95 protein-coding genes, 1 tRNA gene and 3 pseudogenes (2 of these 99 only partly in view) are annotated in these 114,290 nt (G+C 71.8%); 50 read left to right on the top strand and 49 right to left on the bottom strand.

The annotated features are described in order from the left end of the window. Positions 1-713, top strand: the 3' portion of a protein-coding gene (locus ACZ5CW_RS08100) for a spermidine synthase (RefSeq protein ID WP_468599431.1). Its footprint begins 157 nt before the window's first position; 713 of the gene's 870 nt are visible here — the last part of the coding sequence; its start codon lies beyond the left edge, outside the window; its stop codon occupies positions 711-713. 12 nt (positions 714-725) lie between these two features. Here ACZ5CW_RS08100 and ACZ5CW_RS08095 read toward each other — a convergent pair whose 3' ends face one another. Beyond that, complete coding sequence (locus ACZ5CW_RS08095; protein WP_468599429.1) at positions 726-1,226, bottom strand: hypothetical protein; 501 nt, start codon at positions 1,224-1,226, stop codon at positions 726-728. A gap of 99 nt (positions 1,227-1,325) precedes the next feature. On the opposite strand from ACZ5CW_RS08095, the gene ACZ5CW_RS08090 reads away from it, so the two are divergent. From ACZ5CW_RS08090 to ACZ5CW_RS08080, 3 genes are all read left to right on the top strand, one after another. Beyond that, complete coding sequence (locus ACZ5CW_RS08090; RefSeq protein WP_468599428.1) at positions 1,326-2,045, top strand: response regulator transcription factor; 720 nt, start codon at positions 1,326-1,328, stop codon at positions 2,043-2,045. Beyond that, complete coding sequence (locus ACZ5CW_RS08085; RefSeq protein ID WP_468599427.1) at positions 2,042-3,445, top strand: sensor histidine kinase; 1,404 nt, start codon at positions 2,042-2,044, stop codon at positions 3,443-3,445. Before ACZ5CW_RS08090 ends, ACZ5CW_RS08085 begins: the two co-directional genes overlap by 4 nt. 136 nt (positions 3,446-3,581) lie before the next feature. Further along, the gene (locus ACZ5CW_RS08080; protein ID WP_468599425.1) at positions 3,582-5,030 is read left to right on the top strand and encodes a glycoside hydrolase family 18 protein; all 1,449 of its coding nucleotides are present in this window, start codon (positions 3,582-3,584) and stop codon (positions 5,028-5,030) included. A gap of 60 nt (positions 5,031-5,090) precedes the next feature. On the opposite strand, the gene ACZ5CW_RS08075 is transcribed toward ACZ5CW_RS08080, so the two are convergent. The 4 genes from ACZ5CW_RS08075 to ACZ5CW_RS08060 all read right to left on the bottom strand — a co-directional run bounded on the left by ACZ5CW_RS08075 (position 5,091) and on the right by ACZ5CW_RS08060 (position 9,873). Next, on the bottom strand, positions 5,091-6,521 hold the full coding sequence (locus tag ACZ5CW_RS08075; protein ID WP_468599422.1) for a GH1 family beta-glucosidase: 1,431 nt from the start codon (positions 6,519-6,521) through the stop codon (positions 5,091-5,093). A gap of 114 nt (positions 6,522-6,635) precedes the next feature. Further along, a complete protein-coding gene (locus tag ACZ5CW_RS08070) occupies positions 6,636-7,526 on the bottom strand; it encodes a carbohydrate ABC transporter permease (protein WP_468599420.1) in 891 nt (296 codons plus the stop codon). Then, a complete protein-coding gene (locus ACZ5CW_RS08065) occupies positions 7,523-8,548 on the bottom strand; it encodes a carbohydrate ABC transporter permease (RefSeq protein ID WP_468599418.1) in 1,026 nt (341 codons plus the stop codon). The genes ACZ5CW_RS08070 and ACZ5CW_RS08065 overlap by 4 nt, the downstream gene beginning before the upstream one ends. Continuing rightward, positions 8,545-9,873 (bottom strand): ABC transporter substrate-binding protein, encoded by a 1,329-nt coding sequence (locus ACZ5CW_RS08060; protein ID WP_468599416.1) that lies wholly within the window; start codon positions 9,871-9,873, stop codon positions 8,545-8,547. The genes ACZ5CW_RS08065 and ACZ5CW_RS08060 overlap by 4 nt, the downstream gene beginning before the upstream one ends. A 404-nt stretch (positions 9,874-10,277) precedes the next feature. Between ACZ5CW_RS08060 and ACZ5CW_RS08055 the strand changes: the two genes are divergently transcribed. Next, the gene (locus tag ACZ5CW_RS08055) at positions 10,278-11,333 is read left to right on the top strand and encodes a LacI family DNA-binding transcriptional regulator (RefSeq protein WP_468599414.1); all 1,056 of its coding nucleotides are present in this window, start codon (positions 10,278-10,280) and stop codon (positions 11,331-11,333) included. A gap of 6 nt (positions 11,334-11,339) precedes the next feature. On the opposite strand, the gene ACZ5CW_RS08050 is transcribed toward ACZ5CW_RS08055, so the two are convergent. The 5 genes from ACZ5CW_RS08050 to ACZ5CW_RS08030 form a co-directional block, all read right to left on the bottom strand. After that, a complete protein-coding gene (locus ACZ5CW_RS08050) occupies positions 11,340-11,804 on the bottom strand; it encodes a hypothetical protein (RefSeq protein ID WP_468599412.1) in 465 nt (154 codons plus the stop codon). A 113-nt stretch (positions 11,805-11,917) separates the two neighbouring features. Next, positions 11,918-11,990 (bottom strand) — tRNA-His (locus tag ACZ5CW_RS08045). 122 nt (positions 11,991-12,112) lie between these two features. Further along, positions 12,113-12,715 (bottom strand): oligoribonuclease, encoded by a 603-nt coding sequence (gene orn / locus ACZ5CW_RS08040; protein ID WP_468599410.1) that lies wholly within the window; start codon positions 12,713-12,715, stop codon positions 12,113-12,115. A 117-nt stretch (positions 12,716-12,832) separates the two neighbouring features. Next, positions 12,833-14,050, bottom strand: a complete 1,218-nt coding sequence (locus tag ACZ5CW_RS08035) for a helix-turn-helix domain-containing protein (protein ID WP_468599408.1) — start codon at positions 14,048-14,050, stop codon at positions 12,833-12,835. A 378-nt stretch (positions 14,051-14,428) separates the two neighbouring features. After that, positions 14,429-14,698, bottom strand: coding sequence for a hypothetical protein (locus tag ACZ5CW_RS08030; protein WP_468599406.1), 270 nt, complete (start codon positions 14,696-14,698; stop codon positions 14,429-14,431). Between the two features lie 327 nt (positions 14,699-15,025). Between ACZ5CW_RS08030 and ACZ5CW_RS08025 the strand changes: the two genes are divergently transcribed. After that, positions 15,026-15,553, top strand: coding sequence for a universal stress protein (locus ACZ5CW_RS08025; RefSeq protein ID WP_468599404.1), 528 nt, complete (start codon positions 15,026-15,028; stop codon positions 15,551-15,553). A gap of 125 nt (positions 15,554-15,678) precedes the next feature. Further along, positions 15,679-16,236 carry an acetate uptake transporter family protein gene (locus tag ACZ5CW_RS08020; protein ID WP_468599403.1) on the top strand — a complete coding sequence of 186 codons (558 nt, stop codon included), beginning with the start codon at positions 15,679-15,681 and terminating at the stop codon, positions 16,234-16,236. Between the two features lie 71 nt (positions 16,237-16,307). Here the strand turns inward: ACZ5CW_RS08020 and glmS are convergent, their stop codons facing one another. Both glmS and ACZ5CW_RS08010 read right to left on the bottom strand, forming a co-directional pair. Next, positions 16,308-18,125 (bottom strand): glutamine--fructose-6-phosphate transaminase (isomerizing), encoded by a 1,818-nt coding sequence (glmS, locus tag ACZ5CW_RS08015; protein WP_468599402.1) that lies wholly within the window; start codon positions 18,123-18,125, stop codon positions 16,308-16,310. Between the two features lie 46 nt (positions 18,126-18,171). Further along, a complete protein-coding gene (locus ACZ5CW_RS08010) occupies positions 18,172-18,429 on the bottom strand; it encodes a hypothetical protein (RefSeq protein WP_468599400.1) in 258 nt (85 codons plus the stop codon). 165 nt (positions 18,430-18,594) lie between these two features. Here ACZ5CW_RS08010 and ACZ5CW_RS08005 point away from each other — a divergent pair, with 165 nt between their 5' ends. Continuing rightward, the gene (locus ACZ5CW_RS08005; RefSeq protein WP_468599528.1) at positions 18,595-20,160 is read left to right on the top strand and encodes a purple acid phosphatase family protein; all 1,566 of its coding nucleotides are present in this window, start codon (positions 18,595-18,597) and stop codon (positions 20,158-20,160) included. Positions 20,161-20,177: 17 nt separating this feature from the next. On the opposite strand, the gene ACZ5CW_RS08000 is transcribed toward ACZ5CW_RS08005, so the two are convergent. Further along, positions 20,178-21,059, bottom strand: a complete 882-nt coding sequence (locus tag ACZ5CW_RS08000) for a DUF4429 domain-containing protein (protein ID WP_468599399.1) — start codon at positions 21,057-21,059, stop codon at positions 20,178-20,180. A gap of 62 nt (positions 21,060-21,121) precedes the next feature. On the opposite strand from ACZ5CW_RS08000, the gene ACZ5CW_RS07995 reads away from it, so the two are divergent. Further along, on the top strand, positions 21,122-22,723 hold the full coding sequence (locus tag ACZ5CW_RS07995) for a beta-N-acetylhexosaminidase (RefSeq protein ID WP_468599397.1): 1,602 nt from the start codon (positions 21,122-21,124) through the stop codon (positions 22,721-22,723). A 61-nt stretch (positions 22,724-22,784) separates the two neighbouring features. Here the strand turns inward: ACZ5CW_RS07995 and ACZ5CW_RS07990 are convergent, their stop codons facing one another. The 10 genes from ACZ5CW_RS07990 to ACZ5CW_RS07945 form a co-directional block, all read right to left on the bottom strand. Further along, complete coding sequence (locus ACZ5CW_RS07990) at positions 22,785-24,554, bottom strand: IucA/IucC family protein (protein WP_468599395.1); 1,770 nt, start codon at positions 24,552-24,554, stop codon at positions 22,785-22,787. Continuing rightward, positions 24,551-25,090 (bottom strand): GNAT family N-acetyltransferase, encoded by a 540-nt coding sequence (locus tag ACZ5CW_RS07985; RefSeq protein WP_468599394.1) that lies wholly within the window; start codon positions 25,088-25,090, stop codon positions 24,551-24,553. The genes ACZ5CW_RS07990 and ACZ5CW_RS07985 overlap by 4 nt, the downstream gene beginning before the upstream one ends. Next, complete coding sequence (locus ACZ5CW_RS07980; RefSeq protein ID WP_468599392.1) at positions 25,087-26,364, bottom strand: lysine N(6)-hydroxylase/L-ornithine N(5)-oxygenase family protein; 1,278 nt, start codon at positions 26,362-26,364, stop codon at positions 25,087-25,089. The genes ACZ5CW_RS07985 and ACZ5CW_RS07980 overlap by 4 nt, the downstream gene beginning before the upstream one ends. Then, positions 26,348-27,790 carry a lysine decarboxylase DesA gene (gene desA / locus ACZ5CW_RS07975; protein ID WP_468599391.1) on the bottom strand — a complete coding sequence of 481 codons (1,443 nt, stop codon included), beginning with the start codon at positions 27,788-27,790 and terminating at the stop codon, positions 26,348-26,350. Before desA ends, ACZ5CW_RS07980 begins: the two co-directional genes overlap by 17 nt. Positions 27,791-27,933: 143 nt before the next feature. Continuing rightward, positions 27,934-28,776: a siderophore-interacting protein gene (locus tag ACZ5CW_RS07970; RefSeq protein ID WP_468599389.1), complete on the bottom strand. Its 843-nt coding sequence runs from the start codon at positions 28,774-28,776 to the stop codon at positions 27,934-27,936. Positions 28,777-28,863: 87 nt separating this feature from the next. After that, positions 28,864-29,910 (bottom strand): ABC transporter substrate-binding protein, encoded by a 1,047-nt coding sequence (locus ACZ5CW_RS07965; RefSeq protein WP_468599387.1) that lies wholly within the window; start codon positions 29,908-29,910, stop codon positions 28,864-28,866. A 121-nt stretch (positions 29,911-30,031) separates the two neighbouring features. After that, complete coding sequence (locus tag ACZ5CW_RS07960) at positions 30,032-31,192, bottom strand: acyl-CoA dehydrogenase family protein (protein WP_468599385.1); 1,161 nt, start codon at positions 31,190-31,192, stop codon at positions 30,032-30,034. Positions 31,193-31,197: 5 nt separating this feature from the next. After that, positions 31,198-32,139: a hydroxymethylglutaryl-CoA lyase gene (locus ACZ5CW_RS07955; RefSeq protein ID WP_468599383.1), complete on the bottom strand. Its 942-nt coding sequence runs from the start codon at positions 32,137-32,139 to the stop codon at positions 31,198-31,200. Then, positions 32,136-34,154, bottom strand: a complete 2,019-nt coding sequence (locus tag ACZ5CW_RS07950) for an acetyl/propionyl/methylcrotonyl-CoA carboxylase subunit alpha (protein ID WP_468599382.1) — start codon at positions 34,152-34,154, stop codon at positions 32,136-32,138. Before ACZ5CW_RS07950 ends, ACZ5CW_RS07955 begins: the two co-directional genes overlap by 4 nt. A gap of 11 nt (positions 34,155-34,165) precedes the next feature. After that, positions 34,166-35,782: a carboxyl transferase domain-containing protein gene (locus tag ACZ5CW_RS07945; protein WP_468599381.1), complete on the bottom strand. Its 1,617-nt coding sequence runs from the start codon at positions 35,780-35,782 to the stop codon at positions 34,166-34,168. A 98-nt stretch (positions 35,783-35,880) separates the two neighbouring features. Here ACZ5CW_RS07945 and ACZ5CW_RS07940 point away from each other — a divergent pair, with 98 nt between their 5' ends. The 4 genes from ACZ5CW_RS07940 to ACZ5CW_RS07925 all read left to right on the top strand — a co-directional run bounded on the left by ACZ5CW_RS07940 (position 35,881) and on the right by ACZ5CW_RS07925 (position 39,364). After that, positions 35,881-36,480: an SACE_7040 family transcriptional regulator gene (locus ACZ5CW_RS07940; protein ID WP_468599379.1), complete on the top strand. Its 600-nt coding sequence runs from the start codon at positions 35,881-35,883 to the stop codon at positions 36,478-36,480. 149 nt (positions 36,481-36,629) lie between these two features. Beyond that, a complete protein-coding gene (locus ACZ5CW_RS07935; protein WP_468599527.1) occupies positions 36,630-37,787 on the top strand; it encodes an acyl-CoA dehydrogenase family protein in 1,158 nt (385 codons plus the stop codon). Positions 37,788-37,822: 35 nt separating this feature from the next. Continuing rightward, the gene (gene tesB, locus ACZ5CW_RS07930) at positions 37,823-38,689 is read left to right on the top strand and encodes an acyl-CoA thioesterase II (protein WP_468599377.1); all 867 of its coding nucleotides are present in this window, start codon (positions 37,823-37,825) and stop codon (positions 38,687-38,689) included. 306 nt (positions 38,690-38,995) lie between these two features. Beyond that, positions 38,996-39,364: a hypothetical protein gene (locus ACZ5CW_RS07925; RefSeq protein WP_468599375.1), complete on the top strand. Its 369-nt coding sequence runs from the start codon at positions 38,996-38,998 to the stop codon at positions 39,362-39,364. Between the two features lie 67 nt (positions 39,365-39,431). Here the strand turns inward: ACZ5CW_RS07925 and ACZ5CW_RS07920 are convergent, their stop codons facing one another. Together ACZ5CW_RS07920 and ACZ5CW_RS07915 are read right to left on the bottom strand one after the other, a co-directional pair. Further along, positions 39,432-40,220 carry a phosphatase gene (locus tag ACZ5CW_RS07920; protein WP_468599373.1) on the bottom strand — a complete coding sequence of 263 codons (789 nt, stop codon included), beginning with the start codon at positions 40,218-40,220 and terminating at the stop codon, positions 39,432-39,434. 77 nt (positions 40,221-40,297) lie between these two features. Next, entirely contained in the window at positions 40,298-41,875 is a 1,578-nt protein-coding gene (locus ACZ5CW_RS07915) for a PucR family transcriptional regulator (protein WP_468599371.1), read from the bottom strand. Positions 41,876-42,079: 204 nt separating this feature from the next. On the opposite strand from ACZ5CW_RS07915, the gene ACZ5CW_RS07910 reads away from it, so the two are divergent. Genes ACZ5CW_RS07910 through ACZ5CW_RS07900 form a run of 3 tightly spaced genes read left to right on the top strand, consistent with a single transcriptional unit; the run spans position 42,080 to position 46,274 of the window. After that, entirely contained in the window at positions 42,080-43,540 is a 1,461-nt protein-coding gene (locus tag ACZ5CW_RS07910; protein WP_468599369.1) for a sodium:solute symporter family protein, read from the top strand. A 56-nt stretch (positions 43,541-43,596) separates the two neighbouring features. After that, positions 43,597-44,565, top strand: a complete 969-nt coding sequence (speB, locus tag ACZ5CW_RS07905; RefSeq protein ID WP_468599367.1) for an agmatinase — start codon at positions 43,597-43,599, stop codon at positions 44,563-44,565. 23 nt (positions 44,566-44,588) lie between these two features. After that, positions 44,589-46,274, top strand: coding sequence for a thiamine pyrophosphate-binding protein (locus ACZ5CW_RS07900; protein ID WP_468599365.1), 1,686 nt, complete (start codon positions 44,589-44,591; stop codon positions 46,272-46,274). A gap of 41 nt (positions 46,275-46,315) precedes the next feature. Here ACZ5CW_RS07900 and ACZ5CW_RS07895 read toward each other — a convergent pair whose 3' ends face one another. Next, complete coding sequence (locus tag ACZ5CW_RS07895; protein ID WP_468599363.1) at positions 46,316-48,613, bottom strand: ArnT family glycosyltransferase; 2,298 nt, start codon at positions 48,611-48,613, stop codon at positions 46,316-46,318. A 184-nt stretch (positions 48,614-48,797) separates the two neighbouring features. On the opposite strand from ACZ5CW_RS07895, the gene ACZ5CW_RS07890 reads away from it, so the two are divergent. From ACZ5CW_RS07890 to ACZ5CW_RS07870, 5 genes are all read left to right on the top strand, one after another. Continuing rightward, positions 48,798-49,721, top strand: a complete 924-nt coding sequence (locus ACZ5CW_RS07890) for a serine hydrolase (protein ID WP_468599361.1) — start codon at positions 48,798-48,800, stop codon at positions 49,719-49,721. Positions 49,722-49,785: 64 nt separating this feature from the next. Beyond that, on the top strand, positions 49,786-50,835 hold the full coding sequence (locus ACZ5CW_RS07885; RefSeq protein ID WP_468599359.1) for an esterase-like activity of phytase family protein: 1,050 nt from the start codon (positions 49,786-49,788) through the stop codon (positions 50,833-50,835). Positions 50,836-50,915: 80 nt separating this feature from the next. Beyond that, entirely contained in the window at positions 50,916-54,635 is a 3,720-nt protein-coding gene (locus ACZ5CW_RS07880; protein ID WP_468599357.1) for an ABC transporter ATP-binding protein, read from the top strand. Positions 54,636-54,749: 114 nt separating this feature from the next. Beyond that, the gene (locus ACZ5CW_RS07875) at positions 54,750-55,142 is read left to right on the top strand and encodes a hypothetical protein (protein ID WP_468599355.1); all 393 of its coding nucleotides are present in this window, start codon (positions 54,750-54,752) and stop codon (positions 55,140-55,142) included. Positions 55,143-55,244: 102 nt separating this feature from the next. Continuing rightward, a complete protein-coding gene (locus tag ACZ5CW_RS07870; protein ID WP_468599353.1) occupies positions 55,245-56,666 on the top strand; it encodes a S28 family serine protease in 1,422 nt (473 codons plus the stop codon). 76 nt (positions 56,667-56,742) lie between these two features. Here ACZ5CW_RS07870 and ACZ5CW_RS07865 read toward each other — a convergent pair whose 3' ends face one another. Then, positions 56,743-57,369 (bottom strand): hypothetical protein, encoded by a 627-nt coding sequence (locus ACZ5CW_RS07865; protein ID WP_468599351.1) that lies wholly within the window; start codon positions 57,367-57,369, stop codon positions 56,743-56,745. 88 nt (positions 57,370-57,457) lie between these two features. Then, positions 57,458-59,314 carry a glycoside hydrolase family 3 protein gene (locus tag ACZ5CW_RS07860; RefSeq protein WP_468599349.1) on the bottom strand — a complete coding sequence of 619 codons (1,857 nt, stop codon included), beginning with the start codon at positions 59,312-59,314 and terminating at the stop codon, positions 57,458-57,460. A gap of 368 nt (positions 59,315-59,682) precedes the next feature. On the opposite strand from ACZ5CW_RS07860, the gene aroA reads away from it, so the two are divergent. Next, positions 59,683-60,918 (top strand): 3-phosphoshikimate 1-carboxyvinyltransferase, encoded by a 1,236-nt coding sequence (aroA, locus tag ACZ5CW_RS07855; protein WP_468599347.1) that lies wholly within the window; start codon positions 59,683-59,685, stop codon positions 60,916-60,918. Positions 60,919-60,955: 37 nt separating this feature from the next. Here the strand turns inward: aroA and ACZ5CW_RS07850 are convergent, their stop codons facing one another. Continuing rightward, entirely contained in the window at positions 60,956-61,756 is an 801-nt protein-coding gene (locus ACZ5CW_RS07850) for a sugar phosphate isomerase/epimerase family protein (protein WP_468599345.1), read from the bottom strand. An 18-nt stretch (positions 61,757-61,774) separates the two neighbouring features. Next, the gene (locus ACZ5CW_RS07845) at positions 61,775-62,707 is read right to left on the bottom strand and encodes a bifunctional helix-turn-helix transcriptional regulator/GNAT family N-acetyltransferase (RefSeq protein ID WP_468599343.1); all 933 of its coding nucleotides are present in this window, start codon (positions 62,705-62,707) and stop codon (positions 61,775-61,777) included. Between the two features lie 258 nt (positions 62,708-62,965). On the opposite strand from ACZ5CW_RS07845, the gene ACZ5CW_RS07840 reads away from it, so the two are divergent. After that, positions 62,966-64,393 carry an alkaline phosphatase family protein gene (locus ACZ5CW_RS07840; protein ID WP_468599341.1) on the top strand — a complete coding sequence of 476 codons (1,428 nt, stop codon included), beginning with the start codon at positions 62,966-62,968 and terminating at the stop codon, positions 64,391-64,393. A 288-nt stretch (positions 64,394-64,681) separates the two neighbouring features. Here ACZ5CW_RS07840 and ACZ5CW_RS07835 read toward each other — a convergent pair whose 3' ends face one another. Beyond that, entirely contained in the window at positions 64,682-65,728 is a 1,047-nt protein-coding gene (locus ACZ5CW_RS07835; protein WP_468599339.1) for a LacI family DNA-binding transcriptional regulator, read from the bottom strand. Positions 65,729-65,983: 255 nt separating this feature from the next. Here ACZ5CW_RS07835 and ACZ5CW_RS07830 point away from each other — a divergent pair, with 255 nt between their 5' ends. Genes ACZ5CW_RS07830 through ACZ5CW_RS07820 form a run of 3 tightly spaced genes read left to right on the top strand, consistent with a single transcriptional unit; the run spans position 65,984 to position 69,119 of the window. Beyond that, positions 65,984-67,135 (top strand): Gfo/Idh/MocA family protein, encoded by a 1,152-nt coding sequence (locus tag ACZ5CW_RS07830; RefSeq protein ID WP_468599336.1) that lies wholly within the window; start codon positions 65,984-65,986, stop codon positions 67,133-67,135. Next, positions 67,132-68,283 (top strand): dihydrodipicolinate synthase family protein, encoded by a 1,152-nt coding sequence (locus ACZ5CW_RS07825; protein ID WP_468599334.1) that lies wholly within the window; start codon positions 67,132-67,134, stop codon positions 68,281-68,283. The genes ACZ5CW_RS07830 and ACZ5CW_RS07825 overlap by 4 nt, the downstream gene beginning before the upstream one ends. Beyond that, positions 68,280-69,119, top strand: coding sequence for a sugar phosphate isomerase/epimerase family protein (locus ACZ5CW_RS07820; protein ID WP_468599332.1), 840 nt, complete (start codon positions 68,280-68,282; stop codon positions 69,117-69,119). The genes ACZ5CW_RS07825 and ACZ5CW_RS07820 overlap by 4 nt, the downstream gene beginning before the upstream one ends. Before the next feature lie 184 nt (positions 69,120-69,303). Here the strand turns inward: ACZ5CW_RS07820 and rbsD are convergent, their stop codons facing one another. From rbsD to ACZ5CW_RS07785, 7 genes are all read right to left on the bottom strand, one after another. Next, positions 69,304-69,693, bottom strand: coding sequence for a D-ribose pyranase (gene rbsD / locus ACZ5CW_RS07815; protein WP_468599330.1), 390 nt, complete (start codon positions 69,691-69,693; stop codon positions 69,304-69,306). Continuing rightward, entirely contained in the window at positions 69,690-70,667 is a 978-nt protein-coding gene (locus ACZ5CW_RS07810) for a ribokinase (RefSeq protein WP_468599328.1), read from the bottom strand. Before ACZ5CW_RS07810 ends, rbsD begins: the two co-directional genes overlap by 4 nt. A gap of 85 nt (positions 70,668-70,752) precedes the next feature. Beyond that, a complete protein-coding gene (locus ACZ5CW_RS07805) occupies positions 70,753-72,699 on the bottom strand; it encodes an ABC transporter permease/substrate-binding protein (protein ID WP_468599326.1) in 1,947 nt (648 codons plus the stop codon). After that, complete coding sequence (locus tag ACZ5CW_RS07800) at positions 72,689-74,209, bottom strand: sugar ABC transporter ATP-binding protein (protein WP_468599324.1); 1,521 nt, start codon at positions 74,207-74,209, stop codon at positions 72,689-72,691. The genes ACZ5CW_RS07805 and ACZ5CW_RS07800 overlap by 11 nt, the downstream gene beginning before the upstream one ends. Next, positions 74,206-75,303: a LacI family DNA-binding transcriptional regulator gene (locus ACZ5CW_RS07795; RefSeq protein WP_468599322.1), complete on the bottom strand. Its 1,098-nt coding sequence runs from the start codon at positions 75,301-75,303 to the stop codon at positions 74,206-74,208. The genes ACZ5CW_RS07800 and ACZ5CW_RS07795 overlap by 4 nt, the downstream gene beginning before the upstream one ends. A 162-nt stretch (positions 75,304-75,465) precedes the next feature. After that, positions 75,466-75,735 carry a hypothetical protein gene (locus ACZ5CW_RS07790; RefSeq protein WP_468599320.1) on the bottom strand — a complete coding sequence of 90 codons (270 nt, stop codon included), beginning with the start codon at positions 75,733-75,735 and terminating at the stop codon, positions 75,466-75,468. Between the two features lie 475 nt (positions 75,736-76,210). After that, a complete protein-coding gene (locus ACZ5CW_RS07785) occupies positions 76,211-76,726 on the bottom strand; it encodes a hypothetical protein (protein ID WP_468599319.1) in 516 nt (171 codons plus the stop codon). Positions 76,727-76,779: 53 nt separating this feature from the next. Between ACZ5CW_RS07785 and recD2 the strand changes: the two genes are divergently transcribed. Then, positions 76,780-79,038: an SF1B family DNA helicase RecD2 gene (gene recD2, locus ACZ5CW_RS07780; protein WP_468599318.1), complete on the top strand. Its 2,259-nt coding sequence runs from the start codon at positions 76,780-76,782 to the stop codon at positions 79,036-79,038. 239 nt (positions 79,039-79,277) lie between these two features. Continuing rightward, a complete protein-coding gene (locus ACZ5CW_RS07775; RefSeq protein ID WP_468599316.1) occupies positions 79,278-80,567 on the top strand; it encodes a citrate synthase in 1,290 nt (429 codons plus the stop codon). 597 nt (positions 80,568-81,164) lie between these two features. Here the strand turns inward: ACZ5CW_RS07775 and ACZ5CW_RS07770 are convergent. The 4 genes from ACZ5CW_RS07770 to ACZ5CW_RS07755 all read right to left on the bottom strand — a co-directional run bounded on the left by ACZ5CW_RS07770 (position 81,165) and on the right by ACZ5CW_RS07755 (position 85,504). Further along, on the bottom strand, positions 81,165-83,405 hold the full coding sequence (locus ACZ5CW_RS07770) for a heavy metal translocating P-type ATPase (protein WP_468599314.1): 2,241 nt from the start codon (positions 83,403-83,405) through the stop codon (positions 81,165-81,167). Positions 83,406-83,492: 87 nt separating this feature from the next. Beyond that, the gene (locus ACZ5CW_RS07765; RefSeq protein ID WP_468599313.1) at positions 83,493-83,732 is read right to left on the bottom strand and encodes a heavy-metal-associated domain-containing protein; all 240 of its coding nucleotides are present in this window, start codon (positions 83,730-83,732) and stop codon (positions 83,493-83,495) included. Between the two features lie 73 nt (positions 83,733-83,805). Beyond that, on the bottom strand, positions 83,806-84,756 hold the full coding sequence (locus ACZ5CW_RS07760; protein WP_468599311.1) for a PrsW family intramembrane metalloprotease: 951 nt from the start codon (positions 84,754-84,756) through the stop codon (positions 83,806-83,808). 82 nt (positions 84,757-84,838) lie between these two features. After that, positions 84,839-85,504: a TetR/AcrR family transcriptional regulator gene (locus ACZ5CW_RS07755; RefSeq protein ID WP_468599309.1), complete on the bottom strand. Its 666-nt coding sequence runs from the start codon at positions 85,502-85,504 to the stop codon at positions 84,839-84,841. A gap of 165 nt (positions 85,505-85,669) precedes the next feature. Between ACZ5CW_RS07755 and ACZ5CW_RS07750 the strand changes: the two genes are divergently transcribed. After that, complete coding sequence (locus ACZ5CW_RS07750) at positions 85,670-87,949, top strand: MMPL family transporter (protein WP_468599307.1); 2,280 nt, start codon at positions 85,670-85,672, stop codon at positions 87,947-87,949. Positions 87,950-87,999: 50 nt separating this feature from the next. After that, positions 88,000-89,049, top strand: a complete 1,050-nt coding sequence (locus ACZ5CW_RS07745) for a zinc-dependent alcohol dehydrogenase family protein (protein WP_468599305.1) — start codon at positions 88,000-88,002, stop codon at positions 89,047-89,049. 33 nt (positions 89,050-89,082) lie between these two features. On the opposite strand, the gene ACZ5CW_RS07740 is transcribed toward ACZ5CW_RS07745, so the two are convergent. After that, complete coding sequence (locus ACZ5CW_RS07740; RefSeq protein WP_468599303.1) at positions 89,083-89,283, bottom strand: helix-turn-helix transcriptional regulator; 201 nt, start codon at positions 89,281-89,283, stop codon at positions 89,083-89,085. Between the two features lie 496 nt (positions 89,284-89,779). On the opposite strand from ACZ5CW_RS07740, the gene iolC reads away from it, so the two are divergent. Genes iolC through mmsA form a run of 5 tightly spaced genes read left to right on the top strand, consistent with a single transcriptional unit; the run spans position 89,780 to position 95,898 of the window. Beyond that, positions 89,780-90,730 carry a 5-dehydro-2-deoxygluconokinase gene (gene iolC, locus ACZ5CW_RS07735; RefSeq protein WP_468599302.1) on the top strand — a complete coding sequence of 317 codons (951 nt, stop codon included), beginning with the start codon at positions 89,780-89,782 and terminating at the stop codon, positions 90,728-90,730. 59 nt (positions 90,731-90,789) lie between these two features. Then, entirely contained in the window at positions 90,790-91,674 is an 885-nt protein-coding gene (locus ACZ5CW_RS07730) for a Cgl0159 family (beta/alpha)8-fold protein (RefSeq protein ID WP_468599526.1), read from the top strand. Positions 91,675-91,681: 7 nt separating this feature from the next. Then, positions 91,682-92,506 carry a 5-deoxy-glucuronate isomerase gene (iolB, locus tag ACZ5CW_RS07725; protein ID WP_468599301.1) on the top strand — a complete coding sequence of 275 codons (825 nt, stop codon included), beginning with the start codon at positions 91,682-91,684 and terminating at the stop codon, positions 92,504-92,506. Then, positions 92,503-94,380, top strand: coding sequence for a 3D-(3,5/4)-trihydroxycyclohexane-1,2-dione acylhydrolase (decyclizing) (gene iolD, locus ACZ5CW_RS07720; protein WP_468599299.1), 1,878 nt, complete (start codon positions 92,503-92,505; stop codon positions 94,378-94,380). The genes iolB and iolD overlap by 4 nt, the downstream gene beginning before the upstream one ends. A 15-nt stretch (positions 94,381-94,395) precedes the next feature. Continuing rightward, a complete protein-coding gene (gene mmsA / locus ACZ5CW_RS07715) occupies positions 94,396-95,898 on the top strand; it encodes a CoA-acylating methylmalonate-semialdehyde dehydrogenase (protein ID WP_468599298.1) in 1,503 nt (500 codons plus the stop codon). 55 nt (positions 95,899-95,953) lie between these two features. Here the strand turns inward: mmsA and ACZ5CW_RS07710 are convergent, their stop codons facing one another. Then, complete coding sequence (locus ACZ5CW_RS07710) at positions 95,954-96,790, bottom strand: SCO4651 family lipoprotein (protein ID WP_468599297.1); 837 nt, start codon at positions 96,788-96,790, stop codon at positions 95,954-95,956. A 431-nt stretch (positions 96,791-97,221) separates the two neighbouring features. Here ACZ5CW_RS07710 and ACZ5CW_RS07705 point away from each other — a divergent pair, with 431 nt between their 5' ends. From ACZ5CW_RS07705 to ACZ5CW_RS07690, 4 genes are all read left to right on the top strand, one after another. Further along, entirely contained in the window at positions 97,222-98,655 is a 1,434-nt protein-coding gene (locus tag ACZ5CW_RS07705) for an APC family permease (RefSeq protein ID WP_468599296.1), read from the top strand. Between the two features lie 206 nt (positions 98,656-98,861). Continuing rightward, positions 98,862-101,525, top strand: a complete 2,664-nt coding sequence (locus ACZ5CW_RS07700; protein WP_468599295.1) for a CocE/NonD family hydrolase — start codon at positions 98,862-98,864, stop codon at positions 101,523-101,525. Next, the gene (locus ACZ5CW_RS07695) at positions 101,522-102,385 is read left to right on the top strand and encodes an ABC transporter permease (protein WP_468599294.1); all 864 of its coding nucleotides are present in this window, start codon (positions 101,522-101,524) and stop codon (positions 102,383-102,385) included. Before ACZ5CW_RS07700 ends, ACZ5CW_RS07695 begins: the two co-directional genes overlap by 4 nt. Positions 102,386-102,496: 111 nt before the next feature. Beyond that, complete coding sequence (locus ACZ5CW_RS07690; protein WP_468599292.1) at positions 102,497-104,416, top strand: AMP-dependent synthetase/ligase; 1,920 nt, start codon at positions 102,497-102,499, stop codon at positions 104,414-104,416. 51 nt (positions 104,417-104,467) lie between these two features. Here ACZ5CW_RS07690 and ACZ5CW_RS07685 read toward each other — a convergent pair whose 3' ends face one another. Next, positions 104,468-104,869, bottom strand: coding sequence for a rodlin (locus ACZ5CW_RS07685; RefSeq protein WP_468599290.1), 402 nt, complete (start codon positions 104,867-104,869; stop codon positions 104,468-104,470). A gap of 248 nt (positions 104,870-105,117) precedes the next feature. Between ACZ5CW_RS07685 and ACZ5CW_RS07680 the strand changes: the two genes are divergently transcribed. The 3 genes from ACZ5CW_RS07680 (at position 105,118) to ACZ5CW_RS07670 (ending at position 107,329) form a co-directional block, all read left to right on the top strand. Continuing rightward, the gene (locus ACZ5CW_RS07680) at positions 105,118-105,516 is read left to right on the top strand and encodes a rodlin (protein ID WP_468599288.1); all 399 of its coding nucleotides are present in this window, start codon (positions 105,118-105,120) and stop codon (positions 105,514-105,516) included. Positions 105,517-105,754: 238 nt separating this feature from the next. Further along, the gene (locus ACZ5CW_RS07675) at positions 105,755-105,985 is read left to right on the top strand and encodes a chaplin (protein WP_468599287.1); all 231 of its coding nucleotides are present in this window, start codon (positions 105,755-105,757) and stop codon (positions 105,983-105,985) included. 141 nt (positions 105,986-106,126) lie between these two features. Next, positions 106,127-107,329: a chaplin family protein gene (locus ACZ5CW_RS07670; protein ID WP_468599525.1), complete on the top strand. Its 1,203-nt coding sequence runs from the start codon at positions 106,127-106,129 to the stop codon at positions 107,327-107,329. 78 nt (positions 107,330-107,407) lie between these two features. On the opposite strand, the pseudogene ACZ5CW_RS07665 reads toward ACZ5CW_RS07670, so the two are convergent. The 4 genes and pseudogenes from ACZ5CW_RS07665 to ACZ5CW_RS07650 form a co-directional block, all read right to left on the bottom strand. Further along, positions 107,408-107,593: pseudogene (locus tag ACZ5CW_RS07665) on the bottom strand (dimethylaniline monooxygenase); the annotation flags it as partial. A 71-nt stretch (positions 107,594-107,664) separates the two neighbouring features. Next, positions 107,665-108,321 carry a YveK family protein gene (locus tag ACZ5CW_RS07660; protein ID WP_468599524.1) on the bottom strand — a complete coding sequence of 219 codons (657 nt, stop codon included), beginning with the start codon at positions 108,319-108,321 and terminating at the stop codon, positions 107,665-107,667. A gap of 12 nt (positions 108,322-108,333) precedes the next feature. After that, a pseudogene (locus tag ACZ5CW_RS07655) lies at positions 108,334-108,578 on the bottom strand (glycosyltransferase); the annotation flags it as partial. Between the two features lie 77 nt (positions 108,579-108,655). Beyond that, positions 108,656-109,447, bottom strand: a pseudogene (locus tag ACZ5CW_RS07650) (glycosyltransferase family 4 protein); the annotation flags it as partial. A 295-nt stretch (positions 109,448-109,742) separates the two neighbouring features. Here ACZ5CW_RS07650 and ACZ5CW_RS07645 point away from each other — a divergent pair. From ACZ5CW_RS07645 to ACZ5CW_RS07610, 8 genes are all read left to right on the top strand, one after another. After that, positions 109,743-109,982, top strand: a complete 240-nt coding sequence (locus ACZ5CW_RS07645) for a chaplin (RefSeq protein WP_468599285.1) — start codon at positions 109,743-109,745, stop codon at positions 109,980-109,982. A gap of 172 nt (positions 109,983-110,154) precedes the next feature. Further along, positions 110,155-111,006: a hypothetical protein gene (locus tag ACZ5CW_RS07640; RefSeq protein ID WP_468599284.1), complete on the top strand. Its 852-nt coding sequence runs from the start codon at positions 110,155-110,157 to the stop codon at positions 111,004-111,006. 189 nt (positions 111,007-111,195) lie between these two features. Then, on the top strand, positions 111,196-111,483 hold the full coding sequence (locus ACZ5CW_RS07635; protein WP_468599282.1) for a hypothetical protein: 288 nt from the start codon (positions 111,196-111,198) through the stop codon (positions 111,481-111,483). A gap of 154 nt (positions 111,484-111,637) precedes the next feature. Continuing rightward, entirely contained in the window at positions 111,638-112,141 is a 504-nt protein-coding gene (locus ACZ5CW_RS07630) for a DUF5949 family protein (RefSeq protein ID WP_468599280.1), read from the top strand. Further along, a complete protein-coding gene (locus ACZ5CW_RS07625; RefSeq protein WP_468599278.1) occupies positions 112,141-112,725 on the top strand; it encodes a vitamin K epoxide reductase family protein in 585 nt (194 codons plus the stop codon). Before ACZ5CW_RS07630 ends, ACZ5CW_RS07625 begins: the two co-directional genes overlap by 1 nt. A gap of 159 nt (positions 112,726-112,884) precedes the next feature. Continuing rightward, on the top strand, positions 112,885-113,340 hold the full coding sequence (locus ACZ5CW_RS07620) for a hypothetical protein (RefSeq protein WP_468599276.1): 456 nt from the start codon (positions 112,885-112,887) through the stop codon (positions 113,338-113,340). A gap of 246 nt (positions 113,341-113,586) precedes the next feature. Beyond that, positions 113,587-114,081 carry a tyrosinase family oxidase copper chaperone gene (locus tag ACZ5CW_RS07615; protein ID WP_468599523.1) on the top strand — a complete coding sequence of 165 codons (495 nt, stop codon included), beginning with the start codon at positions 113,587-113,589 and terminating at the stop codon, positions 114,079-114,081. Then, positions 114,065-114,290 carry the 5' portion of a tyrosinase family protein gene (locus tag ACZ5CW_RS07610; protein ID WP_468599274.1) on the top strand. The gene runs 641 nt beyond the window's last position, so only the first 226 of its 867 coding nucleotides appear in the window; it begins with the start codon at positions 114,065-114,067; the stop codon falls past the right edge of the window. Before ACZ5CW_RS07615 ends, ACZ5CW_RS07610 begins: the two co-directional genes overlap by 17 nt.

The raw sequence follows: 114,290 nt of genomic DNA, 5'->3' as shown, positions 1-114,290 counted from the left end.
ACGACCCCGCGTACCTCTCCTTCGAGTACCAGCGCCGCCTCGGCCATGTCATCGACCTCGTCGCCCCGCCCGGCAAGCCCGTGCACGCCGTGCACCTCGGCGGCGGCGCCTTCACCCTCGCCCGGTACGCCGCCGCGACCCGGCCCCGCTCCACCCAGCAGATCGTCGAACGGGACGCCGGCCTGGTCCAGCTGGTGCGCAGGGAACTGCCGTTGGACCCGAACGCGCGGATCCGGGTGCGGTCGGCGGACGCCCGCGCGGGACTGGCCAAGGTGCCGGACGGCTGGGCCGACCTGGTCATCGCCGACGTCTTCAGCGGCGCCCGCACCCCGGCCCACCTCACCTCCGTCGAGTTCCTGGACGAGGTCCGCCGCGCGCTGAAGCCCTCCGGCGTCTACGCCGCCAATCTCGCCGACGGCCCGCCGCTCGCCCACCTGCGCGGCCAGATCGCCACCGCCGCCGCCCGGTTCGGCGAACTCGCGCTGATCGCCGACGCGGCCGTGCTGCGCGGCAAGCGCTTCGGCAACGCCGTCCTGGTCGCCTCCGACCTGCCGCTTCCCCTGGCGGAACTGACCCGCCGCGCCGCCTCGGACCCGCACCCCGGACGGGTCGAACACGGCAGGCCGCTCACCGACTTCACCGGCGGCGCGCTCCCCGTGACGGACGAGGCGGCGGTGGCCTCCCCGGCCCCGCCGCCCTCGGTCTTCGGCTGAGCATCCCCGCCGTCAGTAGGTGCCGACCTCCACACGCGGCGGGCCGTCGTGCCAGGTGCAGAACACCGACACCCGGTCCGCGCCCCTGCTGAACTCCACCCGGATCCACGTCTCCGTCTTCCACAGCTGCATCGACCAGCCGGCCCCCGGCGTCGCCGAGACGAGCGTCGCGCTGGAGGAGCCCAGCTCGAACACCGCCCGGCCGCCGTCGGTGTCGTAGGCCTTGACGTGCCCGGATGCCGGGGCGGAGGAGCTGGGGGTGCGGGCCGGGGTCCGCGAGGGGGCGGGTGCCGGCGGCGCCGACCGCTCCCGCGGCGGGGTCGGCGAGGCGGACGGCGCCTTCGACGCCGACTTCGCGTTCTGTGCCGTCGCGTCGGCCGCCGTGACCGGAAGGGCGCGTGGCGGGTCGTACGCCGTGCCCGCCATCACCGTGTGCACACCCCACCACGAGAGCGTGACCGCCGCTCCCGTCGCGAGCAGCCACGCCAGTACGTGTACGAGTCCTCTGCGCATCGCGGGCCATACTGCCTCAGGGGCACCGCCGTTCGCACACAACCCGGGTTGTCCACAGGCGCCGGGCCGGTGTGCGGCGCATGGCGTACGGTGCGGCGCATGGCAAGTGTGCTCGTGGTCGAGGACGACCAGTTCGTACGCTCGGCGCTCATCCGGCATCTGACCGACGCCTCGCACACCGTGCGCAGCGTCGGTACGGCACTGGAGGCGCTGCGCGAGGTCGCCCATTTCCGTTTCGACGTCGTCATCCTGGACCTCGGACTGCCCGATCTGGACGGCTCCGAGGCCCTGAAGATGCTGCGCGGCATCACCGACGTGCCCGTCATCATCGCCACCGCCCGGGACGACGAGACGGAGGTCGTCCGGCTGCTGAACGCCGGCGCGGACGACTACCTCACCAAGCCCTTCTCCGTCGAGCATCTCTCCGCCCGGATCGCGGCCGTGCTGCGCCGGGCCCGCTCCGGCGCCGCGGACGCCCCGCCCTCGTCCGTGCTGCGCGTCGGCGGGCTGACGGTGGACCCGCTGCGCCGCCAGGCCGAACTGGACGGCGTCCGCCTGGACCTGACCCGCCGCGAGTTCGACCTGCTCGCCTTCCTCGCCGGGCGCCCCGGTGTCGTCGTTTCGCGCAGGGAACTCCTGGCCGAGGTCTGGCAGCAGTCCTACGGCGACGACCAGACCATCGACGTCCATCTGTCCTGGCTGCGCCGCAAGCTGGGGGAGACCGCGGCCCGGCCGCGCTATCTGCACACACTGCGCGGCGTCGGCGTGAAGCTGGAGCCGCCCGTGCTCCCCGAGGGGGAAGGGGCGCCACCGCGATGAGATGGGCCCTGGTCAAGGTCTGCCTGGCGGTCACCACGATGGTCGTGGTCGCCTTCGCCGTCCCGCTCGGCCTGGTCGTCAAGGAGATGGCCCGCGACCGCGCCTTCTCCAATGCCGAGCGGGAGGCCGCCGCGGTCGCGCCCGCGCTGTCCATCACCACCGACCGGGACAAGCTGGAGCGGGTGGTGGCCTCCGCCGGCGCCGACTCCGGGATGGCGGTGCACCTGCCCGCCGACGGCGGCCGGGCCGCGCTCGACCTCGGCCGGCAGCGCGCCGCGGACCGCGACATCCAGGCCGTACGCGGCCTCGGCCGCGCCTCCACGACCACCGTCGCCGGAGGCTCCACGCTGCTCCAGCCGGTCGCGCTCGGCTCCGGTTCCATCGCGGTCGTCGAGGTGTTCGTGCCCGAGTCCGAGGTGACCAACGGCGTCGGCACGGCCTGGGCGGTCCTCGCGGCCGTCGGCCTGGCCCTGATCGTCGGTTCGGTCGCCGTCGCCGACCGGCTCGGGGTGCGCATGGTGCGCCCGGCCCAGCGGCTCGTCGAGGGCGCGCACGAGCTGGGAGAGGGCAAGCTGGGCGCCCGGGTGCCGGAGGAGGGCCCCGACGAACTGCGCCTCGCGGCGGTCGCGTTCAACTCCATGGCCGACCAGGTCGTCCAGCTCCTCGCCAACGAACGGGAGCTGGCGGCCGATCTCTCCCACCGGCTGCGCACCCCGCTCACCGTCCTCCGGCTGAACGCGGCCTCACTCGGCGCCGGCCCCGCGGCCGAGCAGACCCGGGCCGCCGTCGCCCAGCTGGAGGGCGAGGTGGACACCATCATCCGGACGGCGCGGGAGGCCAAACCGCAGACGGCCGCGGCAGGTCCGGGCGCCGGGTGCGACGCGGCCGCCGTGGTCCGTGAACGCATGGAGTTCTGGTCCGCGCTCGCCGAGGACGAGGGCCGCAAGTGGCGGGTGGCCGGAGTCGACCGGCCGGTGCGCATACCCGTGGCCCGTCCCGACCTGGCCGCCGCGCTCGACGCGCTGCTCGGCAACGTCTTCCGGCACACCGCCGAGGGCACCGCCTTCGCGGTCGACGTGCACAACGGCGAGGACGCGGTGATCGTGCTGGTCTCCGACGCGGGCCCCGGCATACCCGACCCGGACGCGGCGATGGCCCGCGGCCGCGGCTCCGGGAACGCCGGCTCGACCGGCCTCGGCCTCGACATCGTCCGCCGGCTCGCCGAGTCCACCGGCGGCGACGTACGCATCGGCGCCTCGGTCCTGGGCGGTACCGAGGTGCGGATCTGGTTCCAGCTCGACGGACGGGGGCCGGTGGGCCGGGGACACCGGGGAGCCGCGCGCAGACGGCGATCGGGCAAATTGGTCTCGACCTTTAACCGTCCCCGATCGCTTCCTTAAGCGAACCCTAAGGTCTGCAACGACCGTCCCTGACAAGCCATTTGTCCGATTCCGGGTCGCTAGCGTGCTGCCGCACCCCCCACAGGGCCGGGAAACCCCTGTGAACCCCCCGTGAGCAGTGAAGGCAGGCACGCGCATGAGCACGCACCGGCGCAGGATCAGTGGCAGGAACAAGGCGATAGGCGGTCTGGTGGCCGCGGCCGTGGTCGGTGGCGGCGCGGTTCTGCTCACCGGCACCGCGAACGCGGCCGGTGTGAACGCCGCCTACACCAGGACCAGCGACTGGTCGACGGGGTACACCGCCCAGTACGTCGTCACCAACAACAGCGGCCAGGCCGAGAAGACCTGGACGCTGGAGTTCGATCTCCCGGCGGGCGCCAAGCTCTCCTCCCTCTGGAACGGCGAGTCCACCGTCAGCGGCCGGCACGTCACCGTGAGGCCCGCCAAGTGGGACACCGAGGGCCTCGCCCCCGGCAAGTCGGTGACCGTCGGCTTCGTGGTCGACGGCGGCGTCGACCCGACGGGCTGTCGTATCGACAACGCCCAGTGCTCCGCGGACGACGGCGCCACCCCCGAGCCGAGCGGCCGCCCCACCGCCCCCCAGTCCCCGACACCCACTCCCACCAAGTCGGCCACCCCCACCCAGAGCGCCACCCCCACTCCCACGGGCAGCACCGGCAGCGGCACCACCGCCTCCGCAGGATTCGCCCCCTATGTGGACACCTCCCTCTACCCGGCCTTCGACCTCCTGGGTGCGGCCGAGGCGACCGGCGTGAAGAACTACAACCTCGCCTTCGTCACCGACGGCGGCGGCTGCACCCCCAAGTGGGGCGGCGTCACGGACCTGACCGGCGACGGGGTGGCCGCCCAGATCGGCTCGCTGCGCGCGAAGGGCGGTGACGTCCGGGTCTCCTTCGGCGGCGCCTCCGGCTCGGAGCTGGCCACCACCTGCTCCTCCGCGGACGCGCTGGCGGCGGCGTACGGCAAGGCCGTCGACGCCTTCAAGCTGACCAAGGTCGACTTCGACGTCGAGGGCGGCGCGCTGCCCGACACCGCCGCCAACACCCGCCGCGCCCAGGCCATCGCCAAGCTCCAGGCCCAGCACCCGAACCTGGACGTCTCCTTCACCCTCCCGGTGATGCCCGAGGGCCTCACCCAGGACGGCGTGAACCTGCTGTCCGACGCCAAGTCCAACGGCGTGAAGATCAACACCGTGAACATCATGGCGATGGACTACGGCCCCTCCTACAGCGGTGACATGGGCACCTACGCCGAGCAGGCCGCGACCGCCACCCAGGCCCAGATCAGAAGCGTCCTCGGACTGTCCGACTCCGCCGCCTGGAAGACGGTCGCGGTGACCCCGATGATCGGCGTCAACGACGTCTCCTCCGAGGTCTTCAAGGTCGACGACGCCACCCAGCTGGTGAACTTCGCCAAGTCCAAGGGACTGGCCTGGCTCTCCATGTGGTCCGCGACCCGCGACAAGCAGTGCGCCGGCGGCACCAAGCCCACCGCCGACGCGACCTGCAGCTCCGTCACCCAGGACACGTTCGCCTTCTCGAAGGCGTTCGGGGCGTTCAACTGACGCACGCCCGCTGACCGGGGCGCGGCACCGCGGTGGGGTGCCGCGCCCCTTCCGGCCGGGTCAGGCAGCCGGCTCCACCGGCGGCAGCGCTCCCGTCCGCGCCGCCTCCGCGTACCACCGGGCGCTCGACTTCGGCGTCCGCTCCAGCGTCGCGTAGTCCACGTACACCGCGCCGAACCGCTTGCCGTAGCCGTACGCCCACTCGAAGTTGTCCATCAGGGACCACAGGTAGTAGCCCCGCACATCGGCCCCGTCGGTGAGGGCGCGGCGCACCGCCGCGAGATGGCCGTGCAGGTAGGCGATGCGCTCGGGGTCGTGCACACGGCCGTCGGGGTCGGGCTTGTCGTCGTAGGCCGCGCCGTTCTCGGTGATGTACAGCGGCAGGCCGGGTGCCTCGCGCGTGTAGCGCATCACCAGGTCGTACAGGCCGGTCGGGTCGATCGTCCAGCCCATCTCCGTGCGCTCGCCGGGTGTCTGGTGGAACAGCACGTCGTCGGCGGCGGGCCAGGGGGAGTGGTCGCTGGCGCCGTGGCCGTCCGCGCGCGGGCCGTCGGCCCTGCCGGAGGCGGCCGAGACCAGGGACGGGGTGTAGTAGTTCAGGCCCAGCGCGTCCAGCGGCGCGTTGATCGTGCGGAGGTCGCCGTCCTGGACGTACGACCAGTCGGTGACCGAGGCGGTCGCGGGGAACAGCGTCTCGGGGTACGCCCCGTGCAGCATCGGGCCGTGGAAGATCCCGTTGGCCAGGTCGTCGATCCGGCGGGCCGCCGCCAGGTCGGCCGGGTCCTGGGAAAGGGGCCGTACGACCGAGGAGTTGAGGCTGATCGCGATCTGGTTGCGGGCCGGCATCGCCGAGCGCAGGGCCGCCGCGCCCAGGCCGTGCGCCAGGTTGAGGTGGTGGGCCGCGCGCAGGGTGGCCGCCGGGTCGGTGCGGCCCGGGGCGTGGACGCCGGAGCCGTAGCCCAGGAAGGCGCTGCACCAGGGCTCGTTGAGGGTGATCCAGTGCTCCACCCGGTCGCCGAGCGCCTCGCCGACGAGCTGCGCGTACTCCGCGAACCGGAGCGCGGTGTCCCGCTCCGGCCAGCCGCCCGCGTCCTCCAGCTCCTGCGGCAGGTCCCAGTGGTAGAGGGTGAGGGCCGGCTTGATGCCGTGCGCCAGCAGCTCGTCGACCAGACGGCGGTAGAAGTCCAGGCCGCGCTGGACCGCCGGTCCCCGGCCGGTCGGCTGTACCCGCGACCAGGAGACGGAGAAGCGGTACGAGGTCAGGCCCAGCTCAGCCATCAGCGCCACGTCGTCGCGGTAGCGGTGGTAGTGGTCGACCGCGATGTCACCGGTCTCGCCGCCCGCCGTCTTGCCCGGCGTATGGCTGAAGGTGTCCCAGATCGAGGGGGTGCGGCCGTCCTCCCGGACCGCCCCCTCGATCTGGTACGCCGAGGTCGCCGCCCCCCAGAGGAAGGCGGGGGGGAAGGTCACGGAGGAATCGGGTTCAGGCATGGAAGCGCTCCCATTGGGGGTCGTGAAGACCGACGGGGTGAGTGAGGAGGGGAAGGCCGTACGAGGGCGGAGGGGGCCGGGACGGCGGCGGCCCGGCCCTGGGGGAAGGGCGTGTCAGCCCTTGACCGCGCCCTGCATGATCCCGCCCACGATCTGCTTGCCGAACAGCAGGAAGGCGATCAGCAGCGGCAGCGTGCCGAGCAGCGCGCCCGCCATGATCACCGCCTGGTCCGGGACATAGCCGGTGCCGAGCGAGTTCAGGGCCACCTGCACGGTCGGGTTCTGCTGGTTCAGGGCGATGATCGGCCACAGGAAGTCGTTCCAGGCGAACACGAACGTCAGCAGGCCGAGCACCGCCATCGCCGGCCGGGCGGCCGGGAAGACGACGTGCCACACGATCCGCAGGCTGCTCGCGCCGTCCACCCGGGCCGCCTCGATCAGCTCCGACGGCAGCGCCTGCACCAGGTACTGCCGCATGAAGAACGTGCCGAAGGCGGTGACCAGGCTCGGCAGGATCACCGTCTGCAGCTGGTTGGACCAGCCGAAGTCCGACATCCACAGGTACAGCGGTACGACGGCCAGTTGCGGCGGGATCATCATCGTGCCGATGGTCAGCAGCAACAGCAGGCCGGAGAACCGGAACCGCAGCTTGGCGAAGGCGAATCCGGCCAGCGTGGCGAACAGCACCGTGCTGATCGTGATCGTGCCCGCCACGAGCACCGAGTTGACCATCGCGGTGCCGAGGCCCGCCTGGTCCCAGGCCGCCTCGAGGTTCTTGAACAGGTTGCCGCCGAACCACAGCGGCGGCGGGGTCTCGGCGAGCCGCCGGTCGGTGCGCGAGGCCGCGATCGCCGTCCACACCAGCGGCGCCAGCGAGACGAGGGCGAAGACGGTCAGCACGATGTACGTCACCGGGCCCGCGTGCAGCTGTTTGCCCGCGCCCATCACCCGCCGGCGGCGCTCCTCGGGAGCCGCCTTCGGCAGCGTCAGTTCACTGGTCGTCATTGGGACTTCCTCAGCCGTCGGGTGAGCAGCAGATTGACCGCGGCGATGATCAGCAGGATCAGGAACATCGACCAGGCGATCGCGGACGCCTTGCCGAGGTTGCCGATGATCCAGCCCTGGTCGTACATGTACAGACCGAGCGTCTGGTACTGGTGCTCGGAGCCGCCCTTGGACCCGCTGACCCCGCCGAACAGCAGCGGCTCGCCGAAGAGCTGGGTGGCACCGATGGTGGAGACGACGACCGTGAACAGGATCGTCGGCCGCAGCTGCGGAATGGTCACGTGCCGGAACTGCTGCCAGCGGTTGGCGCCGTCGAGCGCCGCGGACTCGTACAGATCGGCCGGGATCGCCTGCATCGCCGCCAGGTAGATCAGCGCGTTGTAGCCGGTCCACCGCCAGATCACGATGGAGGAGACGGCGAACTGCGAACCCCAGTCGGACTCACGCCAGTTGACCGGGTCCACCCCGAAGAAGTGCAGGACCCAGTTGACCATGCCGCCGTCCCACGAATACAGCAGCGTGAAGACCAGCGTCGCGGCGGCCACCGAGGTGGCGTACGGCGTCAGCATGACGACCCGCCACGCGGTGGAGCCCCGCAGCTTGTAGTTCAGCAGGTGGGCGAGCCCGATGGCGGCCAGCAACTGCGGCACGGTCGAGATCAGCCCGATGGTGAACGTGTTCTTCAGGGCGTTCCAGAAGAAGTCCGAGGACAACAGGTTCTCGTAGTTGTCCAGGCCCGCCCAGGTCTGGTGGTCCAGTGCCGACAACTGCACGTCGTGCAGCGAGTACCAGGCCGTGTAGAGGAGCGGGACCAGCGAGAAGGCCCCGAACAGGATGAAGAAGGGGGCGACGAAGGCGTACGGCGCCGCCTTCATGTCCCAGCGGTAGAGCCGGCTGCGCCAGGAGTCGGCGCTCGCCGGCGCACCGCGACCGTGAGCGCCCCGGGCCGCGCCCGGCGAGGTGCCGGACGCGGCGTCGGAACTCGACGCGGGCTGCGCGAGAGCCTGCTTGGAGCTGCTCACTGGCCGAGCACGTCCTTGATCTCGTTCTTCGCGGCGTCCCAGGCCTGCTCGGGCGACTTGCCCTTCTGCTCGACCTGGAGGATGCCGACGTCCGTGAGCGCGGTGTTGATCGGCTGGTCCTTGATGCCGAAGTACTGCGTCGGGATCGTCTTCGCCGAGTCGGAGAAGATCTGCGTGATCGGCGCCTGGGAGAAGTAGGCCGTGGTGTCCGCGGCCGGCTTCAGGTTCGCGTACGCCGACGGGGTCGACGGGAAGCTGGCCTGCTTGGCGAAGACCTTCGCCTGCTGCTCGGGCGCGGTCAGCCACTTGGCCAGCTCGACGGCCTCCTTCTGGTGCTTGCCCGCCGTCGGCACGCCGATGAAGGAGCCGCCCCAGTTGGCCGCGGTCGGCGCCGCCGCCACGTCCCAGTTGCCCTTGCCGGAGTCGCCGGACTTCTGCTCGATGTAGCCCATCATCCAGGCCGGGCAGGCCACGGTCGCGAAGGTGCCGTTGGCGAAGCCCTGGTCCCACGGCTTGTCGAACTGCTTGAGCTTGGCCGACATGTCGCTGGTGGCCACGCTCATCGCGACGTCCCACGCCGACTTCACGCCCTGGGACTTGTCCCACACGACGTTGTCGTCCTTGTCGTAGTACCGCTCGCTCGCGCCGCCGAGGGCCGCGTTGTAGACGGAGGACGCGGAGTCCACGAACTTGGTGCCCTTGGGCGCCTTCTTCATGTACTGCTTGCCGACCTCGACGTACTTGGCCCAGTCGCCCTTCCACTGCGCGGCGAGCTTGGTCCGGTCGGTCTCCAGACCGGCCTTCTGGAACAGGTCCTTGCGGTAGCAGATCGCCATCGGGCCGATGTCGGTCCCGAGCCCGATGGTCTTGCCGTCCTTGGTGGTGGCCTGCGAGAGCTTCCAGTCCAGCCACTGCGACTTGTCGACGTCCTTGCCGAGGTCGACGAACTTGTTCGCCTGGGTCTGCACGGCCTCGGTGATGTTGCCGACCTCGATGGCCTGGATGTCGTCGGTGCCGGAGCCGGCCTGGAGGCGGGTGAGCACCTTCGGCCAGTAGACGTCGGTACGAGTGGTGACGTTCTCCTTGATGTTGATGTCCGGGTGGAGCTTGGTGTACTCGTCGTAGAGGCCGGCCTGCTTGTAGCCGAAGACACCGAAGGTTCCGACGGTCAGCGTGATCTTGCCCTTGCCGTTGCCGTCGCCACCCCCGTCGGAGTTCGACGAGCCGTCGTCCGAGTCGTTGGCGCAGCCGGCCAGCAGCCCTGTGGTCAGCGCGGCGACGGCCACGAGGGCCAGTCTGCGGGACCCGCGGATGCTCGTGCGCATTGCGTCCTCCTGTTGCCTGACGTGCCGACCCCCCGGCCAACTGCATGGATCATGGCCCGTTCGTACTCGCTGCGGCTCGGGCGGGGAACGTGCGGGATGTGTATGTGCCAGGTACTGTGGGAGCGCTCCCACCAGTGATGTGTTGAAGGGTCGTTGGTTCGCGGCGGGGTGTCAAGGGACCGGACAGGGCCAACCGCGTTCAGTTATCGGGACGTTAAGTGGACCGTCGACCTCCGGTAAGTGTGGACCAAAGGCCGGCGAAAAAGTGCGTCCCGCGCTCGCGGGCCAGACCCTTCGGGCCGGCGGCGGGCGGCCGGGACGGCGGCCCCGGAACGGTCACCGCGCCGGACGGGGCTGTTACATTCCAGGCCAGCACCAGGAATCGGTCGAGAGAGGCGGAGCCCATGGCAAGCCACGCAGGGCGGGGCCGGAGCGGGGGCCGGCCGACGCTCGAGGAGGTCGCCGCCCGGGCCGGTGTCGGCCGGGGCACGGTCTCCCGGGTGATCAACGGCTCGCCCCGGGTCAGTGACACCACCCGCGCCGCGGTCGAGGCCGCGGTCGCCGAACTCGGCTACGTCCCCAACACGGCGGCCCGCGCCCTCGCGGCGAACCGCACCGACGCGATCGCCCTCGTCGTCCCCGAGCCGGAGACGCGCTTCTTCGCCGAGCCGTACTTCTCGGACATGCTGCGCGGGGTGGGCGCCGAACTCTCCGAGACCGAGATGCAGCTGCTGCTGATATTCGCGGGCAGCGACCGCGAGCGGCAGCGCCTCGCGCAGTACCTGGCGGCCCACCGGGTGGACGGCGTCCTGCTGGTCTCGGTGCACGCCGACGACCCCCTGCCCGACCTCCTGGCCCAGCTGGAGATCCCGGCCGTGATCAGCGGTCCGCGCTCGGCCGGCGAGACGCTCACCTCGGTGGACTCGGACAACTACGGCGGTGGCCGCTCGGCCGTGGAGCACCTGCTGTCGCGGGGCCGCCGCCGGATCGCGCACATCACCGGCCGCCTGGACGTCTACGGCGCCCAGCGCCGCGTCGACGGCTACCGCGACGCCCTGCGCGACGCGGGCCACCCGGTGGACGAACTCCTCATCGAGCAGGGGGACTTCACCGAGGAGGGCGGCCGCCGCGCGATGACGACCCTGCTGGCCCGCCACCCCGGCCTGGACGCGGTCTTCGCCGGCTCGGACGTGATGGCGGCCGGCGCCCGGCAGGTGCTGCGCGAGGTGGGCCGCCGCATCCCGGACGACGTGGCGCTGGTCGGGTACGACGACTCGGCCATCGCCCGCCACATGGACCCGCCGCTCACCAGCGTCCGCCAGCCCATCGAGGAGATGGGCCGAGCCATGATGGACCTGCTCCTCGCGGAGATCGCCGACCGCCGTCCGGCCGCCTCCCGCGGCCTGGAGCGGCGACACGCGGTACTGCGGACGGAACTGGTGGCGCGGGCGTCGTCGTGACGCCCGTCACCTTCCGGGCCGTACCGCCTCCCACCCCTCGCCCAGCAGGTCGAACGCGGCGTTGACGGCGGCCTCCGGGTCGGGGGCGGCGGTGGCGAGGGCGCGCTCGTGCCGCATCCACATGCGCCGGTGATACTCGATGAGCGCCGGCGTGCCGTTGACCAGCCGCTGGAACGCCGCGATCTGGTCCTCGTACTCGGACTTCAGGACCCGCGCGCCCAGCATGTGCGGCAGATGGGCGGCACCCTCGCGCAGAACAGCGTGGAGCTGCGGGACATGGGTGCGGCCTCGGCGGCGACCAACCTCTTCCGCACCCTCGGCGGCTCCCTGGGGGTGGCGGTCTTCGGCTCGCTGTTCACGCGGGCGGTGCCCGCCACGGCGACGGGGGAGGCGTACCGGGCGGCGGTCGCGGCCGGGCACGCGGCACGTCTTCCTGGCGGCGGCCGTGGCGGGCGCGGTGGCGTTCGTCACGGCGGTGCTGGTGGAGGAGGTGCCCCTGCGGGGGAAGCCCGGCCAGGGGCAGGTGTCGGAAACGAATCAGCCGGTGACCCGTCTTGCGACGGAGTCACCGGCTGATCACTCTGGGTGAGTGACGGGACTCGAACCCGCGGCATCCTGGACCACAACCAGGTGCTCTACCAGCTGAGCTACACCCACCATGACCGGCAGTTCGAGGAGTGTTTTCCCCGACCGGCCGAGAAGAAGTCTACAGGGTCCGAAGGGGTGCTCGCGCACAGGTTTTCGCGCGGGCCTCCCAGCGGACCCGGGACGCCGGGCGGCTACTGCGCCGGCAGGACGTGTTTGGCGGCGATCGCCTTCGCGGTCTCGGAGTCCGGGCCGGGCTGCGGGACGAAGACGGCCTCGCGGTAGTAGCGCAGCTCGGCGATCGACTCGCGGATGTCGGCGAGGGCCCGGTGGTTGCCGTTCTTCTCGGGGCTGTTGAAGTACGCCCTCGGGTACCAGCGGCGCGCCAGCTCCTTGATCGAGGAGACGTCGACGATCCGGTAGTGGAGGTAGTCCTCCAGGGTCGGCATGTCCCGGAGCAGGAAGCCGCGGTCGGTGCCGACGGAGTTGCCGCACAGCGGGGCCTTGCCGGGCTCCTTGACGTGCTCGCGGACATAGGCGAGGACCTGTTCCTCGGCGTCCCGCAGCGTCGTGCCGTTCGCCAGCTCGGCGAGCAGGCCGGACGCGGTGTGCATCTGACGCACCACCTCCGGCATCGTCTCCAGCGCCCGCTCCGGCGGGCGGACGACGATGTCCACCCCCTCGCCGAGTACGTTCAGCTCGGAGTCGGTGACGAGGGCGGCCACCTCGATGAGAGCGTCGTCGGACAGCGAGAGGCCGGTCATCTCGCAGTCGATCCACACCATGCGATCGTTCATGCGACCACCCTAAAGCGGACCTGAGCTTTTGGGTGCCCCTGTGCCGGCGCCGGCCTCGCGGAAAGAGAAGGGGGGCCGGTGGCCCGGCCCCCCTTCTCCTCTTCTTCTCCGGTTCGCTCAGTTACCCGTGCGCGGTCCCGGGAGCAGGCTCACCGCGCCGGCCGCCGCACGGCGGCTCTGTATCGGCACGCCGCTGTCCGGATGCAGCACGGCGGGCATGTGGCCCACCTGTCCGGGGCCGCCGGGCAGATGCGCGGGCGGGCCCTGCTGCAGGGCCGGGGACATCTGGGTCTCCGGGTCACCCTGCTTGTCGCCCTGCGGCCGTCGGGCCCGGTAGGCCGCGCGGTAGGCCGCCGGGGACGAGCCGAGCTGGCGGCGGAAGTGCCCGCGCAGCGCGACGGGGGAGCGGAAGCCGCACCGGCCCGCCACCTCGTCCACGGAGTAGTCCGACGTCTCCAGCAGCCGCTGCGCCTGCAGCACCCGCTGCGTGATCAGCCACTGCAGCGGTGCGCTGCCGGTCAGCGAGCGGAACCGGCGGTCGAAGGTGCGGCGGCTCATATAGGCGCGTGCCGCCAGTGTCTCCACGTCGAACTGCTCGTGGAGGTGTTCCAGCGCCCAGGCGACGACCTCGGCGAGCGGGTCGGCGCCGATCTCCTCTGGTAAAGACCTGTCGAGATAGCGCTCCTGACCGCCGCTGCGGCGCGGCGGGACCACCAGACGCCGGGCGAGCGCGCCGGCCGCCTCGTTGCCGTGGTCCGTCCGCACGATGTGCAGACACAGGTCGATGCCCGCGGCCGTACCGGCGCTCGTCAGCACGTCGCCGTCGTCGACGAACAGCTCCCGCGGATCGACGTGCACCGACGGATAGCGCTTGGCCAGCGTCGGCGCGTACATCCAGTGGGTGGTCGCCGGGCGTCCGTCCAGCAGTCCGGCCGCCGCGAGCACGAACGCGCCCGTGCACAGCCCTACGATGCGGGCGCCTTCTTCGTGCGCGCGGCGCAGTGCGTCGAGCGCATCCTCCGGTGGCGGCGAGGTGATCGAGCGCCAGGCCGGTACGACGACCGTGCCTGCGCGCGAGATCGCCTCGAGCCCGTGTGGTGCGGTGAGTTCCAGGCCCCCTGTGGTCCGCAGTGGGCCTTCTTCGCCGGCGCACACCAGCAGTCGGTAGCGCGGTACGCCGGCGTCCTGGCGGTCGATCCCGAACACCGACAGCGGGATCGAACTCTCGAATATGGGGCCGCCGCTGAACAGCAGCACCGCGACGATCTCCTTGCGGCGTCGCCCGGAGAGCTTCCGGGCCGCGGCTTCCGGCACGGCAGTGGAGTCGTGGCTCATACTGCTAAGCCCCCCTCGGTGGTCGCGGCTCCTCGGTTGTGTCGCTCCTGCACGTTTCCCCTCGGTCCTGCACGAGTCCCCCGCCGTAAGACGATCAAGATCGAATCTACTGGCTCCCGCGGTCTCACGGTGGCCAGTTCGACACGCCGGACATTGTCGACATGACAACTTGGCGTGAAGCATTCGATCACGAAGGGTTGCACTCGTGGGCCGTGCAGGGAAGTGCGCCTTGTCGCAGTGGCCAAACCGCGTAGGGTGCGCGGTGGCCCGTGGACCCTGTTCGTGCAGGTGGAACGCGGGTTGGGGGGTGGTCAGGACCCCTCTCGGTCGGTATCCAGAAGTTGGCTGAAAAGATGCGTCCGAGGGTGCGGAAACCGGTCAGTCGACCGGTGTCTGCCCCCGGGTGTGACGTCCGCCTCTTTGCGTGGCGCAATCCCCGGCGCGCCGCTCGGAGCGGCGCAGCAGCAGCCGGCAGGCGGCCGTGACGGCGGCCAGGCCCAGCGCGGTACCTGTCGCGCCGGCCAGCGAGGTGCCGTACCAGAGGAGGATCACGGGGACGAGGACGCAGCTGAAGGCCGCCCAGCGGATCACGTCGCTCACGGTGTCCGGCGCGGGCTGCGGGTCGGGGGTCGGTCGGGGTCCGGACATCTCGTACTCCCTGTGGCGGTGGTTCACCCGGGTACAACGCCCGTTCGACGGGACGGTCACCGGCCGCACATCTGTGAACCGTGTGCAAACCGCCTGTACGGGGCAGCAACCATTGCGTTACGGGCGTCGCTCGTGCATGCTCCGGTGAACCCCTGCGGACGTCGGGGGCCCGCTTACGGAGCGTGCGCGGGATCTGGGCTCAGGAGGCGTGCCGCCGTACCCTTGGGGGTATGGGGTTGGGAAGATGTTTCCCGGACACAGCTCCGCCGCACACTTCCGCCGCACTCTGTCGTCCCACCCATAAAGGATCACAACGCCGAGACAGCCATGGCCGGTCACGAATTCTTCGAACCCGCGGACCGCAAGCGGCCCGTCGCCGACCCCACGGCGGCCGAGCCCCTGGCGGCGCCGGAGTCACGCCCTTCCTGCGACCCCGCCTTCCGGCATGGAGTCGTCGTCGGCTTCGACGGCTCGACCTCCAGCGAGCGCGCCCTCGCCTACGCCATCGGCATGGCCCACCGCTCCCACTCCGGCCTGATCATCGTCCACGTCGCCAACCGGCTGCCCACCACCGTGTGGGCGGGCTGCGAGCCGCCCGTCTTCGTCGACGTACCGGACCATCGCACCGAGGTCCTCGGGCTGGAGCTGGCCTGCGCGGACTACCTGGCCGAGGTGCCGTGGATCCTGGTCGAGCGGGGCGGGGACATCTGCCACGAACTCGAAGAGGTGGGGCGCGAGTACGAGGCCGACGCGATCGTCGTCGGCTCCACGCACGGCATCGTCGGCCGGATCTTCGGCTCCGTCGCGGGGCGGCTCGCCAAGCGGGCGCAGCGGCCCGTGATCGTCATTCCGTAGGACCTCACGCTTCGTCAACTCCCTTTGTGCAGCGCGAAACTACTCGCGCGTAGAGGTGATTTGTGCCCTTGTGAAGGGCATATCCCGGTCACCGCACAACTGCACATGCACGAAGGGAGCCCGCCGTGGACAATGACGTCTCCGCGGGAAGCGTGAGCACTACCGTGGCCGGCCGACTCGCCCTGGGGATCACCCTGTTGGCGTTCGGGCTCGGCACGACCGGCGTGATCGACGGCGTGGGCACGTCGGACGCGGTGACCCTGGCCCACTACGTGGGCGGCGTCGCCCTCTTCCTCATCGGCCTGCTGGCGCTCCGTGACGGCGCCGCCTCCGGCGTCGGGTACGCCGCACTCGGGGCCCTCTGGTTCACCTGGGCCGTGTCGGATCATGGATCGGCCAACGCGGCCGGGCTGTTCCTGCTTCTGTTCGCCGTGGTGGCGCTCACGCTGACCGTGGCCGGCGGGGACACCCTGGGGCAGGTGACGCACGGGCTGCTGTTCCTGGCGATGCTGGTGCTGGCCGTCGGGGTCTTCGCCGACAGTTCCGCTCTCGCGAAGGCCGGCGGATGGGTGGCCGTAGCCTCGGGGGCGGTGGCCTGGTACGCGGCGACGGCGGCGGTGGCCCACTGGCCGACGGTGCTTCCTCGGCGTGCCGCGGGCCGGGGGGTGACGGCCACCGGCTGATCCGCAGCGGCATGGAAAGGACCCCCGCGTGTCTGGTGGCACACGCGGGGGTCCGTTCTGTCCGGGTTCGGCTACTCCACCGTCACCGACTTGGCGAGGTTCCTCGGCTTGTCGATGTCACGGCCCAGGGCCTTGGCCGTGTGGTAGGCCAGGAGCTGGAGGGGGATGCCCATCAGGATCGGGTCCAGTTCGTCCTCGTTCTTGGGGACGAGGATCGTCTGGTCGGCCTTCTCCTGGTGCTGGTGGGCCACGGCGAGGATCTTGCCCTCGCGGGCCTTGATCTCCTCCAGGGCCGCGCGGTTCTTCTCCAGCAGGTCGTCGTCGGGGACGATCGCGACCGTCGGGAGGGCGGGCTCGATGAGGGCCAGCGGACCGTGCTTCAGCTCGGAGGCGGGGTAGGCCTCGGCGTGGATGTAGGAGACCTCCTTGAGCTTCAGGGAGGCCTCGCGGGCCACCGGGTAGCCCCGGACGCGGCCGATGAAGAGCATCGAGCGGGCGTCGGCGTACTGCTCGGCCAGCTGCTTGACCTCCTCCTCCTGCTTGAGGATCTCGGAGATCTGCGCCGGCAGCCTGCGCAGGCCCTCGATGATCCGCTTGCCGTCGCGCACGGAGAGGTCACGGGTGCGGCCCAGGTGCAGGGCGAGCAGGGCGAAGGCGACCGTGGTGTTGGTGAAGCACTTCGTGGAGACCACGCAGACCTCGGGGCCGGCGTGCACGTAGATGCCGCCGTCCGCCTCACGGGCGATCGCCGAGCCGACCACGTTGACCACGCCGAGGACGCGGGCGCCCTTGCGCTTCAGCTCCTGGACGGCGGCGAGGACGTCGTAGGTCTCACCGGACTGGGAGACGGCGACGTACAGGGTGTCGGGGTCCACGACCGCGTTGCGGTAGCGGAACTCGGAGGCCGGCTCGGCGTCGGCGGGGATGCGGGCCAGCTCCTCGATCATCTGGGCGCCGATCATGCCCGCGTGGTACGAGGTGCCGCAGCCGAGGATCTTCACGCGGCGGATCTTGCGCGCCTCGCGGGCGTCCAGGTTGAGCCCGCCGAGGTGCACGGTGGAGAAGCGGTCGTCGATGCGGCCGCGCAGCACGCGGTCCACGGCGTCGGCCTGCTCGTGGATCTCCTTGTGCATGTACGTGTCGTGGCCGCCCATGTCGTACGACGCCGCCTCCCACTCCACGGTGGTCGGCTCGGCCGTCGTGCGGGTGCCCTCGGTGGTGTACGTGCGGAAGTCGTCGGCCTTGAGGGTGGCCATCTCGCCGTCGTCGAGGGTCACTATCTGCCGGGTGTGGGTGACCAGGGCGGCGATGTCGGACGCGACGAACATCTCCTTCTCGCCGATGCCGAGGACGACCGGGGAGCCGTTGCGGGCCACCACGATGCGGTCGTTGAAGTCGGCGTGCATCACGGCGATGCCGTAGGTGCCCTCGACCACGCGCAGGGCCTGGCGGACCTTCTCCTCCAGGGTCTCCGCCTGGGAGCGGGCGACGAGGTGGGTGAGGACCTCGGTGTCGGTCTCGGAGAGGAACTCGACGCCGTCCGCCTCCAGCTTGCGGCGCAGGTCGGCGGCGTTGTCGATGATGCCGTTGTGCACGACGGCGACCTTGTCGTCGGCCGACATGTGCGGGTGGGCGTTCAGGTCGGACGGGGCGCCGTGGGTGGCCCAGCGGGTGTGGGCGATGCCGGTGGTGCCCTTGAAGCGCGCCGGGACCTTGACCTCCAGGTCGCGCACCCGGCCCTTGGCCTTGACCATCTTCAGGCCGGGCGTCTTCGGGGAGGTGACGACGATGCCCGCGGAGTCGTAGCCGCGGTACTCCAGCCGCTGCAGACCCTCCAGCAGGAGAGGGGCGACGTCACGCTTCCCGATGTATCCGACAATTCCGCACATATATAGAGGTATCCCTTGAGTGTCGCTCGTCCGGTCCGGCTGGTTCTCAGCCGTAGACCATGCGGCGCAGCTGCCTGAGCGTCAGCTCCGGCGGCGCCACCGCCCGGTACTGCAGGTCCGCCTCGATCCGTTCGAAGATCTCCGTGTTCACCAGGCCCTGGGCCTGGAGTTCACGGTGGCGGCGACGGACGAACTCCTGGGTCGTCTCGTCGAAGTAGGCGAGCACGTCCTGGACCACCCGCAGCGCCTCGCCCCGGTTCAGGGTCGTGGATCGCGTCAGATGATCGACCAGTTCGTCGTGCACCCGGTAGATCCTGGAGCACCGGCCGCCGTTTCGCAAGAATCGTGCCCGATTTCGGGCAAGCGCCTGTTGAAGCTCTTATGGTGCCCTGTTCGCGCGCTGTCCACTCTGTGTCCTGGGTCTCGTTGCCCGGACCCATGAGTTTCGGACGCCATGGACATACCTCGTATGGGAGTACCCGAGAAGCTGGCCGCGCGCATGAGCATGGCCGAGCAGCATGAGTACCTGCGTGCCAGGTTCTCGCGGCGCTCCATGATCAGAGGCGGCGCCGTCACCCTGGGCGCCGTCACGGGTGGCGCGTTCGTGACGGGCGCCACCGCCCACGCGGCCGTGCCGACCCGGCGCACCGCCCCCGCGACCGAGTCGGTCGACGGCTCCCTCGTCGCCCCCTTCGGTCGCCACCTCGCCTTCGGCAACGACCCGCGGACCGAGATCACCGTCTCCTGGCAGGTCCCGGTCGCGGTGAAGAAGCCCTTCATCCGCATCGGCGCCCACCCCTGGGACCTCTCCCGCAAGATCGAGGCCGAGGTCCGCACCCTGTACACCCCGGCCGGCGTCGGCGCGAGCGGCGACCACACCCAGTACTACGTGCACGCCGAACTCACCCACCTGCGCCCCGGCAGGACGTACTACTACGGCGTCGGCCACCAGGGCTTCGACCCGGGCGAGCCGCACCTGGCGGGCACGCTGGGCACCTTCACCACCGCTCCCGCCCGCAAGGAGCCGTTCACCTTCACCGCGTTCGGCGACGAGGGCGTCAGCTACCACGGCCTGGCCAACAACGCCCTGATCCTCGGCCAGAACCCGGCCTTCCACCTGCACGCCGGCGACATCGCCTACGGCGACCCGTCCGGGGCGGGCAAGACCACCGACATCGGGTTCGACTCGCGCACCTGGGACCAGTTCCTGTACCAGACCGAGTCGGTCGCCAAGCAGGTCCCGTGGATGCCCGCTTACGGCAACCACGACATGGAGGCCTGGTACTCGCCCAACGGCTACGGCGGCGAGGAAGCCCGCTGGAACCTCCCGGACAACGGCCCCGACGCCGCGAACCTGCCGGGCGTCTACTCCTTCGCCTATGGCAACACGGCGGTCATCTCGCTGGACGCCAACGACATCTCCTTCGAAATACCGGCGAACCTGGGCATATCCGGCGGAACCCAGACGAAGTGGCTGGAAGCCCAGCTGAAGAAGTTCCGCGCCTCGAAGGACATCGACTTCATCGTCGTCTTCTTCCACCACTGCGCCTACTGCACCTCCACCGCGCACGCCTCGGAGGGGGGCGTGCGCCAGGAGTGGGTGCCGCTGTTCGAGAAGTACACCGTGGACCTGGTCATCAACGGCCACAACCACCAGTACGAGCGCACCGACGTGATCAAGGGCGACAAGGTCACCAAGAAGCTGCCGGTCGGCGGCACGGCCTACCCCGAGACCGAGGGTGTGGTCTACGTCACCGCCGGCGCGGCGGGCCGCAGCCTGTACGCGTTCACCGCCCCGGACTCCTACGAGGGGCACGAGCACGAGACCGACTCCGTGGCCTCGTTCATCAACACCAAGGACGGCAAGGTCCACGAGACCGTCGCCTGGTCCCGGGTGCGCTACCTCGACTACTCCTTCCTGCGCGTGGACGTCACCCCCGCCCCGAAGGGCCGGCTGACCACGCTGAAGGTGTCGGGCATCGCCGAGACCGGCAACCGCATCGACCACTTCACGGTGGCCCGCAAGGCGAAGTAGGCGACCGCCGGCGGTCCTCACATCCGCTTGAGGACCGCCTGCTTGGCCAGGGCGAACTCCTCGTCGGTCAGCACCCCTTCGCGGTGCAGCTCGCCCAGCTCACGCAGCCGCCGCAGCAGCGCGTCGTGGCCGTCCTCGGCCGGCTCCTTCCCGAGCGACAGCGGCTTTTCGGGCACGGCGCCCGCCGCGGCGGACGGAGCCGACGGGTGCGGCAGACGGGCCTGGACCGCCGCCGCGACCAGGGCCATCAGCGGGTCCTTCTTGAAACCCCACAGCTCGACCGCGTTCGGGTCGTACTTGGGTGGTGCCGTGACGGGCGCGCCGCGCACCTCGAAGCGCAGATACCCGTTCTCCAGCCCGGCCGCCGGCTGCCACTCCACGCCGACGATCTGCGCGAGCGGGATGGTCCGGGGGCCGGTCGCGGCCTTGGCGTCCTCCGTCTTCCAGTTCCACTCCAGCCGCACCCGCTCCCCGTCGAAGCCCGCCGTGCCGTCCCCGGCGGAGACGGACACCGGCAGCGCCGGACCCGGCAGCAGGTACTCGGCGACCGGGTCCGGCGCGACCCCGTCCAGCAGCAACGCGTTGCGGACCTCGTCCGCGACGTACTCGGCGACGCCGTACCGGTCGGAATCCACGGCCAGCTGGTACGGGTCGTTCGGCTCGGCGAGCCGGCCGCCGGTGGCCTGCAGCAACGGGTCGGCGCCGTCGCGCAGCCGCAGCCTCAACCGCCCCGACTTGCGCCCCTGCTCGAAGGAGACCCCGGCCAACGCGGCCAACGGCACGACGAGTTCCCCCAGCTCCCGGCGGAGCGGACTGACGTTCTTGTCCCGGCCCGGGGTGAGCCGCAGGGCGTCGCCGTCGAAGGCCCAGGTGCCGTCCTTCTGGATGATTTCCGCCATGCGGGGATTGTTTCACCGGATCTGCGGGACAGTGGTCTCGACCAGAACCGAAGGGAGCGCATGTGAGACGGAACCACGGCACCACTCCCCGAACGACCCGGATCCTCGGATCACTGCTGCTGCTGGCGGCCGTCGGTGTGTTCACCTCCGGCGCGGCCCCCGCGGCGCGCGCCGCCGCACCGATCCCGCCGGACCGGGTGGTCCCGGCACCCGCCTCCGCCGAGCCGGGCGGGACCCCGTACCGCATCACCCGCGCGACCGGCGTCCGGGTCGACGGCTCCGCCGAGGTCCGCCGGATCGGCGCGTACCTCGCCGGCATCCTGCGGCCCTCCACCGGCTACCCGCTGCCGCTCACCGACCACGGCAGCGGCGGCATCCGGCTGCGGCTCGGGCACGACGACCTCGGCGCCGAGGGATACCGGCTGCACAGCAGTGCCGGTGGCGTCACCATCACCGCCGGCACCCCCGCCGGCCTCTTCCACGGTGTCCAGACCCTGCGCCAGCTGCTCCCGGCGGCCGTGGAGAAGAAGACCGTCCAGCCCGGCCCCTGGCAGGTCGCCGGCGGCACCATCGAGGACCGTCCCCGCTACGCCTACCGCGGCGCGATGCTGGACGTCTCCCGGCACTTCTTCACGGTCGACCAGGTCAAGCGCTACATCGACCAGTTGGCCCTCTACAAGATCAACGAGCTGCATCTGCACCTCAGCGACGACCAGGGCTGGCGCATCGCAATCGACTCCTGGCCGCGCCTGGCCGCCTACGGCGGCTCCACCCAGGTCGGCGGCGGCGCGGGCGGCTACTACACCAAGGCCGACTACCGGGAGATCGTCAGGTACGCGGCCTCCCGCTATCTGGAGGTCGTCCCCGAGATCGACATGCCCGGCCACACCAACGCCGCCCTGGCCTCCTACGCCGAACTCAACTGCGACGGCGTGGCGCCCCCGCTGTACACCGGCACCAGGGTCGGCTTCAGCTCGCTGTGCGTGCCCAAGGAGGTCACCTACGACTTCGTGGACGACGTGATCCGGGAGCTGGCCGCGCTCACCCCGGGCCGCTACCTGCACATCGGCGGCGACGAGGCGCACTCCACCAGCCACGCCGACTACGTGGCGTTCATGGACCGCGTGCAGCCGGTCGTGGCCAAGTACGGCAAGACGGTCATCGGATGGCACCAGCTCACCGGCGCCCACCCCGTCGAGGGCGCCCTCGCCCAGTACTGGGGCCTGGACAGCACCAAGGCGGCGGAGAAGGCCCAGGTCGCCGAGGCCGCCCGGAACGGCACCGGGCTGATCCTGTCCCCGGCCGACCGGATCTACCTCGACATGAAGTACACCAAGGACACCGAACTCGGCCTGGACTGGGCCGGTGTGGTGGAGGTGAAGCGGTCGTACGACTGGGATCCGGGCGCCTATCTCGCCGGGGCACCCGCGTCGGCGATCCGGGGCGTCGAGGCACCCATGTGGGCGGAGACCCTGAAGACGCCCGCCGACATCGAGTACATGGCCTTCCCGCGCCTGGCCGGCGCGGCCGAGCTGGGCTGGTCGCCGGCGGCCACCCACGACTGGGACGCCTACAAGGTGCGGCTGGCCGCCCAGGGGCCGCGCTGGGACGCCCTCGGCATCCGCTACTACCGGTCGCCGCAGGTCACCTGGCCGACGGGCTGACGCGCGGCCGACGGGCACCCCGGAGGACCGTACTCCGGGGTGCCCGTACGTCTGTGAGCCGTCACCGGCCCGCGAGCGGGTTCCTCAGGTTCCCCACCAGCTGGAGCGCGCCGGACGGATCGGCGAGGTCCACCATCTGCCGGTTGTCGCGCAGCTGGAGCCGGTTGAGGCAGGACAGCGCGAACTCGGGGGCGAACATGTCGTACTGCCGGAACCGGTCGGCGAGTTCGGGGTTCGCCTCCTGGTACTCGCGGGTGACCTCGGCGACCGTGCGCCAGAAGCCGTCCTCCTCCAGGACGCCCTCGGCGGCGAGGTGGGCGGCGAGGAAGCGGAAGAAGCAGTCGAAGACGTCGGTGAAGATCGACAGCAGCTTCTGGTCGTCGGGGACCTCGACGCGGATCCGCCGGACCTCCGGCGGCAGGACCGCGTCCGGGTCCATCACCGCGATCTCCTCGGCGATGTCCTTGTAGACCGCCCGCCGCACGACCCCGTCGGCCAGCACCAGGATGACGTTCTCGCCGTGCGGCATGAACACCAGGTCGTAGGCGTAGAAGCTGTGCAGGAGGGGGGTGTAGTAGGCCCGCAGGTACTGCCGCAGCCACTCCGCCGGGGCAAGGCCCGACCGCTCGATCAGGGCACCCGCGAAGGAGGCGCCCTCGTGGTCCACGTGCAGCAGGGACGCCATGGTCGCGAGGGACTCGCCGTCCCGGAGCGAGGGCACCGGGCTCTCCCGCCACAGCGCGGCCAGCATCTTGCGGTACGGCGAGTAGCGGTCGGTGGCCTTCTCGTACTCCAGGTGCCGGTAGCCGACGGCGGCCCGCTCCCGGATGATCGACAGGCCGGTCGACTTGAGCACCGGGTCGTTCTCGATCAGCTGGGCCAGCCAGTCGTTGATCGCCGGGGTCGCCTCCATGTAGGCGGCCGACAAGCCGCGCATGAAGCCCATGTTGAGGACCGACAGGGCGGTCTTCACATAGTGCTTGTGCGGGTCGCTGGTGTTGAAGAAGGTCCGGATGGACTGCTGGGCCAGGTACTCGTCGTCGCCCTCGCCGAGGCAGACGAGGTGGCCGCGCGCCACCTCGGCGGCGAAGGTGACGGTGAGCTTGTTCCACCACTGCCAGGGGTGGACGGGGATGAGCAGGTAGTCCTCCGGGTCGAGGCCCCGGCCGGTCAGCACCCCGTGGAACCGCTCGACGGTCGCCGCGCCCAGCTCCTGCCGGACGAAGCCCTCGTACTCGATGCCGGCCCCGGCCGTGAACGCGGCCCGTGAGCGGTGCGCGGCCAGCCACACCAGCCGGACCGGGCTCGCGGTCTCCGGGGCGTACGACAGGTACTCGTGGATGCCGAACCCGAGCCGTCCGTTGTTCGCGACGAAGCAGGGGTGGCCCTCGGTCATCCCGGTCTCGATCGCCTGGAAGCCCTGGCGGGCCAGTTCCGCGGAGGAGACCTGCGGCTTGGTGAGCTTGTAGCAGGTGCCGGAGAGGGTGGAGGAGATCTCCTCCAGGTAGACCGGCAGGATCTCGTCGCTCAGGCCCAGGGACTCCTTCAGCTCGATGAGGAAGTCCAGTGCGGCGAGCGGGAGTTCGCCGCCGTCGCGGTGCCGGGTGATCGACGCGGCGTCGATCTCCCAGTGGTCCAGGGCCCGGCGGACGGCGGAGAACCGGTAGGCGGTGAGCCCGTCGTCGCCGCGGACGACGTACCGGTCGCCCTCCGGCTCGGGCGTGATCAGGCGCTCGTGCGCGAACTCGGCGAGCGCCTTGCGGATGAGCAGCCGGTTGGCGGTCTCCCAGCGCTCGGGGGACAGATGGGCCACGGCGTCGGCGAGGGTCACGCGGCCACCGCCTTCGTGAACTGCTCGCGCGTGCAGAAACTCAGCAGGGCCTGCTTCTCGGGCTTGCGGATCTCCCGCTCGGGCACGAACCCGACTGCCTCGTTCAGGGCGTGCACGGCCGTGTTGCGCACGTCCGGTTCGACGACGACCCGCCGGGTCGCGGGGTCCTCGAAGAGGTACGCCATGACGGCCGTGATGACGGCCCGGGTGAAGCCGTGCACCGGGGTGTCGGACGGCGCGACCAGGAAGTGCATGCCGACGTCGCCCGGCTGCGGCTCGTACAGCCCCGTCAGCTCCCGGTGGGCGGGGTCGTACTTCTCCATCAGGAAGGCGGGCTCCCCGTCCCGGAGTCCGAGGAAGGCGTGGTGGTGCTCGTCGGCCGCGATCTCCATGTAGGCCCGCTCGACGTCCTGCAGTTTCGCGTCCTGCATCATCCAGTACACGGCCTTGGGGTGCGTGACCCAGCGGTGCAGCGTCTCGGCGTCCTTCAGGGGGTCGAGCGGACGGACGGTGAAGGTCAGGTCCTTGCGGGTCATACGGCGAACTCCTGGAAGGCGATGGACTTCTCGACCGGGTAGTACTCGCTGCCGAGCAGCTCGCGGATGATGTACGCGTTCCGGTACGCGCCCATGCCCAGGTCGGGGCTGGTGATGCTGTGCGTGTGGACGCCGGCGTTCTGGAGGAAGACCCCGCGGCCGGTGACGTCGACGGCGTAGTTGCGGGCGAGGTCGAAGTTGCCCTGGGAGTCGTAGCGCAGGCGGTCCCGGACGGGGGCCAGGAAGGCCGGCTCGGCGTACCGGTAGCCGGTGGCCAGGACCAGGCCCTCGCTGGTCAGCTCGTAGTCCTTCTCCTGCTCCTCCTGGCGCAGGCCGAGGGTGTACGTGCCGTCGTCGTATTGGGCGGCGGTGAGCGCCGAGTTGGTGAGCAGACGCGTGGGGACCGGGCCGCCGAGGTTCTTCTGGTAGAGCAGGTCGAAGATCTCGTTGATCAGATCGCCGTCGATGCCCTTGAACAGGCCCTTGTGCTGGGCCGTGAGCCGGTAGCGGGTGGCCTCGGGGAGCGCGTGGTAGTAGTCGATGTACTCCGGGCTCGTCATCTCCAGCGTGAGCTTGGTGTACTCCAGCGGGAAGAAGCGCGGCGAGCGGGTGACCCAGTTCAGCTGGTAGCCGTGGACGTCGATCTCGCTCAGCAGGTCGTAGTAGATCTCCGCCGCCGACTGCCCGCTGCCGACCAGCGTGATCGACTTCTTGCGCTGCAGCTCCGCCTTGTGCTGGAGGTAGCGGGAGTTGTGGAAGAAGTCTCCGCCCAGGTCCCGGCAGGCGTCCGGGATGTGCGGCGACGTGCCGGTGCCGAGGACCAGATGCCGGGCGCGAAACGTTTCGCCGGCTTCGGTGCGGACCACGTACTGGTCGTCCTCGTACGTCACCTCGGTGACCGTGGTGCCGAAGCGGACGCTGCTCAGCTTGTTCGCGGCCCAGCGGCAGTAGTCGTCGTACTCGACCCGCAGCGGGTAGAAGTTCTCGCGGATGTAGAACGAGTACAGTCTGCCCTTCTCCTTCAGGTAGCTGAGGAAGGAGTACGGCGAGGTCGGGTCGGCGAGGGTGACCAGGTCCGACATGAACGGGGTCTGGAGATGGGCACCGTCCAGGAACATGCCCGCGTGCCACTCGAAGTCGGGCTTGGACTCCAGGAAGACGCCGTCCAGTTCGGCGATCGGCTCGGTGAGGCAGGCGAGGCCGAGGTTGAAGGGGCCGAGCCCGATCCCCACGAAGTCGTAGGTCTTGTTCGGGGCTTCAGGACGCGCGGTCAAGGGACTCTCCCAGGTACTGCTCGGCGTGGCCGGCGATCAGATCGAGGACGGCGGCGATGTCGGCCGGCGTCGTCTCGGGGTTGAGCAGGGTGAACTTCAGGTAGTGGCGGGCGCCGACCTTGGTGCCCGCGACCACGGCGTCGCCGGAGGCGAACAGGGCCTTGCGGGCATGGAGGTTGGCGCGGTCGATCTCGGCCGGGTCGGTCACGGCGGCCGGGATGTAGCGGAAGACGAGGGTCGACAGGGTGGGCTCGACCACGACGTCGTAGCGCGGGTCGGCGGCGAGCAGCTGCCAGCCCTCCTGCGCGAGGTCGCAGACCTCGTCGAAGAGCTGCCCGATGCCGTCGGCGCCCATCGTGCGCAGGGTGAGCCACAGCTTGAGGGCGTCGAAGCGGCGGGTGGTCTGCAGGGACTTGTCCACCTGGTTGGGGATGCGTTCCTGCACCATGCGGCGCGGGTTGAGGTACTCCGCGTGGTAGGTGGCGTGGCGCAGGGTGGCCGCGTCCCGGACCAGCACGGCGGAGGAACTCACCGGCTGGAAGAAGGACTTGTGGTAGTCGACGGTGACCGAGTCGGCGCGCTCGATGCCGTCGATGCGGTCCCGGTACTTCAGGGAGGCGAGCAGTCCGCAGCCGTAGGCCGCGTCCACATGCATCCAGGCGTCGAACCGTTCGCACAGTTCGGCGATCTCGGGCAGCGGGTCGATGGAGCCGAAGTCGGTGGTGCCGGCGGTGGCGACGACGGCCATCGGCACGAGCCCGTCCTTCGCGCAGCGCTCCAGTTCGTGGGCGAGGGCGACGGTCTGCATGCGCTTGTCGTGGTCGACGGGGACGACGACGACGGCGTCCGGTCCCAGGCCGAGCAGTTTCGCGGACTTCTTCACGCTGAAGTGGCTCACCTCGGAGGCGAAGATCCGCAGCCTGGCGAGCGAATCGCTCTTGGCCTCCTCCCGGGCCAGCAGCAGCGCCTGGAGGTTGGACTGGGTGCCGCCGGAGGTGAACACGCCGTCGGCGGCCGGGCCGAGGCCGATGCGGGCGGCCGTCCAGTCGATGAGCTTGCGCTCGATCAGGGTGCCGCCGGCCGACTGGTCCCAGGTGTCGAGGGAGGAGTTGACCGCGGAGAGCACGGCCTCGCCGAGCACCGCCGGGATGACGACCGGGCAGTTGAGGTGGGCGAGGTAGCGGGGGTGGTGGAAGTAGACGGCGTCCCGGAGGTAGACGTCCTCCAGTTCGTCCAGCACGGCCGCGGTGTCGCCCAGCGGCCGGTCGAGGTCGATCGCGTCGATGTGGGGCGCGAGGGCGTCCACGGCGACGCCGGTGAACGGACGGTCGGTGGTGGCGAGTTTGGCCGCCACCCGCTCGACTCCTTCGGTCACGGAGCGGCGGTAGTGCTCCGCGGTGAGGCCATTGAGCAGGTGCGAGCGCATGTGGGGGTCCTCCGAGGGGACAGTCCGTGCGGGGAACTCGAGACGGGGAGTCGAGATCGGCGACTTCAACTTAGGTTAGCCTAACCTAAGTTCTTGAACGGCAAACACACGTCTTCCGTGACCGCCGTCACCGCGCGCCGCCGCTACTCCGCGGCGCGCAGCTGCTCTTCCGTCATCCCCTGGCGCCAGTACCCGACGAAGGTCACCCGGCGCCGGTCGATCCCGCGCTCACCGACGAAGTGCCGGCGCAGCGCCTTCACCCGGCCGGACTCGCCCGCGATCCACACGTACGGCCGCTCGGCCGCAGGGAGGTGCGAGGCCCGTACGGCGTCGACGGCCATGGGGGAGCCGTCGTGCCGTACGAGCCACGTGATCTCCGTGTCCGCCTCGGTCACCACGTCCTGGATGTCACCGGCGTGCGGCACCTCGAGCCAGGCGCGGGCGCGGGTGCCGGCGGGAAGGGACTCGAGGATGGCGGTGGCGGCGGGCACGGCGGTCTCGTCGCCCCAGAGGACGACGAGGTCGGTGTCCTGCGGCGGCCGGAAGCGGATCGCGCGGTTGTCGGCGATCGCCGGACCGAGCAGCAGGACGCGGTCGCCCGGGACGGCACGGGAGGCCCAGCGGGAGGCGGGCCCGGCCGGGGTGGGGGCGCCGGGTTCGACGCCGTGCAGCGCGAAGTCGATGTCCACCTCGTCGGGGTTCCGGCGCAGGGCGCGCAGGGTGTACGAGCGCATCACGGCGCGTACGTCGTCCGGGAGTTCCCGCCAGCCCTGCCACCAGCCGTCCCCCAGCTCCAGCGGGACGACCGGCTCGGCCTGCCCCGGATGCGGCAGGAACAGGGACAGGGACTGGTCCCGCCCGTCGGAGTGGAAGGCGTGCAGATCGGCACCCGCGAAGGTGACCCGGACCAGGGACGGGCCGAGCCGCCTCGTCCGTACGACCTGAAGCGAGAAGAAACGGAACGGGGCGGCTACGGCCGTCGTCATGTGTGGCTCCTGAGGGTGGGATTCAGGGCTTTGTCGGGGGCTCGCTGCAGCGGCCCGAAGGGGCGCCGGCCCCCTCGGGCCGGGCGGTCAGCTGACCTTCTCGGCCTTCTCCAGCGCCTCGGCCAGGCTGGTCAGCAGCGGAACGCACTTGTCGTAGGACAGGATCGGCTCGGGCGAGCGGGGGATGACCTGCCCGGCCTTCACCGCGGGCAGCTTCTTCCAGGTCGCCTTGGTGATGTCGGCCGGCTGGATGGTCGAGGTGCGGTCGTCCATCATGATGATGTCGGCCTGGTACTTGTCGACGTTCTCCCAGCTCAACGACTCGTACCAGCCGCCGCCCTTGGCCTTGGCGCTCTCCGGGGGTTCGACGAAGTTCACGCCGAGGGCCTTGAAGTACTCCAGGTCGACGGAGAGGTTGGTGCCGGAGACGTAGAAGAGCTGGTCGCTCGCGGAACCGGCCATCACCTTGATGCCGGGCTTGGCCTTGGCCGCGGCGCGCAGCCGGGCGGCCGCGTCCTCGAACCGCTTCTTCGCGTCGGCCACCTTGGCGGCCTTCAGGTCGGCGCCGAGCGTCTCGGCGAGCTGCCCCATGCGCTCCAGCGACCGGGTGAGCTGGCGGTCGTAGACGGAGATGCCGACGCTCGGGGCCAGCTGGGCGATCTTCTTCTTCGACTCCTCGGGGACGTACCAGAGGGTGCCGGCGTCGTCGAACATCGTGGAGATCAGCACGTCCGGGGCGAGGGAGGCGTACTTCTCGATGCTGAACTGGCCCCAGGTGTTGCCGAGGACCGTCACCTTGCTGACGTCCATGTCGCCGGCCTGGACGTCGGGCTTGCCGTCCGTGGTCTTCGTCGGGCCGAAGACGCCCTTGACCTGGATGCCGTAGTCGTACAGCGCGGCGCCGACACCGGTGAAGGCGACGATGTTCGCGGGGACCTTGTCCAGCTTCACGGTGGTGCCGCGGTCGTCCTTGAACGACCAGGGGCCGGACTTGGCGGCCGCCGTCCCCTTGCCGGAGTCCGCGTCTTTCCCCTTGTCGTCCCCGCAGGCGGTCAGCGCGGCGCCGAGTCCGAGGGCGCCGCCCGCGGCGAGCAGACCGCGGCGAGTGAGGTGGATGGCACGGGCGTGGGGCATGGGTATGACTGCTTTCGAACGGGGCGAAGCGCCCGCCGGACAAGGTCGAAGGTAGGTTAGCCTAACCTTGCTCAATGTCCAGAGGGTGGGCGGGACCGTGTCCGGCGGGCGCCCGCTCCGCTCAGCTCACCAGCCCCAACTCCCTCGCGATCAGCATGCGCTGGACCTCGCTCGTGCCCTCGCCGATCTCCAGGATCTTGGAGTCGCGCCACATGCGGGCCACCGGGTACTCGTTCATGAAGCCGTAGCCGCCGTGGACCTGGGTGGCCTCACGGGCGTTGTCGACGGCGACCGTTGAGGAGTAGAGCTTGGCCAGGGCCGCTTCCTTCTTGAAGGGCTCGCCGGCCACCAGGCGGGAGGCTGCGTCGCGCCAGGCGAGGCGGGCCGTGTGCGCCTTCATCTCCATGTCGGCGATCTTGAACTGGATCGCCTGGTTGGCGCCGATCGGGCGGCCGAAGGCGTGGCGTTCCTTCGCGTACTTCACCGACTCGTCCACGCAGCCCTGTGCCAGGCCCGTCGCGAGCGCCGCGATGGCGATGCGGCCCTCGTCGAGGATGCGCAGGAACTGGGCGTAGCCGCGGCCCTCCTCGCCCAGGAGGTTGGCGGCGGGGACACGGACGTCGGCGAACGACAGCTCGCGGGTGTCGGAGGCGTTCCAGCCGACCTTCGAGTAGGGGGCCGCCACCGTGAAGCCGGGCGTGCCCGACGGGACGATGATCGCCGAGATCCGCGGCTTGCCGTCGGGCTTGCGGCCGGTGACCGCCGTGACCGTCACCAACCCGGTGATGTCCGTACCGGAGTTGGTGATGAAGCACTTCGAGCCGTTGATCACCCACTCGTCGGTGTCGGGGTCCAGCCGGGCCGTCGTACGGGTCGCGCCCGCGTCGCTGCCGCCGTCCGGCTCCGTCAGGCCGAACGCGCCCAGGATCTCGCCCGCGCACAGACGGGGGAGCCACTCGCGCTTCTGCTCCTCGGTGCCGAACAGGTGCAGCGGCATGGCGCCCAGCGACACACCCGCCTCCAGGGTGATCGCCACCGACGAGTCCACCCGGGCCAGTTCCTCCAGGGCGATGCCGAGGGCCAGGTAGTCGCCGCCCATGCCGCCGTACTCCTCCGGGAACGGCAGCCCGAACAGGCCCATGCGGCCCATCTCGCGGACGATCTCGTACGGGAACTCGTGCCGCTCGTAGAAGTCGCCGATCTTCGGCGCCACGACGTCGTGCGCGAACTCCTCCACCGTGCGGCGGAGTTCCTCCAGCTCGGGGCTGAGACGGTGGTCCATGCTGATCACTGGTCCTTGTGGGAGAGAGCGCGGACGGTACGGGAGGGGCTGGGGCGGCCCAGCTGTTCGGCCATCCACACGCTGGTCGCGGTGAGACGGCCGAGGTCGACCCCTGTCTCGATGCCGAGGCCGTGCAGCATCCATACGAGGTCTTCGGTGGCGAGGTTGCCGGTGGCGGACTTGGCGTACGGGCAGCCGCCGAGGCCCCCGGCGGAGGCGTCGACGGTCGTCACGCCGTGTTGCAGGGCCGCGTAGGTGTTCGCGAGCGCCTGGCCGTAGGTGTCGTGGAAGTGGACGCCGATCGTGTCGGTCGGGATGCCCTCCTCGTTGAGCAGGGAGAGGAGTTCGAGGACATGACCCGGCGTACCGACGCCGATCGTGTCGCCCAGGCCCAGCTCGTCGCAGCCCATGTCCCGCAGGGCTTTGCAGACGCGCGCCACCTGGGGGAGGGGGACCGCCCCCTCCCAGGGGTCGCCGAAACACATCGAGACATAGCTGCGCACGTGCAACCCGGCGTCCTTCGCCCGCCGCACCACCGGCTCGAACGCCGCCAGCGACTCGTCCAGCGAGCGGTTGAGGTTGGCCCGCGCGAAGGACTCGGTGGCGCTGGCGAAGACGACGATGCTGCGCACGCCGAGCGCGAGCGCCCGGTCCAGGCCGCGCTGGTTGGGCACCAGTGCCGGGAGTTCCACGTCGAGGTCGCCGACCATGGGGAACAGCTGCTCGGCGTCGGCGAGCTGCGGCACCCACGAGGGGTGCACGAAGCTCGTCGCCTCGATCGTGGTCAGGCCGGCCTCGGCCAGCCGGCGGATGAACTCCGCCTTCACCGCCGTCGGCACGGGCGTCTTCTCGTTCTGCAGCCCGTCGCGCGCACCCACCTCCTGGATGCGCACCCGCGCGGGCAGGGACCGGGCCGGTACGGCCATGGGCAGTCCGTCGGCGCTCATTCCGCCGCCTCCTCGTTCGGTGCGATGACGGCCAGCACCTGGTCCATGGCGACCGTGGTGCCCGGCGTCACGTCCAGCTCGGCGACCGTGCCGGCGTGCGGGGCGGAGATGACGTGCTCCATCTTCATCGCCTCTACCACCAACAGGCTCTGCCCGGCGGCCACGTCGTCGCCGACGGCCACCTTCACCACGGTCACCGTGCCGGGCATGGGCGCGGTCAGCGAGTCGGCACCCGCGTGGGCCGAGCGGCTCAGCGACGCGGCCACCGGATCGTGGTCGCGCACCTGCCAGGCGTCCCCGTCCCGGCCCAGCCAGGTGCCGTCCGGCAGAACGGCGAAGGTGTGCGTGACGCCGTCGAGCCGGAAGGCGAACCGGTCCCCGGTGCCGCGCCGCGCGGACGCGGTCCCGGATGCCTGAAGGGGCGTGTCCGCCCCGGGCAGGAGCAGCTCGGTCCCGCCGTCCGGTGTGCTGCGCACGCGCACGGTCACCGGGTCCTGGCCCGGCACCCGCAGGTGGTGCGGTGTCCAGGCCCGCTCGCCGCCCAGCCGCCAGCCGTCGGCGGCGGCGAACGGGTTCGTCCATCCGGGGTCGCCGGCCGGCGCGAGCGCGGTGTGCCGCAGCACGGCCGCCGCCGCGTAGACCTCCGCCGGCACCCCCTGCGGCACCAGCCCGTCCACTTCCCGTTCCACCAGCCCGGTGTCCAGCTCGCCCGACGTCACCGCCGGATGGGCCAGCAGCCGGCGCAGGAAGCCCGCGTTGGTCTGCACGCCCAGCGTGACCGTCTCCGCCAGGGCCGCCCGGAGCCTGCGCAGCGCGGTCTCACGGTCCGGGCCGTATGCGATCACCTTGGAGAGCATCGGGTCGTACAGGCTGCCGACCTCGGTGCCCTCGCTGAGCCCGGAGTCGGTGCGCACGCCGTCGCCCTGGGGTTCCCGCAGCCGCAGGACCGTCCCGCCGGACGGCAGGAAGCCGCGCGCGGGGTCCTCCGCGCAGACCCGGGCCTCGACCGCGTGGCCGGTCAGCCGGATGTCCTCCTGCGCGTACGGCAGCCGCTCGCCCGCCGCCACCCGCAGCTGCCACTCCACCAGGTCCAGCCCGGTGATCAGCTCGGTGACGGGGTGCTCCACCTGCAGCCGCGTGTTCATCTCCATGAAGTAGTACGACGACGGGTCGCCGCCCGGCACGATGAACTCCACCGTGCCCGCGCCCCGGTACCCGCACGACCGGGCCGCCTGCACCGCGGCCTCGCCCATCCCCGCCCGGGTCTTCTCGTCGAGGAGCACGCTCGGCGCCTCCTCGATGATCTTCTGGTGGCGCCGCTGGAGCGAGCACTCGCGCTCGCCGAGGTGGACGACATGGCCGTGGCCGTCGGCCAGGACCTGGATCTCGATGTGCCGGGGGCGGTCCACCCAGCGCTCGACCAGGAGCGTGTCGTCGCCGAAGGAGGCGCGGGCCTCACGGCGGGCGGCGGCGATCTCGTCCTCCAGCACGGACAGCTCGCGCACCAGCCGCATGCCCTTGCCGCCGCCGCCCGCCGACGGCTTCAGCAGCACCGGCACGCCGATCTCACGGGCGGCGTCGGCGAGTTGGGCGTCGGTCAGTCCGCTCCCGCTGGAGCCGGGGACGACCGGCACCCCGGCCGCCCGCACCGTCTCCTTGGCGCGGATCTTGTCGCCCATGAGGGAGATCGCGTCCGCCGGGGGCCCGATGAAGACCAGCCCCGCTTCGGCGCACGCGCGCGCGAAGCCGGCGTTCTCGGCGAGGAAGCCGTAGCCGGGGTGGACGGCCTGCGCGCCGGTGCGGGCGGCGGCGTCGAGCAGCCGCTCCACCGACAGATAGCTCTCGGCGGCCGGCGCCGGACCGATCCGTACCGCCGTGTCGGCCTCCCGGACGTGCCGCGCGTCGGCGTCGGCGTCGGAGAAGACCGCCACCGAGCGAACGCCCAGCGAGCGGAGCGTACGGATGACGCGTACGGCGATCTCGCCCCGGTTGGCCACGAGCACTGTGTCGAACACGGTTCCCCTCCTCACATCCGGAAGACGCCGAACTGGGGGTCTCCCAGGGGCGCGTTGGCGCAGGCCGTCAGGGCGAGTCCCAGCACCTGACGGGTCTGCAGCGGGTCGATGACGCCGTCGTCCCAGAGGCGGGCCGTGGCGTAGTAGGCGTTGCCCTGGCGCTCGTACTGCGCGCGGACCGGCGCCTTGAAGGCCTCTTCCTCCTCGGCCGGCCAGTCCTCGCCGCGCGCCTGGAGCTGGTCGCGCTTGACCGTGGCGAGAACGCTGGCGGCCTGCTCGCCGCCCATGACGGAGATCTTGGCGTTGGGCCACATCCACAGGAAGCGGGGGGAGTAGGCCCGGCCGCACATGGAGTAGTTCCCGGCGCCGTACGAGCCGCCGACGACGACCGTCAGCTTCGGCACACGGGTGCAGGCCACCGCCGTCACCATCTTGGCGCCGTGCTTGGCGATGCCGCCCGCCTCGTAGTCCTTGCCGACCATAAAGCCGGAGATGTTCTGCAGGAACAGCAGCGGGATGCCGCGCTGGTCGCACAGCTCGATGAAGTGGGCGCCCTTCTGGGCCGACTCGGAGAACAGGATGCCGTTGTTGGCGACGATCCCGACCGGGTGTCCGTGGATCCGGGCGAAGCCGGTGACCAGGGTCTGCCCGAACTCGCTCTTGAACTCGGCGAAACGGGAGCCGTCCACCACGCGCGCGATGATCTCGCGGACGTCGTAGGGGGTGCGGGAGTCGACGGGGACGGCGCCGTAGAGCCCGTAGGGGTCCACCTTGGGCTCGACGGACGGCTGGACCTCCCAGGGGAGGGACTGCCGGGCCGGCAGCGTGGCGACGATGTTCCGGACGATCCGCAGCGCGTGCGCGTCGTCCTCGGCGAGGTGGTCGGTGACACCCGAGACACGGGAGTGCACCTCGCCGCCGCCCAGCTCCTCCGCGGTGACGACCTCACCCGTGGCCGCCTTCACCAGCGGGGGCCCGCCGAGGAAGATCGTGCCCTGGCCGCGGACGATGACGGCCTCGTCGCTCATGGCCGGGACGTAGGCGCCTCCGGCCGTGCACGAGCCGAGCACGGCGGCGATCTGCGGGATCCCGGCGCCGGACATCCGGGCCTGGTTGTAGAAGATCCGGCCGAAGTGCTCGCGGTCCGGGAAGACCTCGTCCTGCATCGGCAGGAAGGCCCCGCCGGAGTCGACCAGGTAGACGCACGGCAGCCGGTTGTCCAGGGCGACCTCCTGCGCGCGCAGGTGCTTCTTCACCGTCATCGGGTAGTACGTGCCGCCCTTGACGGTGGCGTCGTTCGCGACGACCACGCACTCGCGCCCGCTGACCCGCCCGATCCCGGCGATCACCCCGGCCGCGGGGGCCTGCCCGTCGTACATCCCGTCCGCCGCGAGCGGGGCCAGTTCCAGGAACGGCGAGCCCGGGTCGAGCAGTGTGTCCACCCGGTCCCTCGGCAGCAGCTTGCCGCGCGCGGTGTGCCGCGCCCGCGCCTTCTCGCCGCCGCCGAGGGAGGCCGCGGCCAGCTTGGCGCGCAGTTCCCCGACGAGTGCGAGGTGGCCTTCCTCGTTGGCTCGCCAGGCCTCCGACGCGGGATCTGCCGCGCTCGTCAGCTCCGGTGCCTCGTGCATCCTTGCGGTCCCCTCACCCGGTGATCGAACCTGTTAATGAGCGTTAACCATTTCCATCAGGTTAACGACCGCTAACCTCGCTGTCTAGAATTGCCTGCATGGCCACCAGAACCGACGCCCCCACCCGCCGCGAGCAGATCCTCAAGGAGGCTGCCCGGCTCTTCGCCGAGCGCGGTTTTCACGGCGTCGGCGTCGACGAGATAGGCGCCGCCGTCGGCATCAGCGGACCCGGCCTCTACCGGCACTTCCCGGGCAAGGACGCGATGCTCGCCGAGCTGCTGGTGGGCATCAGCGGCCAGCTGCTCACGGGAGCGAAGCGCCGTCTGGCGGAGGCCGACGGGGACACCGGCGCCGCGGCGGTCCTCGACTCCCTCATCGAGGGCCACATCGACTTCGCCCTCGACGACCGTCCCCTGATCACCCTGCACGACCGCGAGCTGGACCGCCTGCGCGACAGCGACCGCAAGCTGGTCCGGCAGCTCCAGCGGCAGTACGTGGAGCTGTGGGTCGAGGTGGTCCGGGAGGTCTATCCCTCGCTGACCGAGCCCGGCGCCCGCTCGGCGGTCCACTCGGTCTTCGGCCTGCTCAACTCCACGCCGCATCTCGGCCGCGCCGGCACCCTGCCCGGCCGCGGGGCCATGGCGGCCCTGCTGCACCGGATGGCGCGGGGGGCGTTCGCCGCGGCGGGGGCCGCGTAGCCGGGAGCCGCCTCGGGTCCGGGAGACCCCGCGCGTGACGAGCGTTACGGCCGGAACCCTCTGGACGGGGTTCCGTACTCGCCGGTACGGTGCATGAGCAAGCGCTTAGACATGCCGATGTCATGCCGAGGTACGTGGAGGTGGGCGGCGTGCGCCGTACGGTGTTCAACGAGGATCACGAGGCGTTCCGGGAGACTGTTCGCGCCTTCATCGAGGCCGAGGTCGTGCCCGTGTACGACGAGTGGTTCGCCGCCGGCCAGGCGCCGCGCGACTTCTACTACAAGCTCGGCGAGCTGGGCATCTTCGGCATCAGCGTGCCCGAGGAGTTCGGCGGCGCGGGCATGGACAGCCACAAGTTCGAGGCCGTCCTCTACGAGGAGACCGCCCGCGCGGGCGTCCAGTTCGGCGGCTCCGGCGTGCACGTGCTGCTCGCCCTGCCCTACATCAAGATGCTCGCCACCGACGAGCAGAAGAAGCGCTACCTGCCGAAGTTCGTCAGCGGCGAGGAGATGTGGGCCATCGCGATGACGGAGCCGGGCACCGGCTCCGACCTCGCGGGCATGAAGTCCACCGCCAAGCTCTCCGAGGACGGTACCCACTACGTCCTCAACGGCGCCAAGACCTTCATCACCGGTGGCGTCCACGCCGACAAGGTGATCGTCTGCGCCCGCACGGCCGCGCCGACCGCCGAGGACCGCCGCCACGGCATCTCCCTGTTCGCCGTCGACACCAAGTCCGAGGGCTACTCCGTCGGCCGCAAGCTGGACAAGCTCGGCCTGAAGACCTCCGACACCGCCGAGCTGGCGTTCGTCGACGTCAAGGTCCCCGTCGAGGACCTGCTGGGCGAGGAGAACAAGGGCTTCTACTACCTCGGCCACAACCTGGCCTCCGAGCGCTGGGGCATCGCCTTCGGCGCCTACGCGCAGGCCAAGGCCGCCGTTCGGTTCGCCAAGCAGTACGTCCAGGAGCGCACCGTCTTCGGCAAGCCGGTCGCCCACTTCCAGAACACCAAGTTCGAGCTGGCTGCCTGCCAGGCCGAGGTTGACGCGGCCGAGGCCGTGGCCGACCGGGCGACGGAGGCCCTGGACGCCGGTGAGCTGACCCCCGCCGAGGCCGCCTCCGCGAAGCTCTTCTGCACCGAGGTCGCCCACCGCGTCATCGACCGCTGCCTGCAGCTGCACGGCGGCTACGGCTACATGAACGAGTACCCGATCGCCCGCCTGTACGCGGACAACCGTGTCAACCGCATCTACGGCGGCACCAGCGAGATCATGAAGACGATCATCGCCAAGGACATGGGTCTGTAAGGCTCCCGCAATCACTGGCCGGTACAACTAATTCCATGAGCCAGGCACTCCAGGACCTCCTCGATCTGCTCGACCTCGAGCAGATCGAGGAGGACATCTTCCGCGGCCGGTCCCGTTCGGCCGTCGTACCCCGCGTGTTCGGCGGGCAGGTGGCGGCCCAGGCACTGGTCGCCGCCGGGCGGACGGTCCCCGCGGACCGGCCCGCGCACTCCCTGCACGCTTATTTCCTGCGTCCCGGGGATCCCGGCGCGCCGATCGTGTACAGCGTCGACCGCATCCGCGACGGGCGGTCCTTCACCACCCGGCGGGTGGTCGCCGTCCAGCACGGCAAGCCGATCTTCCACCTGTCCGCCTCCTTCCAGACGTACGAGGAAGGGCTCGACCACCAGGCGCCGATGCCGGCCGCGCCGGACCCGGCGGCCCTGCCGACCTCCCAGCAGCGGCTGCGCGGCTACGGCCACCTCGCGCCGGACGTGGTGGAGCGGTTCCTGGAGGCCCGCGAGGCGATCGACCTGCGGTACGTGGACGAGCCGCCGTACGGGAAGTTCGGCGAGCCGCGCGAGCCGCACTCCCAGGTGTGGTTCCGCTCCAACGGCAAGCTCGACGACGACCCGCTCCTCCACGTCGTCCTCGCCACCTACGTCTCCGACATGACCCTGCTCGACTCCGTGCTGCTCGCGCACGGACGCGGCGGCTGGGCCGTCGGCGATGTCGTGGGGGCCTCCCTGGACCATGCGATGTGGTTCCACCGGCCCTTCCGCGCCGACGAATGGCTGCTGTACGACCAGGAGTCGCCGTCCGCGCACGGCGGCCGGGGCCTCGGCCAGGCCCGCATCTACACGCAGGACGGGCGGCTCGCCATCTCGGTCATCCAGGAGGGCGTGGTCCGCGTCCCGCGGTGACTGTGACAGGGGTGCCGCTCGAGATGACGAGTGACGCAAGCGGGATTAGGCTCTTTGAGTGAAAGCCGTAGCGAACGGCATGCCCGGTCGACGAGGTCCCGGTCCCCTCGGGATCTCAGCCGCAGCACCCGAACGCATGGGTGGGCTGCAGGCGTCGGCGCCGGTGGCACCGGCCGTTTCACCGATATTGCTGCGGTGACATATGAAGACCGCGCCGCATCTTCCCCACTTCCGCGGCGACGGCCATCCACCTCGCGCCATCCGCCCTGGAGTCGCGAGAGACGATGGAGACGGAAGGTATTTCCCATGCGATCACTGCGCACGAGGCGTCTTGTCGCGATGTCCGCCACCGGGCTGCTGCTGGCCGGCGGAGCCGCGATCGGTGCGGCCGGCACCGCCTCGGCGTCGGACCACAGCGACCACGGTTCCTACAGCCACAGCAGGGACTACGGCGGCGACCACAACGGTCACCACGACTGGTGGGACGACGATGACGACGACTACGGCTACGGCGGTGACCACGGCGGCTACGGCGGTGACCACGGCGGTTATGGCGGTGACCACGGCGGTTATGGCGGTGACCACGGCGGTTATGGCGGTGACCACGGCGGCTATGGCGGCGGCCACGGCGGCGGCCATGGAGGAGGTCATGGAGGGGGTGGACACGGTCACTGACCCGGCCACGAACTGACCACGACGTGGGGCCCCGTCGGCGGGGCCGCACCTCACGCCCGGCGCCGCGTCACGCCAGGCCCGCCTCCGCCAGCAGATACGCCGTCATCGGGTCGTAGTGACGCGGGCTGACCACATGGTCGTCGAGCGGGACGGCCACCTGCAGGGTTCCCTCGGACTCGGCGAGGAACAGCGCGGGGTCGTTGCAGTCGGCGTATCCGACGGAGTCGATGCCGTGCTGGCCCGCGTATCCGGCCCAGCCGTGGTCGGCGACGACCAAGTCGGGCAGCGGACGCCCCTCGCGCTCAAGTCCCGTCAGAATGGCTCGCATCGGCTCCCCCGAGTGGGTGTGCCACAGCGTCGCCCCGTGCTCCAGCACGGCCACGTCCGCGAACTGCATGACATACCCCTCGTCCGTCTGCAGCCCGTCCGGGATGACGACGATCTCGCAGCCGGCGGCGCGCAACGCGGCGGCCGTGGCCCGGTGCACGTCCAGCAGGCCGCCCGGGTGACCGGTCGCGAACAGCACCCGCTGCCGGCCGCCGGCCGCCTTGCGCAGCCGTGCCGCCATGCGGTCCAGCGCGTCCACGGTCAGCTCGGGGTCGATGGTGTCCTGTCCGTACCGGTACTCGGGATCGTCGTTGACGCCCACCCGCTCCGCCATGACCGCGAGCACGTCCTGCTCGTCCACCCAGCGGTCGCCCAGCTCCAGGCCGAGCCAGAAGTTGCGGACACCGTTGGCGAGCTGACGGTAGTGGGAGAGGTTGTTCTCGCGGGGCGTGGCGACGTCCCCCGCGATACGGGTCCTCACCAGGTGGTCGACGAGCTGTGCGCGGCTGGGTGTCCCGGATATCGGCATGTCTCTCATTGTGAGGCAGTGGGCCGCCGGAGTCTTCGGCATATCGCCCCCTGGGACGGGGGTCACTCGGCTCGCCGTCAGCTCTGCCGCAGCGCGAACCACAACTCCATGCGCACGTCCGGGTCGTCCAGGTCGGCGTCCAACAGGGCGGCGCAGCGGGCGATCCGCTGCCGCACGGTGTTGCGGTGCACGGTCAGCGCCACCGCGGTGCGGTCCCAACTGCCGTGCAGGGACAGCCAGGTGCGCAGGGTCTCGGCGAGCGCGGCCTGCCCCGCGAGCGGCGCGAGCAGTGCGCGGGCGTGCGTCTCGGCGTCCGCCCGCGGCACCAGGTCCTCGAGCGCGGGCCGGGCCGCGTGCCGGACCAGCGGGGTGCGGGTGGCGCGGGCGCGGGCGAGGGCACGGGCCGCCTGGGTGTCGGCGGCCGGCCATTCGTGCGGCTCCACGGCGGCGCTCACCCCGAGCGTCCAGCCGGGCTGCGGCTCCGGCTCCCGTCCGGCCGGCAGCAGCACCCGTACCACGTCACGGGCGACGTCTACCAGGGGCGAACCCAGGGCGGCGCCGAGGGCGGAGGCCGCGACCGCGTCGTGGGGGTCCTCCTCGCGCGGGCGGAGCCGGGAGCCGGCGTGCGGCCGGGCCTCCGGCCGCGCGTGCACCACGCGCCACTCTCCCGTGCCGAGCAGCGGAGCCACCTCCTCGGGCGGGGCGCCCAGCAACAGCCGTACCAGGGCGGCGGACCGGGCGGCACCGGTGCCGCTCTGGTGCTCACCGGTCAGCAGGGACAGCAGTACGGCGGCGACGGAGGCGATGGTGTGGTCGCTGGGGTCCCGGCGGGGCGTGGCCACGCCGAGCACGAAGCCCGCGCCGGCGCCGAGGGCGTAGACGGCGAGGTGGGTGGAGCCGAAGGTGTCGGTGGCGGACGTGGGCAGCGGCCGGGAGGCGGGCGACGGAGCACCGGGACCGCCGCCCGGAGCGGGGTCCGCCGTCCCCGCCGTCGCCCGGGCGGCCGGCCGGACCACCCCGGTCAGTTCCGCCAGTGCCGTGCGCACCCCCTCCGCCGGCTCGCGGCCCGCCCCCGCGATCTCGGTGCCGTCGGGGCCGTGCAGCACCGCGTGCCCGCCCAGGCGCTGGGCCAGCTGGCGCAGGACCGACGGCACCGGGTCCGGACGGGACGCCGCGGCCGCGAGGCTCTGCTGGGCCTCCGTGACCCGGCGCAGCTCCGCCAGGCGGGCCTGGGCCATCAGCTGCCACACCGCGCGCGCCACACCGGAGAACGTGGTCTGCGGCGGGACCTCCAGCAGGGGCAGGCCGTGGGTCTCGCAGGCGGCGACCAGGGCGCGCGGGACCGTGTCGTGCACCGGCGCCAGGCCGAATCCGAGGGCCGCTCCGCCCGCGGCCACGATCCGGGACACGTAATCGTCGAAGTACGTGCCGGTGCCGGCCGCCTCCGGGATGTGCACTCCGGCCGTCAGCAGCAGCTCGCCGCCCAGCAGGTACGGGTAGGGGTCGGCCATCTCCGAGGTGTGCGCCCAGTGGATCACGATGCCCGGTTCCGAGGGGCCCGCGATCTGCCGCAGCCCCAGGTCCTCCCGGGCCAGCAAGGCCGAGAGCGGGACCGGTGGGGTCGGTGGGACGGCTGGGGCGATCGTCTCAGGCATGGTGTGCGTTTCCTCCATCCCACCCCGTTCATATGGATGAAACGTACTCTTCGCAGTCGCTTTCCGGCCACCTAGTGTCAACACGGAACGGCAGCCGCGGGTACGGGCGGATGTCCCCGCGATCCGCTGCCGTCACCCCTCTCCGGAGGAACCCCCACGTCTTTGCACGACACGCCACCGACAGTGCGCGAAGGAGGGCCCCACATGGCCGTCGACTACACAGTGATCGTCGTCTATCTCGCCGGCATGCTGGCCATGGGCTGGTGGGGCATGCGCCGGGCCAAGTCCAAGAGCGAGTTCCTGGTCGCCGGCCGCCGCCTCGGCCCCGCCATGTACTCCGGCACCATGGCCGCGATCGTCCTCGGCGGCGCCTCCACCATCGGCGGCGTGGGCCTCGGCTACCAGTACGGCCTCTCCGGCGCCTGGATGGTCTTCACCATCGGCCTCGGCCTGCTGGCCCTCTCGGTCTTCTTCTCCGCCCGCATCGCCCGCCTGAAGGTCTACACCGTCTCGGAGATGCTGGACCTTCGCTACGGCGGCCGGGCCGGCGTGATCTCCGGCGTGGTCATGTGGGCGTACACCCTCATGCTCGCGGTGACGTCCACCATCGCCTACGCCACGATCTTCGACGTCCTGTTCGACATGAACCGCACCGTCGCGATCATCCTCGGCGGCTCGATCGTCGTCGCGTACTCGACCCTCGGCGGCATGTGGTCCATCACGCTGACCGACATGGTGCAGTTCGTGGTCAAGACGATCGGCGTGCTGCTCCTGCTGCTGCCCATCGCGGTGGTCAAGGCGGGCGGCTTCGCCGAGATGAAGGCCAAGCTGCCGACCGAGTACTTCGACCCGCTGGGCATCGGCGGCGAGACGATCTTCACCTACGTCCTGATCTACACGTTCGGCATGCTGATCGGCCAGGACATCTGGCAGCGCGTGTTCACCGCCCGCGGCGACAGGACCGCCAAGTGGGGCGGCACGGTCGCCGGCACCTACTGCCTGGCCTACGCCCTCGCCGGCGCGGTGATCGGCACGGCCGCCAAGGTGCTCTACCCGAACCTGGCCAGCCCCGACGACGCCTTCGCCACCATCGTCAAGGACGAACTCCCCGTCGGCGTGCGCGGACTGGTGCTGGCCGCCGCCCTGGCCGCCGTGATGTCCACCTCCTCCGGTGCCCTGATCGCCTGCGCCACGGTCGCCAACAACGACATCTGGTCCCGGCTGCGCGGTGCCGTACGACGGGACGGCGAGGAGCACGACGAGGTCAGGGGCAACCGCGCCTTCATCCTGCTCATGGGCCTGGCGGTGATCGGCACGGCGATCGCGCTGAACAACGTGGTCGAGGCGCTGACCGTGGCCTACAACCTCCTCGTCGGCGGCCTGCTCGTGCCCATCCTCGGCGGGCTGCTGTGGAAGCGCGGCACCGTCCAGGGCGCCCTCGCCTCCGTGATCGTCGGCGGCCTGGCCGTGATCGGCCTGATGGCCGGCTACGGCATCCTCGCCAACGAGCCCGTCTACTACGGCCTGCTGGCCTCCCTCGTGGCCTACGTCGCCGTCTCCCTGGCGACCAGGCCCACCGACGAGACCGTCCTCGCCACCTGGCGCGAGCGCCTCGCCGGACGGTCTCCCGAACTCGCGTCCGAACCGGTCCCGGCTCACCAGTAGAGTCGTATGGAAAGCAGTACATGCGCGACGAAGCGCAGGAAAGAAGGCATTTCATCATGAGCAGCAACGAGACGCCCCGCGGCCCCGTCGACTCCTCCCGCATCCCGCGGTACGCCGGACCCGCGACCTTCGCCCGGCTGCCCCGTCTGGACGAGGTCGGCACCGCCGACGTCGCCGTCGTGGGCGTGCCGTTCGACTCCGGCGTCTCGTACCGGCCGGGCGCCCGCTTCGGCGGCAACGCCATCCGCGAGGCGTCCCGGCTGCTGCGCCCCTACAACCCCGCGCAGGACGCCTCTCCCTTCGCCCTCGCCCAGGTGGCGGACGGCGGCGACATCGCCGTGAACCCGTTCAACATCAACGAGGCCGTGGAGACCGTCGAGGCCGCCGCCGACGAGCTGCTCGGCACCGGCGCCCGCCTGATGACCCTCGGCGGCGACCACACCATCGCCCTCCCGCTGCTGCGCTCGGTCGCGAAGAAGCACGGCCCGGTCGCCCTGCTCCACTTCGACGCCCACCTCGACACCTGGGACACCTACTTCGGCGCCGAGTACACCCACGGCACCCCGTTCCGCCGCGCCGTGGAGGAGGGCATCCTCGACACCGAGGCGCTCTCCCACGTCGGCACGCGCGGCCCGCTGTACGGCAAGCAGGACCTCACCGACGACGAGAAGATGGGCTTCGGCATCGTCACCTCCGCGGACATCTACCGGCGCGGCGCCGACGAGGTGGCCGACCAGCTGCGCCAGCGCATCGGCGACCGCCCGCTGTACATCTCCATCGACATCGACTGCCTCGACCCGGCCCACGCGCCCGGCACGGGCACGCCGGAGGCGGGCGGCATGACGTCCCGCGAACTCCTCGAGATCCTGCGCGGGCTGGCTTCCTGCAACCTGGTGTCGGCGGACGTCGTCGAGGTCGCTCCCGCGTACGACCACGCGGAGATCACCTCGGTGGCGGCCTCCCACACCGCGTACGAACTGACCACCATCATGAGCCGCCAGATCGCGGCGGCTCGCAACGCCTGACGCTCCTTAGGGGACCGAGAGCAGTGACTCACGACCACGACCTGGTACTCCGCCCGACGGCGGCACAGATCTCGACCGCGCTGAATCCGCCCCCGGGGCGCAACGGCGGAGACCTGGTCGTGGAGACCCTGGCCGGGCTGGGCGCGACGACCGTCTTCGGGCTGCCCGGCCAGCACGCCCTCGGCATGTTCGACGCCCTGCGCCGCTCCTCCCTGCGCTACATCGGTCTGCGGGTGGAGAACAACGCGGGCTTCGCGGCGGACGCCTACGGCCGGATCACCGGCGAGGCGGCCCCCCTGCTGCTCTCGACGGGCCCCGGTGCCCTGACGTCGCTCGCCGCCCTGCAGGAGGCGGCAGCGGCCTCCGCTCCCGTCCTGGCGATCAGCAGCCAGATCCCGACGGCGGGGCTGGGCGGCGGCCGCCGCGGCTACCTGCACGAACTGCCCGACCAGGCGGCCTCGTTCCGGGGCGTGGTGAAGTCGGTGCACACCGTCCGTACCCAGTCCCAGATCCCCTCCGCCGTCGCGGCGGCCTGGGAGTCGGCACTGACGGCCCCGCACGGCCCGGTGTGGGTGGAGATCCCGCAGGACGTGCTCCTCGCCGAGACCGCCCTGCCCGTGGTGACGGCGATGGACGCGACCCCGCATGACCTGGTCCCGCGTCCCGAACTGACGGCGGTGGCGGCCGACCTGCTGTCGCGCGCGGCCCGTCCGGCGATCATCGCGGGCGGCGGGGTCGTACGGGCGGACGCCTCCGGCAAGCTGCGGCAGCTGGCCGAGAGGCTGGACGCCCCCGTGGTGACGACCTTCGGCGGCAAGGGCGCCTTCCCCTGGGAACACCCCCTGTCCCTTCAGTCCTGGCTGGAGGACCGGCACACGACGGACTTCCTGGAGGACGCCGACGTCCTGCTGGTCGTCGGCTCCGGCCTCGGTGAACTCTCCTCCAACTACCACACGTTCGAGCCGCGCGGCCGTGTCGTCCAGATCGAGGCGGACCTCGGCAAGCTGGAGTCCAACCACCCGGCCCTCGGCATCCACGCGGACGCCCGCCTGGCCCTGCAGGCGCTGCTGGAGACGGTGGAGGAGCGCACGGACCCGACGGCCCCCGAACGGGTACGGGATCTGCTGTCCCGGGTGCGGGAGCGCATCGCCGCCCAGGAACTCACCCTGGAACAGGACGTGCTGGCGTCCGTCCGCCGGGCCCTGCCCGGCGGCTCCCCGTCCTTCTGGGACATGACGATCCTGGCGTACTGGGCGTGGTCGGCCTTCGACCCGCGGGGCGCGAACGCCATGCACTCGGCCCAGGGCGCCGGCGGCCTCGGCTACGGCTTCCCGGCGGCGCTGGGCGCGGCCGCGGCGGACCCGACCCGCCCGGTCCTGGCGGTGTCCGGCGACGGAGGCGCCCTGTACTCCATCGCCGAGCTGGCGACGGCCCGCCAGTACGACCTCCCGGTCACCTGGCTGATCGTCGACGACGGCGGCTACGGCATCCTCCGCGAGTACATGACGGACGCCTTCGGCCAGGCGACGGCGACCGAACTGACCCGCCCGGACTACGTGGCCCTGGCGGAGTCCTTCGGGGTGCCCGGGGTCCGCACGACCCCGGAAACCCTCGAGCAGGACCTGGCGAAGGCACTGGCGGCCCCGGGCCCGTCGGTCGTCGTGCTCCCGGCACTGCTGCGGATGTTCGCGCCGACCCACCTGGGCTGAGCGCCCGCCCGGGGGCCGGCCGGGTCCCGGCCCGGCCGGCCTCAGCCCACGTCGGACGGGTCCAGGCGGTAGATCGCCGACCGGCCCGTCTCGCCCGACTGGTCGGACTGGTCGGCCTGGGTGGAGGAGGCCGAGGAGGAGGCCGAACTCCCGCTGTACGCGCTCTCCTTCACCGCCGTCCCGTGCTTCTGCACCCAGGCGGTCACCTCGGAGGCGACGGTACTGCCGCCGCCCATCATGCCGCCGCCGAGCTGGACGTAGTGGAGTTCGCCCTTCTTCACCAGTTCCTTCAGCCTGGCCAGGGTCATGGCCTTGTCCGTGCCGGACCAGCCCCACATGGAGATCACCGCTTCACCGCTGCCGAGGATCAGCTGGGCGGCGCCCTGCGAGTTCGACACCGCCAGCAGCCACGTGGCGCCGTCCTGGTGCTTCTTCAGGTACGCGACCAGTTCGTCGCTCGCGCCGCCGCCCATGCCGCCGGGGCCGCCGTTCATGCCGTCGCGCCGAGCGCCGGTGCCGCCGCCCGGGAAGCCGCCGCCCTGCTGTCCGGCGCCGGGCGTCTCGCCGTCCGGAGCGCTGCCGGGGGCGCCCTCCGGGACGTTCCCGCCCGGGAAGCCGCCGCCCGCCTCGGGGTTCTGGCCGGCCTGCGGTCCGCCGCCCGTCGCCGAGCCTCCGGGGCCGCCCGTCGCCGAGCCTCCGGGGCCGCCCGTCGCCGAGCCTCCGGGGCCGCCCGCCGCCGAGGTGCCGGGCCCGTCGCCGGGGCCGCCCGCCTCCGCGCCGCCGTCGCCACCGCCGGGGAAACCACCCCGGCCGCCGCCCGGCCCGCCGCCGAAGCCGCTCCCCGTCGACGGGCCGGCCGTGGGGTTCGTACCGCCCATCCCGCCGCCGGAGCCCGACGGCACCGACCAGGCGTACGCCGCCGGCCCCGCCACCGACGCGACGACCGCCGCCGCCACCGACGCGGCGAGCAGCCGTACTCGGTTGCCGCTCCGGAAGAGCAGCAGGCCCACGACGGCCGCCGCCATGACCACGCCGACGGAGGGCCACAGCCAGGTGTGCCAGCCGGATGCCCGGCGCAGGAGGACGACCGCCCATACGGCCGTGACGCCGAGAGCCGCCGGGAGCACCCACATCCACCGGCTGTTCGCGCGGAAGGCCCGCCACAGCATCACGCCCCCGCCGCCGCACAGCGCGGCGACACCCGGCGCGAGAGCCGTGGTGTAGTACGGGTGCATCGTGCCCTCGGCCATGCTGAACGTCAGGTAGTGCAGCGCGCTCCAGCCGCCCCACAGCACCAGCGCGGCGCGCGTGAGGTCGGTGCGTGGGGCCCGGCCGCACAGGACCAGGCCCGAGATCAGGGCGACGGCCGAGAAGGGGAGCAGCCAGGAGATCTGGCCGCCGAGGATGTCGTTGAAGAGCCGTCCGGCACCCGCCGTACCGGAGAAGCCGCCTCCGCCGCCCCCGCCTCCGCCCATGTTGCCGTCGCCGCCGAAGACGCGGCCGAGGCCGTTGTAGCCCATGATCAGGTTCCAGGCGGTGCCGTCCGTCGAACCGCCGATGTACGGGCGTTGGGAGGCGGGCACCAGGGAGACCGCCGCCGCCCACCAGAAGCTGGAGACGGCGAGGGCCAGGCCCGCGAGCAGCAGGTTGACGAGGCGCTTCACGAGCGGGAGCCGCACCGCGTACAGGTACACCGCGAAGACGGCGGGCAGGGCGATCCAGCCCTGCAGCATCTTGGCGTTGAAGGCGAGGCCGAAGCAGGCCGCCGAGCCGAGCAACGGCAGCAGCCGGCCGCTCGCCACGGCGCGCAGCGCGAGGGCCGCGCCACCGGCCATCAGCAGGACCAGCAGGGTGTCGGGGTTGTTGTCCCGGTTGATGGCCACGGTGATGGGGGTCAGCGCCAGGACCAGCGCGGCCAGCGCGGCCGCCGCGTGCCCCCACACCCGCTTCACGGACGCGTGCAGGATCCAGATCGTCGCCAGGGCGGCTCCGATCATCGGCGCCATCATCTGCCAGGTGCCGAAGCCGAAGAGGCGGCAGGACAGGCCCATGACCATGAGGGCGAGGGGCGGCTTGTCGACGGTGAGGAAGTTGCCCGCGTCCAGCGAGCCGAAGAACCAGGCCTTCCAGCTCTGAGTGCCGCTCAGCACGGCCGCGCTGTAGAAGCTGTTGAGGCTGGAGCCGGACAGGTTCCAGGAGTAGAGCACCGCCGCCAGCAGCAGGATCGCGAGCAGCGCCGGGAGCGACCAGCGGGGGGTCTGCTCCGGCGATGACGGCGGCGCGGGCGTGCCGTGGGTCACGGTCGTCGGGCGGGGCCGGGGATCGGTGGCAGATGTCACCGGTGCACCGTGCAGGGGGGCGATGAGTGCGGGCTGTGCTCCACCTGGGAAGAAGCTGTCGAACTCCCGCCCCGCGAACATCCGTACAACTTTCGGCCGCCCTGGCGAGTCGGTTCAGGGAGCGCACGGGTGCGCTCGACGGCGTTCAGGGGGACGCCTGTACGACTTCGAGGGGGAACTCTTCATGATCGACCGGACATCCGGACGGGCCGGCGTGCTCGCGGCCGCTCTCGGTGCCGCGCTGCTCATACCGTCCTTCGCGGCAGCCACCCCGGCGGCCGCCGCCACACCCACCGTGAGCTGTACGTCCGCCAAGGCGGGCCTGGCCGCCAAGCTGAAGAAGGACATCACGGCCGCCCTCGCGGGCCGCAAGGGCACCGTCGCCATCGGTCTGTACGACCGCGGCACGAACACCACCTGCACGCTGCGGGCCACCAGCGCCTACGACTCGGCCAGCACCGTCAAGGTCACCGTGCTCGCCACGCTGCTGTGGGACGCCAAGAAGCACAACCGGTACCTGACGGACACCGAGGCCTCGCTCGCCAAGGCCATGATCACCAAGTCCGACAACAACGCGACCAGCAAGCTGTGGAAGCAGCTGGGCATGACGAAGATCAAGGGCTTCCTGGCCGCTGCCGGGATGACGAAGACCACGCCGGGCGCAGGCGGTTACTGGGGCCTCACCCAGGAGAACGTCACCGACGAGCAGAAGCTGCTCAAGCTCGTCACCGCCAAGAACAGCGTGCTGAGCGACAACTCCCGCGCCTACATCCTGAAGTTGATGGGCCAGGTCGTCTCCTCGCAGCGCTGGGGAACGCCCGCCGGCGCGCCGTCCTCCGTCGCCGTGCACGTGAAGAACGGCTGGCTCCAGCGCTCCACGCACGGCTGGCGCGTGCACAGCCTGGGTACCTTCAACGGCCACGGTCACGACTACATGATCACCGTGCTGACGCAGGACAACAGCACCATGAACTACGGCGTCACCACCATCCAGAACGTCGCCAAGGCCATCCACAAGGATCTGGTGCCGACCACCGCCGGTGTCACCCGCTACACCCCGACCAGCCAGCCCCGCGAGGCGTTCGTCGCGGCGCCCCCGCAGGGCTGACGCGGGGCCGGGGCTTCACGAGGCGGTCTCCCGCCGGACACCGGGCCGCCCTACGGTGACCGGCATGCGCCTGAGAACCGTACTCGCCACCCTCACCGCCGGCCTGGCGGCGGCCACCTGCCTGACCGCCGCCGGGCCCGCGAGCGCGCGGCCGGCCGACGCCCGCTCGGCCGGCGCGCACGCCTGTTCGCCGTACGTCTCGCTCGACCGCTTCTCCGACGCGCTCGACAAGACGACCTACGAGGGCACCTTCGTCGGCAACCTCTCCGCCCTCGCGGTGGACCGGGACGGCTCACTCGCGGCTCTGGCGGACCGCTCGGCCCTGTTCGGCCTGGACGCCCGGACCCTCCGGCCGAAGGCGGCCCTCCGCCTCGCCGACGAGCAGGGCGCCGACCTCGACTCCGAGGGGCTTGCCATCGACCGCGACGGCACCCGGCTCATCAGCTCCGAGACCGAGCCGTCCGTACGCCGCTACTCGCGCGACGGCAGGATCCTCGACCGGCTCCCGGTGCCGTCCTCCCTCCTGGTCGCCCCGGCCGGCCGGGCCACCGCCAACCAGACCTTCGAGGGCCTGACCCTGCTGCCGGGCGGCCACCGGCTGCTGGCGTCGATGGAGTACGCGATCTCGGGGGACAGCGCGGGGATCGTCCGCTTCCAGACCTGGCAGCGCACGAAGGACGACCGCTTCCGGCTCGCGGCCCAGTACGCCTACCGCGCCGACACCGGCCTCGGCGTGCCCGAGGTGCAGGCCACGTCCGACGGCCGCCTCCTCGTCCTGGAGCGCGGCTTCACCAGCGGTGTCGGCAACACCGTCCGCCTCTACCTGGCCGACCCCCGCCGCGCCGCCGACACCAGCGGTGTCGCGCACCTCACCGGCGGGCCGGACGTCCGCCTGGTCGGGAAGACCCTGCTCGCCGACATCGCCGGCTGCCCGTCCCTGGGCGCCACGGCGAAGCAGCCCCAGCCGAATCCGCTGCTGGACAACATCGAGGGGATGACGGTCACGGGGCGTGACCGCGCGGGCCGCCTGAAGGTCCTGCTGGTGAGCGACGACAACCAGAACGCCGTCCAGACGACCCGGTTCCTCTCCTTGCGGGTACGCACGCCGCGGTAATTGTTGCAGCGGGATGAAATCTCCGGCGAAAGACGTTGGTGCCTTCCGGTAGACCAGGTCAGTCGACAGGAGGCATCGGCGTGGCAACGCAACGGGGATGGGCACGGCGACTGGCGGCCTACGCCTGGCGGTATCCCAAGGACGTCGTGCTGGCCCTCGGCTCGTCCCTCGCCGGCATGGCCGTCCTCGCCGTCGTCCCGCTGGTCACCAAGGTGATCATCGACGACGTGATCGGCGACCACAGCCGCCGCATGGCCCCCTGGGCCGGCGCCCTGGTCGGCGCCGCCGTCCTGGTCTACGCCCTCACCTACGTCCGCCGCTTCTACGGCGGCCGGCTCGCCCTCGACGTCCAGCACGACCTGCGGACCGAGATGTACGACACGATCACCCGGCTCGACGGCCGCCGCCAGGACGAGCTGTCCACCGGGCAGGTGGTCGGCCGGGCCACCAGCGACCTCCAGCTGATCCAGGGCCTGCTCTTCATGCTCCCGATGACCATCGGGAACGTCCTGCTCTTCCTGATCTCCCTGATGATCATGGCGTGGCTGTCGCTGCCGCTGACCCTGGTCGCGCTGGCCGTCGCCCCGGCGCTCGGCTACATAGCCAGGCGCAGCCGCAGCAAGCTCCACCCCGCCACCTGGTACGCCCAGGCCCAGGCCGCGGCGGTCGCGGGCGTGGTCGACGGCGCGGTGAGCGGCGTGCGCGTGGTGAAGGGCTTCGGGCAGGAGGAGCAGGAGACCGGAAAACTCCGGGAGGTCGGCCGCCGCCTGTTCGCCGGCCGTCTGCGCACCATCCGCCTGAACAGCAGGTACACCCCCGTCCTGCAGGCCGTACCCGCGCTCGGGCAGGTCGCCATGCTGGCCCTCGGCGGCTGGCTCGCCGTGCGCGGGCACATCACGCTGGGTACGTTCGTCGCCTTCTCCACCTATCTCGCCCAGCTCGTCGGCCCCGTCCGCATGCTCGCGGTGGTCCTCACGGTCGGCCAGCAGGCCCGTGCCGGCACCGAGCGGGTGCTGGAGCTGATCGACACCGAGCCGACGCTGAAGGACGGCGCGAAGGAGCTGCCCGCCGACGCGCCCGCGACCGTCGAGTTCGACGACGTGTCCTTCGCGTACGCCGGCGGCCCGAAGGTCCTCGACGGGCTCAGCTTCGAGATCCGGCCCGGCGAGACCCTCGCCGTCGTCGGCTCCTCCGGCTCCGGCAAGTCCACTCTCTCCCTGCTCATGCCGCGTTTCTACGACGTCACCCACGGCGCCGTCCTGATCGGCGGCCACGACGTGCGGGAGCTGACCCTGGACTCGCTGCGGGCCGCGATCGGCCTGGTCCCGGAGGACTCCTTCCTCTTCTCGGACACGGTCCGCGCCAACATCGCCTACGGCCGCCCGGACGCCGGCCAGGAGGAGATCGAGGCCGCCGCGCGCGCCGCCCAGGCGGATCGTTTCATCGCCGAGCTGCCCGAGGGCTACGACACCGCGGTCGGCGAGCACGGCCTGACGCTCTCCGGCGGCCAGCGCCAGCGCATCGCGCTCGCCCGCGCCCTGCTCACCGACCCGCGCCTGCTCGTCCTGGACGACGCCACCTCGGCCGTGGACGCCCGCGTCGAGCACGAGATCCACGAGGCGCTGAAGCAGGTGATGGAGGGCCGCACCACCCTCCTCATCGCCCACCGCCGCTCCACCCTGAACCTCGCGGACCGCATCGCCGTCCTGGACGGCGGCCGGCTCGCCGACGTCGGCACGCACGAGGAACTCCAGGAGCGCTCGGCTCTCTACCGCCGTCTGCTGACCGACCCGGACGAGCTGGGCGGGGTCTCCCCGGGCCACGAGCGCCCGGCCGAGCCGCAGGAGGACACCTCCCTGCGCGAGGAGCTGGACGCGGAGTTCGACGCCGAGCGGGGCGTGACCCCCAGGCTGTGGACCGGCGACCGCGAGCCCAAGGACCAGGCGCTCAGCGGCACCCCGGCCACCCCCGAACTGCTCGCCCAGGTCGAGGCGCTTCCCCCGGCCACCGACACCCCCGACATCGACGAGGGCCGGGCGGTCCTGCCGGAGGACTCCTACGGCCTGCGCCGCCTGCTGCGCGGCTTCGGCGCGCCCCTGCTCGTCAGCCTGCTGCTGGTCGCGGTGGACGCGGGCGCCGGACTGCTGCTGCCGGTGCTGATCCGGCACGGCATCGACCAGGGCGTCACCCGGACGGCCCTCGGGGCGGTGTGGGCGGCCGCCCTGCTCGGCCTGCTGACCGTCCTCGTCCAGTGGGCCGCGCAGACCGGCGAGAACCGGATGACCGGCCGTACCGGCGAACGCGTCCTCTACACGCTGCGGCTGAAGATCTTCGCCCAGCTCCAGCGCCTCGGCCTCGACTACTACGAGCGCGAGCTGACCGGCCGGATCATGACCCGGATGACGACGGACGTCGACGCCCTGTCGACGTTCCTGCAGACCGGTCTGGTCACGGCGTTCGTCTCCGTCGTCACCTTCTTCGGCATCATGGTCGCCCTGCTGGTGATCGACGTGCAGCTCGCCCTCGTCGTCTTCGCCACCCTGCCCCCGCTGGTCGTCGCCACCTACTTCTTCCGCCGGGCGAGCGTGAAGGCGTACCAGCTCGCCCGCGAGCGGGTCTCGGTGGTGAACGCCGATCTCCAGGAGTCGGTGGCGGGACTGCGGATCGTGCAGGCCTTCCGGCGGGAGCGGGACGGTGCGCGGCGGTTCGCCGAGCGCAGCGACAGCTACCGCAGCGCCCGCATCCGCGGCCAGTGGCTGATATCGATCTACTTCCCCTTCGTCCAGCTGCTGTCCTCGGTCGCCGCGGCGGCCGTGCTGATGGCGGGCGCGGGACGGGTGGACGCGGCCACGCTGACCACGGGCGCGCTGGTGGCGTACCTGCTCTACATCGACCTGTTCTTCGCGCCCGTCCAGCAGCTCTCCCAGGTCTTCGACGGCTACCAGCAGGCCACGGTGTCGCTGGGCCGCATCCAGGAGCTGCTGCGCGAGCCCACGTCCACGAAGCCCGCCGCCTGGCCCCTCGACGTGCGTTCCCTGCGCGGTGACATCGCCTTCGAGGACGTGCGCTTCGCGTACGGCGACGACGAGGAGGCGCTCGCCGGTATCGACCTGACGATCCCGGCCGGGCAGACGGTCGCGTTCGTCGGCGAGACGGGCGCCGGGAAGTCGACCCTGGTGAAGCTGGTGGCCCGGTTCTACGACCCCACCGCCGGCCGGGTCACCGTGGACGGCACGGATCTGCGCTCCCTGGACCTGACCTCGTACCGGCACCGGCTCGGGGTCGTCCCGCAGGAGGCGTACCTCTTCCCCGGCACCCTCCGCGACGCCATCGCCTACGGCCGTCCCGACGCCACCGACGCCGAGGTGGAGGCGGCGGCACGGGCGGTCGGCGCGCACGAGATGATCGCCACGCTGGAGGGCGGCTATCTGCACGAGGTCGCCGAGCGCGGCCGCAACCTCTCGGCCGGCCAGCGCCAGCTGATCGCTCTCGCCCGTGCCGAACTGGTCGACCCCGACGTCCTGCTCCTGGACGAGGCCACGGCCGCACTCGACCTGGCCACCGAGGCCCAGGTCAACCAGGCCACCGACCGCCTGGCGGGCCGCCGTACGACGCTCGTGGTGGCCCACCGGCTGACCACCGCGGCCCGCGCGGACCGGGTGGTGCTGATGGACCACGGCCGGGTCGCGGAGGACGGCACGCACGAGGAACTGCTGGCCCGCGACGGCCGGTACGCCGAGCTGTGGCGGGCGTTCGTGGGCCAGTCCGAGCCGGAGGAGCCGGTCGGCGCCTCCCGCTGAGGCCCCGGCCGACGTGTACCGCTGACGGTCGTGCAACCATGCGACACATGTCGTGCGTCCGTACATCAGTACGGTCATCGGGGGACGGACGATCGCGGTACGGGGAGGACGACAGTGGACAGAGGTGCGATACGCCGACGGCTGGCGCTCGGCGCGGCCGTGCTGGCCGCGTCCGGGGCGCTCGCCTTCACGGCGACCGGTACCGCCCAGGCCTACACGGCGCGCGGCTGCGCGGGGCGCGAGGTGCGCACCCTGCCGTTCAGCACCGGCGTCACCCATGTCTACAAGCGCAACGGATACGTCTGCGCCGTCACCGTCGCCCGGCACCCCGGCCCCACCCGGACGATGTCGGTGAGCGTCCAGGCCCGCGGCAACCGGCCGGTCGTCGACAAGGGCCGCTACAAGCACCACGCGGGTCCGGTGACCGTGCACGCCGGGCATCGCTGCGTGTGGATCAGGGGCTCGGTGGGCCGGGATTCGGTCAGCTCCGGCTGGATCCTGTGCTGAGCGCCCGGACCCCGATCCTGACAGCTCCTCAATTTCCCCTGGTGTGACGGCTGTTGCTGGGATAACTTCCGGCGCACATCTGTCTCACAGGGGAGAGTGCGCATGCGCAAGGCGCTCAGATGGCTGCTGGCGCTCACGGTGTTCATAGGCACGCTGAGCACGGCGGGCGCGGCCACCGCCGCACAGTCCGAGCCCGACATCAAGGACCGGCTGCTGTCCATACCGGGCATGAGCCTGATCCAGGAGAAGCCGTATCCCGGCTACCGCTACTTCGTCCTGAACTACACCCAGCCGATCGACCACCGCCATCCCGACCGCGGCACCTTCCAGCAGCGCATCACCGTGCTGCACAAGGACACGAGCCGCCCGACGGTCTTCTACACCAGCGGCTACAACGTCTCCACGACCCCCTCGCGCCGCGAGCCCACCCAGATCGTGGACGGCAACCAGGTCTCCCTGGAATACCGCTTCTTCACCCCCTCCCGTCCCGCCCCGGCCGACTGGTCCAAGCTCGACATCTGGCAGGCGGCCAGTGACCAGCACCGCGTCTACCGGGCCCTCGCGCCGGTCTACGGCGGCAACTGGCTCGCCACCGGCGGCTCCAAGGGCGGCATGACGGCCACCTACTACGAGCGGTTCTACCCGCGCGACATGGACGGCGTCGTCGCCTACGTCGCCCCGAACGACGTCGTGAACGACGAGGACTCGGCCTACGATCGCTTCTTCGCCCAGGTCGGCACCAAGGAGTGCCGGGACCGGCTGAACGCCGTGCAGCGCCAGGCGCTGGTGCGCCGGGAGCCGCTGGAGGCGAAGTACGCGCAGTACGCCGCCGAGAAGGGCTACACCTTCGACACCATCGGCGGCCTGGACAGGGCGTACGAGGCCGTCGTCCTCGACTACGTGTGGGGCTTCTGGCAGTACAGCCTGCTGAAGGACTGCGACACGATCCCGGCGGACGCGGCCGGGGCGAGCGACGACGAGATCTGGGACTCGGTCGACACCATCTCCGGTTTCTCGGCGTACACCGACCAGGGCCTGGAGACGTACACCCCGTACTACTACCAGGCGGGCACCCAGCTCGGCGCCCCGACGATCCGCTTCCCGCACATCGAGCCGAAGCTGATCCGCTACGGCTACCAGCCGCCGCGCAACTTCGTGCCCCGGTCCATCCCGATGCGCTTCCAGCCGCGGGCGATGCGGGACGTGGACGGCTGGGTCCGCCACCACGCCACGCACATGCTGTTCGTCTACGGCCAGAACGACCCCTGGGGTTCCGAGCGTTTCCGGCTCGGTGCGGGCGCCCGTGACTCCTACGTCTTCACCGCGCCCGGCCTGAACCACGGCGCGAATGTGGCGGGCCTGGTCCCCGACCAGAAGGCCCTCGCCACGGCCCGCATCCTCGCGTGGGCGGGTGTGGCCTCGCCGGCGGTTAAGGCGAACCCGTCGGCGGCGAAGCCGCTGGCCCGCTACGACGCGAAGCTGGACGTCCGGGACGTGGAGCGCGAACCCGCGCTGCGGCCCTGACGCCCGTCCCGGCCGACATTCTCGAGGCGGCTCCGGTGGGCGGCGGCTTCCCGTCGCCCGCCGGAGCCCTCCGGGTTCACAGGCGCCGGGCGCAGCCCACCGGGTCGCGGCCGCCGAGGTGGACGTAGAGCGCGGTCGAGGCGGGACAGTCCGCGCGGGCCGGGGCCGCCCTGGTGATCCGGTACCGGGGCGCGCGCCGGCCCGAGCCGTCGCAGGGCGTCTCGCGGACCTGGCCGTCGCCGGAGTCGTACACGCAGTCGCCCGGGATCGTGCGCGGACCGCCCCCGCCGCCGGGATCACCGGGGTGCGGGGGCACAAGGGCGCGCATACAGGCGTAACCCTGCGGGATCGCGCCGTCGCCGTCCTCGTCGCCGGCCGCGGCCTGCGCGCTGATGTGCAGCACGAAGTCGGTGGTCGCCGGACACGGCGGACCGTCGGTGACCGCACCCTCGTGGCGGGCGACGACCTTGGCCGCCGCCCGCTCGCCCGCGCACGGCACCTCGGTGAAGCTGGCCGTCCCGAAGGAACTGCACTCGCCGACCGCGAGGAACTCGGCGCCGTGGCCGGCGGTCGCGGCCGACGTGGACCGGGCGCTGCCCACCGGGGCGTCCGCCGGCCCCCGGCAGCCGGACAGGACCGGCAGGGCGGCGGCCAGGAAGGCGGCGAGCAGCAGCCGGCAGCGCACTCCCGCGGCACCGTTCATCGCGACCCCCCCCAGACACCCCCTCCAGCGTGGCCCGGGCACCGGGGCCACGCCAGCCGTTCGGGAGGGTTTCCGCCTGTCGAGGGTGTTACGCCCGATGCGCTGCGTATGTCTCGTACGACAGCCCGTGCCCGATCGGGTACAGCACCTGCGTCGGATCGTCCGCCCGTTGCACCGGCACCGGCAGCCTCCCGCGCGGCGACACCCGCCCGGCGATCACCCGGGCGGCGGCCCGCAGTTCGACATCGGTCCAGCAGTAGGTCGCCAGGCAGCCCTTGACCTGGGGCAGGTGGGCGACGTCGTAGGGGTTGCGGACGGCCACCGCCACCACCGGCCGGCCCGTCGCCAGCAGCCGCTCCACCAGCGTCCGCTGCGCGCTGCCCGCCGTCACGTTGTAGGTGGCCACGACCACCGCGTCCGCGTCCTGCGCGGCCGTGACCGCCTTGGTGACGGTCGCGGCCGAGGGGGCGGTGCCGGTCGACAGGGCCGTGGCGGTGAAGCCCAGTTCGGTGAGGGCGGCGGCCAGCACGCCGGTGGGCGGGCCGGTGGTGCCGGACGGGGAGGCCGGGTCGGCGCCGACGACCAGGATCCTGCGCGCGGTGCGGCGGTCCAGCGGAAGCAGGCCGCCTTCGTTGACCAGCAGTGTCGTGGTGCGCTCGGCGATCCGGTCGGCGGCGGCCAGATGGGCCCGGGTGCCCACCGCGCGGTCCACGCCCGCCCGGCTGCCGTACGGGTGGTCGAAGAGTCCGAGCCGGGTCTTGAGGTGCAGGATGCGCAGGATCGATTCGTCCAGGCGGGCCTCGGTCAGCTCGCCCTCCTGGACGGCCTTCAGGACCGCGTGCCAGGCCACGTCGATGGACGGCGGGTTGAGCAGCTGGTCGACGCCGGCCTTGAGCGCGAGCACCGGCACCCGGTCGTCGCCGTACTTCGTGCGGACGCCCTCCATGCCCAGCGAGTCGGTGATGACGACGCCGTCGTAGCCGAGTTCACCGCGCAGGATGCCGGTGAGGATCGGGTGGGACAGGGTGGCCGGGTCACCGGAGTCGTCGAGGGCCGGGAACTGGATGTGCGCGGTCATGATCGAGTCGATGCCCGCCCGGATCGCGGCCCGGAAGGGCACCGCGTCCAGCTCCTCCCACAGTTCCCGGCTGTGCGTGATGACCGGGAAGCCGTAGTGGCTGTCGACGGCGGTGTCCCCGTGGCCCGGGAAGTGCTTGGCCGTCGCCGCGACCCGGGACGCCTGATAGCCCTTCACCTCGGCGGCCACCAGCCTGGCCACGGCCTCCGGGTCGGCGCCGAAGGACCGTACGCCGATGACCGGGTTGGCCGGGTTGACGTTCACGTCGGCGTCGGGGGAGTAGTCCTGGTTGATGCCCATCGCGCGCAGCTCGGCGCCGGAGATCCGGCCGAGGGTGCGGGCGTCGGAGCGGGAGCCGCCCGCACCGATCGCCATGGCGCCGGGGAAGAGGGTCGCGGGCTTGCCGACCCGGCAGACGGCGCCGTGCTCCTGGTCGGTGGCGATGAGCACCGGCAGTCCGCGCGGCTGGTCCAGGGAGGCCCGCTGGATGCCGTTGGACAGGTCCGCGATCTGGTGCGGGTCACGGGTGTTGTGGGCCCAGGTGAAGTAGATGATGCCGCCCACCCGGTACCTGGCGATCAGCTCGGCGGCGGTACGAACCCCGATCTCCTTGAGGTTGGCGTCGACGTCGGCCTGGTCGGGGGCGGTGGCGGAGTGGCCGTAGGCCCGCATCACGAAGAGCTGGCCGACCTTCTCCTCCAGCGACATCCGGGAGATCAGGGCACGCAGGCGAGGGTCGTCGGCGGTGGCGGCGCGGGCGGTCGTCGGTACGGTCAGCGCGGCGGTGAGTCCCGCGGTCGCGGCGAGGACGGCGCGTCTGGACGGCCGTGCGGTGCTTCCCGTGCTTCCCGTGCTGGTGTCGTGCACGTGTGCTCCTTCCAGAGGAGTACCGCTGAAGGAAACTTCCGAGGAGTCAGCAATATCCGGGAAGTTTCTTTCCGTCAAGGGAATGCACAGTACCGGCGGACGGGGCCGCCACCGGCGCATGGGAGGGGGGCGCGCCGGTGGCGGCGGGCTGTCGGCCGCGCCGCGGCTGAGAGGGTGGATCGGCGTTCGCGGCCAGTCGCGAAGGGCCGACACCACGGCACGGAGACTCGTCCGGCAACCTGGGCGTTGGACGAACCGGGGTGGCGACGGGTTCCCGGCGCGAGCGGGCCGGCCGCCGCCGAAGCGGGGGGCGGTCCAGCCCCTGGACATCCGTGACCGGATCGCGGACCAGCGGTCATCATGCGGCCATGCCCGCAGTCGACATCCCCGGTTCCAAGTCCATCACCGCCCGCGCGCTCTTCCTCGCGGCCGCCGCCGACGGCGTCAGCACCCTCCTGCGGCCCCTGCGCTCCGACGACACCGAGGGCTTCGCCGAGGGCCTGACCCGGCTCGGCTACCGGGTGGGCCGCACCCCGGAGGCCTGGCAGGTGGACGGCCGCCCGCAGGGGCCCGCGCTCCCCGCGGCCGACGTCTTCTGCCGCGACGGTGCCACCACCGCCCGCTTCCTGCCCACCCTGGCCGCCACCGGCCACGGCACCTACCGCTTCGACGCCTCCCCGCAGATGCGCCGCCGCCCCCTCGGCCCGCTCACCCGTGCCCTGCGCGCCCTGGGCGTCGACCTGCGGCACGAGGAGGCCGAGGGCCACCATCCGCTCACGGTCCGGGCGGCCGGGGTCGAGGGCGGCGAGGTCGTCGTGGACGCGGGCGAGTCCTCCCAGTACCTCACCGCGCTGCTCATGCTGGGCCCGCTCACCCGCCGGGGCCTGCGGATCCGCGTGACGGACCTGGTCTCGGCGCCCTACGTGGAGATCACGCTCGCGATGATGCGGGCGTTCGGCGTCACGGTCGTCCGGGACGGCGCGGTGTACGACGTCCCGCCCGGCGGCTACCGGGCCACCACCTACGCCGTGGAGCCCGACGCCTCGACCGCGAGCTACTTCTTCGCCGCGGCGGCCGTCACCCCGGGCCTGGAGGTCACCGTGCCGGGCCTCGGCGCGGCGGCGCTCCAGGGCGACCTGCGCTTCGTCGAGGTGCTGCGGCGGATGGGCGCGGAGGTGGAGGTGGCCGAGGACCGGACCACCGTACGCGGCACGGGAGTGCTGCGCGGGCTCACCGTGAACATGCGGGACATCTCCGACACCATGCCGACCTTGGCCGCGATCGCGCCGTTCGCCGCCGCCCCGGTCCGCATCGAGGACGTCGCCAACACCCGGGTGAAGGAGTGCGACCGGCTGGAGGCCTGCGCGGACAACCTCAGGCGGCTCGGCGTGGACGTGGCGACCGGCCCCGACCGGATCGAGATCCGGCCGGGCCGGCCCGCGCCCGGGGTCGAGATCAAGTCCTTCGGCGACCACCGCATCGTGATGTCCTTCGCGGTGACCGCCCTGCGCACCCCCGGTCTGTCGTACGACGACCCCGCCTGTGTACGCAAGACGTTCCCGGGCTTCCACGAGGCGTTCGCGGCGTTGCGCACGACCGGCTGACCGGGGCCGCGCCCCCGAAGGGGCGCGTGGGAAGCGCCTATGCCGCCTCGCCCAGCAGCCGTGCCAGGTGGTCCCGGCCCGCGCCCAGCAGCCCGGGAAGCGGGGCGGCGCTCTCGTACCACCGCTTCTCGTACTCCCAGCACAGCCAGCCGTCCCAGCCGTGCCGGGAGAGGACGTCCACGCACTCGGTGAGCGGCAGCACACCCGCGCCGAGCGGCAACGGGGTGGTGTCCTCGGCCGAGGAGATGTCCTTGACCTGCACATACCCCAGGTGGGGGGCGAGGGCGGCGTACGTCTGCGAGGGCTGTTCGCCGCCCAGCCAGGTGTGCATCACGTCCCACAGCGCGCCCACCCGCCGATGGCCGACCGGGCCGAGGATCCGGATCGCGTCGGCGCCGGTGCTGTGCGAGTCGTGGGTCTCCAGCAGGATGCGGACGCCGAGCGCCGCGGCGTCCTCGGCGGCGGTGCCGAGCCGCCGGGCGGCGACGGCGTCGGCCTCCTCGCGGGGCCGGCCGGGGTCGGCGCCGGGGAAGACGCGGACGAAGGGCGCGCCCAGGTCATGGGCGAGCTGGAGGAGACCGCGGATCTCCTCCAGCACCGGACCGTCGTCGCCGGGGGCGGCCACGCGTGCGTACCCGGCGATGCCCAGCACCTCGATCCCGGCGCCCTTGAACAGGGTCGCGGTCTCGGCGCGGTCGGCGGGGGAGAGGCCGGGGTGCACCGGTTCCTCCGGATGGGCGCGCAGTTCGACGCCGTGGTAGCCGTGTGCGGTCGCGAGCGCCAGGACCTCCGGGACGGGCAGGCCGGGGACGCCGAGAGTGGAGAACGCCAGCTTCATGGGCACCGAAAGTACCCCTCAGTCGCCGGATCCATGCAACTCCAGCCGCCAGTCCTGGCCGACGAGATCCTTGCCGAAGGAGCGGTGCGGTTTCTCGGCGACGAGGACGAAGCCGTGCCGCTGGTAGAGGTGGCGGGCGCTGCTGAGTATGTCGTTGGTCCACAGCACCAGGTCGCGGTAGCCGACCCCGCGCGCGAAGTCGACGACGGCCCGCACCAGCCGGTCGCCGATGCCGTGCCCGCGCGCCTCGGGCTCGACGATCAGCAGCCGCAGTCGCGCGGTGCCCGGCGCGTCGTCCCGTACGCACATCACGCACCCCACCGGGCGGCGGTCCAGCTCGGCGATCCACACCCGCTCCAGATGCGGGTCGTGGTCCTCCGCGAAGTCGGCGACGATCCGGGCGACGAGGCCTTCGTAGTCGGCGTTCCAGCCGTACTCGGCCGCGTACAGGGCGGCGTTGCGCTGCACGATCCAGCCCAGGTCACCGGGGTGCGGCTCGCGCAGCACGACCTCCGCGGGGGCCGGGGCGGACTGGTCCCGGAGAATCCCCCGAATGGTCCGCATGGCTTCGGCCAGCCGTGGCCGGTCCGCCGGGTCCACGGTGTCGAGCAGGGTCCCGACCGTGTCCCGGGCCCGCTCGTCCAGCAGCCCGGCGGCCTCCCGTCCGCGCGCGGTGAGCCGGACCCGCCGCCGGCGCGGATCACTGTCCGACGGGCCGCGCTCGATCAGCCCGCCCTCCTCGAACTTGTTCAGGATCCGGCTCAAGTACCCCGCGTCCAGGTCGAGCCGGGTGCGCAGATCGGCCGCGTCGAGATGCGCGGCGTGGGCGAGTTCGTACAGCACGCGCGACTCGGTGAGGGTGTACGGGGCGTACAGGTGGCGGCCGTAGTCGAGGGCTCCGATGAGGCCCGTGTAGAAGCGGTTGAACGAGCGGATGTCCTCGATGGTCATGAGCACGCCCTCGGATAGTTGACTGAGTCAGAGATATCTCCGAGCGTACGCCTCCGTCCGCGTCCCCGTGAAGATGCCGTGACGCCGGTGACGGCCCGGCCGCGTGCGGGCGACATTCGACCGGTAAATGTCATGACTTTGCCAAGTGCAGGGCGCACGTTGTCCGCATGTTCATCGCCGGCCACTGCCGCCGCTCGGCTCCCGACGCGGACAGTGGCTTGCGCTCCAGTCCACGTGATCGCTCAAGAAGGGGCATCCATGGCCGAGTTGACGCGTCGTAGGCTCCTGGGCTCCGCCGCCGGCACGCTGGGCGGCGCCGCGGCGCTCTCCCTCCTCCCGCCGAGCGTCCAGAAGGCGGTCGCCGCCGAGCCGCCGCGGCACGGCTCGCTGCGCGACATCGAGCACGTCGTCCTGCTGATGCAGGAGAACCGGTCCTTCGACCACTACTTCGGCACGCTCTCCGGTGTACGCGGCTTCGCCGACCCGCACGCGCTCAGACTCGACGACGGGCGCAGCGTCTTCTACCAGCCGGACGCCCAGAACCCCAAGGGGTACCTGCTGCCCTTCCACCTCGACACCCACACCTCCAGCGCCCAGGCCATACCGTCCACCAGTCACGCCTGGTCGGTGCAGCACGAGGCCTGGAACGGCGGCAAGATGGACCGGTGGCTGCCGGCCCACCGCAAGGCCGACGGCGTCAACGGCCCCTACGTGATGGGCTACTACACGCGCGAGGACATCCCGTTCCAGTTCGCGCTCGCCGAGGCCTTCACCGTCTGCGACAACTACTTCTGCTCGGTGTTCGGGCCCACCTGGCCCAACCGGCTGATGTGGATGACCGGCTCGATCGACCCGGGCGGCACGCAGGGCGGCCCGGTCATCAACAACAGGGCCCCGACGCCGTACCGCTGGACGACCTACGCCGAGCGGCTGCAGGCGGCCGGGATCAGCTGGAAGGTCTACCAGCAGGACGACGACTACGGCTGCAACATGCTGGAGCAGTTCGCCACCTTCAGGAACGCCCAGCCGGGTTCCGACCTCTACGAGCGCGGGGTGCGTCCGCAGCCCGAGGGCACCTTCGAGGACGACGCCCGGAACGACCGGCTCCCGGCGGTGAGCTGGATCATGCCGACCAGCTACCAGTCGGAGCACCCGGACTTCCTGCCGGCCGCGGGCGCGGACTTCGTGGCGTCGAAGATCGAGGCGATCGCGTCCAACCCGAAGGTGTGGCGCAAGACGGCCTTCATCCTCAACTACGACGAGAACGACGGCCTCTTCGACCACGTGGCCCCGCCCACGCCTCCCGCGGGAACGAAGGACGAGTTCATCGGCGGCCTCCCGATCGGCGGCGGCTTCCGGGTCCCCGCGATCGTCGTCTCGCCCTGGACCGTGGGCGGCTGGGTCGCCACGGAGGCCTTCGACCACACCTCGGCCCTGCGGTTCCTGGAGTGCTTCACCGGCGTGGAGGAGCCGAACATCAGCGACTGGCGGCGCGCGGCCTTCGGCGACTTCACCAGCGCCTTCCGCTTCTCCCACCGCCGCCCCCACCCGCCCCGCCTGCCGGACGACACGGCGGAGCAGCTGGAGAAGGCGAAGGAGGAGGTGGAAACCCTACCGAAGCCGACCCTCCCGGGCGCCGACCAGACCTTCCCCCACCAGGAACACGGCCACAGACCCCACCTGTAACCCCCAACCCCAGGGGCGCCGGGATCTGCCCGGCGCCCCCGGAAGGTCGTCCACTCACCCCACCTCAGGGGCGCGGGGATCTGCGCGCCCAGCCACATCCGACCGGCACCGGCCGGATCGAAGCGAGGACCCCCGGCGCCCCCGGAAGGTCGTCCACTCACCCCACCTCAGGGGCGCGGGGATCTGCGCGCCCAGCCACATCCGACCGGCACCCGGCAACGGCCCGCACCCCCGCCCCCGGCCCCGTCCCCGCCCCCCAGCAGACGGCAGACGGTTGCCGACAGCCACTCACCCCCGCGGCACCCCGGAGGACCCCCGCACCATCAATTCCCCCCGCACCGACGCGATCCCGCCAGGCGGCGGTTCCTCCCTGCCCATCGCGATACGTCCGGCCCGCGCCCCCGCCTCCGACAACGGCAGCCGCACCGTCGTGAGCGACGGCACCGCGTCGATGCTGAACGGCAGGTCGTCGAAGCCGGCCACCGACACGTCCTCGGGGATGCGCAGGCCGGAGTCGCGCAGGGCGGCGCACGCACCGAGGGCGACGGAGTCGTTCGCCGCCACGATCGCCGTCAGCGCGGGATCACGGCGCAGCAGCTCCAGCGTGGCCTCGTAGCCGGACCGCCGGTCGTAGCGGCCGTACACCGTCCAGCGCGGGTCCTCCTCGATGCCCGCCGCCTCCAGCGCCGCGCGGTGACCTTCCAGGCGGTGCCGCGTCGTCGTGCGTTCCTCGGGTCCGGCGATGTAGCCGAGGCGCCGGTGGCCGAGGCCGATGAGGTGGTCCGTCAGCGCGCGGGCCCCACCGCGGTTGTCGAAGGTGAGGGCGACGGCCTCGGTGTCCGGCGCCGGCGGGCGCCCGCACAGCACCACCCGGGTCCCGGCCTCCGACAGCTTGCGCAGCTTCGCCGCGACCGCCGCCGCGTGCGGCACGTTCTCCACGGCCCCGCCGGTCAGCACCACGGCCGCCGCCCGCTGCCGCTGGAGCAGGGTCAGGTACGTCAGCTCGCGCTCCGGAGATCCGCCCGTGTTGCAGACGACCGCCAGCCGTTCCCCGCCCGCACGCCCGCCCGGCCCCCCGATCTCGGCCTGGATGGCGCTCGCCATGATCCCGAAGAACGGGTCGGCGATGTCGTTGACGAGGATGCCGACCAGATCGGAGGTGGCGGCGGCGAGCGCGCTGGCGGGGCCGTTGAGGACGTAGTCCAGTTCGTCCACCGCCCGCAGCACCCGCTCGCGCGTGGACGCGGCCACCGGGTAGTTGCCGTTCAGTACGCGCGACACCGTCGCGGGGGAGACCTGGGCGCGGGCCGCCACGTCCGCCAGGGTCACCGTCATCTCGTCGTCCTCCGGTCGCGCATCATGTCGTACGCCCTCGTAGACAGCCAGGCCCCGGTCCTGGTTCCGAGGGACTGTCGAGCAGACCTTAAAGCCCCGGACCCCCGTTGTTCGCCCCCTCGAACAACTCGAAGAGGACACGGTCTTGTACAGACCACCGTTCAGAGGCTAGCTTCTCATCAGATAGAAAGCGCTTGCTGCACTACCGACGCTGCTGCTGAACCCGGGCGCGCGGCGCCCATGAAGGGGACTGACGTGACACGCAAGACGGTGCGTATCGCCATGAACGGTGTGACCGGGCGCATGGGCTACCGCCAGCACCTCGTCCGGTCGATCCTCGCCCTGCGCGAACAGGGCGGCCTCGACCTCGGCGACGGCACCGTGCTCTGGCCCGAACCGATCCTGCTCGGCCGCCGCGAGCACGCCCTGCGGGAGATCGCCGCACGGCACGGCCTGGAACACGTCCCCACCGACATCGACGCCGTCCTCGCCGACCCCGCCGTCGACATCTACTTCGACTCCCAGGTCACCTCCGCCCGCGAGGAGTCGCTCAGGAAGGCGATCGCGGCCGGCAAGCACGTCTACACCGAGAAGCCCACCGCGACCGGCCTCGACGGCGCCCTCGCCCTCGCCCGCCTCGCCCACGAGAAGGGCATCAAGCACGGCGTCGTCCAGGACAAGATCTTCCTGCCGGGCCTGCTGAAGCTGAAGCGCCTCATCGACGGCGGCTTCTTCGGCCGCATCCTCTCCGTCCGCGGCGAGTTCGGCTACTGGGTCTTCGAGGGCGACTGGCAGCCCGCCCAGCGCCCCTCCTGGAACTACCGGGCCGAGGACGGCGGTGGCATCGTCGTCGACATGTTCCCGCACTGGGAATACGTCCTCCACGAGCTGTTCGGCCGCGTGAGGTCCGTGCAGGCCCTGGCCACCACCCACGTCCCGCAGCGCTGGGACGAACAGGGCAAGCCCTACGACGCCACCGCCGACGACGCCGCCTACGGCATCTTCGAACTCGAGGGCGGTGCCATCGCCCAGATCAACTCCTCCTGGGCGGTCCGCGTCAACCGGGACGAACTCGTCGAGTTCCAGGTCGACGGCACCGAGGGCTCGGCGGTGGCCGGCCTCAGGAAGTGCCGCGCACAGCACCGCAGCGCCACGCCCAAGCCCGTCTGGAACCCGGACGTCCCCACCACCGAGGTCTTCCGCGACCAGTGGCAGGAGGTGCCGGACAACGCCGAGTTCGACAACGGCTTCAAGGCCCAGTGGGAGCTGTTCCTCAAGCACGTCTACGCCGACGCCCCCTACCACTGGGACCTGCTCGCCGGCGCCCGCGGCGTGCAACTCGCCGAACTGGGCCTGAGGTCCTCCGCCGAGGGCCGCCGCATCGACGTCCCGGAGATCTCCCTGTGACCCTCCAGCTCCCCGCCCCGGACGGCACCTTGCGGACGTACGAGCCGCGCACCGAACCCCTCGCACCGACCCCCGGCACGCCCTTCACCTCCCGTACGGTCTTCTCCGCGGCCCACGTCGTCGCCGACCCGTACGCGGACGTCTCGCCCGACTCGCCCGCCGCCGTCGACTGGGACGCCACCCTCGCCTTCCGCCGCCATCTGTGGTCCCACGGCCTCGGCGTCGCCGAGGCGATGGACACCGCCCAGCGCGGCATGGGCCTGGACTGGGCGGGCGCGGCCGAACTGATCCGCCGGTCGGCGGCGGAGGCGAAGTCGGTCGGCGGCCGCATCGCCTGCGGGGTCGGCACCGACCAGATCACCGGCGGATCCCTGGCCGGGATCAGGGCGGCCTACGAGGAACAGCTCGCCGTGGTCGAGGAGTCGGGCGCCCAGGCGATCCTGATGGCGTCCCGGGCCCTGGCCTCCGCCGCCTCCGGCCCCGAGGACTACCTGGAGATCTACGGCCACCTCCTGCGCCAGTCCGCCGAGCCGGTGATCCTGCACTGGCTGGGCCCGATGTTCGACCCGGCGCTGGCCGGCTACTGGGGGTCGGCCGGCCTCGACGCGGCCACGGACACCTTCCTGGAGGTCATCGCCGCCCACCCCGACAAGGTGGACGGCATCAAGGTGTCGCTGCTGGACGCGCGGCGGGAGATCTCCCTTCGCCGTCGCCTCCCCGACGGGGTCCGCTGCTACACGGGCGACGACTTCCACTACCCCGAGCTGATCGCGGGAGACGACCAGGGCTTCAGCCACGCCCTGCTCGGCATCTTCGACCCGCTGGGCCCGCTCGCGGCCGAGGCGGTACGCGTCCTCGACACCGGGGACACGGCCGGTTTCCGGGCACTCCTCGACCCCACCGTCGAGCTGTCCCGCCACCTCTTCCAGACCCCCACCCGCTTCTACAAGACCGGTGTGGTCCTCCTCGCCTGGCTCGCGGGCCACCAGGCGCACTTCACGATGGTCGGCGGCCTGCAGTCGGCCCGCTCCCTCCCCCACCTCGCCCGCGCCTACGAACTCGCCGACGGCCTGGGCCTGTTCCCGGACCCGGGGCTCGCCGAGGAACGCATGAAGACCCTGCTGTCGCTGTACGGGGTGAACCGATGACCGGCACCGGACTCGAACGCTTCTCCATCAACCAGATGACGGTGAAACAGCTGTCACTGCCGGAACTCGTGGACGCCTGCGGCCGGTCGGGCATCGGCCAGGTGGGCCTGTGGCGCGAGCCGGTCCGGGCGTACGGCGTGGAGGAGACCGCCGAGCTGGTCCGGGACGCGGGCCTGACCGTGACGACCCTGTGCCGGGGCGGCTTCCTCACCGCGACCGACCCGCAGGAGCGGGCCGCGGCCCTGGCCGACAACCGCCGCGCGGTCGAGGAGGCGGCCACGCTCGGCACGGAGGTCCTGGTCCTGGTCTCGGGAGGCCTCCCGCCCGGCGCCAAGGACCTGGGGGCCGCGCGGGAACGCATCGCGGACGCACTCGGGGAACTGGGCCCGTACGCCGAGGACCACGGCGTCCGCCTCGCCGTCGAGCCGCTGCACCCCATGTACGCGTCCGACCGCTGCGTGGTCTCCACCCTCGCCCAGGCCCTGGACATCGCCGAACGCTTCCCCGCGCACCAGGTCGGGGTGACCGTGGACACGTACCACATCTGGTGGGACGACCAGGCCCCCGCCCAGATCGCCCGCGCGGGCGCGGCGGGCCGCATCCACACCTTCCAGCTCGCCGACTGGACCACCCCCCTCCCCGAGGGCGTCCTCAACGGCCGCGGGCAGATCGGCGACGGCTCGATCGACATGCGCGAGTGGAAGAGACACGTGGAGGCGGCCGGCTACACGGGCCCGATCGAGGTCGAACTCTTCAACGAGGAGTTGTGGGCCCGGGACGGCCGGGACGTACTGGCGGAGACGGCGCGACGGTTCGTGGAGCACGTGATCCGCTAGCGGCGAAAAAAATGTGACGTCCCGTGCAACCCTTCCCGCGCCTTGGGTGTCGTACCTGTCATCAGAACCCCGGGAGGGGACCCGGGGGGGATTCGTGGGGTTCTGGTACGGAGGGGAAAACCGAGGGGGCGTGCCCAGGTCGACGGACCGGGAACGCCCCCTCGAAACGTCCGGGCGGCAGGCCCTAGAAGAACACCCCGCAGCGCAGCAGTACGTTGGCGTACGGGCGGGCCTCGCCGGTGCGCACGACGAGCCGGGCCCCCGCCGACAGCTCCTTCAGGCGCTCGTGCGGGACCAGCGCCAGGCCGGGGAAGTGCCCCTCCAGAAGCGCCGTCGCCGCCGGATTGGCCGCCCGTACCTCCTCCGCCGCCGTGGCGCCCTCCACCACCAGCTCGGCCAGCAGGCCGTCCAGGACCTCGGCGAACGACGGAACTCCGGCCCGGAACGCCAGATCCACCACGCGCGGCCCGTCCGGGATCGGCATGCCCGCGTCGCACACCAGCACACCGTCACCGTGTCCCAGAGCGGCGAGGGCGCCCGACAGACGGCGGTTGAGAATGCCCGCCTTCTTCACAGCGACTCACCTCGCGGTGACGCACCGGGCACCTGGCCGGCGGTCCGGGGATCGTCCCCCGGGACAGCACGGTGCAGCGCATCGACCTCCGCAGCCGTCGGGTACGACTCCTGCGCGCCCCGCCTGGTCACGGCCGCCGCGCCCACCCGCGCCGCGTAGGCCGCCGCCTCGGCCGGAGCGGCACCCGCCCCCAGCCGCCAGGCGAGCGCGGCCGTGAACGCGTCACCCGCCCCCGTGGTGTCCACCGCGTCGACCTTCACCGACGGCACCCGGGTCACGCCCGACCCGTCGCACACCAGCGCGCCCTCCGCGCCCAGTGTCACCACCACCGAGCGGGGCCCCTTGGCCAGCAGCAGCCGTGCCCAGTCCTCGGGCTCCTCGCTCACGCAGGCGTCACCGAGGATCACCCGCGCCTCGTGCTCGTTGACGATCAGCGGGTCGCAGGCGGCGAGCACCTCCGGCGGCAACGGGCGCGGCGGGGAGGGGTTCAGCACGAAACGGCTGCCGGGAGCCAGGTTCCGCACGACCTCCACGACCGTCTCCAGCGGGATCTCCAACTGCGCCGACACCACCCGCGAGGCGAGGAACAGGCTCACGGCCGCCCGGACGTCCGCGGGCGACAGACGGGAGTTGGCGCCCGGCGACACCACGATGCTGTTGTCCCCGGACGGATCGACCGTGATCAGCGCGACGCCCGTAGGCGCCCCGCCCACCAGCACGCCCACCGTGTCGACCCCGGCCGCCCGCAGGGAGTCGAGCAGCAGCCGGCCGTGCCCGTCGTCGCCGACCCGTGCCAGCAGGGCCGTACGCGCCCCGAGCCGGGCGGCGGCGACGGCCTGGTTGGCCCCCTTGCCGCCCGGGTGCACGGCCAGGTCGCCGCCGAGCACCGTCTCGCCCGCGGCCGGCCGCCGCTCGACGTCGATCACCAGGTCGGCGTTGGCCGAACCCACGACCAGGAGGTCGTAGTCGTACATCAGTTGACTCCCCTGAGAGATGACTTCGGACGGACGGCCGCCCCGGACTCCGTGCCCGGTGCGGCCGTCCGCCCGTCCGTCCTTGTCAGCCGCTGAAACCGGCCACGTTGTCCTTCGTGACCACCTTCACCGGCACCTTCACGGTCGGCTCCACCTTCTTGCCCTGGACCGCCCTGAGCGCGTTGTCCACGGCGATCCTCCCGAGCTGGCTCGGCTGCTGGGCGACCGACGCGTACAGCGTGCCGTCCTCGACCGCCTTCAGTCCGTCCGGGGTGCCGTCGAAGCCGACCACCTGGACCGACCTGCCGGCCTTGGAGCCGAGCGCCTTGATCGCGCCGAGGGCCATCTCGTCGTTGGCGGCGACGACGCCCTGCACGTCGGGGTGGGCCTGGAGCAGGTTCGACATCACGTCGAGGCCCTTGGTGCGGTCGAAGTCGGCGGGCTGCTGGGCCAGCACCTGGATGCCCGGGTAGGCCTTCAGGCCCCGCGCGAAGCCGGCCGCCCGCTCCCGGGCCGCCGAGGTACCCGCCTGCCCCTGAAGGATCACGATCCTGCCCTTGCCGCCCAGCTTCTCGGCGATCGTCTTCGCGGCCAGCTCACCACCGGCCACGTTGTCGGAGGCCACCAGGGCGTCCACGGAGGCGTTGTTGACGCCCCGGTCGACCGCGATGACCGGGATCCCGGCCTTGTCGGCGGCCTTGACCGAGTTGCTCGCCGCGTCCGAGTCGACCGGGTTCACGATGACCGCGCCCTGGTCGGACGTGGTGAAGTTCTGCAGCTGGTTGGCCTGCTGGGAGGCGTCGTTCTGGGCGTCCGTGACGGTCAGGTCCACGCCCAGCTTCTTCGCCTCGGCCTGGGCGCCCGCCCGGATCTGCACGAAGAACGGGTTGTTGAGCGTCGAGAGCGACAGGCCCATCTTCGGGGTCGTCGACGAGGATCCGCCGTGCAGGAAGGAGGTCGCGCCGACCACCGCCACCGTCACCACGGCCGCGAGCCCGTACGTCGCCGCCTGCCTGCCCTTGTTCCCGCCGCCCGTACCGGCGGCCACCGGGGTCGCCCCGGCCTTGCGGCGCACGGTGTCCAGCAGCACCGCCAGCGCGATGACGACACCGATCACGACCTGCTGCCAGAACGCGGACACGTTCAGCAGGTTGAGGCCGTTGCGCAGCACCGCGAGGATCAGCGCGCCGATCAGCGTGCCCGACGACTTGCCGGTGCCACCCGCGAGCGAGGCGCCGCCGATGACGACCGCGGCGATCGCGTCCAGCTCGTAGCCGTCGGCGGCCTGCGGCTGCGCCGAGGACAGCCGGGAGGCCAGCACGATGCCCGCCACCGCGGCGAACACCCCGGACAGGGCGTAGATCGCGAGCTTCTGCTTCTTCACCCGCAGGCCCGACAGCCGCGCGGCCTCCTCGTTGCCGCCGATCGCGTACATGGAACGGCCGATGTACGTCCGGCCCAGCACGAACGCCGCGATGAGGCCCATCGCCACCATGACCAGCACCGGCACCGGCAGCCAGTCGCCGAGGGTGTCCCCGAGGTGCGAGACCGAGTCCGGGAACGGGATGGGGACGCCGCCGGAGATCACCAGGGACAGGCCGCGCGCCACCGACAGCATCGCCAGCGTCGCGATGAACGGCGGCAGCTTGCCGTAGGCGATGAGGAAACCGTTCACCAGGCCCGCCGCCACGCCCGTGGCGACGGCCAGCACGACCGCCAGGAACACCGGCACGCCATGACTCGTGGCGCTCCAGGCCAGCACCGTCGCCGACAGCGCGGCCACCGAACCGACCGACAGGTCGATGCCCGCCGAGACGATCACGAACGTGACACCGAAGGCGAGGATCGCCGTCACGGCGGCCTGGACGCCGATGTTGAGCAGGTTGTCCGTCGTCAGGAAGTCCCCGGACAGCGCCGACAGGGCGATGACCAGGACGATCAGCGCGGTCAGCGCGCCGTTGTCGAGGAGCAGCCGGCGCAGGCCGCCCGGGGCGCTCGCGCCCGTTGTGCTCTTGAGCGTGTCAGCGGCCACGGGTGGCCTCCTTCTCGGTGGTCGGGGTGGAGACGGCGAGCGCCATGACGGCGTCCTGGGTGGCCTCGTCGGCCGCGAGTTCACCGGCGATCCGGCCCTGGGCCATCACCAGGACCCGGTCGCTCATGCCGAGCACCTCCGGCAGATCGCTGGAGATCATCAGCACGGCGGCCCCGGCTGCCGTGAGTTCGTTGATGAGCTGGTAGATCTCGACCTTCGCGCCGACGTCGATACCGCGCGTCGGCTCGTCGAGGATCAGCACCTTGGTGTCGGCCAGCAGCCACTTGCCGATGACGACCTTCTGCTGGTTGCCGCCGGACAGGGTCCGCACATGCTGCCCGAGGCCCGCCATGCGCACGCCCAGCTGCCCCGCGATCCGCTCGGCCGCCGTGTGCTGTGCCTTGCGGTCGACCAGCCCGGCCCGGGTCGCCGACCGCATGGTCACCAGCCCCAGGTTCTCCTCGACGGAGGCGTCCAGCACGAGCCCCTGTCCCTTGCGGTCCTCGGGGACGAGCCCGATCCCGGCCGCCATCGCCGCGTTCACGTCGTGCCGCCGCAACGCGCTCCCGGAGACCTTCACGACCCCGCCGTCGTACGGGTCCGCGCCGAACACGGCCCGCACGACCTCGGTCCGCCCGGCCCCGACGAGGCCCGCGATGCCGACGACCTCACCGGCGTGCACCTCGAAGCTCACGTCGTGGAAGACGCCGCCCCGGGACAGCCCCTCGACACTGAGCAGCGCGGCGCCCTTCTCGGGCCGTCGCCGCGGATACTGCTGCTCGATGGACCGCCCTACCATCAGCCGTACGAGTTCGTCCTCGGCCGTGGCGGCGGGCACCTGCCCGACGCTCCGCCCGTCCCGGATGACGGTGACCCGGTCACCCAGGGCGGCGATCTCCTCCAGGTGATGGGTGATGAACACGATCCCCACGCCGTCCGCGCGCAGCGAGCGCACGATGCCGAAGAGCTTGTCCACCTCCTCCGAGGTGAGCACGGCGGTCGGCTCGTCCATGATGAGCACGCGCGCGTCCAGGCTGAGCGCCTTGGCGATCTCGACCATCTGCAGCCGTGCGATACCGAGTTCCCGCACACGCGCGCGTGGCGAGACAGGGACGCCCACGCGCGCGAGGAGCACCTCGGCGTCGGCCTCCATCCGCTTCCGGTCGATCATCCCGAAGCGACGCGGCTGCCGCCCCAGGAAGATGTTCTCGGCGACGGTCAGATCGGGCACCAGATTGAACTCTTGGTAGATGGTGGCGATCCCGAGCCGCTCGGCGTCCTGGGCGCCATGGATGCGCACCTCCTCGCCACCGGCCAGAATCCGCCCGGAATCGGGTGTGTAGGCGCCGGAGAGCATCTTGATGAGGGTGCTCTTGCCGGCGCCGTTCTCACCGAGCAGCACATGCACCTCGCCCCGGCGCAGGTCGAAGTCGACTCCGTCGAGCGCGACCACGCCGGGGAAGGTCTTGCGTATGCCCTCGATGCGCAGCAACTCGTCCGGGTTGCTCACGACGTGCTCCTTTGCACTGGGGAGGGGGACTGCGTGGGGGAAGGGGGTGTGGCGGAAGAGGTCCGCACGGCCGAAGGGGCCGGTGCGGCGGCGGCCGGTGCGGGCGGCTCGCCGCACGAGCGGCGTACGACGAGCCGGGCGGCGAGGGTGACGGACGCGGGCGGCCGTCCCTCGATCCGGTCGACCAGGGCCCGTACGGCGGCCCGGCCCAGCTCGCCCGTGGGCTGGGCGATAGCGGTGACCGGTGGATCGGTGTGCACGAACCACGGGATGTCGTCGAAGGCGGCCAGCGCGATGTCGTCCGGCACCCGCAGTCCGCGCGCGCGGATGGCGTCCAGGGCGCCGAGGGCCATGAGGTTGTCGGCCGCGAAGACGACCTCGGGCGGCTGGGGAAGATCCAGGAACCCCTCGGTGACCCGCCGCCCGCTCTCGGCCTGGAAGTCGCCCTGGCCGGTGTAGACGTCCGGGAGGGGCATCCCGTACTCCGCCATGGCCTCCCGGAAGGCCGCGACGCGCTCGCTGCCGGTGGTGGTGGCCGCGGGGCCCGCGATGATCGCGAGCCGCCGGTGCCCCAGTCCGTGCAGATGCGCCACGAGATCCCGGATGGCCGCCCGCCCGTCGGCCCGCACGACGGGCACGTCCACGCCCGGGATCCACCGGTCCACGAACACCATCGGGGTCCCCGCGCGCGCGGCGTCCAGCATCAACGGCGACCCGCCGTCGGTGGGGGAGACCAGGAGCCCGTCGATCCGCCGGTCCAGCAGGTTGCGCACATGATGGTCCTGCAGGTCCGGCCGCTCGTCGGCGTTGCCGATGATCACGCTGTAGCCGAGAGCGCGGGCCTCCTCCTCGACGGAACGGGCCAGCTCGGTGAAGTAAGGATTCAGTACGTCGCTGATGACCAGGCCGAGGGTGTGGGTCTGGTCGGTGCGCAGAGACCGGGCGACGGCGTTCGGCCGGTACCCCAGCGCCTCCACGGCGGCCATCACCCGCGTGCGTGCGTCGGCACTGACCGAGGGGTGCTCGTTCAGCACCCGCGACACCGTGGCCACGGACACCCCCGCCGCGGCGGCGACGTCCTTGATACTCGCCATCCCCGACCCACCTCCTTGTGGACTCGTGACGCCTGGAATCGATTACATCGACCTGTAGGAGGGATTGGAAACGATTACATGGCGTGAAGCAAGGGGGTGGGGTTGGCCGAAACCCAATCGTGATCGGAGGGTGGATCTACGGGCGGCCGGTGCCGAGCCGGGTCAGTGCAGGTCCACCAGGAACCCGTGGCGGCGATCGGCGGGGCAGGTGAAGATCCGCAGGTCCCCGGACCGGCCGACGACGACTTCCGTCTCGGTGTCGCCCTTCCCCGCCCCCGCCTTCACCGCCTTCCTCGAGGCCTGAAGGAGCACCCGCACCCGCGGGTCTGACCCGTCGGCCCGGCAGAGCCGGATCGTCACCGACACCACCGGTCTCCTGCTTGCCGTGCTGGTCCCTGTGGCGAGCGTGACCGCCGGCCCCTCGTAGAACACGCAGCCACCTTCCGCCCGCGCCCCAGGGACCAGGGGCTCGTCCCCGACGCCTGTTCCCCGGCAACTGGAACTACGACTTCTGCGTCACCGCGGTCAACGGCTCGGCGGAATCGGGCAGGTCGAACTGCGTGGCCCTCCAGAAGCCGCCCCCGACGGACCCGATCGAACCCCCGTCGACAGGCAGGCCCCCGACGACAGGAAAGTCCCCGTCGGCGGGGTCCCCCGCGGCGGTGGGGAAGGACGCGGCAGGGCTGAGCCCGACTCTCGAAAAACTCCTGCGCCTACGCGCTCGGCCGGCCCCGAACGCCACGGCCGGCATACCGGCGGGCTGAGTGACGAGAGGTGGGGCTTCGGGTGCGGTCGGCTGCGGCCGGGCGCACCCGAAGCCACTCTCCGCGATGCTCGAGCGTGCCCTGGGCGAACGCGCGCTGCGGTGTGGGAATCACTGAGTGGCGGTGTATCTCGGTGCCGGCCCTCACAGCAGGAAGACCACACCGAGGGCGATCAGCGTGCCGAGGGCGATGACGCCGCCGAAGATCCCGAAGCCCAGGGCGATCTTCACACTGGCGGGCCGCAGCTCCCGCCAGCCCAGCTCCCGGGCCGCGCCCCGGATCAGGCGGCGGCCCTCGGCGGACGAGAAGCTGTACTCCAGGGTGCCGTCCAGGCTCCAGGTCTTGGTGACGTACGTGCTGCGGCCGACCGACACCGCCGTCCCCAGGCGCACACCGCCCAGGCCCGCCTCGTACTCGACGGTCCGGACGACGTCGGTGATCGTGAAGGCCTTCTCCTGCGGGCGCAGCTCGACACGATAGGTGTGCACCTGGCTGACCCGCTGCCGGGTCAACACCTCCCGGAACTGCGGGGTGTGGACGTCCACCGTCAGCTCGCATCCCCATTCCGTCCGGCGCGGCCGGTACCACGTGTCCGCGACGGCGGTTTCGATGCGGGCGTAGAACTCTTCGACGGCGCCTGCGCCGTTGGCTCCCCTCACGGCCACGCACAGTAACAGTGTCCGTTGTCAGACCCCACCGGTACCGTCGGATCATGGCGCAACAGGCGGGGAACCCGACGGCCGAGCGGCGGCCGGCCGTGCTCGAAGGCGTGCTGGAGCGGATCACGTACGCCAACGAGGAGAACGGCTACACGGTCGCCCGGGTCGACACCGGAAGAGGCGCCGGCGACCTGCTCACGGTGGTCGGCGCGCTGCTCGGTGCGCAGGTCGGCGAGTCCCTCCGCATGGAGGGCCGCTGGGGGTCGCATCCGCAGTACGGCAAGCAGTTCCACGTCGAGAACTACACGACCGTGCTGCCTGCCACCGTCCAGGGCATCCGCCGCTATCTCGGCTCCGGCCTGGTCAAGGGCATCGGGCCCGTCTTCGCCGACCGCATCACCCAGCACTTCGGGCTGGACACGCTCAGGATCATCGAGGAGGAGCCCAAGCGGCTCATCGAGGTGCCCGGCCTGGGTCCGAAGCGGACCGCGAAGATCGCCGACGCCTGGGAGGAGCAGAAGGCGATCAAGGAGGTCATGCTCTTCCTCCAGACCGTCGAGGTGTCGACGTCCATCGCCGTGCGGATCTACAAGAAGTACGGTGACGCGTCGATCTCCGTCGTCAGGAACCAGCCCTACCGGCTCGCCGCCGACGTCTGGGGCATCGGCTTCCTCACCGCCGACAAGATCGCCCAGTCCGTCGGCATCCCGCACGACAGCCCGGAGCGGGTGAAGGCGGGCCTGCAGTACGCGCTGTCCCAGTCGGCCGACCAGGGCCACTGCTTCTCGCCGGAGGAGCGGTTGATCGCCGACGCGGTGAAGCTGCTCGGCGTCGACACCGGGCTTGTCATCGAGTGCCTCGCGGAGCTGGCCCGGCCCCCGGAGGACGGGGAGGACCCCGGGGTCGTCCGCGAGAAGGTGCCCGGGCCGGACGGCGGCGAGGCGGAGCCCGTCACGGCCGTCTACCTCGTGCCCTTCCACCGTGCGGAGCTGTCCCTCTCCTCCCAGCTGCTGCGCCTGCTGCGGACCGGCGACGACCGGATGCCGGCCTTCCGGGAGGTGGACTGGGACAAGGCCCTCGGCTGGCTGAAGTCCCGCACCGGCGCCGATCTCGCCCCCGAACAGGAGGCGGCGGTCAGGCTCGCGCTGACCGAGAAGGTCGCCGTGCTGACCGGTGGGCCCGGTTGCGGCAAGTCCTTCACGGTCCGCTCGATCGTGGAGCTGGCCCGCGCCAAGCGGGCCAAGGTGCTTCTCGCCGCCCCGACCGGCCGGGCCGCCAAGCGGCTGTCGGAGCTGACCGGTGCCGAGGCCTCCACCGTCCACCGGCTGCTGGAGCTGAAGCCCGGCGGCGACGCGGCCTACGACAAGGACCGCCCGCTGGATGCCGACCTGGTGGTCGTGGACGAGGCGTCGATGCTGGATCTGCTGCTCGCCAACAAGCTGGTGAAGGCCGTGCCTCCGGGGGCTCACCTGCTGTTCGTGGGGGACGTGGACCAGCTGCCCAGCGTCGGCGCGGGGGAGGTGCTGCGAGACCTGCTCGCCGAGGGCGGCCCCGTCCCCGCCGTCCGGCTCACGCGCGTCTTCCGACAGGCCCAGCAGTCCGGCGTCGTCACCAACGCGCACCGGATCAACGCCGGGCAGCATCCGCTCACGGACGGTCTCCAGGACTTCTTCCTCTTCGTCGAGGACGACACCGAGGAGGCCGGCCGGCTCACGGTGGACGTGGCCGCCCGGCGGATCCCGGCCAGGTTCGGGCTCGACCCCCGGCGGGACGTCCAGGTGCTCGCGCCGATGCACCGGGGTCCGGCCGGCGCGGGCACGCTCAACGGACTGCTTCAGCAGGCCATCACCCCCGGCCGGCCGGACCTGCCGGAGAAGCGGTTCGGCGGCAGGGTCTTCCGGGTCGGCGACAAGGTCACCCAAATTCGCAACAATTACGAAAAAGGGAAGAACGGTGTCTTCAACGGCACCGTGGGCGTCGTCACCTCGCTCGATCCGGTCGACCAGCGCCTGACGGTGCTGACGGACGAGGACGAGGAGGTTCCGTACGAATTCGACGAACTGGACGAACTGGCACACGCGTACGCGGTGACGATCCATCGCTCACAGGGGAGTGAATATCCCGCTGTGGTGATTCCCGTCACCACCGGAGCATGGATGATGCTCCAGCGGAACCTGCTGTACACGGCGGTGACACGGGCGAAACGACTCGTCGTCCTCGTCGGTTCACGCAAGGCGATCGGGCAGGCGGTGCGCACGGTGTCCGCGGGACGGCGCTGTACGGCGCTGGACTTCAGACTCGGCGGTCCCTGACCGGCCCTGACCAGGGACGGCGACCGGCATCACAAAAAATGATCGATCAAACGAGTCGCAAAGGTCACAGAGCACTTCCAGATGCCGTGCGAAGGGGGCAGGATGAGCAGGTTGGCGGCACTGAGTGCCGCCAATAGGCCCAATGGTCGACCCCGAGTGCACTCTCCTGAGCCAAATGGGGGATGGTAGAGACAGTCAGGGCACCTCGAAGATGAGGCACTACGTCGGTGAGGGAAGACGTGAGCGACAACTCTGTAGTACTGCGGTACGGCGACGGCGAGTACACCTACCCGGTGGTCGACAGCACCGTCGGCGACAAGGGCTTCGACATCGGGAAGCTCCGCTCCCAGACCGGTCTGGTGACCCTGGACAGCGGGTACGGCAACACGGCCGCCTATAAATCCGCTGTCACCTACCTCGACGGCGAGGCGGGCATCCTCCGCTATCGCGGCTACCCCATCGAGCAGCTGGCCGAGCGCTCCACCTTCCTCGAGGTGGCGTACCTGCTGATCAACGGCGAGCTGCCGACCGTCGACGAGCTGACGACGTTCAAGAACGACATCACGCGGCACACCCTGCTGCACGAGGACGTCAAGAACTTCTACAAGGGCTTCCCGCGTGACGCCCACCCGATGGCCATGCTGTCCTCGGTCGTCTCGGCGCTGTCCACCTTCTACCAGGACAGCCACAACCCGTTCGACGAGAACCAGCGCAACCTCTCCACGATCCGTCTGCTCGCCAAGCTCCCGACGATCGCGGCGTACGCGTACAAGAAGTCGATCGGCCACCCGTTCGTCTACCCGCGCAACGACCTCGGTTACGTCGAGAACTTCCTGCGCATGACCTTCTCGGTCCCGGCGGACGAGTACGAGCTGGACCCGGTCGTGGTGGCCGCGCTGGACAAGCTGCTGATCCTGCACGCCGACCACGAGCAGAACTGTTCGACCTCCACGGTCCGCCTGGTCGGCTCCTCGCAGGCCAACATGTTCGCGTCGATCTCGGCTGGCATCAGTGCCCTGTGGGGCCCGCTGCACGGCGGTGCCAACCAGTCCGTGCTGGAGATGCTCGAGGGCATCCGCGACTCCGGCTCCGACGTCGACACCTTCATCCGCAAGGTGAAGAACAAGGAGGACGGCGTCCGCCTGATGGGCTTCGGCCACCGGGTCTACAAGAACTTCGACCCGCGCGCCAAGATCATCAAGGCCGCCGCGCACGACGTGCTCTCCGCGCTGGGCAAGGAGGACGAGCTTCTCGACATCGCCCTGAAGCTCGAGGAGCACGCGCTGTCCGACGACTACTTCGTCGAGCGCAAGCTGTACCCGAACGTGGACTTCTACACCGGTCTGATCTACCGGGCCATGGGCTTCCCGACCGAGATGTTCACGGTCCTGTTCGCCCTCGGCCGCCTGCCGGGCTGGATCGCCCAGTGGACCGAGATGATCAAGGAGCCGGGCTCCCGCATCGGCCGCCCGCGCCAGATCTACACGGGCGTCGTCGAGCGCGACTTCGTGCCGGTCGAGGAGCGCTGAACACACGGAGCGCAAGGGCCTGCCGATCCGGCGGGCCCTGAACCTTCGACGACGAGCGAAAAGCGGAAGGCGCCCTGAGACGCCGGTCCCCCCACGGGCCGACGACCAGGGCGCCTTCCCATGTCCCGGTGCGGATTCCCCCCACGGGATCCGGCCGGGCGCTCGGAGAGAACAGCGCCTGAATCGCTGTTTCGAGCACGGCGAGCAGAACTCCTCGTGCTCCAGTGATGCGGTGCGACCTGCCGGGACAACGCACGCAGGGAGGGCCGCTCAAAGCTTCCCGGTGTACGTGCCCCGGCAACGCATCTCTGAGGAAGTCCCCCAAGACAACCCCAGATGCCAGTCAGCGCCCCCCAAGACGCTGGACTGACATCGCCAACTTAGACCTTCGAACCCCTTCGATGGTTACGTTCGCATCACTGTGATCTGCGTCTCTTGCATATGTCCTATAGGTGCGCAAGAGCCCCGATACGGCGATCAGGACTCAAGCGTAAGGATGATGCGCGAGCCTTGTGAAGAGCTTATGTGAGGCGCGCGCCGGACTCCAGGGGGACTCCTACTTCGGTCCCGGCGAATCCCCGGCGGTGCCCGGCGACTTCACCGGAAGGTCCGCAGCCGCAGGCTGTTGGTCACCACGAACACCGAGGAGAAGGCCATCGCGGCGCCCGCGATCATCGGGTTCAGCAGGCCCGCGGCGGCCAGCGGCAGCGCGGCCACGTTGTAGCCGAAGGCCCACGCGAGGTTGCCCCTGATCGTGGCGAGGGTGCGCCGGGAGAGCCGGATCGCGTCCGCGGCCACCCTGAGGTCCCCGCGCACCAGCGTCAGGTCTCCGGCCTCGATCGCCGCGTCCGTGCCGGTGCCCATGGCGAGGCCCAGGTCGGCGGTGGCGAGCGCGGCCGCGTCGTTGACGCCGTCGCCGACCATCGCCACGCACCGTCCCTCGCGCTGCAGCCGTCGTACGACGTCCACCTTGTCCTCGGGCAGCACCTCGGCGATCACCTCGTCGATGCCGACGGCCTCGGCGACCGCCTCCGCGACGGTGCGGTTGTCCCCGGTGAGCAGCACCGGCGTGAGCCCGAGGGCGCGCAGCTCGCACACCGCCTCCGCGCTGGTCTCCTTGACCGCGTCGGCGACGGCGAGGACTCCGCGGGCCCGCCCGTCCCAGCCGGCCAGGACGGCCGTACGGCCCTGCTCCTCGGCCTCCCGGGCCGCGCGGGCCAGCTCCTGCGGAAGGTCGTCGTACAGGCGCCCCACGGCCACCTCGCGGCCGTCCACGCGCCCGCGTACGCCCCGTCCGGGGACGTTCTCGAAGTGTTCGACGGCCGGCAGCGCGCCGGCGCGTTCCTCGGCGCCTGCGGCGATCGCGCGGGCGACGGGGTGCTCGGAGGCGTGCTCCAGGGCGCCCGCGAGCCGCAGCAGCTCCTTCTCGTCCTCGCCCTCGGCGGCGTGCACCGCCTGGAGGGTCATCCGGCCGGTGGTGACGGTGCCGGTCTTGTCCAGGACGACCGTGTCGACGCGGCGCGTGGACTCCAGCACCTCGGGGCCCTTGATGAGGATGCCGAGCTGGGCGCCGCGGCCGGTGCCGACCATCAGGGCGGTCGGCGTGGCGAGGCCCAGGGCGCAGGGGCAGGCGATGATCAGGACGGCGACGGCGGCCGTGAACGCGGCGACCGTGTCGTCGGTGACGCCCAGCCAGACGCCGAACGTGCCGAGCGCGATGAGGATGACCACGGGCACGAACACCGCCGAGACGCGGTCGGCGAGCCGCTGCACCTCGGCCTTGCCGTTCTGCGCGTCCTCCACCAGCCGGGCCATCCGGGCGAGCTGGGTGTCGGCGCCGACCCGGGTGGCCTCGACCACCAGCCGGCCGCCGGCGTTGACCGTGGCACCGGTGACCCGGTCGCCCGGGCCGACGTCCACCGGCACCGACTCGCCGGTCAGCATCGACGCGTCCACCGCGGAGACGCCCTCCACGACGGTGCCGTCGGTGGCGATCTTCTCGCCGGGCCGTACGACGAACCGGTCGCCGACCCCGAGGGAGTCGACCGGGATCCGCACCTCGCGCCCGCCGCGCAGGACCGCCACGTCCTTGGCGCCCAGCTCCATCAGCGCCTTCAGGGCGGCCCCGGCGCGCCGCTTGGAGCGGGCCTCCAGATAGCGGCCGAGCAGGATCAGGGCGACGACTCCGGCGGCGACCTCCAGATAGATGGTGGCGGCGCCGTCCATCCGCGAGACGGTGAGCCGGAACTCGTCGTGCATGCCGGGCATGCCCGCGTCGCCGAAGAACAGCGCCCACAGCGACCAGCCGAACGCGGCCAGCGTGCCGACCGAGACGAGGGTGTCCATGGTGGCCGCGCCGTGCCGGGCGTTGGTCCAGGCGGCCCGGTGGAAGGGTGCGCCGCCCCAGACGACGACGGGCGCGGCGAGCGTGAGCGAGAGCCACTGCCAGTTCTCGAACTGCAGCGCGGGGATCATCGCGAGCAGGACCACGGGCGCGGCGAGCAGGGCGGAGACGAGCAGGCGGTGGCGCAGGGCGCCGAGTTCGAGGTCCCGCTCGGGGGTTTCCGCGGCCGTCTCGGGCGTGGGCTCCGGTGGTGCGGGCTCCTCGGCGGTGTAGCCCGTCCTCACCACGGTGGCGATCAGGTCGGCGACCTGGACGCCCTCGGCGTAGGTGACCTTCGCCTTCTCGGTGGCGAAGTTGACGGTGGCGTTCACGCCCTCCATCCGGTTGAGCTTCTTCTCCACCCGGGCCGCGCAGGAGGCACAGGTCATTCCGCCGATGAGCAGCTCGACCTCGAAGGCCGTGCCCGTGGCTGTCTCTGCGGTGGTGCTGGTCATGTCCGGACTCCAGACATCGGACCGGGCCGTACGGATCCAGTATCAGCTGGTCGGCGCGGCCCGGTCGGGAAAAGGGAGCGTGCTTTCTCAGGCCTTGCCGGCCAGCTCGAAGCCGGCCTCGTCGACGGCGGCGCGCACCGCCTCGTCGTCCAGTGGGGCCTCGGAGACGACGGTCACCTCGCCTGTCGAGGCGACGGCCTTCACCGAGCTGACGCCGGGGATCTGGGAGATCTCACCGGAGACGGAGCCCTCGCAGTGGCCGCAGCTCATGCCGGTCACCTGGTAGACGGTGGTGACGGAGCCCGGGGTCTCGGTCTGGGCGCTCATGTCGTTCTCCTCGTCGAGGTGTGTGGGGCCGGTGGGACCCGCGAGGGAGCCCCATGTTCCTCACACTATACCCCTAGGGGGTATTTCTCCAAGGGGTGTCCCGGCGCGCCAGCGCCCGCACCCAGCCGACCCCGGCCAGCGCGACCAGGGTCAGGCCGCCGACCGAGAACAGTGTGAACAGGTGCTCCTGCGCGGCGCTCGAACGACTCACGTACCCCTGATCGAACAGCCCGCGCGACAGGCCGGCGCCGGACAGGCGCGCCACCAGCCAGACGGCGAGCCCGTGCGTGGAGTCCCACAGGGCGTGTAGCAGGGAGGCGCCCATGCAGGCCGCGACCGCCGGCGGGGCGAACCGGAAACGCCCGTTCGGCCGGCGCAGCGACAGCAGCGCGCTGCCCGCGATCGCCGTCCACAAACCGCCGCCGAGGGGGGCGAGCACCCCGCGCAGGAACTCCGTCTCCAGCAGCGCCCGCAGGTCGACCCCTTCGGCGGAGAGTGCCGCGCCGAAGGCGTTCGCGGCGCTCTCCGGGGCCGCGAAGCCGAGCCCGACGGCCGCGCCGAGCACCAGCCCGGCCCGCACCCCGCGGATGCCCGGCTGCCGGCGCAGTGCGATCACCAGGGCCCCGAGCTTGGCCGCCTCCTCGATCAGGCCGACGCCGAGGAACATCCCGAAGGAGGGGCGCGGCAGGTACGGCTCCATCAGCGCGGCGCCGGGGACGCCGAGCGTGCCGCCGGCCAGGAAGCAGCCGAGGATGGCGCTGACGCCCAGGTCACGGCCGTGCCGCTCGTAGGCCCAGAGCACGAAGACGACCGGCAGGAGGAAGCTGCCGAGCAGGATCAGCGTCGGCAGCAGCGCGGGGTTCCGCGTCGCGTACGCGCCCCCCGCCGCCAGCACCCACAGCGCGAGTCCGCCGCCCAGGACCCGCCGCCACAGGCCCGCCCCGATGCGCGGGTACGGCGGCGGGGGCTGCTGCGGTCCGGGGATGCGGGCCCTGGGCGTGCCGGGCGGCGGGGAGTGGCTCACGTCGGTCCCTCGAGCTGCTGGGCGATTTATCCGCACCTTAGGCAGATGTACCGCGGGTCGCAGTCCGGGGGGCCCGCTGGGGTCACGTACGGCCGAGCCGGTCGCCCACCAGGGGTTCCAGGTAGCGGATCAGGACGGCCTTGACCTCCTGGACGTACGCCGCGCGCTCGGCACCCTCGTGGGCGAGGACGAGTTCCAGGCCGGACTTGTAGACGCCCAGGCAGACGTGCGCCGTGCGTGTGAGGTCGGCCGGGGAGGCGCCGGGCATGAGCGAGGCGAGCAGGGCCTCGATGCGGCCGATGAGGGTCGTGTGCAGCTGGTCGTGCGCCTCGGCCATCCGGCCCGGGATGTCGGAGCCGTGCATGAGCGCGAAGAAGACCGGGTGGTCGGTGTTGAAGGCCATGAACCGGTCGACGGCCGAGCCGATCGCCTCCTCCAGGGGCGTGGCGGGGGCGACGGGTGCCAGTGCCTCGCCGTAGGCCTCCCGCATCTCGTGCATGAGCCGGTCGCCCAGCTCGATCGCGATCGCCTCCTTGTTCGGGAAGAACTGGTAGAGCGTGCCCGGGGAGACGCCGGCCTCGCGGGCGATGGCGTTGGTGCTGGCGGCCGTGTAGCCGGTCGTGCAGAAGACCTGGGCGGCGGCCTGGAGCAGCTGGGCGATACGGCGTTCGCCGCGGGCCTGGCGGCGGCGCGGCTGCTCCTTCTCCGTCTTGTCCGTCGTCTTGTCGGACTCGGTCCTGTCGGGCACGCGTTATCCCCAGCTCTCGGAACGCGATTGACAAACGCGAGCGGCCGCTCGCATTCTGATGAAACGCGAGCGATCTCTCGTGTTTGCCAGTCTATGGCAATGGCTCATCCATGCTGCCGTGCTCGCACACGGTCGCGCTGGTCAGGGTGAAGGGGACACCGCACGATGACGGAAGTCGAGACACCACCGCGATCGGGCCGGGGGCCGGCCCGGCCCGGCGGATGGACGCGCTTCGTGACCGCCCGTCCACGTCTGTCGCTGCTTGCCGCCCTGCTGCTCACCGCGCTCGCCGTGCTGGCCGGCGGCGGGGTCGCGGACCACCTCGGCAGCGGCGGCTGGGAGGACCCGGCCGCAGAGTCGACGTACGCGACCAAGGCGCTGGAGCGCGAGTTCCCCGGCTCCCAGCCGAACCTGATCCTCCTGGTCGACGCGGGCGGCGCCTCGGTCGACGACCCCGCGGTCAGCGCCGAGGCCCGGGACCTGACCACCCGGCTGGCCAGGGAGCAGGGGGTCACCGGCGTCGGCTCCTACTGGCAGGGCGGGTCGCCCGCCCTGCGCGCCGAGGACGGCCACGAGGCGCTGATCGCCGCCCGCATCACCGGCGACGAGAACGCGACGGCCCGGACCCTGGACCGCATCGCCCCCCACTACCGGGGCACGCACGGTCCGGTAGCGGTGAAGGTCGGCGGCATCGTCGCGGTCCGGCACGAGATGCAGACGATCATCAAGGAGGACCTCACCCGGGCCGAGATGATCGCCCTGCCCGTCACCCTCGTGCTGCTCGTCATGGTCTTCGGCAGCGCGGTCGCCGCCCTGCTGCCGCTGGGCATCGGCATCGTGGCGATCCTCGGGACGAACGCGGTGCTGCGCGGCCTGACGACCTTCACCGACGTCTCCGTCTTCGCGCTGAACCTCACCACGGCCCTCGGGCTCGGCCTCGCCATCGACTACGCCCTCTTCATCGTCCGCCGCTACCGCGAGGAACTGTCCACCGGCGCCGACCCGTTGACGGCCGTGGGGACGACCCTGCGCACGGCCGGCCGCACGGTGCTCTTCTCCGCCCTCACGGTCGCGGTGTCCCTGGCCGCGATGATGGTCTTCCCGCAGTACTTCCTGCGGTCCTTCGCCTACGCCGGCATCGCCGTGGTCCTGCTCGCGGCGGCCGCCGCGCTGATCCTGCTCCCGGCCGCGCTGATCCTGCTCGGCCACCGGGTCAACTCCCTCGACCTGCGCCGCCTCTTCCGGCGCGGCCGCGAGCCCGGGGCAGCCGAGGGCACCGCCTGGGCCCGCGCCGCCGGCCTGGTCATGCGCCGCGCCCCGCTCTTCGCGCTCGGCACCACCGCCCTGCTGGTCATCCTCGGACTGCCCTTCCTGGGCGTGCGGTTCGGCACCGCCGACGACCGCCAGCTCCCCTCGACCGCCGAGTCCCACGTGGTGCAGCAGGACATCCGCGAGGGCTTCCCCGGCAGCCCCGGCGGCGGGCTGGAGGTCCTCGCCGAGGGCGGGGCCACCGAGGCCCAGTACACCGCCTACCGGCAGCGGGTGGCCGCCCTGCCCGAGGTGGCCCGTGTCGACGGCCCGCTGGTCAAGGGTGACGCGGCCTACTTCACCGTCCAGCCGAAGGGCGAGGCCGTGGACGACCCCGCCCAGCGGCTGGTGGGCGACCTGCGCGCTCTGCGCCCTCCGTTCGACACCAAGGTGACCGGCACGGCGGCCGTCCTCGTCGACACCCAGCACGCGATCGCCGAACGCCTGCCCTGGGCGGCCCTGTTCATCGCCGTGGTGACCCTGCTGCTGGTCTTCCTGCTCACTGGGAGCGTGCTGATACCCCTGCAGGCCGTGGTGCTGAACGCGCTCAGCCTGACGGCGATGTTCGGTGCGGTGGTGTGGGTCTTCCAGGACGGCCACCTGTCGGGTGCGCTCGGCTTCACCAGCTCCGGCTCCATCGAGACCACCCTGCCCGTCCTGATGTTCTGCGTGGCCTTCGGCCTCTCCATGGACTACGGCGTGTTCCTGCTCTCCCGCATCAAGGAGGAGTACGACCGCACCGGCGACCACGACGCGGCCGTGCGCCACGGACTGCAGCGCACCGGCGGGCTGATCACTGCGGCGGCGGTCATCCTCGCGGTGGTGATGGTCGCCATCGGCAGCTCACGGGTGACCAACACCAAGATGCTGGGCCTCGGCATCGCGCTCGCGGTGCTGATGGACGCGATGGTGGTGCGCAGCCTGCTGGTCCCGGCCATCATGCGGCTCTCCGGCCGGGCCACCTGGTGGGCCCCGGCCCCGCTGCGCCGCTTCCACGAGCGGTTCGGGGTGAGCGAGGGCGGTGAGGTCCACGCCCCGACGGAGAGCGGGGCGAAGGCGTCGCTGCTTCCGCCCGGCGGGCTCGGCAGGCCGCCGAAGGCCCGCGACCGGGAAACGGCGTCCTCCGTGGAGCGCTAGCGTTCCGGCAGGAAGCGGTGGCCCGGTGACGGACGGAAGATGAGGCACGGATGCGCGCTGTGGTGTTCGAGCGGTACGGCGAACCGGCCGAGGTACGCGAGGTGCCCGACCCCAGGCCCGCCGACCACGGGGTGATCGTGCGGGTCGAGGCGACCGGGCTGTGCCGCAGCGACTGGCACGGCTGGATGGGGCACGACTCCGACATCACCCTGCCGCATGTGCCCGGACATGAACTGGCCGGTGTCGTCGAGGCGGTGGGCGCGCGCGTGACCGGATGGCGGGCGGGCGACCGCGTCACCGTGCCCTTCGTGTGCGCCTGCGGCACCTGCCCGTCCTGTGCGGCGGGTGACCAGCAGGTGTGCGAGCGGCAGACCCAGCCCGGCTTCCACCACTGGGGCTCCTTCGCCGAGTACGTGGCGCTCGATCATGCCGACGTCAATCTCGTCGCCGTCCCCGACGACATGGCCTACGCCACCGCCGCCGGCCTCGGCTGCCGCTTCGCCACCGCCTTCCGTGCCGTGGTGCAGCAGGGCCGGGTCGCGGCGGGGCAGTGGATCGCCGTGCACGGCTGCGGCGGGGTCGGCCTGTCGGCGGTGATGATCGCGGCGGCCTGCGGCGCCCGGGTGGTCGCCGTCGACGTGTCGCCCCGGGCCCTCGGCCTGGCACGGAAGTTCGGCGCCACGGAGTGCGTGGACGCGACCGCCGTGCCCGACACGGCCGCCGCCGTCCGCGAGCTGACCGGCGGCGGCGCCCACCTCTCCCTCGACGCCCTCGGCTCGCCCGCCACCTGCGCGGCCTCCGTGAACGGCCTGCGCCGCCGCGGCCGGCACGTCCAGGTCGGCCTGCTGCCCTCGCCCGACGGCACCACACCCGTCCCGCTGGCCCGCGCCATCGCCCTGGAACTGGAACTCCTCGGCAGCCACGGCATGGCCGCGCACACCTATCCCGCCATGCTCGACCTGGTCCGCTCCGGCGTCCTGCGCCCCGACCTGCTGGTGACCTCCACCATCCCCCTCGACGCGGCCCCCGCGGCGCTCGCGGCGATGGGCACCGCGGCGGGAGCGGGGGTCACGGTCGTCGAGCCGTGGGACCGGGGCTGAGGCCCCGCGAGGCCGCCCGCCGGGAGCCGGGCGTCAGTCCTGTCTGCGGCCGCGGTTGCCGGGTCGGGAGGCGACCCAGGTGCGGACGGTCTCGGCGTACCAGTAGGGCTTGCCGCCCTCGACGTGGTCGGGCTGGGGCAGCAGTCCGTGCTTGCGGTAGGACCGCACGGTGTCCGGCTGCACCTTGATGTGCGCCGCGATCTCCTTGTAGGACCAGAGCCGTCGGTCGGTCATGAGCCGCACCTCCCTGCGTGCGCCGCGGCGGCGACCGGGGGTCGGCCGTCGGGGGAGCCGGGCGCTTCAGTGGCGATCACCAAGCCTGTGCCCGGTGAACGACACAGAGTGACCAAGGGTCAGGGGCTGTCGACCGGGTGTGACCGAGCGCCCGCGTATGCGCGACATGTGTGACACGAGGGGGGCTTTTGTGACACGGCTGCCGCAAAGGCGCACGCCGGTCCGCGGGCGGGGCGCGTTGACGCCGGGGCCCTGACCCCCTCCACTTCCCCGGATGCTCATGCGCGCGGCAGCGGAGAAACGCCCCCCGGGAGCCGGGCGCCGATCCGATGCGGATGCGGGACAGTGAGGGGGGGTGACGACGACGTCATGGCCGGCGGCGTGCGGGCGCGGAGAAAGCGGTGTCAAGAGCTGGTCCGAATGTCTGGACAAAACATTGACAGGGCTCGGCGTACGGGACTAGAAAGCCGGGGAGAGCCGTGACGAAGGGAAGCCGATGGCCTACGACCTGATCACCATGGGGCGGATCGGAGTGGACCTCTACCCGCTGCAAACCGGTGTCCCGCTCGCCCGGGTGTCGTCCTTCGGCAAGTTCCTCGGCGGGTCGGCGACGAACGTCGCGGTCGCCGCGGCCAGACTCGGCCGGCACACCGCGGTGATCACCCGCACCGGCGACGACCCGTTCGGCGCCTATCTGCACGAGGCCCTGCGCGGCTTCGGTGTGGACGACCGCTGGGTCACCCCCGTCCCCGGACTCCCCACCCCGGTCACCTTCTGCGAGGTCTTCCCGCCGGACGACTTCCCCCTCTACTTCTACCGGCAGCCCAAGGCGCCCGACCTGGAGATCGACGCCCACGACCTGGACCTGGGCGCCCTTCGCGAGGCCAGGATCTTCTGGGTCACCGGCACCGGCCTGAGTGAGGAGCCCAGCCGCACGGCGACCCTCGCCGCCCTCGCCCACCGGGCGAAGTCGGGCACGACGGTCTTCGACCTCGACTGGCGCCCGATGTTCTGGGCCGACCCCGCCTCCGCCCGCCCCTTCTACGCCGAGGCCCTGCGCCACGCCACGGTCGCCGTCGGGAACCTGGACGAGGTGGAGGTCGCCACCGGGGTGCGCGAACCCCATGCTGCGGCCCGCGCGCTGCTGGCCGCCGGGGTCGAACTCGCCGTGGTCAAGCAGGGACCCAAGGGTGTCCTCGCCGTGACCGGCGACGGCGAGTCCGCCGAGGTCCCACCGCTGCCGGTCACCGTCCTCAACGGCCTCGGCGCCGGGGACGCCTTCGGCGGCTCGCTCTGCCACGGCCTGCTGGCCGGCTGGGACCTGGAGACGATCATGCGGTACGCCAACGCGGCCGGCGCCATCGTCGCCTCCCGCCTGGAGTGCTCCTCCGCGATGCCCACCCCGGACGAGGTGGCCGCCGCGCTCGAGGCCGGAGCGGTGCTGTGAGGGCGGGCAGGGTCGCCGGCACCCACCACGGGGGCGGGGACGGCACCCGGCAGCACCGGGTGGACGTCTCCGCGCTGGTCCGCGCCCGCACCCACCACCCCGAGGCGATCGCCGAGGCCGCGGCCCGCCGGGCGCGCAGGCCCCTGCTGAACGAGAGTGGACGGCTCATGATCGTCGCCGCCGACCACCCGGCCCGCGGCGCCCTCGGTGTCGGCGACCGGGGGCTCGCCATGGCCAACCGGGCCGACCTGCTCGAACGCCTGTGCCTCGCACTGTCCCGGCCCGGCGTCGACGGCGTCCTGGCCACCGCCGACATCCTCGACGACCTGCTGCTGCTCGGCGCCCTCGACCACAAGGTCGTCATGGGCTCCATGAACCGCGGCGGCCTGCAGGGCGCCAGCTTCGAACTGGACGACCGGTTCACCGGCCACCGCCCCGAGGACATCCAGCGCCTCGGCTTCGACGCGGGCAAGCTGCTCCTCCGTATCGACTACGCCGACCCGGGCTCCCTGACCACCCTGGAGTCCACCGCCCGCGCCATCGACGCCATGGCCGCACGCCGGCTGCCCGTCTTCGTGGAGCCGTTCCTCAGCCACCGCGGACCCGACGGGAAGCTCAGGAACGACCTGTCCGCCGAGGCGGTCACGAAGTCGATCGCCATCGCCTCCGGCCTCGGCGGCTCCTCGGCCTACACCTGGCTGAAGGTGCCGGTCACCGAGAACCCCGACGACATGGCCCGGGTCATGGAGACCTCGACCCTGCCCGCCGTACTGCTCGGCGGCGACATCGGCGACTCGCCCGAGGACCAGGTCGCCGCCTACGAGAAGTGGCGCGGCGCGCTCCAACTGCCCACCGTGCGCGGCCTGGTGGTCGGCCGCTCGTTGCTGTACCCGGCGGACGGCGATGTGGCCGCCGCCGTGGACACCGCCGTAGGACTGCTGTGAGGGGCGCATGACCAGCACCGACCTGCACCTGCCCAGGGGCACGACCGCGAACGCCCGGTACGCCGTCGACATCGGCCCCGAGCGGGCGGGGTGGACGTACAGCGGTCTGCGTGTCGTGGAACTGACACCCGGCGGTACGCATACGTTCACCACCCAGGGCAGTGAATGGATCGTGCTTCCGCTGGAAGGCGGATGTACCGTACAAATTGAGGAGAATGAGTTCCAACTCCTGGGCCGGGAGAGCGTGTTCGCGGACGTCTCCGACTTCGCGTACGCCCCCCGGGACACCCGGGTCCAGATCGCCTCCGGCGCGGGAGGCCGCTTCGCCCTGGCAGGAGCGAAGTGCGAGCGACGACTCCCCGCCCGCTACGGCCCCGCGCCGGAGGTCCCCGTCGAACAGCGCGGCAGCGGCACCTGCGCCCGCCAGGTGCGCAACTTCGCCTCCGCCGACTCCTTCGACTGCCACAGGCTGATCGCCGTGGAGGTGATCACGCCGGGCGGCAACTGGTCCTCGTACCCGCCGCACAAGCACGACGAGCACCGGCCGGGCGAGGAGTCCGAGCTGGAGGAGATCTACTACTTCGAGATCGACGGCCCGCACGGTCTCGGCTACCAGCGCGTGTCCCCCTCGCGCGAGGGCGGCAGCGACGTCCTCGCCGAGGTCCGCTCCGGCGACGCCGTCCTCGTCCCCGACGGCTGGCACGGCCCGTCGATCGCCCAGCCCGGGCACGACATGTACTACCTGAACGTCATGGCGGGCCCGGGCGAGACCCGGGAGTGGCGGATCTGCTTCCACCCGGACCACACCGACACCACAGGGGGGTACCGATGACGACCCGGCTGACCGTGGCCCAGGCACTCGTGCGCTTCCTCGCCGCCCAGTACACCGAGCGGGACGGCCAGCGGCGGCGGCTGATCGGCGCCACCTGGGGCATCTTCGGCCACGGCAACGTCGCCGGGCTCGGCCAGGCGCTGATCGAGTACGCCGAGGCGATGCCGTACCACCAGGGCCGCAACGAGCAGTCCATGGTGCACGCGGCCGTCGGCTACGCCCGCCAGTCGAACCGCCTGTCCACGCACGCGGTCACCACGTCGATCGGTCCCGGCGCGACGAACCTGGTCACCGGCGCCGCCCTCGCGACCATCAACCACCTCCCGGTCCTGCTCCTGCCCGGCGACGTCTTCGCCACCCGCCCCGCCGACCCGGTCCTGCAGCAGCTGGAGCTGCCCTACGCGGGCGATGTCTCGGTCAACGACACCCTGCGCCCGGTGTCGAGGTACTTCGACCGCATCACCCGCCCCGAGCAGCTGATCCCGAGCGGGCTGCAGGCCATGCGGGTCCTCACCGACCCCGTGGAGACCGGCGCGGTCACCCTCGCGCTGCCGCAGGACGTGCAGGCGGAGGCCTTCGACTGGCCGGAGGAGTTCTTCGCCGAGCGGGTGTGGACCGTACGACGGCCGGGCGCGGACCCCACCGAGCTGGCCGAGGCGGTCCGGGCGGTCCGCGAGGCGCGCAGGCCGCTGGTCGTCGCGGGCGGCGGGGTCCACCACAGCCGCGCCGAGGCGGCCCTCGCCGAGTTCGCCGAGTCCACCCGCATCCCGGTCGCCTCCACCCAGGCAGGCAAGGGTTCCCTGCGCCACGATCACTCCCAGGACGTGGGCGGGATCGGGCACACCGGCACCGCGACCGCCGACGAGCTGGCCCGCACCGCGGACCTGGTGATCGGCGTCGGCACCCGCTACAGCGACTTCACGACCGCCTCCGGCACCCTCTTCGAGAACCCGGCCGTCCGCTTCCTGAACCTCAACATCGCGCCCTTCGACGGCCACAAGCTGGCCGGGCTGCCGCTGGTCGCGGACGCCCGCAGCGGCCTGGGCGAGCTGACCGAGGCGCTGTCGATGCACGGGCACCGGGTGGCGCAGTCGTACGTCACCGAGTACACCGAGGACAAGGAGCGCTGGGAACAACGCGTCGACGCCTGCTTCGAGGCGGACGAACCGGACGTCCGGCCGTCCCAGCCGCAGGTGATCGGCGCCCTGGACGCCCTGGTGGACGAGTCCGACATCATCGTCAACGCGGCCGGCTCGCTCCCCGGCGACCTGCACAAGCTGTGGCGGGCGCGCTCGTACGACCAGTACCACCTGGAGTACGGCTACTCCTGCATGGGCTACGAGATCCCGGCCGCGATCGGCGTGAAGCTCGCCGCGCCCGAGCGGAACGTGTGGGCGCTGGTCGGCGACGGGACCTACCTGATGATGCCGACGGAGATCGTGACCGCCGTGCAGGAAGGCATCGCGATCAAGATCCTGCTGGTGCAGAACCACGGGTACGCCTCGATCGGCGGGCTCTCGGAGTCGGTGGGCGGGGAGCGGTTCGGCACCGCCTACCGGTACCCCGCCGGCGACGGCACCCTCACCGGCGCCCCGCTGCCCGTCGACCTCGCCGCCAACGCGGCCAGCCTCGGCATGCGGGTGCTGCGCGCCAGGACCGTACGGGACCTGCGCGCGGCGCTCGCCGAGGCGCGGGCCGCCGACACCGCCACATGTGTCTACGTGGAGACCGAAACGTCCGACACTGTGTCGGGGGCGCCTCCGGCGCAGGCCTGGTGGGATGTTCCTGTGGCCGAGACCGCGACCCGACCGTCGGCGGTCAAGGCACGTGAGCTGTACGAACGGCACGTCTCCACCCGACGCCGCCATCTGTAAAAGGAGTTACTGGGCATGACGAAGATCGTCAACCACTGGATCGGCGGCAAGACCGTCGAAGGCGCGTCGGGTACGTACGGGCCGGTCACGGACCCGGCGACCGGCGCGGTCACCACGAAGGTCGCGTTCGCGTCGGTGGAGGAGGTGGACGCGGCCGTCGCGGCGGCCAAGGACGCCTTCACGACCTGGGGCCAGTCCTCGCTGGCGCAGCGCACCTCGATCCTGTTCACGTTCCGGGCGCTGCTGGACGCCCACCGCGACGAGATCGCCGAGCTGATCACCGCCGAGCACGGCAAGGTGCACTCGGACGCGCTCGGCGAGGTGGCGCGCGGCCTGGAGATCGTCGACCTGGCCTGCGGGATCAACGTCCAGCTCAAGGGCGAGCTGTCCACGCAGGTCGCCAACCGGGTCGACGTGGCCGCGATCCGTCAGCCGCTCGGTGTCGTCGCGGGCATCACGCCGTTCAACTTCCCGGCGATGGTCCCGATGTGGATGTTCCCGATCGCCATCGCGACCGGCAACACCTTCGTGCTGAAGCCGTCCGAGAAGGACCCCTCGGCCTCCCTCAAGATCGCCGAGCTGCTGTCCGAGGCCGGTCTGCCCGACGGCGTCTTCAACGTCGTCCACGGCGACAAGGTGGCCGTCGACCGTCTGCTGGAGCACCCGGACGTCAAGGCCGTCTCCTTCGTCGGCTCCACCCCGATCGCCCGCTACATCCACACCACCGCCTCCGCCAACGGCAAGCGCGTGCAGGCCCTCGGCGGCGCCAAGAACCACATGCTGGTGCTGCCGGACGCCGACCTGGACGCGGCCGCCGACGCGGCGGTCTCGGCGGCCTACGGCTCGGCGGGCGAGCGCTGCATGGCCATCTCGGCGGTCGTGGCCGTCGGTTCGATCGGCGACGAGCTGGTGGAGAAGATCCGCGAGCGCGCCGAGAAGATCAAGATCGGTCCCGGCAACGACCCGGCCTCCGAGATGGGCCCGCTGATCACCAAGGTCCACCGCGACAAGGTGGCGTCCTACGTCGAGGGCGCGGCGGCCGAGGGCTCCGAGGTCGTGCTCGACGGCACCGGTTACACGGTCGAGGGCTTCGAGGACGGCCACTGGATCGGCATCTCGCTGCTGGACAAGGTGCCGACCACCGCCAAGGCCTACCAGGACGAGATCTTCGGCCCGGTGCTGTGCGTGCTGCGCGTGGACACCTACGAGGAGGGCGTGGCCCTCATCAACGCCTCGCCGTTCGGCAACGGCACCGCGATCTTCACCCGGGACGGTGGCGCCGCCCGCCGCTTCCAGCTGGAGATCGAGGCGGGCATGGTCGGCGTGAACGTGCCGATCCCGGTGCCGGTGGGCTACCACTCCTTCGGCGGCTGGAAGGACTCGCTCTTCGGCGACCACCACATCTACGGCAACGACGGCACGCACTTCTACACCCGCGGCAAGGTCGTCACCACGCGCTGGCCCGACCCGGCCGACGCCCCGGCCGGCGTGGACCTGGGCTTCCCGCGCAACCACTGAGCCGGGCAGCACGGTGCCCCGCCCTCCGCACGGGAGGACGGGGCACCGGTGCGTCTCAGCCCGTCTTCGAGGCGTTCTTCACCTGCTCGCTGAGATCGGCGGTCTGCGCGGCGGGCGGCGCCTTCACGGCGGCCGTCTGGCCGAACTTGTCGAAGTCCATGGTCACCGACATGGCGCCCACCTTCTGCTTCATGCGCACCGGAAGGTCCTTGCCGTCCACCCAGATGTCCATCGTGAGGGAGGACGCGCCGCCGGTCATGGAACCCATGAGGGTGTTCTTGTCACCGTAGACGTCCGCGAACTTGCCCATGTGCGCCTGGTCGACGACGGCCCGGTAGTGGGTCGCGCGGTGCCCGTTCACGGTCTGCGAGCCGAGGTCCTCGACGTCGTTGGCGTACTTCAGGCCCTTCAGGGAGGCCGTCGGGCTGCCTGCGCTGCCGCTGAGCGACCGGGCGCCCTTCTCACCCAGCACGGCGGAGGCGTCGACCCTCATCCACTCCTTGCCCTGCAGCGGGCCGGACGGCTGCGGGTCGACGTCGTAGTAGTAGACGCCGTCCACGAACAGGCAGTGGATCTTCGGCGAGTCCTGCACGGACTGCATGCCGGCAGCCTTGGTGTCCATCTGGACGTCGTAGGCGTAGCCCTTGCCCCAGGAGAACGTGCCGTCCATGGTGACCGGGCCGTTGCCGTTGCCCAGGTCGGTGCTCATCCGCACCTCGGCCGAGCCGAGGTCCTGTGTCCGGTCCGTGGCCCGGGCCAGCGCCGCCATCGCCTGGTCGGCCTTGTCGACCGCCCTGACGGCCTTCTTCGCGCCTTCCGTGCCGCAGCCGGAGGCCGCCACCAGCGCCGCCGTCGTGAACGCCACCCAGGCGGCGGTGTGCCGCATCGTCATCTCCCACCCCAAGAGCTGTGTGCCTGCTGTGCGGGGCGCACTCTATCCGGCGTCACTGACATGGACGCGACCGGTTTGCATGTCCGGATACCGGACAGCTGACATTTTTTTGAAACGTCGGCTGCGGTTCCCGTTCATGGCGGACGAAACGGGTGGCGAAGGGGATTCATCTGGATGACCTTTGAAAGCAAGGTCACCTTCGGCTGGAGCTTGATGGATGCCCTTATGGGGCGTCACAGCCTGGGAAAGCGGGGCGGCGCCTGCCGGGGCGCGGGTGCGGATTCCGAAGGTAAACGGCCATTGACGTGGCGGTTTTCGTCGGGGTTCTCTATGCAGCGCCGGGAGCGGACGAGACGAACGTAGACGATCCGCCGGAGGCGATAGCGCTCCCGACCCCACCCTCAGTCGCACGAGTCGATCGGAACCGCCGCATGACCGACACGCTCCAGAAGTCCGTGGTAGACACCGCGCCGGCCTCCTCACCGGGGCTGAAGCGGTCCATCGGTGTCGTCGGCGGCACCCTGCTGACGCTGTCGTGCGTCACGCCCGCCTCCACGCTCTTCGTGGTCGTCCCCGACCTGTTCGGTTCCCTCGGCACCGCCACCGCCCTGACGATCGCCATCGGCTCCCTCCTCTGCATCGCCGTGGCGTTCTGCTACTCCGAGCTGGGCACCCTCATCCCCAGCGCGGGCGGCGAGTACGCGATGGTGTCGACCATGGCCGGGCGGCTCGCGGGCTGGCTCGTCTTCGTGCTGTCCCTGCTGGTCGTGATGATCGTCCCGCCGGTGATCGCGATGGGCACGGCCGACTACCTGGCCCCGATCGTGCACCTCGACCCCTCGATGACCGGCGCCGGCGTGATGCTGCTCGCCACCCTCGCGGGCCTGCTCGACCTGCGTGCCAACGCCTGGATCACCGGCATCTTCCTGGTCCTGGAGGTCGTCGCCGCCGGGGTCGTCGCCCTGCTGGGCTTCTCCCACAGCCACCGCGGGGTGGGCAGCCTGGTCTCCATGGAGGTCGCCGGCGGGCAGGGCCACACCGACACCGTGACCGCCATGCTGGTCGTCTCCGGGCTCGCCATCGCCCTCTTCGTCACCCAGGGCTTCTCGACCGCCGTCTACCTCTCCGAGGAGCTGGAGAACCCCCGCCGCAACGTCGCCCGCACGGTGCTCGCCACCCTCGCCATCTCCACCGTGGTCATCCTGGTGCCGGTCGCCGCGATCACCATGGGCGCCGGCGACCTCGAGGAGCTGACCGGCGGCGACATCAGCTCCATGGTCACCGCCTGGTCCAACTCCGCGGTCGGCACCTTCGTCAGCCTCTGCGTGGCCCTCGCCATCATCAACGCGGGCATCGTCATGGTCATCCAGAACTCCCGCGTGCTGTTCGCCTCCGCCCGTGACAAGGCCTGGCCCGGCCCGGTCAACCGCGTCTTCTCCAAGCTCGGCCGCTTCGGCTCCCCGTGGGTCGCCACGCTCGCGGTCGGCGTCCCCGGCGCGCTGCTCTGCTTCGTCAACCTGGACACCCTGTACGGCGTCACCGGCGTCTCGGTGACCGGCATGTACCTGCTGGTCGCGATCGCCGCCCTGCTCTCCCGCCGCGGCGCCCACAAGCACACCCCCGCCTGGCGGATGCCGCTGTGGCCCGCCGTGCCGGTCCTGCTGATCGCGGTCCTCGCCTACATCCTCACCCAGCAGGAGACGAGCTACCTGCTGTGGACCGGCGGCATCACGGCCGTCGCCACCCTCTACTGGGCCTTCTACCTCCGCCCGCGCAAGGACACCCGCTGGCTGGTGTCGATCCCCGAGGACGCGCAGCTCCCCCAGACCCCGGTGACCGTCCCGGCCCAGACGGCGCGCCCCTGATCGCCCCGGAGGGGCGAAAAAAGGGGGCGCGGGGAACTGCGCGATCAGCCAAGGCGCATCCGCGGACGGCCGATCCCGGGAGTGACCGACTTCGTAGCCGTACCACGGGTGCGGTACTTGGGAGCCGCCCCGTACTCCCGAAGGAGGTGCCGGCACTCACCTTGAGGTCGGCAGCGGCTGTCGGTCGGGGACCGTACCGTTGACGCATGGATCTTCGGTTGGGGAAGCGCCCGCCCGTCCTGCGAGGGCTGCTGCGGCGGCCGCGCCGGCTCGTCGCCGCCGCGGCCGCCGTCGTGGTGCTCGCCGGGGCCGGGACCTGGACGGCGGCCGTCGCCTCCGACGACACCCGCACGGTGCGCCGCAGCGACCAGGTCATGGCGGTCGACGGCGTACGCCTGGACACCTCCTTCTTCGCCCCGGCCGCCGCCGGCCGTCATCCCGCCGTCCTGCTGGCGCACGGCTTCGGCGGCAGCAAGGACGACATGCGCCGGCAGGCCGAGGACCTCGCCCGGGACGGGTACGCGGTCCTGACCTGGTCCGCGCGCGGCTTCGGCCGGTCCACCGGGAAGATCGGCCTCAACGACCCGAAGGGCGAGGTCACCGACGTCTCCCGGCTCATCGACTGGCTGGCGAAGCAGTCCCAGGTCCGGCTCGACAAGGCCGGCGATCCGCGCGTGGGCGTGGCCGGCGGCTCCTACGGCGGAGCGATCTCCCTGCTCGCCGCCGGACACGACGACCGTGTCGACGCCATCGCCCCGGCCATCACGTACTGGAACCTCGCGGACGCCCTGTTCCCGAACGGCGTCTTCAAGAAGCTGTGGACCGGCGTCTTCTTCAACAGCGGCGGCGGCTGCGCCCGCTTCGAGCCCGCGCTGTGCACGATGTACGACCGGGTCGCCGCGTCCGGGACCCCGGACGCGGCCGCCCGGCGGCTGCTGGAGGAACGCTCGCCGTCCGCCGTCGGCGACCGCATCAAGGTGCCGACCCTGCTGACGCAGGGCCAGACGGACTCCCTGTTCACCCTCGACCAGGCCGACGCCGCAGCGAAGGCGATCCGCGCAGGCGGCGCCCCGGTGGACGTCGACTGGATCGCCGGCGGACACGACGGCGGGGACATGGAGACCGGCCGGGTCGAGGCACGCGTGCGCGCGTGGTTCGACCGGTACCTGAAGGGCGACAAGGGCACCGACACCGGCCCGGCCTTCCGCGTCACCCGCACCGGCGGCGTCGACTCCACCGACGGCACCGCCCGGCTGCGCGGCGCGAGCGCCGCCGCCTACCCCGGCCTGCACGACCACCCGCGCGCCATCGCCCTCACCGGCGGCGAGCAGCACGTCACCAACCCGGCCGGCGCCAGCCCGCCCGGCGTCTCCGCGCTGCCCGGCCTCGGCGGCTCCGGCGGCCTCGCCCAGCTGTCCGCCCTCGGCGTGGGCGTCTCCCTCGACTTCCCCGGCCAGTACGCGAAGTTCGACTCGGCACCGCTCGGCCGCGACCTGCGGATCACCGGCGCACCGACCGCCACCGTCCACATCACCTCCAGCCGCGCCGACGCCGTCCTCTTCGGCAAGGTCTACGACGTCGGCCCCGACGGCACCCAGCAGGTCCTGCCCTCCCAGCTGGTCGCCCCGTTCCGGGTCACCGGCGCCAGGGCGGGCAGGGACGTCACCCTCACCCTCCCGGCGATCGACCACGAGGTGCAAAGAGGCCACCGTCTCCGCCTGGTCCTCGCCTCCACCGACCTCGGCTACGCCTCACCCACCGCCCCGGCGACCTACACCGTCTCCCTGAAGGGAGACCTCGCCGTGCCGACGGCCCCCGCCGTCACCACCGCCGCGGCGCCCCTGCCCGCCTGGGTCTGGTGGCTGCCCGCGGCCGGCGCGGTCACCGCGCTCGCCCTGCTGCTCACCGGGCGCCGCCGCACGGCCGCCCCCGCCCCCGACCCGGAGCAGGCCGACGTCCCGCTCGTGATCAAGGACCTGAGCAAGCGGTACGCGAAGGCCACCGACCGGTACGCGGTGCGCGAGCTGTCCTTCCGGGTGGAGAAGGGCCAGGTGCTCGGCCTGCTCGGACCCAACGGCGCGGGCAAGACCACCACCCTGCGCATGCTGATGGGCCTGATCAAGCCGGACGACGGCGAGATCCGCGTCTTCGGCCACGCCGTCCGGCCCGGCGCGCCGGTGCTGTCCCGGGTAGGCGCGTTCGTGGAGGGCGCCGGCTTCCTGCCGCACCTGTCCGGCCGGGAGAACCTGGAGCTGTACTGGCAGGCCACCGGCCGCCCGCCCGAGCACGCCCACCTGGACGAAGCCCTGCGGATCGCCGGGCTCGGCGACGCGCTCGCCCGCGCGGTGCGCACCTACTCGCAGGGCATGCGCCAGCGCCTCGCCATCGCCCAGGCCATGCTCGGTCTGCCCGACCTGCTCATCCTCGACGAGCCCACCAACGGTCTCGACCCGCCTCAGATCCGCGAGATGCGCGAGGTGATGATCCGCTACGCGGCCGGCGGGCGCACGGTGATCGTCTCCAGCCACCTCCTCGCCGAGGTCGAGCAGTCCTGCACCCACCTGGTGGTGATGGACCGCGGCCGCCTCGTCCAGGCCGGCCCGGTGCGGGAGATCATCGGCTCCGGCGACACCCTGCTGGTCGGCACCGCCACACCCGTGGAGGAACCGGTCGCGGAGAAGGTGGCCGCGCTGCCCGGTGTCGACTCCGCCGTGCGCACCGACGACGGGCTGCTCGTCCGGCTCGAACCCGGCGGCACGGCCGAGCGGCTGGTCGTGGAGCTGGTGCGCCTGGAGGTGCCGGTCGCCTCGGTCGGCCCCCACCGCCGCCTGGAAGACGCCTTCCTCACCCTGATCGGAGGTTCCGCATGAGCACGCTCGCCGAGCGCGCCGAGACGGCGTCCGGCTACCGCGCGGGCCGTACTCTGCCCCTGCGCGTGGAGCTGGTCCGGCAGCTCAAGCGCCGCCGCACCCTGGTCATGGGCGCGATCCTCGCCGTGCTGCCGTTCGTGCTGCTGATCGCCTTCGCCGTCGGCGGCGACCCGGGCGGCCGGAACAACCAGGTCACCCTGATGGACACGGCCACCGCGTCCGGCGCCAATTTCGCCGCCGTGAACCTGTTCGTGTCGGCGGGCTTCCTGCTGGTGATCCCGGTCGCCCTGTTCTGCGGGGACACCGTCGCCTCCGAGGCGAGCTGGTCCTCCCTGCGCTATCTGCTCGCCGCGCCCGTGCCCCGCGCCCGGCTGCTGTGGTCCAAGCTCGTCGTGGCGCTCGGGATGAGCCTCGCCGCGATGGCGCTGCTGCCCGTGGTGGCCCTCGCCGTCGGCACGGCCGCCTACGGCTGGGGGCCGCTGCGGATACCCACCGGCGGCGCGCTGGACACGGGTACGGCGGCGCAGCGGCTCGCGGTGGTCGTGGCGTACGTCTTCGTCTCCCAGCTCGTCACCGCCGCCCTGGCGTTCTGGCTGTCGACCAGGACGGACGCGCCGCTCGGCGCGGTCGGCGGCGCGGTCGGCCTGACCATCGTCGGCAATGTCCTGGACGCCGTCACCGCCCTCGGCCACTGGCGCGACTTCCTGCCCGCGCACTGGCAGTTCGCCTGGGCCGACGCCGTCCAGCCGCACCCCGAGTGGGCGGGGATGATCCAGGGTGCGGCGATCTCCCTCACCTACGCCCTCGTGCTCTTCGCCCTGGCCTTCCGGGGCTTCGCCCGCAAGGACGTCGTCTCCTGACGCCCGGCGGAACCCGGTGGCGCGCACCCCATTGACCTTTCCTTACTTACGAGTAAGTTGACGCACCGGTAAGGACCGTCCGCAGGGCACGAGCCGCGACCGGGAGCCGTCATGGGCGTACGCAGGGATCTGAAACGGGCACGGCGGCGCACCGATCTGGCGGATCGGGCCCCGGTGGAGCTGACCAGGGACGCGACGGGCACCGTGCGCGAGGTGCTCGCGGCTCCGCTGGCGCCGGCGCTCACCACCGGCTCCCTGGCCGACCTGCCGTTCTCGCTCGCGACCGAGACCCCGGACGCGGTGCTCCTGCGCCGCCGCGAGCAGGGCGCCTGGCGCCCGGTCACGGCGGCCGCCTTCGCCGCCGAGGTCACCGCCGTCGCCAAGGGGCTGGTGGCCGCCGGCCTGGAACCGGGCGGCCGGGTCGCGGTGATGTCCCGCACCCGCTACGAGTGGACGGTCCTGGACTTCGCGATCTGGGCGGCCGGCGGCCAGTCCGTGCCGGTCTACCCCACCTCCTCCGCCGAGCAGGTGGAGTGGATCGTCCGCGACTCCGGTGTCCGGTTCGCCGTCACCGAGACCGTCGGGAACGCGGCCACGGTCACCACCGGCACGGCCGGCCACGCCCGCCCCCCGCGCCTGTGGCAGATGGACGCGGGCGCCCTCGCCGACCTCACCGCCCTCGGCCGTGACGTACCCGACGACGAACTCGGCAAGCGGCGCGCGGCGTCGACCCCCGACACCATCGCCACGCTCTGCTACACCTCCGGCGCCACCGGCAGACCCAAGGGCTGTGTCCTCACCCACGCCAACCTGCACGCCGAGGCCGCCAACACCGTCGAGCTGCTGCACCCGGTCTTCCGGGCCGTCACCGGCCGGCAGGCCTCCACCCTGCTCTTCCTGCCGCTCGCCCACATCCTCGGCCGCACCCTGCAGCTCGCCTGCCTGCTGGCCCGCATCGAGACGGGCCACTTCCCGAGCGTCAGACCCGACGAACTGCGGCCCGCGCTCAAGGAGTTCCGGCCGACCTTCCTGGTCGGGGTGCCCTACCTCTTCGAGAAGATCCACGACACCGGGCGCGCCACGGCCGAGAGGATCGGCCGGGCCGCCTCCTTCGACCGCGCCGAGCGGATCGCCGTCCGCTTCGCCGAGGCGTACCTGGGCAAGTTCCTCGGCACGGGCAAGGGCCCGGGCCCCGGCCTGTACGCCGCCTGGGCCCTGTACGACCTGCTGGTCTACCGGCGCATCCGCAGCGAGCTGGGCGGCCGCATGCGGTACGCCATCAGCGGCGGCTCCCCGCTGGACCGCAACCTGAGCCTCTTCTTCCATGCGGCCGGGATCGTCGTCTACGAGGGCTACGGCCTGACCGAGACCACCGCCGCCGCCACCCTCGTGCCCCCGCTCGGCCCCCGCCCCGGCACGGTCGGCCTGCCCGTCCCCGGGGTCGCCGTACGCATCGCCGACGACGGCGAGGTGCTGATCAAGGGCGGAGTGGTCTTCGGCGGGTACTGGAACAACCCGGCCGCCTCGGACGCCGTACTCGCCGACGAGTGGTTCGCCACCGGCGACCTCGGCTCCCTGGACCAGGACGGCTACCTCACCATCACGGGCCGCAAGAAGGACATCCTCGTCACCTCCGGCGGCAAGAACGTCTCCCCGGCCGTCCTGGAGGACCGGCTGCGCAGCCGCTCACCCGTCGGCCAGTGCGTGGTCGTCGGCGACAACCGGCCCTTCGTCGCCGCCCTGATCACCCTCGACCCGGAGGCGCTCGCGCACTGGCTGGCGGTCCGCGGGCTGCCGCCGGGCACCCCCGTCGCCGAGCCGGTCGGCGATGAACGGCTGCGGACCGAGGTGCAGAAGGCGGTCGACTACGCCAACGAGGCCGTCTCGCGTGCCGAGTCCATCCGGGCCTTCGCGCTCGTCGAGGGCGAGTTCACCGAGGAGAACGGCCTGCTGACCCCCTCGCTGAAGGTGAAACGCCATGCGGTGACGGCGGCGTACGCGGAGCCGATCGAGGCCCTGTACCGCCGCTGACACGCCGAAGCGGGCCGCCGGGACTCCCGGCGACCCGCTCCATGGACCGGATCAGCTGCCGGACTCCGAGTTCTCGGACAGGACCGACACGTCCTCCAGCAGGTGCGCCAGCGCACCGTCCCGCTTGGCGTTGGTGGAGTTCTCGGCGCACTGCTGCTGCGTGTGGTCCGACAGGATCGGGATGTCCTGGACCGCGCCACCGAGGACGCCGACGCCGACGGGGAGGTCGTTCACCGCGACGCACGGCTTGTTGAACGAGCCCTGGATCAGGGCGATCTGGGGGCTCCACTTCCCGTACGTGGCCGAGTTGCCGTAGCTCTGCCAAGCGGCGTTGCCGTTCGCGACGGTCGGCCCGTCGTCGTTGCCGATCGCCAGCGCCTGCGGCGCCGCGGCAGCGGAGGCGCCCACGGCGGAAGCGGCGATGGCCGCAGTGGCAACAATCTTCCTGATCACTGGCCAGTCCTTTCAGAGGAAACCCCGTCCACCGGAGCGCTCTGGACAACTCCGCCGGCCGCAGGTGGTTTCTCCCGTTCACCCCGTCGGACGATGACGCGGACTGGTGGTGCTTTTTTCCGACTTCGTGATTTCCGGTCATCCGTCGAAAGCCTGCGGTCCAACCGGGTGAATGGTCGCAACTATTCCTGGTGTGTCGGGTTGATGAGGCCGTAGGGCATGCGTCGCTACGAGGAAAGGAACGCGAAGTGCTCAAGAAGGCAATGGTCGCCGCTGCGACCGCCGCTTCTGTCGTGGGAATGGCGGTGGCGGCCGCGCCGCAGGCGCTTGCCATCGGCAACGACGACGGACCGACCGTCGCGAACGGCAACGGCGCCGTGTCGTCGTTCGGCAACTCGGCGACGAAGGGCAAGTACAGCCCGCAGTTTTCGCTGGCGCAGGGCACGCTCAACAAGCCGTGCCTCGGCGTTCAGGACACGGACGTCGCGGTCGACGCGGCCATCGGCGGCACGGTCCAGGACATCCCGATCCTGTCGGACAGCGTGCAGCAGCAGTGTGCCGACAACTCGACCAACACCAAGCGGGACGGCGCGCTCTCGCACGTCCTGGAGGACCTGTCGGTTCTCTCGGCCAACAGCGAAGGCTGAGTCGTCCGGGTCGGCCCGGGCGGTCCGCAGCTCTGTCTGCGGACTGCCCGGGCTTTTTCCATGCCGGTTCCGCGGAGGGCGAAGAGCGTGAGGGAGTGATGCGATCGAGTGATTATCACTCAGATTGCGTTCTCGTACCCCTGAATGTGTCTATCCCTCGTTCCGTGCCACGACCGTCCACGTCGTGCTCGCACGGATCTGGCCGTCATCGAGGCATGACCCAGAGAAGGGAACATCAATGAAGAGGAGCGTTGTTGCCGTCGCGGGCGCCGTTCTGGCCCTAGGCCTGGCCGGGCCCGCCTTCGCCGACTCGGGAGCCGGGGCCGCCGCCACCGACTCGGCAGGCGTCGCGGCCGGCAACGTCGTCCAGGTGCCGGTCCAGGCGTCGATCAACGCCTGTGGCAACACGGTCGACGTCATCGGCCTGCTGAACCCGCCGTTCAGCAACGGCTGCGCCAACACCGACTGAGGGCGCAACACAACGCACCAGCCCCCGGCTGTGTTCTGGCCGGCCCCGGATCGTCGAACTCCGATTCTTCGTTCCGAGGCCGGCCTTCCCATTTCTTCGAGCAGGAAGACAACGAGATTGCGACAGACCCTCAGCAAGGGCATGGTCGTGGCCGCCGCCGCGACCGGCATGCTGTCGTTGTACGGCAGCTCCGCGCTCGCCGACACGGACGCGCTCGGGTCCGCCCAGCGCTCAGCCGGCGTGTGGTCCGGCAACAACGTCCAGGCACCGGCGCACGTCCCGGGCAACGTCTGCGGCGACTCCGCGGACGTGGCCGCCGCGTTGAACTCGGCGCTCCGCAACGCCTGCGGGAATGGCCAAGCTTCGAAGGACGACGCAGACATCGGCTCGCTCCGTGACCTGACCGGCGAATCCGACGGTGACTCGGATTACGGCGATTCGGATTACGGCGATTCGGATTACGGCGATTCGGATTACGGCGACTCGGACTACGGCGACTCCGGCGGTTACAAGGACGCCCACTCCGGTGGCGACCCCACCTCCCCGCCCACGCACGGTGGCGACCCCACCTCCCCGCCTGTACAGGTTGACGATCACACGACCGCGCCCACACACGGCGACGATCACGCGACCGTGTCCATGCACGGTGACGACCCCACCTCCCCGTCCATGCACGGTGACGATCACACGACCCCGCCGACGCACGGTGGCGATCACACGACCGCGCCGACGCACGGTGGCGATCACACGACCGCGCCTCCGTCTTACGGTGGGAAAGAGACGACTCCTCCGCCCTACGGTGGGGGTGAGTCGACCTCTCCGCCCTACGGTGGGAAGCCGACGCCTCCGCCCTACGGTGGGGAGGAGACGACTTCTCCGCCCTACGGTGGGAAGCCGACGCCTCCGCCCTACGGTGGGAAGCCGACGCCTCCGCCCTACGGTGGGGAGGAGACGACTTCTCCGCCCTACGGTGGGAAGCCGACGCCTCCGCCTCACGGTGGGAAGCCGACGCCTCCGCCCTACGGTGGGGAGGAGACGACTTCTCCGCCCTACGGTGGGAAGCCCACTCATCCGCCTCACGGTGGGAAGCCGACGCCTCCGCCCTACGGTGGGGAGGAGACGACCCCTCCGCCCTACGGTGGTCACAGCTGGCCTCACGGTGGTGGGTACACCACTCCGCCGCATCACGGTGGCGGCCATCACCACCCGGGGCATCATCGGCCCACCCTTCCGCACACCGGTGGTGAGTCCCGGGCCATGCTCGCGACCTCGGCTGCCAGTGCCGTGCTGATCGCGGCAGGAACGATCCTCTACCGCCGCGGCCGGGCCGCCACCCGTCGGTAGGGCGCCGGGTGCCGGAGCGGCGCGCCCGGCACCCCGCGACCCCCGGCACACCCCAACCCCACGCGATCGCGGCAGCCCTCAGCGCCGTACCGCCTCCGGCAGTTCGCCGCGCCGGCCGGCCGGGATCCGCCAGCCGGCCGGACCCTCGTGCAGCCGCCGCCGTACCCCGCGCACCAGCGTGCCCGCCGTGAAGGTCGCGCCGTGCACCAACCGCATCACCGGGCCGAAGCCCGCGGCGGTGATCAGACCTGCCAGGAACAGGCCGGCAGCGGCCTCGTCGGTGACGAGTTCGGCGGTGAGGGCGGGCCAGGCGGTGCGCGCCGGGTACGTCGCCGTCACAGCCGGCCGTGGGCGTCGCCGGCGACGGCCTGGCCGGGCACCGAGGCGGGGCGCACGGTCTCCTCCCACGGCCGGCGCCTCGGCCGCACCAGCAGCGCGAGACCGCCGAGCAGCCCGCCCGCGCTCGCCCCGACCGCACCGGTCATCTCAGCGGAGGCGGAGGACGGCTCGGTCGGCCGCACCGCCCGGGAGAACTGCCGGAGTTCGACGTGCGTGTCGGCCTCGGCGTCCTCGGCGTGCTGGGTGAGCGCGCGGGCGACCGCGTCGGCCATGGCCGCGGCCCGGGCGGGCCGGGACGAGGTGGCGGAGACGGCGACCATCGGGGCGTCCGGCGAGGTCGCGGTGCGCACGCTCTCGCGCAGGGTGGCCACCGGCACCCCGGCCCACACCTGGGCGTCGCCGAGCACCGCGAGCTGGGTGGCGACCCGCCCGTAGGCCTGCGCGAAGCCCAGCGCGGAGGCGGTGTCGGACCGCTCGGTGGGTACGGCGACGACATAGCTGGTCGCCGTGTACTCGGGCGTCCTCAGCGCACCGTACGCGCCGCCGAACAGCCCGCCCGCGAGGACACCGGCCGCCACCAGCGACCAGGGGGGCAGCGCGCGGACACGGGAGAGGCGGGAGGCGCGGGGATGCCGGATGCGGTGGTCGGTCATGACGGTCTTGCTCCCTGCTGGGTCGGGACTCGGGGGGGACGGGGGGACGAGCGCCGCCGCGTAGCGTCCATGAGGCGGGCGGCGCTGCGGGTGACGCAGTAGTGGCGGGCCGCCTCGGGGGCGGTGCGCGGGCCGGGTCCGGCGGCCCGGACCTCGGCGATGGCCCGGGCGAAGGCGTCGGCGTGGCACGGGACGCGCGCCGCGTCCGGAGCGGCCTGCTCCGGCAGGTCCTGCAGGGCTGGGCAGGAGGTGTATCGCCCTGCGGCGGGCGGCACGGCAGGACGACCGCGATGCGCGGCTCGGGGACATCGGCGGCATCGGCCGCCTCGCCCCCCTGCCCCTTCTGCCGGCACAGCCGTCCCACGCAGACCACGACGGGAACGACGGGAACGGCGGGGTCGAGGTCCGGCAGGACGGCGGCAGGGGCGAGGGCGGACGATGCGCCGGGGGGCGGGGCGGACGCCGGGCCGGACGACGCGTCGGAGGGCGGGGCGGGCGACACACGCGGGGGCGGGATGTGCACCGTGCCGGAGGGCGAGGTGCGCACCGTGTCGGACGCCGCGGTGGTGGCCGCCGGCGCCGGGCGGAAGCGGTCGAGATCGATGCCGTTCGGGATGACGGTGTAGGGGGCGCGTACTCCGGCGCGCGTTCCCGTCGCGCGCTCCGCCTCGCTGACGCACACCACGCGGTCGGCCCAGCGCGCTCCCCAGCGCTCCCGGCGCAGCGCGAGCGCCGCGGTGAGCCCGCCGACCGCCTCGAACGACCAGGCGTGCGGCTGGAACACGGTCGGCACGCGCCCGCGTACGGCGAGCCGCCCGGCCAGGCCCGCCATGGCGCTGTGAGCGTGCACCGGTTCGGGCCGCACCTCGTCGATCAGGCGTACGAGTCGCCGTAACTCGCCCGGCAGCCCCGGCCCCGGGGACCGGCCGGCCCGCCAGTGCCGTACCTTGGCGCCCAGGTCCCGCGGACCCGCCGCCAGTTCACCGCCGGGACAGGCCACCGTGACGTGCAGACCCGCCGCGAGCTGGGCTCGTGCCAGACCGAGAACGACCCGGGCGACACCGCCGTCGACGGGTTGCGCGAGGTGCAGGACCCGTGGCCGGGGGTCGGGTGCCGACTGGTGCATTCGCGGGTTTTCCTCGCTCACGGGGGCGCTCGGGACTGCGATCGGGAACGCGCCTCACTGCCGGACGTCCACGGCGACGAAGTGCGCCCCGGCACATGCCCCGTCCGATGGGAAACGAGCCGGACGTCCGGCTGGTCACCACCGCGCAGCGGAGCAGTGCCGGGATCGAACACGTCGAAGTCGCGGCCCGGGGGCACATCACCCCATTGGCGGCACAACCCCGGAGGGCGCCACGCGTTGACACAGCGCCGGGCATCCGCCCCGGTGTTGTGTCGATCCCAAGGAGCACCTCTCCATGTCGCGTATCGCGAAGGGCCTGGTCCTGACCTCCGCCGCCGTCGCGGCCGTCGCCGGCGGTGCCGGCGTGGCTTCCGCCGACTCCGCCGCAGACGACGTCGCCGCCAACTCGCCGGGCGTGGTGTCGGGCAACTCCGTCCAGGTCCCCCTGCACGTGCCGGTCACCGTCTGCGGCAACACCATCGACGTCGTCGCCCTGCTGAACCCGGCGTTCGGCAACGTCTGCGCCAGCGACTGACGTAGGGCCGCACCCCCTCGGACCGGCCGTCGGCCCCACGCGATTTCGTGGGGTGGGCGGCCGGCTTTCGTTCCTCCCTCGGATGGGTCACTTACGGCATCCGAGCGGTTGCGGCGGGTGACCGGTGAACCGACGGTGGGCTCAGGTCCCGATGTCCACCGAAAGGAACACCATGCGTGGTCTGCCGCCGCGGCGTCTCGCGTCCACCGCCCTCTGCGCCGCCGTCATAGTCGGCGTCACCGGCCCCGCCGTCGTCGCCGCCGACTCGGCGCGGGAAGGCGCCGAGGCCGCCTCCCAGGGTGCCGTCCCCGGCGCAGGGAAGCTGCTGGCCCAGGTCAAGGCCCTGGGCCACACCGGATCCGTCCCCCATGAGGTCATCGACCTGCTCGAGCAGTCCCTGACGAAGGGCAAGCTCCCCGCCGACGAGGCCAGGAAGCTCGGCGACGCGGCGAAGCAGGCCCTCGCCAGGGCGGCGGCGGACCCGTCGTCCCTGGCGGCACGCACGGAGCCGAACGCGCCCGCCGCTCTGACGGCACCGACGGATCCTGCGAGTCCCACGGCACCCACGGCGCCCGCCAGCCCCACGGCACCCACCGTCCCGGCCGCCCCCACGACGTCCACGGCATCGGCGACACCCGCCAGTCCCACGGCCTCCGCCACGCCCACGGCCTCCGCCACCCCCACGGCATCGGCGACACCCACCGCCCCGAACCTGGTCGGGACGCCGGACGTGGCGGCCAGTGCGTCGCAGTCCGCGGCCGCGGCCCTCCCCGTCGCGCCGGAGGTCGTCGACGTCGCCGAGCAGCCCGTGGCCCGCGACGCCGTCGACGACCTGCTCTCCGCGCTGGACGAAGCGATCGACAAGCTGATCGACGCTCTCACGGCCGACATCGACCAGGTGCTGGGCTCGGCCGACGGAGTGCTGGACGACGTCCTCGACCTGAGCGTCACGTCCACCGCCCCCTCTCCGGCCACCCTGCCCTTGCTGAGCCTGCCCCCGGAGCCGTCGCTGTCGGCTTCCTGACCCAGGACCCTCCTGATCCAGGACCCTCCTGACCCAGGACCTTCCTGACCCAGGACATATGAGATCCCGTACGGTCGGTACGGGATCTCATATGTCTTGTGGGCGCGGGGTTTCCGCCCCGCCGGGGACTCGTTAGGCACGGCGCCGCACAACCCTGGGGTGACGTGAGTCGCCGAAGAGAGGAACACGATGAAGTCCCTGAAGGCCGCCGTCGTCGTCGCCGGTTCCGTGGCCCTGGTCGGCGCGGCCGCGCCCGCGTTCGCCTACGGCCCCGACAACCTGCCGCCCATGAGCCTCAACGGCGCGCTCGACACTCTCGCCAAGAACCCTCCCACCGCGAAGGACCTGATGCCGCTGCAGCATCAGTCGAACGCGCTCGACACCGAGAACAAGGGCTCCGTGCTGAGCACCGTCAAGGGCGCCACGGATTCCCTCAACCGGCGGGACCTGCTCGGCGGCATGCCCCTGCACCGCTGACGTCCCTCCCCGCACGGGCCGGTACCGCACCCGCGGAACCGGCCCGCGTCGTGTCCGGACGGCATCCCTCGATCGTGTGGAGCGTCCGGGGGCGCTGCTCCGGACGGGTGAGAAGCCGCCGGGGGGCGCCGCGGCCCGTCGATAGGGTCGCGCGGTGACCTCAGCACCCAGCGAACTCCGTCCCTTCCGTGCCACCGACCTCGGCACCCTCGTCCTGCTCGCCTGGATGGCCCGGAACGAGGTGGGCGACGGCCGGACGCCCTGCCTGCTCGCCTGCTCCCTGGGCGACGGCCCGGCCGGCCCGGAGGGTGCGTCCGCCGCCGTCGAGCGGCTCCTCGGCGACGTCGCCCTGCCCATCGGCGGCGAGCCCGTCGACGGCACCACCCGGCCGGGTCTGAAGGTCGGCATGCTCGTGGTGGCCGGACAGATCGTCCTGCAGATGCCGCAGGTCACCAGCCAGGTCACGCCGCCTGCGGACTGGCTGCGCGCGGTCGAGAAGCTCGGCTACACCTACTTCATGTTCACCACGCGCATCTGCCCCTCCACCGGTCCCCGCCGGCCGGTCGAGGGTGAGGCCCTGGCCGCGTTCGCGGGCTCCCCGGAGACCACGAACGCCGCCGCACACGTCTTCCTGCCCGCCCGCAGCCTGCGCGTCTGATGCGCCGGTACGCGGGCGCCGGCCGTACCTTCGCCCTGCTGCTCGTGCTCACGGGGGCGGCCGGGCTGCTCGCCTCCTGGGTCATCACCCTCGACAAGTTCAAGCTGCTGGAGGACCCCGCCTTCGTGCCCGGGTGCAGCCTGAACCCGGTGGTGTCCTGCGGCAGCGTGATGAAGAGCGACCAGGCCGCGGTCTTCGGGTTCCCCAACCCGATGCTGGGCCTGGTGGCCTACGGCATCGTCGTCTGCGTGGGCGTGAGCCTGCTCGCCGGTGCCCGCTTCCCCGGCTGGTACTGGCTGCTGTTCGAGGCAGGCTGCCTGTTCGGGATCGGGTTCGTCTCCTGGCTGCAGTTCGAGTCGCTTTACCGGATCAACGCGCTGTGCCTGTGGTGCTGCCTGGCCTGGCTCGCGACGATCGTGCTGTTCTGGTACGTGACCTCCCTCTGCGTGCGCGAGGGATTCCTGCCCGCCCCCGGGTGGCTGAAGTCGTTCTTCGCCGAATTCACCTGGGTGCTTCCGGTCCTGCACATCGGGGTGGTCGGCATGCTCGTGCTGACCCGCTGGTGGGACTTCTGGACGAGCTGACCATTACGGCACCCGGGGGAATGGTGCACGGATGCGGTTCTCCGGCTCGTTACGCGGTACGGACGCCGCACCTCCCGCAGCCTGAAAGGGACCGTACCTGACAGGAAGTCGACCACCCGAGGGACCCTCGTCGCCGTCGCCACGGGCATCGCGGCCACCGTGGGGACCGCCGGCACCGCCGAGGCGGTCGGCTCGGTCCCCGTCCCCGTGCCCCTGGGCGGCGTCTCCGAGGCCCTCGACATGGAAGCGCCCCACCTCGGTGCGCAGCTGCCGCTGCTGAGGCCCGGCGTCCCGGAGGGGCCGCGGTACGTCGCGGGCCGGCTGCTCCCGGAGCGGACCGTGCCCCGACTGCCGGTGGCCGGCGGCCTGCCCGGCGTGGACGCCAGGTCCCCGCTGCCTCACGGCCTGGACGACGGCTTCGACCACGTCGGCGTCGACACGCCCGCCTCCGACCTGCGCGCCCTCACCCCCGGCCTGTCCGTGGACGCCCCCCTGACCGCGCCGGAGGCGGACCGCTTCGGCCTCCCGGGCACCAGGCTCCCCGAGGCCGGTGTCCTCGCCCCGGCCCTCCAGACCGTCGCCGACGCGAACACGGGAACGGGCCCCGGCCTGTAGGCCCCCGGGCCCCGGCACGGGCCGCCGGCTCCCGCTGCCGCGTCCGACCGCGTCCGGGCGCGCCGGGCGGTCGTCTCCGCGGGCCGGTGGTGGCCTCGGTGCGCCTGCCCGCCTGAGCCGACTGGTCGACCCGGTTCACCCGCATCTGCCGCCGTACCCGCCGGATGGCCCCCCGGCGGTGACTCCCTCAGCCTTCCTTCGGTTACGGGTACGGACATGATCTGGAACCCGGACGAGGAGTGCGCGATGGTCGTCGGTGCCGGCGGAGTGGCCGTGGCCACGGAACCACGGATCCCAGCAGCGGGGAGCAGACCGCCGCGCAGGGAGGTGACGCGGGGGCTGCTGGCCTCCGCCGCCGCCCTGGCACTGGCCCCGGTCGTCGCAGCGTCCCGGCCCCTGCCCCCGGCCAAGGGCTCCGGCGGCGGCTCCTTCGAGGAGACCTACCGGGGCCGCCGTATCCAGGGGTTCCTGGTGCCGGTCGCGGGGCGCAGGGCGGCCGACGGCAACTGGCAGATCACCATCGACGGCCGCCCGCTGCACCTGATGCGCCGGGCCGACGGCACCTGGCTGAGCATGGCCGACCACTACACGTCGTACCCGACCCCGCTGGAGGCGACGCGGGCGGCGGTCGACCAGATCGGCCCCGGCCAGCGGCTGCGCGACCTGGCGCCGGGCCTGATCGGCGGCGGACACGCCGGGGGCCACCTGCACAGGGAGGGACAGCATGGCGTACGTGCGTAGGGATGTGCGCACGCTCACCGCGGGCGAGCGGCGGCGGTTCGTCAACGCGCTGCTGGAGCTGAAACGCCGCGGCGAGTACGACGAGTTCGTGCGCCTGCACATCGACTTCTACACCGCCGACGGCGAGGACGGCCTGCGCACCGCCCACATGACCCCCTCCTTCCTGCCCTGGCACCGCAGGTTCCTGCTGGAACTGGAGCGGGCGCTGC

It is taken from the genome of Streptomyces sp. NPDC031379, assembly GCF_055569615.1.
This window is presented reverse-complemented; position numbering and strand designations above follow the sequence as displayed.

Coding starts and splice junctions, on each gene's coding strand:
- ACZ5CW_RS08095 (WP_468599429.1), bottom strand. CDS start 1,226: ATGCGCAGAGGACTCGTACACGTACTGGCGTGGCTGCTCGCGACGGGA.
- ACZ5CW_RS08090 (WP_468599428.1), top strand. CDS start 1,326: ATGGCAAGTGTGCTCGTGGTCGAGGACGACCAGTTCGTACGCTCGGCG.
- ACZ5CW_RS08085 (WP_468599427.1), top strand. CDS start 2,042: ATGAGATGGGCCCTGGTCAAGGTCTGCCTGGCGGTCACCACGATGGTC.
- ACZ5CW_RS08080 (WP_468599425.1), top strand. CDS start 3,582: ATGAGCACGCACCGGCGCAGGATCAGTGGCAGGAACAAGGCGATAGGC.
- ACZ5CW_RS08075 (WP_468599422.1), bottom strand. CDS start 6,521: ATGCCTGAACCCGATTCCTCCGTGACCTTCCCCCCCGCCTTCCTCTGG.
- ACZ5CW_RS08070 (WP_468599420.1), bottom strand. CDS start 7,526: ATGACGACCAGTGAACTGACGCTGCCGAAGGCGGCTCCCGAGGAGCGC.
- ACZ5CW_RS08060 (WP_468599416.1), bottom strand. CDS start 9,873: ATGCGCACGAGCATCCGCGGGTCCCGCAGACTGGCCCTCGTGGCCGTC.
- ACZ5CW_RS08055 (WP_468599414.1), top strand. CDS start 10,278: ATGGCAAGCCACGCAGGGCGGGGCCGGAGCGGGGGCCGGCCGACGCTC.
- orn (WP_468599410.1), bottom strand. CDS start 12,715: ATGAACGATCGCATGGTGTGGATCGACTGCGAGATGACCGGCCTCTCG.
- ACZ5CW_RS08035 (WP_468599408.1), bottom strand. CDS start 14,050: ATGAGCCACGACTCCACTGCCGTGCCGGAAGCCGCGGCCCGGAAGCTC.
- ACZ5CW_RS08030 (WP_468599406.1), bottom strand. CDS start 14,698: ATGTCCGGACCCCGACCGACCCCCGACCCGCAGCCCGCGCCGGACACC.
- ACZ5CW_RS08025 (WP_468599404.1), top strand. CDS start 15,026: ATGGCCGGTCACGAATTCTTCGAACCCGCGGACCGCAAGCGGCCCGTC.
- glmS (WP_468599402.1), bottom strand. CDS start 18,125: ATGTGCGGAATTGTCGGATACATCGGGAAGCGTGACGTCGCCCCTCTC.
- ACZ5CW_RS08005 (WP_468599528.1), top strand. CDS start 18,595: ATGGGAGTACCCGAGAAGCTGGCCGCGCGCATGAGCATGGCCGAGCAG.
- ACZ5CW_RS08000 (WP_468599399.1), bottom strand. CDS start 21,059: ATGGCGGAAATCATCCAGAAGGACGGCACCTGGGCCTTCGACGGCGAC.
- ACZ5CW_RS07985 (WP_468599394.1), bottom strand. CDS start 25,090: ATGACCCGCAAGGACCTGACCTTCACCGTCCGTCCGCTCGACCCCCTG.
- desA (WP_468599391.1), bottom strand. CDS start 27,790: ATGCGCTCGCACCTGCTCAATGGCCTCACCGCGGAGCACTACCGCCGC.
- ACZ5CW_RS07970 (WP_468599389.1), bottom strand. CDS start 28,776: ATGACGACGGCCGTAGCCGCCCCGTTCCGTTTCTTCTCGCTTCAGGTC.
- ACZ5CW_RS07965 (WP_468599387.1), bottom strand. CDS start 29,910: ATGCCCCACGCCCGTGCCATCCACCTCACTCGCCGCGGTCTGCTCGCC.
- ACZ5CW_RS07960 (WP_468599385.1), bottom strand. CDS start 31,192: ATGGACCACCGTCTCAGCCCCGAGCTGGAGGAACTCCGCCGCACGGTG.
- ACZ5CW_RS07955 (WP_468599383.1), bottom strand. CDS start 32,139: ATGAGCGCCGACGGACTGCCCATGGCCGTACCGGCCCGGTCCCTGCCC.
- ACZ5CW_RS07945 (WP_468599381.1), bottom strand. CDS start 35,782: ATGCACGAGGCACCGGAGCTGACGAGCGCGGCAGATCCCGCGTCGGAG.
- ACZ5CW_RS07940 (WP_468599379.1), top strand. CDS start 35,881: ATGGCCACCAGAACCGACGCCCCCACCCGCCGCGAGCAGATCCTCAAG.
- tesB (WP_468599377.1), top strand. CDS start 37,823: ATGAGCCAGGCACTCCAGGACCTCCTCGATCTGCTCGACCTCGAGCAG.
- ACZ5CW_RS07925 (WP_468599375.1), top strand. CDS start 38,996: ATGCGATCACTGCGCACGAGGCGTCTTGTCGCGATGTCCGCCACCGGG.
- ACZ5CW_RS07920 (WP_468599373.1), bottom strand. CDS start 40,220: ATGCCGATATCCGGGACACCCAGCCGCGCACAGCTCGTCGACCACCTG.
- ACZ5CW_RS07915 (WP_468599371.1), bottom strand. CDS start 41,875: ATGCCTGAGACGATCGCCCCAGCCGTCCCACCGACCCCACCGGTCCCG.
- ACZ5CW_RS07910 (WP_468599369.1), top strand. CDS start 42,080: ATGGCCGTCGACTACACAGTGATCGTCGTCTATCTCGCCGGCATGCTG.
- speB (WP_468599367.1), top strand. CDS start 43,597: ATGAGCAGCAACGAGACGCCCCGCGGCCCCGTCGACTCCTCCCGCATC.
- ACZ5CW_RS07890 (WP_468599361.1), top strand. CDS start 48,798: ATGATCGACCGGACATCCGGACGGGCCGGCGTGCTCGCGGCCGCTCTC.
- ACZ5CW_RS07885 (WP_468599359.1), top strand. CDS start 49,786: ATGCGCCTGAGAACCGTACTCGCCACCCTCACCGCCGGCCTGGCGGCG.
- ACZ5CW_RS07870 (WP_468599353.1), top strand. CDS start 55,245: ATGCGCAAGGCGCTCAGATGGCTGCTGGCGCTCACGGTGTTCATAGGC.
- ACZ5CW_RS07865 (WP_468599351.1), bottom strand. CDS start 57,369: ATGAACGGTGCCGCGGGAGTGCGCTGCCGGCTGCTGCTCGCCGCCTTC.
- aroA (WP_468599347.1), top strand. CDS start 59,683: ATGCCCGCAGTCGACATCCCCGGTTCCAAGTCCATCACCGCCCGCGCG.
- ACZ5CW_RS07850 (WP_468599345.1), bottom strand. CDS start 61,756: ATGAAGCTGGCGTTCTCCACTCTCGGCGTCCCCGGCCTGCCCGTCCCG.
- ACZ5CW_RS07845 (WP_468599343.1), bottom strand. CDS start 62,707: ATGACCATCGAGGACATCCGCTCGTTCAACCGCTTCTACACGGGCCTC.
- ACZ5CW_RS07840 (WP_468599341.1), top strand. CDS start 62,966: ATGGCCGAGTTGACGCGTCGTAGGCTCCTGGGCTCCGCCGCCGGCACG.
- ACZ5CW_RS07835 (WP_468599339.1), bottom strand. CDS start 65,728: ATGACGGTGACCCTGGCGGACGTGGCGGCCCGCGCCCAGGTCTCCCCC.
- ACZ5CW_RS07820 (WP_468599332.1), top strand. CDS start 68,280: ATGACCGGCACCGGACTCGAACGCTTCTCCATCAACCAGATGACGGTG.
- ACZ5CW_RS07810 (WP_468599328.1), bottom strand. CDS start 70,667: ATGTACGACTACGACCTCCTGGTCGTGGGTTCGGCCAACGCCGACCTG.
- ACZ5CW_RS07795 (WP_468599322.1), bottom strand. CDS start 75,303: ATGGCGAGTATCAAGGACGTCGCCGCCGCGGCGGGGGTGTCCGTGGCC.
- recD2 (WP_468599318.1), top strand. CDS start 76,780: ATGGCGCAACAGGCGGGGAACCCGACGGCCGAGCGGCGGCCGGCCGTG.
- ACZ5CW_RS07770 (WP_468599314.1), bottom strand. CDS start 83,405: ATGACCAGCACCACCGCAGAGACAGCCACGGGCACGGCCTTCGAGGTC.
- ACZ5CW_RS07765 (WP_468599313.1), bottom strand. CDS start 83,732: ATGAGCGCCCAGACCGAGACCCCGGGCTCCGTCACCACCGTCTACCAG.
- ACZ5CW_RS07750 (WP_468599307.1), top strand. CDS start 85,670: ATGACGGAAGTCGAGACACCACCGCGATCGGGCCGGGGGCCGGCCCGG.
- ACZ5CW_RS07745 (WP_468599305.1), top strand. CDS start 88,000: ATGCGCGCTGTGGTGTTCGAGCGGTACGGCGAACCGGCCGAGGTACGC.
- ACZ5CW_RS07740 (WP_468599303.1), bottom strand. CDS start 89,283: ATGACCGACCGACGGCTCTGGTCCTACAAGGAGATCGCGGCGCACATC.
- iolC (WP_468599302.1), top strand. CDS start 89,780: ATGGCCTACGACCTGATCACCATGGGGCGGATCGGAGTGGACCTCTAC.
- iolB (WP_468599301.1), top strand. CDS start 91,682: ATGACCAGCACCGACCTGCACCTGCCCAGGGGCACGACCGCGAACGCC.
- iolD (WP_468599299.1), top strand. CDS start 92,503: ATGACGACCCGGCTGACCGTGGCCCAGGCACTCGTGCGCTTCCTCGCC.
- mmsA (WP_468599298.1), top strand. CDS start 94,396: ATGACGAAGATCGTCAACCACTGGATCGGCGGCAAGACCGTCGAAGGC.
- ACZ5CW_RS07710 (WP_468599297.1), bottom strand. CDS start 96,790: ATGACGATGCGGCACACCGCCGCCTGGGTGGCGTTCACGACGGCGGCG.
- ACZ5CW_RS07705 (WP_468599296.1), top strand. CDS start 97,222: ATGACCGACACGCTCCAGAAGTCCGTGGTAGACACCGCGCCGGCCTCC.
- ACZ5CW_RS07700 (WP_468599295.1), top strand. CDS start 98,862: ATGGATCTTCGGTTGGGGAAGCGCCCGCCCGTCCTGCGAGGGCTGCTG.
- ACZ5CW_RS07695 (WP_468599294.1), top strand. CDS start 101,522: ATGAGCACGCTCGCCGAGCGCGCCGAGACGGCGTCCGGCTACCGCGCG.
- ACZ5CW_RS07690 (WP_468599292.1), top strand. CDS start 102,497: ATGGGCGTACGCAGGGATCTGAAACGGGCACGGCGGCGCACCGATCTG.
- ACZ5CW_RS07675 (WP_468599287.1), top strand. CDS start 105,755: ATGAAGAGGAGCGTTGTTGCCGTCGCGGGCGCCGTTCTGGCCCTAGGC.
- ACZ5CW_RS07670 (WP_468599525.1), top strand. CDS start 106,127: ATGGTCGTGGCCGCCGCCGCGACCGGCATGCTGTCGTTGTACGGCAGC.
- ACZ5CW_RS07660 (WP_468599524.1), bottom strand. CDS start 108,321: ATGACCGACCACCGCATCCGGCATCCCCGCGCCTCCCGCCTCTCCCGT.
- ACZ5CW_RS07645 (WP_468599285.1), top strand. CDS start 109,743: ATGTCGCGTATCGCGAAGGGCCTGGTCCTGACCTCCGCCGCCGTCGCG.
- ACZ5CW_RS07640 (WP_468599284.1), top strand. CDS start 110,155: ATGCGTGGTCTGCCGCCGCGGCGTCTCGCGTCCACCGCCCTCTGCGCC.
- ACZ5CW_RS07635 (WP_468599282.1), top strand. CDS start 111,196: ATGAAGTCCCTGAAGGCCGCCGTCGTCGTCGCCGGTTCCGTGGCCCTG.
- ACZ5CW_RS07625 (WP_468599278.1), top strand. CDS start 112,141: ATGCGCCGGTACGCGGGCGCCGGCCGTACCTTCGCCCTGCTGCTCGTG.
- ACZ5CW_RS07615 (WP_468599523.1), top strand. CDS start 113,587: ATGGTCGTCGGTGCCGGCGGAGTGGCCGTGGCCACGGAACCACGGATC.